Origin of the sequence: Echinicola pacifica DSM 19836 (assembly GCF_000373245.1) — a bacterium.
Taxonomy (GTDB): Bacteria; Bacteroidota; Bacteroidia; order Cytophagales; family Cyclobacteriaceae; genus Echinicola; species Echinicola pacifica.
Genome location: NZ_KB890756.1, coordinates 1 through 115,343, shown reverse-complemented (window position 1 = coordinate 115,343; position 115,343 = coordinate 1). Strand labels below are relative to the sequence as shown.

The 115,343-nt window shown below is 43.7% G+C and carries 86 protein-coding genes and 1 rRNA gene (1 of these 87 running past the window's edge); 46 read left to right on the top strand and 41 right to left on the bottom strand.

The genetic code is table 11. From position 1 onward, the window contains the following. The 9 genes from B050_RS0117875 to B050_RS0117830 all read left to right on the top strand — a co-directional run. A protein-coding gene (locus B050_RS0117875; RefSeq protein ID WP_018475328.1) for a glycoside hydrolase family 31 protein crosses the window boundary here: on the top strand, positions 1–1,315 show its 3' portion. 932 nt of this gene lie to the left of the window's left edge; only the last 1,315 of its 2,247 coding nucleotides appear in the window; its start codon lies off the left edge, out of view; its stop codon occupies positions 1,313–1,315. 71 nt (positions 1,316–1,386) lie between these two features. Then, a complete protein-coding gene (locus B050_RS0117870; protein WP_018475327.1) occupies positions 1,387–2,481 on the top strand; it encodes a Gfo/Idh/MocA family protein in 1,095 nt (364 codons plus the stop codon). A gap of 80 nt (positions 2,482–2,561) precedes the next feature. Continuing rightward, positions 2,562–3,317: a phytanoyl-CoA dioxygenase family protein gene (locus B050_RS0117865; RefSeq protein ID WP_018475326.1), complete on the top strand. Its 756-nt coding sequence runs from the start codon at positions 2,562–2,564 to the stop codon at positions 3,315–3,317. A gap of 136 nt (positions 3,318–3,453) precedes the next feature. Then, on the top strand, positions 3,454–5,040 hold the full coding sequence (locus B050_RS0117860; protein WP_018475325.1) for a sodium:solute symporter: 1,587 nt from the start codon (positions 3,454–3,456) through the stop codon (positions 5,038–5,040). 245 nt (positions 5,041–5,285) lie between these two features. Next, positions 5,286–7,475, top strand: coding sequence for an alpha-L-rhamnosidase-related protein (locus B050_RS0117855; protein WP_018475324.1), 2,190 nt, complete (start codon positions 5,286–5,288; stop codon positions 7,473–7,475). Between the two features lie 153 nt (positions 7,476–7,628). Further along, positions 7,629–10,436 carry a glycoside hydrolase family 2 gene (locus tag B050_RS0117850; RefSeq protein WP_018475323.1) on the top strand — a complete coding sequence of 936 codons (2,808 nt, stop codon included), beginning with the start codon at positions 7,629–7,631 and terminating at the stop codon, positions 10,434–10,436. A 23-nt stretch (positions 10,437–10,459) separates the two neighbouring features. After that, positions 10,460–11,338 carry a hypothetical protein gene (locus B050_RS0117845; RefSeq protein ID WP_018475322.1) on the top strand — a complete coding sequence of 293 codons (879 nt, stop codon included), beginning with the start codon at positions 10,460–10,462 and terminating at the stop codon, positions 11,336–11,338. 459 nt (positions 11,339–11,797) lie between these two features. After that, a complete protein-coding gene (locus B050_RS0117840; protein WP_018475321.1) occupies positions 11,798–12,943 on the top strand; it encodes a DUF4221 family protein in 1,146 nt (381 codons plus the stop codon). 358 nt (positions 12,944–13,301) lie between these two features. Beyond that, complete coding sequence (locus tag B050_RS0117830) at positions 13,302–14,357, top strand: hypothetical protein (RefSeq protein WP_157492886.1); 1,056 nt, start codon at positions 13,302–13,304, stop codon at positions 14,355–14,357. A gap of 436 nt (positions 14,358–14,793) precedes the next feature. Here the strand turns inward: B050_RS0117830 and B050_RS0117825 are convergent, their stop codons facing one another. Then, a complete protein-coding gene (locus B050_RS0117825) occupies positions 14,794–15,474 on the bottom strand; it encodes a hypothetical protein (RefSeq protein ID WP_018475318.1) in 681 nt (226 codons plus the stop codon). Further along, a complete protein-coding gene (locus B050_RS0117820) occupies positions 15,464–17,377 on the bottom strand; it encodes a hypothetical protein (protein ID WP_018475317.1) in 1,914 nt (637 codons plus the stop codon). Before B050_RS0117820 ends, B050_RS0117825 begins: the two co-directional genes overlap by 11 nt. Positions 17,378–18,388: 1,011 nt before the next feature. Here B050_RS0117820 and B050_RS23815 point away from each other — a divergent pair. The 5 genes from B050_RS23815 to B050_RS0117770 all read left to right on the top strand — a co-directional run bounded on the left by B050_RS23815 (position 18,389) and on the right by B050_RS0117770 (position 29,716). Next, positions 18,389–18,721, top strand: a complete 333-nt coding sequence (locus tag B050_RS23815; RefSeq protein WP_018475315.1) for a LytTR family transcriptional regulator DNA-binding domain-containing protein — start codon at positions 18,389–18,391, stop codon at positions 18,719–18,721. A 1,598-nt stretch (positions 18,722–20,319) separates the two neighbouring features. Further along, the gene (locus B050_RS0117785; protein WP_157492885.1) at positions 20,320–21,477 is read left to right on the top strand and encodes a hypothetical protein; all 1,158 of its coding nucleotides are present in this window, start codon (positions 20,320–20,322) and stop codon (positions 21,475–21,477) included. Positions 21,478–22,299: 822 nt separating this feature from the next. Continuing rightward, a complete protein-coding gene (locus B050_RS0117780; protein WP_018475309.1) occupies positions 22,300–23,370 on the top strand; it encodes an efflux RND transporter periplasmic adaptor subunit in 1,071 nt (356 codons plus the stop codon). Between the two features lie 2 nt (positions 23,371–23,372). Then, on the top strand, positions 23,373–26,414 hold the full coding sequence (locus B050_RS0117775) for an efflux RND transporter permease subunit (protein ID WP_026235992.1): 3,042 nt from the start codon (positions 23,373–23,375) through the stop codon (positions 26,412–26,414). A gap of 173 nt (positions 26,415–26,587) precedes the next feature. Further along, positions 26,588–29,716, top strand: a complete 3,129-nt coding sequence (locus tag B050_RS0117770) for an efflux RND transporter permease subunit (protein ID WP_044202970.1) — start codon at positions 26,588–26,590, stop codon at positions 29,714–29,716. Between the two features lie 277 nt (positions 29,717–29,993). On the opposite strand, the gene atpC is transcribed toward B050_RS0117770, so the two are convergent. The 3 genes from atpC to B050_RS0117755 form a co-directional block, all read right to left on the bottom strand. Continuing rightward, positions 29,994–30,239, bottom strand: coding sequence for an ATP synthase F1 subunit epsilon (gene atpC / locus B050_RS0117765; RefSeq protein WP_018475306.1), 246 nt, complete (start codon positions 30,237–30,239; stop codon positions 29,994–29,996). Between the two features lie 94 nt (positions 30,240–30,333). Further along, positions 30,334–31,836: a F0F1 ATP synthase subunit beta gene (atpD, locus tag B050_RS0117760; protein WP_018475305.1), complete on the bottom strand. Its 1,503-nt coding sequence runs from the start codon at positions 31,834–31,836 to the stop codon at positions 30,334–30,336. Between the two features lie 235 nt (positions 31,837–32,071). Beyond that, a complete protein-coding gene (locus tag B050_RS0117755; protein ID WP_018475304.1) occupies positions 32,072–32,569 on the bottom strand; it encodes a C40 family peptidase in 498 nt (165 codons plus the stop codon). Between the two features lie 661 nt (positions 32,570–33,230). Here B050_RS0117755 and B050_RS0117745 point away from each other — a divergent pair. Beyond that, positions 33,231–33,473, top strand: coding sequence for a hypothetical protein (locus B050_RS0117745; RefSeq protein ID WP_018475302.1), 243 nt, complete (start codon positions 33,231–33,233; stop codon positions 33,471–33,473). Positions 33,474–33,504: 31 nt separating this feature from the next. Here B050_RS0117745 and coaE read toward each other — a convergent pair whose 3' ends face one another. The 7 genes from coaE to B050_RS0117710 form a co-directional block, all read right to left on the bottom strand. After that, positions 33,505–34,098: a dephospho-CoA kinase gene (gene coaE, locus B050_RS0117740; protein ID WP_018475301.1), complete on the bottom strand. Its 594-nt coding sequence runs from the start codon at positions 34,096–34,098 to the stop codon at positions 33,505–33,507. After that, positions 34,091–35,056, bottom strand: a complete 966-nt coding sequence (locus tag B050_RS0117735; protein ID WP_018475300.1) for a CdaR family protein — start codon at positions 35,054–35,056, stop codon at positions 34,091–34,093. Before B050_RS0117735 ends, coaE begins: the two co-directional genes overlap by 8 nt. A gap of 9 nt (positions 35,057–35,065) precedes the next feature. Continuing rightward, a complete protein-coding gene (yajC, locus tag B050_RS0117730; RefSeq protein WP_026235991.1) occupies positions 35,066–35,383 on the bottom strand; it encodes a preprotein translocase subunit YajC in 318 nt (105 codons plus the stop codon). A gap of 2 nt (positions 35,384–35,385) precedes the next feature. Continuing rightward, the gene (locus tag B050_RS0117725; protein ID WP_026235990.1) at positions 35,386–35,922 is read right to left on the bottom strand and encodes a DUF1573 domain-containing protein; all 537 of its coding nucleotides are present in this window, start codon (positions 35,920–35,922) and stop codon (positions 35,386–35,388) included. A 13-nt stretch (positions 35,923–35,935) separates the two neighbouring features. Next, the gene (locus B050_RS0117720; RefSeq protein WP_018475297.1) at positions 35,936–36,238 is read right to left on the bottom strand and encodes a YtxH domain-containing protein; all 303 of its coding nucleotides are present in this window, start codon (positions 36,236–36,238) and stop codon (positions 35,936–35,938) included. Positions 36,239–36,251: 13 nt separating this feature from the next. Further along, on the bottom strand, positions 36,252–37,436 hold the full coding sequence (gene nusB / locus B050_RS0117715) for a transcription antitermination factor NusB (protein WP_018475296.1): 1,185 nt from the start codon (positions 37,434–37,436) through the stop codon (positions 36,252–36,254). 205 nt (positions 37,437–37,641) lie between these two features. Continuing rightward, positions 37,642–38,742 (bottom strand): Glu/Leu/Phe/Val family dehydrogenase, encoded by a 1,101-nt coding sequence (locus B050_RS0117710; RefSeq protein ID WP_018475295.1) that lies wholly within the window; start codon positions 38,740–38,742, stop codon positions 37,642–37,644. Positions 38,743–38,889: 147 nt separating this feature from the next. Between B050_RS0117710 and B050_RS0117705 the strand changes: the two genes are divergently transcribed. Continuing rightward, complete coding sequence (locus B050_RS0117705; RefSeq protein ID WP_018475294.1) at positions 38,890–40,680, top strand: ABC transporter ATP-binding protein; 1,791 nt, start codon at positions 38,890–38,892, stop codon at positions 40,678–40,680. A 696-nt stretch (positions 40,681–41,376) separates the two neighbouring features. After that, positions 41,377–42,174 (top strand): MOSC domain-containing protein, encoded by a 798-nt coding sequence (locus tag B050_RS0117695; protein ID WP_018475292.1) that lies wholly within the window; start codon positions 41,377–41,379, stop codon positions 42,172–42,174. Between the two features lie 84 nt (positions 42,175–42,258). Here the strand turns inward: B050_RS0117695 and B050_RS0117690 are convergent, their stop codons facing one another. Next, the gene (locus B050_RS0117690) at positions 42,259–42,843 is read right to left on the bottom strand and encodes a hypothetical protein (protein WP_018475291.1); all 585 of its coding nucleotides are present in this window, start codon (positions 42,841–42,843) and stop codon (positions 42,259–42,261) included. 819 nt (positions 42,844–43,662) lie between these two features. Here B050_RS0117690 and B050_RS0117680 point away from each other — a divergent pair. After that, positions 43,663–45,702: an aceric acid hydrolase gene (locus B050_RS0117680; protein ID WP_026235989.1), complete on the top strand. Its 2,040-nt coding sequence runs from the start codon at positions 43,663–43,665 to the stop codon at positions 45,700–45,702. Between the two features lie 273 nt (positions 45,703–45,975). On the opposite strand, the gene B050_RS0117675 is transcribed toward B050_RS0117680, so the two are convergent. Both B050_RS0117675 and B050_RS0117670 read right to left on the bottom strand, forming a co-directional pair. Beyond that, positions 45,976–49,002 carry an AAA family ATPase gene (locus B050_RS0117675; protein WP_018475288.1) on the bottom strand — a complete coding sequence of 1,009 codons (3,027 nt, stop codon included), beginning with the start codon at positions 49,000–49,002 and terminating at the stop codon, positions 45,976–45,978. Continuing rightward, positions 48,999–50,228, bottom strand: coding sequence for a metallophosphoesterase family protein (locus tag B050_RS0117670; protein WP_018475287.1), 1,230 nt, complete (start codon positions 50,226–50,228; stop codon positions 48,999–49,001). Before B050_RS0117670 ends, B050_RS0117675 begins: the two co-directional genes overlap by 4 nt. A gap of 128 nt (positions 50,229–50,356) precedes the next feature. Between B050_RS0117670 and B050_RS0117665 the strand changes: the two genes are divergently transcribed. After that, the gene (locus tag B050_RS0117665) at positions 50,357–50,890 is read left to right on the top strand and encodes a septal ring lytic transglycosylase RlpA family protein (RefSeq protein WP_157492884.1); all 534 of its coding nucleotides are present in this window, start codon (positions 50,357–50,359) and stop codon (positions 50,888–50,890) included. A 166-nt stretch (positions 50,891–51,056) separates the two neighbouring features. Here B050_RS0117665 and B050_RS0117660 read toward each other — a convergent pair whose 3' ends face one another. Next, positions 51,057–51,971 carry a bestrophin family protein gene (locus B050_RS0117660; RefSeq protein WP_018475285.1) on the bottom strand — a complete coding sequence of 305 codons (915 nt, stop codon included), beginning with the start codon at positions 51,969–51,971 and terminating at the stop codon, positions 51,057–51,059. A 1,048-nt stretch (positions 51,972–53,019) separates the two neighbouring features. Here B050_RS0117660 and B050_RS0117655 point away from each other — a divergent pair. The 4 genes from B050_RS0117655 to B050_RS0117635 all read left to right on the top strand — a co-directional run bounded on the left by B050_RS0117655 (position 53,020) and on the right by B050_RS0117635 (position 60,563). Further along, positions 53,020–54,090: a transporter substrate-binding domain-containing protein gene (locus B050_RS0117655; RefSeq protein ID WP_018475284.1), complete on the top strand. Its 1,071-nt coding sequence runs from the start codon at positions 53,020–53,022 to the stop codon at positions 54,088–54,090. Positions 54,091–54,256: 166 nt separating this feature from the next. Next, positions 54,257–55,393, top strand: coding sequence for a glycoside hydrolase family protein (locus B050_RS0117650; protein ID WP_018475283.1), 1,137 nt, complete (start codon positions 54,257–54,259; stop codon positions 55,391–55,393). A 130-nt stretch (positions 55,394–55,523) separates the two neighbouring features. Next, positions 55,524–58,958, top strand: a complete 3,435-nt coding sequence (locus B050_RS0117640) for a glycosyl hydrolase (protein WP_018475281.1) — start codon at positions 55,524–55,526, stop codon at positions 58,956–58,958. Positions 58,959–59,141: 183 nt separating this feature from the next. Continuing rightward, a complete protein-coding gene (locus tag B050_RS0117635) occupies positions 59,142–60,563 on the top strand; it encodes a sialate O-acetylesterase (RefSeq protein WP_018475280.1) in 1,422 nt (473 codons plus the stop codon). A 244-nt stretch (positions 60,564–60,807) separates the two neighbouring features. Here the strand turns inward: B050_RS0117635 and B050_RS0117630 are convergent, their stop codons facing one another. From B050_RS0117630 to B050_RS0117605, 5 genes are all read right to left on the bottom strand, one after another. Beyond that, positions 60,808–61,410: a DUF3244 domain-containing protein gene (locus tag B050_RS0117630; RefSeq protein WP_018475279.1), complete on the bottom strand. Its 603-nt coding sequence runs from the start codon at positions 61,408–61,410 to the stop codon at positions 60,808–60,810. A gap of 345 nt (positions 61,411–61,755) precedes the next feature. Then, positions 61,756–62,952, bottom strand: a complete 1,197-nt coding sequence (locus B050_RS0117625) for a hypothetical protein (RefSeq protein ID WP_018475278.1) — start codon at positions 62,950–62,952, stop codon at positions 61,756–61,758. 216 nt (positions 62,953–63,168) lie between these two features. After that, positions 63,169–63,897 carry an MIP/aquaporin family protein gene (locus B050_RS0117615; RefSeq protein ID WP_018475276.1) on the bottom strand — a complete coding sequence of 243 codons (729 nt, stop codon included), beginning with the start codon at positions 63,895–63,897 and terminating at the stop codon, positions 63,169–63,171. 40 nt (positions 63,898–63,937) lie between these two features. Next, positions 63,938–65,440, bottom strand: coding sequence for a glycerol kinase GlpK (gene glpK, locus B050_RS0117610; RefSeq protein ID WP_018475275.1), 1,503 nt, complete (start codon positions 65,438–65,440; stop codon positions 63,938–63,940). Positions 65,441–65,442: 2 nt separating this feature from the next. After that, a complete protein-coding gene (locus B050_RS0117605; RefSeq protein WP_018475274.1) occupies positions 65,443–67,011 on the bottom strand; it encodes a glycerol-3-phosphate dehydrogenase/oxidase in 1,569 nt (522 codons plus the stop codon). A gap of 190 nt (positions 67,012–67,201) precedes the next feature. On the opposite strand from B050_RS0117605, the gene B050_RS0117600 reads away from it, so the two are divergent. The 4 genes from B050_RS0117600 to B050_RS0117585 all read left to right on the top strand — a co-directional run bounded on the left by B050_RS0117600 (position 67,202) and on the right by B050_RS0117585 (position 72,827). Further along, complete coding sequence (locus B050_RS0117600; RefSeq protein WP_018475273.1) at positions 67,202–68,884, top strand: hypothetical protein; 1,683 nt, start codon at positions 67,202–67,204, stop codon at positions 68,882–68,884. Between the two features lie 70 nt (positions 68,885–68,954). Next, entirely contained in the window at positions 68,955–70,790 is a 1,836-nt protein-coding gene (locus B050_RS0117595) for an ABC transporter ATP-binding protein (RefSeq protein WP_026235988.1), read from the top strand. A 30-nt stretch (positions 70,791–70,820) separates the two neighbouring features. Next, on the top strand, positions 70,821–71,195 hold the full coding sequence (locus B050_RS0117590; RefSeq protein ID WP_018475271.1) for a cation diffusion facilitator family transporter: 375 nt from the start codon (positions 70,821–70,823) through the stop codon (positions 71,193–71,195). 93 nt (positions 71,196–71,288) lie between these two features. Further along, positions 71,289–72,827 (top strand): YifB family Mg chelatase-like AAA ATPase, encoded by a 1,539-nt coding sequence (locus B050_RS0117585; RefSeq protein ID WP_018475270.1) that lies wholly within the window; start codon positions 71,289–71,291, stop codon positions 72,825–72,827. 317 nt (positions 72,828–73,144) lie between these two features. On the opposite strand, the gene B050_RS0117580 is transcribed toward B050_RS0117585, so the two are convergent. Both B050_RS0117580 and B050_RS0117575 read right to left on the bottom strand, forming a co-directional pair. Beyond that, positions 73,145–74,254: a trans-sulfuration enzyme family protein gene (locus B050_RS0117580; protein WP_018475269.1), complete on the bottom strand. Its 1,110-nt coding sequence runs from the start codon at positions 74,252–74,254 to the stop codon at positions 73,145–73,147. Between the two features lie 158 nt (positions 74,255–74,412). Further along, positions 74,413–74,892, bottom strand: coding sequence for a DUF4293 domain-containing protein (locus B050_RS0117575; RefSeq protein ID WP_018475268.1), 480 nt, complete (start codon positions 74,890–74,892; stop codon positions 74,413–74,415). A gap of 225 nt (positions 74,893–75,117) precedes the next feature. On the opposite strand from B050_RS0117575, the gene truA reads away from it, so the two are divergent. The 7 genes from truA to B050_RS0117540 all read left to right on the top strand — a co-directional run bounded on the left by truA (position 75,118) and on the right by B050_RS0117540 (position 82,350). Further along, complete coding sequence (gene truA, locus B050_RS0117570) at positions 75,118–75,873, top strand: tRNA pseudouridine(38-40) synthase TruA (RefSeq protein WP_018475266.1); 756 nt, start codon at positions 75,118–75,120, stop codon at positions 75,871–75,873. 15 nt (positions 75,874–75,888) lie between these two features. Continuing rightward, positions 75,889–77,661 (top strand): ABC transporter ATP-binding protein, encoded by a 1,773-nt coding sequence (locus B050_RS0117565; RefSeq protein WP_018475265.1) that lies wholly within the window; start codon positions 75,889–75,891, stop codon positions 77,659–77,661. A 214-nt stretch (positions 77,662–77,875) separates the two neighbouring features. Next, positions 77,876–78,457 (top strand): hypothetical protein, encoded by a 582-nt coding sequence (locus B050_RS0117560; RefSeq protein ID WP_018475264.1) that lies wholly within the window; start codon positions 77,876–77,878, stop codon positions 78,455–78,457. A gap of 61 nt (positions 78,458–78,518) precedes the next feature. Then, complete coding sequence (locus tag B050_RS0117555) at positions 78,519–79,025, top strand: hypothetical protein (RefSeq protein ID WP_018475263.1); 507 nt, start codon at positions 78,519–78,521, stop codon at positions 79,023–79,025. Positions 79,026–79,145: 120 nt separating this feature from the next. Further along, complete coding sequence (locus tag B050_RS0117550) at positions 79,146–79,661, top strand: hypothetical protein (protein WP_018475262.1); 516 nt, start codon at positions 79,146–79,148, stop codon at positions 79,659–79,661. A 248-nt stretch (positions 79,662–79,909) separates the two neighbouring features. Next, a complete protein-coding gene (hemE, locus tag B050_RS0117545; protein WP_018475261.1) occupies positions 79,910–80,950 on the top strand; it encodes a uroporphyrinogen decarboxylase in 1,041 nt (346 codons plus the stop codon). Between the two features lie 803 nt (positions 80,951–81,753). Beyond that, a complete protein-coding gene (locus B050_RS0117540; protein WP_018475260.1) occupies positions 81,754–82,350 on the top strand; it encodes a DUF3244 domain-containing protein in 597 nt (198 codons plus the stop codon). An 82-nt stretch (positions 82,351–82,432) separates the two neighbouring features. Here B050_RS0117540 and B050_RS0117535 read toward each other — a convergent pair whose 3' ends face one another. Beyond that, a complete protein-coding gene (locus B050_RS0117535; protein WP_026235987.1) occupies positions 82,433–84,415 on the bottom strand; it encodes an alpha-ketoacid dehydrogenase subunit alpha/beta in 1,983 nt (660 codons plus the stop codon). 123 nt (positions 84,416–84,538) lie between these two features. Between B050_RS0117535 and B050_RS0117530 the strand changes: the two genes are divergently transcribed. Continuing rightward, positions 84,539–85,108 (top strand): AraC family transcriptional regulator, encoded by a 570-nt coding sequence (locus B050_RS0117530; protein WP_018475258.1) that lies wholly within the window; start codon positions 84,539–84,541, stop codon positions 85,106–85,108. Positions 85,109–85,242: 134 nt separating this feature from the next. On the opposite strand, the gene B050_RS0117525 is transcribed toward B050_RS0117530, so the two are convergent. From B050_RS0117525 to B050_RS0117455, 15 genes are all read right to left on the bottom strand, one after another. Next, on the bottom strand, positions 85,243–85,833 hold the full coding sequence (locus B050_RS0117525) for a porin family protein (RefSeq protein ID WP_026235986.1): 591 nt from the start codon (positions 85,831–85,833) through the stop codon (positions 85,243–85,245). Between the two features lie 82 nt (positions 85,834–85,915). Next, on the bottom strand, positions 85,916–87,535 hold the full coding sequence (locus B050_RS0117520; protein WP_018475256.1) for an alanine/glycine:cation symporter family protein: 1,620 nt from the start codon (positions 87,533–87,535) through the stop codon (positions 85,916–85,918). A gap of 252 nt (positions 87,536–87,787) precedes the next feature. Then, positions 87,788–88,726, bottom strand: coding sequence for an SDR family oxidoreductase (locus B050_RS0117515; RefSeq protein WP_018475255.1), 939 nt, complete (start codon positions 88,724–88,726; stop codon positions 87,788–87,790). Then, on the bottom strand, positions 88,701–89,543 hold the full coding sequence (locus tag B050_RS0117510) for a peptidylprolyl isomerase (RefSeq protein WP_018475254.1): 843 nt from the start codon (positions 89,541–89,543) through the stop codon (positions 88,701–88,703). Before B050_RS0117510 ends, B050_RS0117515 begins: the two co-directional genes overlap by 26 nt. Positions 89,544–89,545: 2 nt before the next feature. Then, complete coding sequence (gene hemC, locus B050_RS0117505; protein WP_018475253.1) at positions 89,546–90,478, bottom strand: hydroxymethylbilane synthase; 933 nt, start codon at positions 90,476–90,478, stop codon at positions 89,546–89,548. Next, a complete protein-coding gene (gene rimK / locus B050_RS0117500) occupies positions 90,478–91,386 on the bottom strand; it encodes a 30S ribosomal protein S6--L-glutamate ligase (RefSeq protein WP_018475252.1) in 909 nt (302 codons plus the stop codon). The genes hemC and rimK overlap by 1 nt, the downstream gene beginning before the upstream one ends. Beyond that, positions 91,383–91,826, bottom strand: a complete 444-nt coding sequence (locus B050_RS0117495) for an ATP-dependent zinc protease family protein (protein WP_018475251.1) — start codon at positions 91,824–91,826, stop codon at positions 91,383–91,385. Before B050_RS0117495 ends, rimK begins: the two co-directional genes overlap by 4 nt. Next, positions 91,823–92,968, bottom strand: a complete 1,146-nt coding sequence (locus B050_RS0117490) for a DNA polymerase III subunit (RefSeq protein ID WP_018475250.1) — start codon at positions 92,966–92,968, stop codon at positions 91,823–91,825. The genes B050_RS0117495 and B050_RS0117490 overlap by 4 nt, the downstream gene beginning before the upstream one ends. Before the next feature lie 15 nt (positions 92,969–92,983). After that, a complete protein-coding gene (locus tag B050_RS0117485) occupies positions 92,984–94,186 on the bottom strand; it encodes a GlmU family protein (protein WP_018475249.1) in 1,203 nt (400 codons plus the stop codon). Between the two features lie 78 nt (positions 94,187–94,264). Then, positions 94,265–94,510 (bottom strand): type B 50S ribosomal protein L31, encoded by a 246-nt coding sequence (locus B050_RS0117480; protein ID WP_018475248.1) that lies wholly within the window; start codon positions 94,508–94,510, stop codon positions 94,265–94,267. 267 nt (positions 94,511–94,777) lie between these two features. Continuing rightward, positions 94,778–95,152, bottom strand: coding sequence for a co-chaperone GroES (locus tag B050_RS0117475; protein ID WP_018475247.1), 375 nt, complete (start codon positions 95,150–95,152; stop codon positions 94,778–94,780). A gap of 90 nt (positions 95,153–95,242) precedes the next feature. After that, a complete protein-coding gene (gene dnaK, locus B050_RS0117470) occupies positions 95,243–97,177 on the bottom strand; it encodes a molecular chaperone DnaK (protein ID WP_018475246.1) in 1,935 nt (644 codons plus the stop codon). A 229-nt stretch (positions 97,178–97,406) separates the two neighbouring features. Continuing rightward, on the bottom strand, positions 97,407–98,015 hold the full coding sequence (locus tag B050_RS0117465; protein ID WP_018475245.1) for an outer membrane beta-barrel protein: 609 nt from the start codon (positions 98,013–98,015) through the stop codon (positions 97,407–97,409). Between the two features lie 208 nt (positions 98,016–98,223). Continuing rightward, a complete protein-coding gene (locus tag B050_RS0117460) occupies positions 98,224–100,620 on the bottom strand; it encodes a ribonucleoside-diphosphate reductase subunit alpha (RefSeq protein ID WP_018475244.1) in 2,397 nt (798 codons plus the stop codon). Positions 100,621–100,650: 30 nt separating this feature from the next. Beyond that, on the bottom strand, positions 100,651–101,634 hold the full coding sequence (locus B050_RS0117455; RefSeq protein ID WP_018475243.1) for a ribonucleotide-diphosphate reductase subunit beta: 984 nt from the start codon (positions 101,632–101,634) through the stop codon (positions 100,651–100,653). A gap of 1,027 nt (positions 101,635–102,661) precedes the next feature. Here B050_RS0117455 and rplU point away from each other — a divergent pair. The 5 genes from rplU to B050_RS0117425 all read left to right on the top strand — a co-directional run bounded on the left by rplU (position 102,662) and on the right by B050_RS0117425 (position 108,658). After that, a complete protein-coding gene (gene rplU, locus B050_RS0117445) occupies positions 102,662–102,973 on the top strand; it encodes a 50S ribosomal protein L21 (protein WP_018475241.1) in 312 nt (103 codons plus the stop codon). 27 nt (positions 102,974–103,000) lie between these two features. Beyond that, the gene (rpmA, locus tag B050_RS0117440; protein ID WP_018475240.1) at positions 103,001–103,261 is read left to right on the top strand and encodes a 50S ribosomal protein L27; all 261 of its coding nucleotides are present in this window, start codon (positions 103,001–103,003) and stop codon (positions 103,259–103,261) included. A 1,254-nt stretch (positions 103,262–104,515) separates the two neighbouring features. Beyond that, entirely contained in the window at positions 104,516–105,847 is a 1,332-nt protein-coding gene (locus B050_RS0117435) for a M16 family metallopeptidase (RefSeq protein ID WP_018475239.1), read from the top strand. 27 nt (positions 105,848–105,874) lie between these two features. Beyond that, positions 105,875–107,923, top strand: a complete 2,049-nt coding sequence (locus B050_RS0117430; RefSeq protein WP_026235985.1) for a M16 family metallopeptidase — start codon at positions 105,875–105,877, stop codon at positions 107,921–107,923. Positions 107,924–107,932: 9 nt separating this feature from the next. Continuing rightward, positions 107,933–108,658, top strand: a complete 726-nt coding sequence (locus tag B050_RS0117425; protein WP_157492883.1) for a LolA-like protein — start codon at positions 107,933–107,935, stop codon at positions 108,656–108,658. A 117-nt stretch (positions 108,659–108,775) separates the two neighbouring features. Here B050_RS0117425 and B050_RS0117420 read toward each other — a convergent pair whose 3' ends face one another. Both B050_RS0117420 and B050_RS22660 read right to left on the bottom strand, forming a co-directional pair. Further along, positions 108,776–109,219, bottom strand: coding sequence for a DoxX family protein (locus B050_RS0117420; protein WP_018475236.1), 444 nt, complete (start codon positions 109,217–109,219; stop codon positions 108,776–108,778). A 128-nt stretch (positions 109,220–109,347) separates the two neighbouring features. Continuing rightward, on the bottom strand, positions 109,348–111,012 hold the full coding sequence (locus B050_RS22660) for a M61 family metallopeptidase (RefSeq protein ID WP_018475235.1): 1,665 nt from the start codon (positions 111,010–111,012) through the stop codon (positions 109,348–109,350). Between the two features lie 208 nt (positions 111,013–111,220). On the opposite strand from B050_RS22660, the gene rpmH reads away from it, so the two are divergent. From rpmH to B050_RS0117385, 6 genes are all read left to right on the top strand, one after another. Further along, the gene (rpmH, locus tag B050_RS23290) at positions 111,221–111,379 is read left to right on the top strand and encodes a 50S ribosomal protein L34 (RefSeq protein WP_083923300.1); all 159 of its coding nucleotides are present in this window, start codon (positions 111,221–111,223) and stop codon (positions 111,377–111,379) included. Between the two features lie 30 nt (positions 111,380–111,409). After that, positions 111,410–111,799: a ribonuclease P protein component gene (gene rnpA / locus B050_RS0117410; RefSeq protein WP_018475234.1), complete on the top strand. Its 390-nt coding sequence runs from the start codon at positions 111,410–111,412 to the stop codon at positions 111,797–111,799. Further along, positions 111,789–113,453: a S41 family peptidase gene (locus tag B050_RS0117405; RefSeq protein ID WP_018475233.1), complete on the top strand. Its 1,665-nt coding sequence runs from the start codon at positions 111,789–111,791 to the stop codon at positions 113,451–113,453. The genes rnpA and B050_RS0117405 overlap by 11 nt, the downstream gene beginning before the upstream one ends. A 162-nt stretch (positions 113,454–113,615) precedes the next feature. Further along, positions 113,616–114,305: a tRNA (adenosine(37)-N6)-threonylcarbamoyltransferase complex dimerization subunit type 1 TsaB gene (gene tsaB, locus B050_RS0117400; RefSeq protein WP_018475232.1), complete on the top strand. Its 690-nt coding sequence runs from the start codon at positions 113,616–113,618 to the stop codon at positions 114,303–114,305. Beyond that, positions 114,302–114,811, top strand: coding sequence for a DUF2480 family protein (locus B050_RS0117395; protein ID WP_018475231.1), 510 nt, complete (start codon positions 114,302–114,304; stop codon positions 114,809–114,811). The genes tsaB and B050_RS0117395 overlap by 4 nt, the downstream gene beginning before the upstream one ends. A 374-nt stretch (positions 114,812–115,185) precedes the next feature. Further along, positions 115,186–115,343: ribosomal RNA gene (locus tag B050_RS0117385) — 16S ribosomal RNA — on the top strand; the annotation flags it as partial.

The following is a 115,343-nucleotide window of genomic DNA, read 5'->3' as shown; positions in this document are numbered from 1 at the left end:
GAGTTTTGGACTGTGGATGAGCCGCATGACTTATTTCTCTGCTGAGGAGGTGGAGGAGATCTGCCAGCGGCTGAGAAAGGAAAATTTCCCCTGCGATGTGATCCATCTGGACACCGGTTGGTTTCGTACCGACTGGCTCTGCGAATGGAAGTTTAACCCAGAGCGATTTCCAGATCCTCGGGGATTTATCAAGACCCTAAAGCAGCAAGGTTTTCGGCTGAGCCTATGGCAGATGCCTTATATCGCCGCGGAAGCTGAGCAGCATGAGGAGGCGAAGAAAAATAATTATATCGCTCCGCTCAAAAAGAATAAAACGCAGGGAGGATCCAACTTCAGTGCCTTGGACTATGCGGGTACCATAGATTTTACCTCGCCGGAAGCCACCGAATGGTATAAGGGGCTGCTTCGGCAATTGCTGGAGATGGGGGTGGCTTGTATCAAGGCGGACTTTGGTGAGGAGATCCATATGGAGGCGGATTATGCAGGTCTTCCTGCTGAGCAGCTGAATAATCTCTATGCGCTGCTGTATCAGCGGGCGGCCTATGAGGTCACCAGAGAGATGAATGGCGAGGGCCTGATATGGGCTCGGGCGGGCTGGGCTGGCTGTCAGCGCTATCCTGTACACTGGGGAGGTGATGCGGCGGCAAGTTGGGAAGGCATGGCTGGATCACTTAGAGGAGGTCTTCATTTGGGGATGTCAGGCTTCGCCTTTTGGAGCCATGATGTGCCGGGGTTTCACGGTCTCCCCAATTTTATGAATTCCATCATTCCTGATGATCTATACCTCCGTTGGACACAGTTTGGGGTGTTTTCCTCACATATTCGCTACCATGGTACTGCGAAGCGGGAGCCCTATCACTATCCTGAAATAGCGGATCTCATTCGGAAGTGGTGGCAACTGCGCTATCAGCTCATCCCCTATATCCTGGACCAAAGCGAGAAGTCCATTCACTCAGGCATGCCCTTATTGCGGGCAATGGCACTGCACCATGCCGAGGACCATTGCTGCTGGCATCTGGATGATCAATATTATTTCGGAGACGAATTGATCATCGCCCCGGTGATGAATAGTGATCATAGTCGAAAGGTGTATTTGCCCGAAGGGACCTGGGTACATTTCTTTACAGGACAAAGGCAGGAAGGCCCCTTATGGCTCAAGCTGGAGGGGATTCCACTTGGAGAAATGCCGGTGTGGATAAAGGAGGGAGTGACGATCCCTGTCTATAATGAGGAGGTGAGCTGCACCGATGATATGGACTTGGCCCATACAGACCGCTTGTCGATCGATGGGGAGTTTCGGGGGATATGGAAATAATAATTATTCAGGCGAAAGCCTAAAGAAAAGGGCTAAGAGGCGATATGCTAGGCCTCGCAAAGACAAAAAAGATGACGAAAGAAGGAAAATTACGACTGGGAATACTGGGCTTGGGAGAAGGGCGAAGTACCATCTCTGCGGCCATGCACAGTGATAAGATCGCCTTAGTCACCATCTGTGACCGCAATGAGGAGGTCTGCCGACAGAGATCAAAGGAATTTGATTTTCCACATTATACCACGCGATATGAGGAGATGCTGGAGGATCCATCCATCGATGCAATAGGCATCTATACCCCCGATAGGCTTCATGCCGAGCATATCAAAATGGCACTGGAGGCAGGGAAGCATGTGGTATGCACCAAGCCTTTGCTGGATGATCTTCAGGAGGCGAAGGCCCTGATAGAACTGCAGCGGAAATCAGGTAAGCGCCTATTCGTGGGGCAAAGTAGTCGGTTCTTTGAGCCGATGAAGCGGCAGCGCGCGGATTATAATAAGGGTTTGATCGGGGATCTGATTACGGTGGAGGCCTATTACCATGCGGACCACCGATGGTTTTTGGAAAAGCCCTGGGCCTTGGAGCCTTCATTTAAGTGGCTATATGGCGGATTAAGTCATCCCGTGGATTTTATCCGCTGGTACCTTCCCGAAATAGTAGAAGTGATGGGCTATGGCATGCTCAGCGCCAATGGACAAGCAGGTGGTCTGAAAAACCCTGACACCATGCATTTTATTTATAAGTCCAAAGACGGAAGAATTGCCCGGGTATCGGGAGCCTATTCAGGTCCGGTGCAGCCGGCACTTCGAGACAGTGAGATGAGCTGCATTCTTCGCGGAACCACGGGGAGCAGCCAAGGAGATTATATGGAATTGCGCTATGCCATTACCGATCAGTCAGGGGAGGAGCAGCTGGTGACCTGGGAGCATAAGTCGAAGCATTACTTCAGATTTGAGGGGAAGAGTCATCATGCGGGAGAGTATAATAATTACCTCGAACATTTTGCAGATAGCATTAAGACTGACTTTGTGGCCTATCCCGATCTGATCGAGGGGGTCGGCACCATCGCTCTGCTGAAGACCATGGAAAGGAGCTTGCAGTCTGGCAAGCCCGAAAAGGTGGCGGCAGTCATTGAGGAATATGGCCTGGAAGCCTTATTGGGAAAATGAATTTTCACCATTGCGCCCAGCAACAGAAACGAATAAAAAAACACTAAACACTTATCACAACCAATTAACCAATAATTCAGATGAACACTATTTTATCAACAGAACAATTAAAGCAATTTCAGGAGGAAGGCTTCTGCATCGTGAAGAACGTCATCCCTGTAGCGCTGCTGGAGCGGCTGAAAGACGAATGTCAGCGATTTATGAAGGAGAAAGACGATGAGATGGATCGAAAAGGCGTGGAGGTCGATGAGATCAATCATAAGGGAAAGCGGTATTTTATTGCCTTGAGGTATAAGGATAGCCAGACCATGCAGGAGCTGATTTTTGGGAAGGAGCTGGAGGAGATAACCCGCAAAATCCTTGGTGAGGAGGTCTATTTATTCCTGGAGCAGTTTGTGGTAAAGGCCGCAGATAAAGGGATGACTTTCAGCTGGCATCAGGATTCGGGTTATTTGGATTTTGAGCACAAACCTTACCTTTCTATCTGGTGTCCGCTGGACGATGTGACCGAAGAAAATGGCACTGTTTACCTTCTTCCCTACTCAGATGCAGGGACTAGGGACCGCATAGACCATCGCCTTCAGGAGGGGACAAATGACAAGATTGGGTATTTCGGTGAAAACCCTGGAATACCGGCAATTCTAAATGCTGGCGATGTAGCCTTATTTTCCAGCACCTGCTTTCACCGCAGTGGCTCCAATCAGACAAATAAATCCAGGCGAGTATTGCTCATCCAATATTCTGCGGAACCTATCCTCAAAGCAAGTGGAGAGCCTCTATATTGGGCGGAGCCCTTCATCCAGCAGGGCGAAAGAAAAAAGGAAGTTCCCGCTTAAGTCCGGCCTGATCCATCCCGGCGTCAGGCTGGAGGAGCATGGAGAGCCATTTACTCCCAGACAGGTCGGGATGCTAGCTGAGGGCATATGATGCTCAGCATTAAATTTTCGAATGAATTGATTCCCCAAAATACCTATGGAAATACACGAAATACTACAGCCACTGGACTTTGCGGTGGTGGGAATATACCTGGTGACGCTAATCGCTATTGGCTATTGGGTGAGCTTCCGCAAGCAGCCCGCCAGCGGTGAAAACCTGTTTTTGGCGGGCAAGTCACTGCGCTGGCCGAGCATAGGATTTACGATGTGGGGGACCAATGTGGGGCCTTCTATGCTGATCGCCTCAGCGAGCATAGGTTATACCACAGGGATCGTGGCGGGGAATTTTGCCTGGTATGCATTTATATTCATTTTCCTGCTAGCGGTGGTCTTTGCCCCGCGGTATCTGGGGGCCAGGGTGCAGACCTTGCCCGAATTTATGGGGAAGCGTTTTGGGGATTCCACGCAGAATATCCTGGCTTGGTACACCATTGTGACGGTGCTGATCAGCTGGCTATCCTTGACATTATTTGCAGGGGGGATACTGGTGCGTCAGATGCTTGACTTGCCGCTTTGGATATCGGTGATATTGCTTCTGGCAATAGCCTCTTTTTTTACCATTGCCGGAGGCCTGAAAGCCATTGCCTATACCAATGTGTTTCAAATGGTTTTATTGATAGTGGTATCCTTGGCCCTTACCCTGACGGGTCTGTATCAGGTGGGAGGAGTTGGCGAGCTGATTGCACAGACTCCTCCGGAATATTGGAACCTGCTTCTACCGGCAGAGGACCCTAATTACCCCTGGGTGGCGATTGCGCTGGGATATCCGGTGATGGGGGTGTGGTTTTGGTGTACTGATCAGTCCATGGTGCAGTCTGTCTTGGGTGCCAGGAATCTCAAGGAGGGTCAGTTAGGCGCCAACTTTACCGGCTGGCTGAAGATTTTGGATGTAGCCTTATTTATTCTGCCAGGGATCATGTGTTTTGTGCTTTTCCCTGATTTGGAGGATCCGGATGAGGCTTATATGACTATGGTCACCTCGCTTTTTCCGGTGGGAATGACGGGGCTGGTGATGGCTGTATTGATTGCTGCATTGGTCAGTACAATTGACTCCGCCCTGAATGCCCTGAGCACGGTATTTACGATGGATATATATGTAAAGAAATATAGACCTGCGGCCAGCCAGCAACAGATCATCCGCATGGGCAGGGTGGTGACAATACTGGGGGCTATTATAGCGGTATTTATTACTCTGGCCATCGATAGCATCCAGGGGCTAAATCTCTTCGATGTCTTCCAGTCTATTTTAGGATTTATAGCCCCACCGATGTCTGTGGTGTTTCTCTTTGGTGTATTATGGAAGAAGACCACCACGAAGGCAGCCAATAGTATTCTGCTCTTTGGGACCCTGTTGAGCCTGACGATTGGAGTGGGCTATTTGTGGGTTTTTCCGAATGCGGAATATACCTTTTGGCCACATTTCCTGCTGCTTTCATTCTATATTTTCGTGTTCTTAGCCGCCTTGATTGTGGTGATTAGCTATATCGATCGTAATAGAAAGAACTTGTATATAAGTACCCTGGATTTTGGGACTATCCCCAAATTACCAAATAAGGTCAAGTGGCTTTGGATTGCTTTGATCACCGTGATGGTGGGGATGTATTTGCTGTTTAATGGGCATTAGCAGGATGCTTTATTAATAATTGAAAAAGGGTGTTTTAATGGTGGGAAGGTGCCCCGTGAATCAGGGCGATCCTTGGTCAGACGTGCATGGATAGGGCACAGATTCAGCTTTCATAAACCTCTGCTTAGCAGATGGGACCAGGGGCACAGCATTACTCATTATTTCACCCAAGCCGAAGCAGGAATGTACAGGATAAAGGTTTGTCATAATCCTTGCAGTTTTAAGAGAATAAACCAATTAGCGCAATGGAAACCCGAAAATATACCCTTCTTATTTTACTTTTTATGATGTGTTTTGCTGCTTTGAAGGTGCAGGCACAGGAAAAAGCTCCCACAGCCACCTGGATATGGTATCCTGGAGATTATGAGATATGGCTTAGCAATAAGATGCAGGCCCGCAGGACGGAGCGAGGTGCCTTCCTGCCACCATTATGGCGGTATTATAGTCCCTATGCAATGGTGACTTTCAGGAAGGACTTTTCTTTGGAGAAAGAGGAGGAGCTGCAGATTTTCACTGAGGGGCAATATAAGCTTCAGCTGGATGGAAAGCAGCTGCATGGCAATCCTAAAACGGTGAAAATTCCTGCGGGAAATCACAGCCTGGTGATCAAGGTGTATAATCAGGAGCAAGTACCCTCGGTGTATATTCAGGGCTCGCAGCTGGTGACCGATTCCTCCTGGCAGGTGACCTATGAGGATAAGGAATGGATCGATGAGACTGGAAAGGCCTCCGATCAGTCCGGCACCAATTGGGAGGTGGTGGGCTCCTGGGATTTTGACAGTCCGCAGGACCTTCCTTCACAGTTCCGATTGGCCACGAGCCCGCACTATGCGACTGATAGGAGAGCGATAGGTCAGGGAGAGTTGGTGGATTTTGGGAGGGAGACTTTTGGATATATACAATTTCACGGCTTGCGAGGAAAGGGGAAAATCAACCTTTATTATGGAGAATCGGAGGAGGAAGCCTTGGACAGTGTCTATTGTGAGACACTGGATTATTTACGTTTTGATGGCAGCCAGGAGGAGGCCTATATGGTGGAGAGCTCCAAGGCCTTCCGCTATGTGCAGCTGCAATCCGAGGGAGCGATCAGCTACGATTCGGTATCGATGCATTACGAATACCTTCCGCTGGACTATCGTGGGGAGTGGAATAGCTCCGATGATTTGCTCAATGAAATTTGGGAGGTTTCTGCCTATACCATGCATTTGAATACCCGTGAGTTCTTTCTCGATGGGATCAAAAGAGATCGTTGGATCTGGTCTGGCGATGCCTATCAGAGTTATTTGATGAATTATTATTTATTTTTTGACAATGCCTCGGTGCGCAGGACCTTATTAGCCCTTCGGGGCAAAGACCCCATTTCCAGCCATATGAATACCATTATGGATTATTCCTTTTATTGGTTTGTGGGCATATATGATTATTATTTATACTCAGGCGATAAGGAGTTTATCAGGAATTTTTATCCCCGAATGGTGAGCATGATGGAATTCTGCCTCGATCGGCGCAATGAAAATGGCATGATGGAAGGCCTTCCTGGTGATTGGATATTTATCGATTGGGCAGACGGCTTGAGCAAGCAGGGAGAAGTGAGTTTTGAGCAGATGTTATTTGCCAGAAGCCTGGAGGCCATGGCTGTCAGCGCAGAGATCGCAGGAGATGAGCAAGGCAGACAGCGATATGGGGCCTTGGCGGAAGAAATGAAGGAAAAGCTTTTTGAGGTGTTTTGGTCAGCGGATCGGCAGGCCATGATGCATCAGCGAGTGGATGGGCAGGTGCTGGACCAGGTCACCCGCTATGCCAATATGTTTGGGATCTTCTTCGATTATTTTTCTGAGGAACAAAAGCAAGCGGTGAAGCAATCCGTGTTGCTGAATGATAATGTACAGAAAATCACCACTCCATATATGCGATTTTATGAGTTGGAAGCTTTATGTGCCTTGGGTGAGCAGGAGTTTGTCCTGGAGGAGATAAGAGATTATTGGGGAGGGATGCTTGATCTTGGCGCTACCTCATTTTGGGAGAAATATGATCCAGAGGAGTCAGGAGAGGAGCATCTCGCCATGTATGGCCGGCCCTATGGCAAAAGTCTTTGCCACGCCTGGGGTGCCAGTCCGATCTACTTATTTGGTAAGTACTACCTCGGCGTGAAGCCCCTGTCGGAGGGCTATGGCCAATACGAGGTACGCCCCAATCTGGGAGGGTTGGAATGGATGGAAGGGAAGGTGCCCAGTCCTGAAGGGGAGATTGCGGTGTATTGCTCCAGGAAAGAAATCAGGTTGTCTGCCGATCAGGGTCAGGGCCTGCTGATATTCCACAGTAAATCCAAGCCCAAAACCAACACAGGATCGATCAAAGACCTAGGGGAAGGCGTATACGAATTGTCGATTTCTCCCGGAGTGGAATATACCGTTCACTATAAAGCCATACTGTAAAAGAGACGCTGGAAGGCTTATCCGATGGATACAGAAGGCGAGGGAAGTTGTTTGGCCCTGCCAAAGAAAAACCATCATTAATCATCATACATCACAACCTTATCAATAATGATTCATTCGAACGATATACTAAGATCTATAATAGGTTTGATAATGCTATTGAGTATTCAGCAGCTCCATGCCCAGGAGACGGAAATCCAGTACCTGTCAGGGACAGGCTATCAGGACACCAAGGAATGGGAGTTTATGGTGAGTGGCGGGAGGAATAGTGGAGAATGGGGAACCATCAATGTGCCCTCGGTATGGGAGCAGGAGGGGTATGGGAAGTATCAGTATGGGATAAGATTTTATGGGAAGCCCTTTCCGGAGGGCATTGCCGACGAGGTAGGGAAGTACAAATACTCCTTTTCGGTGCCCCGAGATTGGGAGCAGAAGCGGGTTTATATTGTCTTTGATGGCTCGATGACGGACACCGAAGTGCGTGTGAACGGCCGCTCTGCGGGGGATCTTCATCAGGGGGCTTTTTATCGGTTTAGGTATGATCTTACTGATTTATTGAAATATGGTGAGGAGAATCTATTAGAGGTTACGGTAAGCAAGGAGTCCAGCAATGCCAGCGTGAATCTCGCGGAGCGGAGAGCAGATTACTGGAATTTTGGGGGGATTTTTAGACCTGTATTTCTGGAAGCCTTGCCGCCAAAGCATATCACAAGGACCGCGATCGATGCGCAGGCAAATGGCGATTTTCGGGCGGAGGTATTTCTAGGAAATGCGGCATCTGCGGATCTTCGGGTGATGGCCGAAATAACCAATGCGGCGGGAGAAATCATAAGCAAAGAACTGTCAGCATCAGTAGTTCCCGGTGGGGATAAGGTGGTGCTGGAGGCGACTTATGAGGATATAGCCCAGTGGACGGCGGAGACGCCTGACCTGTATCAGGTGAGATTTGGCCTGTACCAAGAGGAGCAGCTGATCCACGAGGTGGAGGAGCGATTTGGCTTCAGGACTATTGAGCTGAGAGCCAGCGATGGGATTTATATCAATGGGCAGCGGGTCCTGATGAAAGGGGTAAATAAGCATAGCTTCTGGCCAGAATCCGGGCGTACTTTAAATAGGGACTTAAACTATGCTGCCGCAAAATTGATAAAAGAAATGAATATGAATGCGGTAAGGCTATCTCATTATCCCTCAGACCCTGAGTTTCTGGAAGCGTGTGACGAGCTGGGATTGTATGTATTGCATGAGCTAGGAGGATGGCATGGGCATTATGATGAGGCGGTGGGAAGGAAGCTGGTGCAATCTCTGGTGACCAGGGATGTGAATCACCCCAGTGTGATATTCTGGGATAATGGCAACGAAGGTGGCTGGAATAGTGAACTCGATACTGAGTTTGCCAAATGGGATCCGCAAGACCGGCCGGTATTGCATCCCCAGCAGCTTCTCAATGGCGTGGAGACCATGCATTATCGCTCTTATGGCGAAACGCAGGAGTATTTTAGAGGGGATTATATTTTTATGCCCACGGAATTTTTACATGGACTGTATGATGGCGGCCATGGAGCAGGCTTATACGATTACTGGGAGATGATGCGTGAGCACCCTCGCAGTGGCGGCGGCTTCCTATGGGTATTTGCAGATGAGGGTATCGCCCGTACCGATCAGGACGGGAGGATAGATAATCAAGGGAACTATGGTGCAGATGGAATAGTCGGGCCACATCACGAAAAAGAAGGCAGCTTCTATACCATCAAGGAGGTCTGGTCTCCGGTGATGGTGATGGAGGAGGATAAGATTCCCAATGATTTTGAGGGCAATTTTAAGGTCGAAAACCGATATGACTTTACCCATTTAGATGAATGTACTTTCGAATGGAGCCTAGCAGAGTTTTATGGTCCTCAAGAAGGTAAGAGTGGTCACAAAGTCATCAGTACCGCCAGCATTGCAGGGCCGCCAATTGCTCCGCACCAATCCGGTGAGCTGCACCTTGACCTACCCTCCAACTGGAGGAAAGCCGATGTGCTTTATTTGACCACTAGGGACCCCAATGGGCAGGAGCTATGGACCTGGCATTATACCTGGGACAAGGAGTTGAATTACCTTCAGGCAGGAAAGGGAGCCGTCAAGGCTAGCGAGACAGAGACCAGCATATCCGTGGAGTCAGGCTCTCTGAGTGTGACTTTCAGCAAGGAAACGGGGCATATTGATCAGCTTACCGAAGCGGGAAATGTCATTTCCTTTGGCGGTGGACCGCGCTTCATTGCCGCACGCCGAGGGGATAGGACCTTGGATGGGACGGTGGACCCGCAATTTGAGAAAGGTATGGATAGGGTGTATAAGGAAATCCCCCTAAGTCAACATTTAATTTCTATTGCGCTCAGCAAGGAGGAAAACAGCGTACAGGTGAAAGCTAAGTATTTTGGGCCTATGCAAGAGGTGCTGTGGACCATTATGCCTGGAGGATTGGTGCAGCTTGATTATACCTATGAATATAATGGGTCGGTGGAGCTGATGGGCGTATCGTTTGACTATCCGGAAGAGAAAGTAAAATCGATACGATGGCTGGGAGAAGGCCCTTACCGAGTATGGCAAAACCGAATTCACGGGACCAGGCTGGACGTCTGGGGAAATGACTATAATGACCCCATACCGGGTGAGTCATTCACCTATCCAGAGTTCAAAGGCTACTTCCATAATTGGCATTGGGCGGCCTTCCAGACGGAGGAAGGGGAGATACTTATGGCCAATGAAAATCCATCTACTTACCTCGGGGTATATAGCCCTCGGGATGGTAGAGATGCATTATTATATACTTTGCCAGATACCGGATTGGCGATTTTTGAGGTGATCCCCGGGGTGAGGAATAAGGTGAATGCAACCGACCTGGTGGGGCCTTCTTCGCTGCCAAAGCAGGTTTCGGGCACCTCTAAGGGGCGAGTATATTTTACGTTTAAGGCCAGGTAATTTTATAGAATAAAACAAAACTAATGATGATCAGAAACACTAATGACGGCAGCCAGCGCAAGCCCTATCTGCGCGTAGATATGAATTATGGTGGCTGCAATGATCTTCCCCCATTTAGTACAGGTCCTGAGGCTGATGATGCGTCCAAGCATAAGGAGATAAAGCAGGCAGGATTTGGGGGGATTCAGGATGGAGAGCCCAATAGATGCAGGGATTTGGCGCTGGGCTTATCTGCGCATGCTAGGATGAATGCCGTGGGGGAGCTGGACCTTCTCCTGCCAAAGTGGGTCGATCAGGGGTATGACTGCGCCACCTTGCATGTGGGATGGGGACTGGAGTCAGATTTGGAAGTGGGGCATTTGGTGGATTATATCCTAAATAGCTCAGTGAAATATGACTTTCCCCTGTATATCGAAACCCATCGAGCTACCATCACCCAGGACATGTGGCGAACGGTGGAACTGGTGAAGCGTTTTCCTGAGCTTCGTTTCAATGGAGATTTTTCGCATTGGTACACGGGCCAGGAGATGGTGTATGGAGGTATCGAGAGCAAATGGGAATTTATCCAGCCGGTTTTTGAGCGGGTACGCTATATGCATGGGAGGATAGGGAATCCCGGATGCATCCAGGTGGATATTGGTACAGGAGAAGCGCTCAGTTACGTGGATCATTTTAAAGAAATGTGGAAGCGGTCTTTTCGAGGATTTTTGCAATCTGCGGGGCCTGGCGACTTTATCTGTTTTGCGGTAGAGCTTCTCCAGGCTGATATCTTCTATGCCAGGACCTTTAAGAATGCCGATGGCGATGCCCAGGAAGAAGGCGATCGCTGGCAGCAAGCCTTACGCTATAAGCAGCTGGCCGAGGAATGTTGGGAGGAAGTGGTGTCCAGCCCTTTTGACTAGCCTAACCTATATGGTTTTGCTAACCTACTTTACTCTACTAGAGAAAGTCTATTCCTATTTTTTTATACTAGTTGCTTAAGCTTGTTTTAGGTAAATTTTGATGGTTATAATTGATTAATAATGGCATTGATATTTTAAATGAGTATAGTTCAATGTAATTATAGGGTTTTATTTTTTATTAACCTTAAATTAATTATAATGACCATTCTTTCGCAGAAACTTCCCCAAAAGTGAGGGTCATGCCCTTAGCTCTGAATAGTTTATCTTTTTGTAATGAGATGATTGGTGCTGGCTTTTGGAATCATATGATTTAAGTTTATTAAAAATAGTAGGCAAGAAAATGCTAAGGTTGAGAGATGGTAGAGGGATTTTTATATTCATCGTCTTCCTTTTGATTGGATCCATAGGTTAAGTTGTGTCAGGAAGGCTGGAGACACTATTGGTAATTAATTAACTAGTATGAGACTTATATCAGTATGGATAGTTTTGATTTTAGGTTCTTCTTGTGGTCTTTCCGAAACGGAAGATTATAATAGCAATTATAAAATCGAGAGTTACAATTTAATCATTGATAGCTTGGCGACATTCGATTTTGAATTGTTTCAAATTGTGAGGGATGGCAATGATGAATACCTGTATGTCTTAAATAAGCACAATAAGACAATTGATATTTATGATATTGAAAAAGGAAAAATCAGAAAAAGAGTCAACCTTGTTAAGGATGTGAGATATTCTGGCTTATCTAAAAATTACTTTTACGTAATTAACCCGGACTCTATTTTGCTTATCCCGGCTTATACTCTTCGAGGAACAGTTTTGATAGATTCAAATGGAAATGTTCGACATAGATATAATCCAGCACTTCCTGTCGATGTTGAATTTCCAAATTTAATAAATCATTCTTCTAATCCATCACGTCCAAATTATTATAGAAATGGGAAATTGTTTCTTGCTCATTTGACCTTGAGGAACACCACATTTCTTAAGTATTCTGAGTCAAAAACATACACAGATATTGTATTCGATATGGAAGTGGACTCCGTATATTTTAATGAAAAAATGACCTATCCATCAGAATACGTAAACAATTCATATATAACTCTTCACGCTGTGAATTATAGAGTTTTGACAAAAAGCAATAAGTGGGTTTACTCGTGGCCTGTTCTAAATGAATTATTGATATACGATAGTACATACAATTTGATAAATAAGACCAATGCGGGAAGCCGCTATTTTTCAGGACTATCTCCTGTTATAGAAAGATTCCCAGTGGAAAAGTACTTAGAGTATTATATAAGTAATACATCTTATTCCAGAATTATAGAGGATCACATAAGAAATCGTTATTACAGATTTGTAATGAGAGGAAGGTCAGGATTCAATTATGAGAGTGATTTAAATATGTCAAGTGAGGATAAAAATGAATTCTCCATTATGGTGTTTGATGAAAATTTTAACCTTATTGACGAATACGATTTTCTAGGTAAAACATACAATATCTATGGCGCATTTGTGGGCGAAAGGGGCTTATTCATTCCCAAAAATAATTATTACAATGAGTATGTCTCCGAAGATACATTGAAGTATGATATTATCAATTTCTAAGTCTATTTGGCTATGTGGGTTTATATTTCTTTTGTTATTAGGATGTACAAATAGAAACGAGGTAAGTAATGAGGTTAATATATATAACCTCTTAGATCATTTTAACTTGCCTAAAACTGGAAATTATGTTTTGTTGGATTTTGACGGATGTAGTGGATGTTTAGATTATAAAATTAATGCAGTTAATACTTTTGTGACAAAAGATTATACGGTTTTAATCACCTCCATAAGTAAGCGAAAAGTCGAACTGTCTATTGTTATTTCCGCAAAATTAGTAATAAAAAGAGAGTTTAAAGTATTTGAACGATTGTTTTCAGAGATGTGAGGATATATGAATTTAGGGATAAAGGTTTTATATATGAAGAAATTTCAGTTACTGACTTTTTGTAGTATGGTGTTTTGGGCTTCCTGTGAATCTAATATTCCAGATATTCATATACATACTATCGAATATAAAGATTCCATAGAGGTTACACCTTTATTTGACCAATTAAATCAGATTTACTCCCCTTTCTTTGATTACTTTAACCGTAAATATTTCTACACTGATAAAGGGTTTTATCTAGGTATATTGGGTATAGGAAAGGTATATATGTTGGCACAGTATGATAGTGCTTTGGAAACCTATAAAAATGAAATAAAGGAGGTCAGAACTGGAGATAGATTTGTTTATGTGGGTAACACACATGATATAGGGATTAGAGGCGAAACAATTTTTTCTACCTATACAAATAAAAACATGTACATTAAAAAGCATCTTTCAGCATCTAATAAGAAAGAATTGATCTTGAGTTTTTCAGGTGGTGCTAATGTGTCTAATTTCTTGGTTACAGATCAAAATGCTATTGTGATGTCGGACATTAATCCCACAGATCCTTATAATTTAGTGTTTTATATAAACGATACTTCTCTAAGAAAACCTTTTAAAAGACTGTTTGTATCACCTGGGAAACTATTGACCGATCGCTTTTTTGAGTTTGATGTTTACAATAATGTAATTTATTACTGCAAAGGTGAGAATGTGCTATATAAATATGATTTAAAAAAATCCACCTATGATTCGATCGTTTTTGATCTCCCAAAATTATTTAAGGAAAGAATAAAGATGCCAGTTCACGAATTTGAAATGACCCAACTTTCCTTTGAGAAAATATGGAAATATAAAAATGATCTGACTCGGGGGATTGAGGTAACCCATGATGCCATATATTTAGAACATATCATTTTTGACCGGGACGTGGTGAAATCTTCCAAAACATTCATTCATAAGCTTGATCATAAAGGAAGTACAATTGGCTTGGTCGCATCCGAGTCGTTCTTACATTTTGATAAGAAGGGAAATTATTTTTCAAGCATAGAAAGAGACAGTTCCATTATTCTTAAAATTAATCCCGTTAGTGATTTGTTTGAGTGATCAGAAGCGAAGGATGTTTTCTTTTAGTTTATTAAAAACAAGGCTAAGAAAATGTAACCGTGCAAATATTAAATATTATTGCCGCTTTAATTTTAGAAAATAACATTGAGTTCAGCAGATCTCATGTAGGGATATATAAAAGGGGAAATGTAGGTGGATACCTAATGTCCTTCGAAAAGATACAGAATGAATAAAGATACTTCCAAAGTTGGGTAAAGCCTTACGCTAGTTGCTTGGATGGCATCGTGAGAATCCCTGCTCATAGATAAAATCATTAATCTAATAATGGATCTCTACCTATCGTAAATATCAAGGATCCACTGAGCGAATAGCCTTATGCGGATTAGGCTAAATTTTCCCATTGAAGGCGAATTATACGCATTATAAGGGCTTTACACTTTGATAAGTATGTTTTTAATAGGTATGAAAATTTTTGTTATTCTACAACTACAAATGGGAAAAAACTTCTTGCTTGTGTATCTGAATCATCAGAAGTTTCAAATTCGGAAGCGGTATATTTTACGAATAAATGATAATTAAGAGGAATACCGGAATTTACCAAAGTAAAGCTTGGTCCAACTCCAGCAATTATATGTTTATATCCAGAGGGGGCTTTTACAACTGTAGCAATTGAGGAAAAGTCTGACATAAATGAAATATTATAAATCCCTGGCTTTTTCAAGATTATTTTCCCTTTATATATATACGTGTCACCTGTAAACACAAGCTTTAATTCTCCTCCTCCTGCTCCAAAAGGATAAATTCCTCCAACCTGATTAATAAATTTAAATGATTGAATTGAGCCCGGTTGTCCAGCTAGTGGCTGAGTTTTATCTTTGAGCTCAACTATTCTTACGGAAGTGCCAAAATCATAATCTTCAAATAGGTATTGTACGGTTTTATCTTTGTCAGACAAGATTTTGGGGAAATTTATATTGACATAGATTGTATTACCAACTTTGAAAATCTCCTTTTGGGGTATTACATCTATTGGTAATTGAAAAGCCTTACTCAAATACAAGGTGTCATCATCCTCACATGAAAATGAAGCCAAAATTAATACGAGAAGAAGCTGGGCTAGTAGCCCAGCTTTTTTAACTATAGCATTAGTACCCATAACTTTGAATCAATTGGTTTACTTGTGTAATTTGTAGATTGTTGTTTCTTTTCAAAAGGTCAGTTTTAAACTGCCCAACTGATAGCACACCACCATTTAGACTTTGGAAGATCATAGCGGGAGTATAGAGATTGACGTTGTCAATAACACCTGTACTTGTTGGTTCACCTGTATCTGTGAGATCATAATAGAGACCTCGAGGTATCCAATAACTTGAAATTGAAGCATCAGATGGTTTCTGCAATTCTAAATTATCAAGTAACCTATTAGCTATAAGTTGGGCATTACTATTTCCCGTAAAACTTCTGTAATGAAGGCTTCCATAAAGCCCGCCTATATAAGCACCCCAGGCTTCTGCTACTGCTATTCGTCCGCTTCCACTACTATTTTTATTGCCATACCCTCCATTAGCTACTATATAAGAGATGTAATCAATCCAATAATTGTTCCCTACTAAACTATAATGTTCTGCATGTGCCATTTCATGATAAATGGATTCTTTTATCTGGGCAGCATTCATAATGAGGTTTGCACTATTGCTGTATCTAAGTGTGATGTCAGGTGATAAATTTTGCAAGATTTTTTTTGCAGCGACCGCTATTGGGCCTGTACTTCCCAATAAATAAAAATCAATTGCACTAGATAACAAGGAAGTATTAAATACTGATCGAAGCATAGGGGCAGATGCTGATTGAGTTATTCGAGATGAAACCCAGATATTTAGTGAGGAAGTACCCCATCCAGAGATTCCTAATTTTCCGTTTCTTGAATCTATGACGGTATTCCAAGTGTTACCTGCTACCCATTGAGTGGCAGCATTTGTGTTTGCATTTGAATTATAAGGGAATGTGTACGATACGTTTTGCAATTGAGAAGTACTAAATTCGCCTAAAGTCTTTTTAATAGGAATTGCAAATTGCCAGAATTTCCATACATTATTTATCCCTCTGAGTTTCGTGGATCCATCTGTAAAGTGTACCGAAACGATTGCTTTTTTACGATAGTTAACGGAAATGGAATATTGTCCATTAAAATTTGTTAAAGCTCTTCGAAGTTTAAACCATCTTCTTGTTTTAACCAAAACACGTTGTAATGGTATATCTACGTTAATAGAATTATCTTTAACTTTAATTGTGCCAGCAACTGTGTTGGTAGAACTAATTCTTGCTTTTTGCTCGGTAGGATTGATAATTTCATCCTTATTCCCAGACAGTTCCATCATTAAATTGTAAAGGTCGAATCGATCAATCCCCATTTTGTCTAGATTTTTTGAAGCTTCCGTTGTATTATTAATCATTGTTTTCCTGGCTTCAGGACAATCTGCTTTAATATCTGTTGGATCTATACAGCTAGGATAGGTTGGATCCCATGGGTCTGCATCTTGAATATCCCCATCATCTTCATTATATAAATAAATTTCAGAAATTAAGTCATACGGAACATTAATAGTTATAGGATATTGGTAGGGTACCAAAGTGTAAAAGGGGGTGATTCCATCTTGACCAACTCCTGGATCATGATAGTAATCACCTACAAATTGCACGTCCACATCCAGAGGGTAATCCCATAAATCATAGTTGGTAAGGTCTAATGCTGCAAGCTGGTCGTAATTTTGAGGTCTGAATTTTACGTAACGGTGAGTTGGGGTCAAATATGAAGAGCAGTTTGAACAATTAATTCGACGGTTTTCTTTTTGATACTTTTTTTCTAAGAGATTCAATGCGGACTTTACATTTTCAATTGTAAATGGATTTCCTTTTTTTTCTCCTAAGACCATAAGACTTTCAGGATCTCCTTGTCCTGTAACTTCCTCCTCTATGGAAAGCAGCGGCGGAGAATCCTCAATCGTACAAGCACTGATCAAGATAAAGGTCAAAATAAAATAATTTCTAAGGGTTTTCATAATCAAAAGTTTGTAAGGTTTAAATAGTTATTTTGAATTTAAATACAATTTTTAATTTTACTATTATTTTTCTAACAATAGGTCAAAATAATTTTTTATTTGCTCTATATTTTTGATTATTTATCGGAACTATCCGGCCATCTATGATTATGATTTAAAATTTTGAGGGTAAATATTAAAAGTACTCTATTCCTGTTACTTTAAATATGGAAAGGTAAGAAGGATATAAGTGAGATTTTAATGTGACTTTGGATCGCCGCAGCAATGGTCAGATATGCCAATGGATATAAATATCAATGTATATACTTTTTCCGTGATTTCGAGCCTAAAGCTTTTCCTGCAATGGGGGTGGAAGATTGCCCAATTCAAGACAATGAGGGAGCCTAGCTATTAATCATATACCTTCCATATTTAAGTACAACATCGAATCTTTCCCCTTTTCTTAAAAATTTCATGGAAATACCTATCTACCGATTCTTATATCAAAGCAGCTCATTACCTCTATGTTAATCATTCCTTTACCGTCCATTTAGGCATAGGAATGACAAAAGCGCTTCCATTCTTGATTCTTCCAGTTAGGAGGATTCGTTTTATGCCGATGATATTTTTCACTCCTTTTAGAGAAGGTACTAAGGTAAGTGAATGAGTATAGGGCCACTAGTGTGTAGGAGCGAGTGGATAAACAAACAAATCCCTTGGCCAAAGTAGAGAGATTTGCGCTTACGCGTAGAGACACCACGGTCACGGGTTAGTCCGATGCAGTTTCCCTATGGTATTGGTGTGTTTTATAGGTTTTGGCTTAAATTTATTATTTTAACCAAAATCATTTTATTTCTTTAATGGAAAAGAGTAGTATTAAATATTAAAATAGCGCTAGTGTGGCGGCTATGAGTGTTGGTCTTTTCCAAAGTTTTGATACGGAGGCGATGGCTATGTGTTCCTAACTACTTAAATAACTGGACTGGTTTTGCTGCCTAAACCAGGAACAAACTGATCGAAGAACTAAATAATATGAAACATCTTTTTTTAAGAAATGAGACGGAATGTGCCAACATCCCCATAGATGCGATCCTTTCATTGGAGGTGAAGGACTATTTTTTAGTTTGTCATACAGCATGTGGAAGAAGCTTTTCCTGTTGTAAGGCCTTAATTCAAATAGAAAATTTACATCTCCCATATTTCGTAAGGATCAATAGAAGTACAATTATTAACATACATAAGATACAATTGGTAAATTTTAAAACTAGGGTTATTGAAATAAATGAGTTATTATCATACCAGATGGCCTTTAGAAAAATAAATTTGGTTAGGAAAGCAATAAGGGAATTTGAATCAAATACATGAAGATTTAGGAAGTAAGCAATTCTATCCAGGAGACGGCTTGGTGATTTTTGGTGAGGCACATAGTGGTAGCACTTGGTTAATGGAGCTTCTAAGCTTTATTCCCAGTTCCATTATTAACTGGGAACCATTATATTACATAGGGGAAAGAGTAGTAGTTCCAACCAGATTTAATTGGGGGGATCGCCCCAAAATTCCCCAGAATGATACGGTTGAAATATATAATGATTGTGTCAGGGTTATATTATCTCTCCGGAAATATTCTGATTGGACGATTGGATAGAATACTCCAAAGGAGTTGTTAAATTTTAAGCTCGCCTGACCAAATTTGTCTGGGCCAACTTGCTGATTCCTGGGATGTGCGAAAGCATCAAGTTTAAGTATAGACCTTTGCTATTATTGAGGCACCCAATTGACACCTGGCTTTCCCATCTTAGGGCATTTGGAAGCGGAACCGATTTCTTTGGAGAGATTCCGTTGGGGATCAATAACAAGCGCATTTTTGGCGCATCAGGAAATTATGAATCAATCACAAAATGATTTGGAGTATAGGATCCTTCTCTGGTGTATCGTATAATATGCCAGGGTTGGAAAATCCAAGTTTACATGACTTGGTGGAAGTGGTTTATTATGAAGACCTCATTATCGACCCTCGAAAACAGCTCTTTTCAATTTTAGGGTGGATTATACCATACGAGCACATTCCAGTACCAATGACGCTCATTCCTTTTAGGGCTCCAAGTGATACTCACCTACAGGGCCGGAAAACATCCCTGTTAAGTAACTTTACAAAAATATTGATGCACTGGATTATAGTCAAAAGGAGCGGATTCAGATTGTTTTTGAGTCCTTTTAGAATCTATAGTAAATTATCTTTAGGATTGATCTAAACCTGGTGTTAACCTGGTTTAGATCATAAAATTGACAATTATACATCCCAGTAAGACATCGAGGCATGTTATTGTCCCAGAGGAATGATTATGATACGGACATTGTGAAAAGGCGTGAAACAATCTCATTAGTAGCGGATTTTCAAAGCTTCAGTTTGGTAAGTATTGCTTTGTGTCTGCTATGATATTAGATAAAGTTACCGGACTGGCTATAATTAAATCTGATTCTTTACGCTTACGAATTGAAACACTACGTTCACGGGTTATTTTGATACAGTTTCACTATTGCTTTGGTATATTTTATAGGTTAAAACTGTAATTTAATCTTTTAAGCAATAATGAATTTTAAAATGAAAATAAAAGAGTATTACCAAGGGTAGCATTGGCCGAGAGTGTGGCGGCTATTGGAATCTGTGTTTTTCAGCCTTTTGATGCCGATGCTAATACGACAGGTGGAGTTGGTACCGTTTCTTGTGAAATTGAAAAGACATTTTCTCTTGAGGTTGTTGGCCTAGGCCGTGTACCGTCTAAGGTATGCAGCTGCCTGTGGATGAAGGTGTTATAGTTGCTGTAACCTAAATTTTTGTTAACTGGAGATAGAACTGCTAAATGTGAACCTGAGCCTGAGGCCAACCCTAAATTATTATTTTCATCTGATGGGCCATTTCATTGAATAGTTCCTTGAACTGGCCTTTTTTAACCAATATAATCATGAATTTACGTCTACTCAACGTGTTATTTAGTTTGACTATCTTGTTTTCCTGTAAAGAGAGCAATATGCAAGAGAATACTTTTCAAGAGAATAGTATCAAAATTAGTGATGTCAAAACTTATAATGAATTACTCCTCGACAACGCTTATGATATTGAGCTTATTCCGCTCAGCTATAGTGGCTCAGAAAGCATAATAATTAATATGGAGAACCTTTACTTTTTTGATTCCGCCTATTTCATAATTGACTCAGGACCGAGAGGGGAACATTCTATAAAAAAGTTCACCCAATCTGGAAAGTTTGTGAAAGCGCTAAATCACCTTGAAAACAATTTTCAAGAGTTGCCAATAGAATTTGTTTCTTCATTAGGCGTCAAGCACTTGATGGCGTTGGACAAATTAAATAATTTTTATATCCTAGATAAAGACCTGAACATTACCTTTCATAAGGAGCTTCCCTTCAAGGCAGAGAAGGTGAAAGAATCAGATGGTAAGCTTTTTTTCTTTGCTAATAAGAGAGCAATCAATCAACAGCCAGACTCATTAATGTATAATTTCATTGTTACTGATATGGAGGTCAATATTATTAACAAGTTTGATCCGTTTACTATTTCCTCCCATTCCACGAATGTAACTATTTCCACTACGAATAGTTTTACCAATACCGGACAATTACTATGGGTCAATGCGATAAGCGACACTATATTTAATATTCAGGAAGATGGTATGCATCCAGCATTTAAAGTTGATTTTCAAATTCCCCCTTTTAAGAAAAAAGATTATCCTGAGGTGAACCCAGGATCCTTATATCCTATGCTTATTGCTGATTTCAGTTGGGGAATTTCCGATATCATAAAAACAGACAGTTATTTGTTTTTTATGTTCCGAGAAAAGGGCAGCTTAAAACTAATCCTATTCGATGCTAAGAGCCGTCAATCCTATACCATTGAAGAGAGCAGCGGAGATACAGTACAAGATGTTATACCATGGCCCAGAACTTCGCTAAATAATGAACTTTATGGATGGATGGGAGAAAGAAATATTGCCTGGGTAGACAATTGGAATGAAAGGGACAAAAATAGTATTTTAGTGAAAGTTCATAATCATGTTAAGGAAAATATAAATCCTGTATTAATAAAGTATAAATTTAAGTTATGAAAGTACTTTTGACATTATTTCTCCTACAACTGTAGATTCTCCCTTCCTCCGATAAATTTGAAGTATTTTTCAATCAAAATACAACAAAAATAACCTAACAGAATATATAAAAAAGGCAAATGAAATGGATATTGAGATTAAAGTACTCTATTCCTGTTACTTTAAATATGGAAAGGTATGGAGGATATAAGTGAGATTTTAATGTGACATTGGATCGCCGCAGCAACGGTCAGATATGCCAATGGATATAAATATCAATGTATATACTTTTTCCGTGATTTCGAGCCTAAATCGTCCCCTGCAATGGGGGTGGAAGATTGCCCAATTCAAGACAATGAGGGAGCCTAGCAATTAATCATATACCTTCCATAATTAAGTACAACAGGCGAATCTTTCCCCTTTTCTTAAAAATTTCATGGAAATACCTATCTACCGATTCTTTTTGTTCCTATCTGCTTTAATAACTGGACTGGTTTTGCTGCCTATACCAGGAACAAACTGATCGAAGAACTGATCAAAAATGGCCGACTTCCTTCAAAAGGTCGCAAGTTATTTACATCATAACACAGAACTTTCATAATTTGCAATCATTAGCTAGATCAGCCAAGCTTTCGAATTACCGATTAATGAGCTAGTTCTTAATTTGGATACTGAGAAAGAAACTATTAAGCAGTCGTTGAGTCGGATTCTTAATTATTTGAATGACTGAGGTTTGTTAGATGAAATGACGATCACCTTAGCTCTTAGTTAAAATATGTCAATCCTTTTCTTTTTAATTAATTATTCAGTTTATTACAAGGGTTATAATTATTTTAAAGTAGTATGAGAACATTATTTTTAGGATTATTGACGGTGTTATTATGTATTTCCTGCGGCGAAAAGGAGGAGGGACAGGAGGAGGTTTCTTTAGAATCTATCCGTGGTGAGGTGTCAGCCACAGCGGTCACCATCGCCAAGGCGGAGAAGCGCTCTTTTGACTTTCTTATTAATGCCTCGGGCAAGATAGAGGCAAGTCAACAGGTCATGGTAATCATCGAGACCTCCGGCTATTTAGTGGACCTGCCACTGAAGGAGGGACAATATGTCTCTAGTGGGGCCATCATAGCCTCCTTAGATCAAACCAATAGCAGATTTAGACACGAGAAAGCTTTGGTGCAACTGAAGATGGCCGAGGTAGCTTATGAAAGCGATAAGCTTGGTTTTTCATCTCTCCTGCAAGGGGAAGATACGGAGAAAATTAAATTGATCGATGAGCAGCTAAGGGCTAGCAGTGGACTACTTTCCGCGGCCATCGAGGTAAAAGAAGCTCAAATAGAGCTGGATAAAGCCTCCATCAAGGCCCCCATCTCTGGTAAAGTTGCCGATCTAAAAATAAAAGCCGGTAGCCTGGTCAATGCTGGTGATGAGCTGTGTGAACTGCTCAGTACCGATGCGCTGGAGCTCCACGTGAAAGTACTCGAATCCGATATTCCTTTTATTTCCCTGGGGCAGCAAACGGAAGTATATCCTGTGTCCTCAGGTACTGTGCCTGTCAGTGGTCAGGTCTATAGCATTAACCCCAAAGTGGATGAACATGGTCTGGTGGAGGTGGGAATTAAGCTTGGCAAATCCCAGCATCTACTGCCAGGGATGAATGCCCGAGCCGTTATCCGGGCTCCCCAAAGCGATAATGTGGTAGTGCCGAAGCAGGCATTGGTCTATCGCTCCGGCCGCGCTGTGGTATTTACCATTCAGGCAGGTGAGGCGAAATGGAACTATGTGGAAGTGGGAAAAGATAATGGTCGAGAGGTCGAGATCCTTGAGGGCATCAGCGATGCGGAGGACGTGATCACTAGCAATAACCTGCAGCTAGCACATCAGGCCCCGGTGAAGATCGTAGAAGAAAATAATTAGATATGGTCAGATTTTTATTAAGACGGCCAATTGCAGTGACCATGGTATTTCTGGCCTTGATGGTCTTTAGTCTATTAGCATTGACCAGGCTGCCGGTATCCTTACTCCCGCCCATCGACGTACCGCAGATCGTATTGAAGGTCAGTTATCCCAATTCCTCCCCGGAATCCATAGAGCAGAATGTGCTTCGCCCCATTCGCGAAAGCCTATTGACGCTGAATGGCTTGGAGGAAATGGAGAGCAAGGCGGGCAGTGAAGTGGGCACCATCAGATTACAGTTTGATTTCGGGACTTCTATGAACTTGTCTTATATAGAGGTCAATGAAAAGATCGATCGCCTGACGAATAGCCTTCCCACCGACCTGCCACGCCCCCAAGTCATAAGGATCAATACCAATGATATTCCAATGGTGCGCATTCAGGTGATCCCAAAAGAAGGGACAGACTATGCCGAGGTCACCCGCCTTACCGAAAATGTCCTAAGAAAACGCATAGAACAGATCCAAGGAATCTCCCTCGTGGACATCAATGGCAAGCAAGAGCGGGTAATCACCATCGCACCGTATAAGGAAAGATTAGCTGCCTTGGGGATGACGGAGCAAAATATTATTAATGCCATTAAATCTGGAAATCAGGATCTTCCTGGAATCAGTGTAAAGGATGGCCAATACCGATATTATCTTCGACTGGCCACTCGTGTGGACCGACCGGAGGACATAAAAGCCCTGCCTGTCCGTGGTCCCGGTGTTACCGCAGTTCCTCTTGGAAACTTGGCTCGGGTGGAATACGAAATGGGCGAGGCCTTGGGTTATCACTTATTTGGTCAAAATGAAGGCCTTGTGGTCACCGTTCATAAGCAGGCTGCCGCCAAGATGAATGAACTTATGGAGCAGATCACCGCCTCCGTAAGATTATTTGAGACTGATTACCCGCAGGTGAGTTTTGCGATGACCCAGGACCAAAGCACTCTATTGCGTGCAGGGATCAATAATCTTCAGTCCAGCCTCTTGTTTGGGGGGATGTTTGCTTTCGGCGTGTTATTTATCTTTATGGGCAATTACCGTCTTCCCTTGATTATTGGCATTAGCTTACCCACTTCCCTTTTGATTAGTTTTTTGGTGTTTTATGCCGCAGGGATTTCCATCAATGTCATCTCCCTAAGTGGATTGGCCCTAGGATTGGGGATGCTGATCGATAATGCCATTATCGTCTTGGATAATATCAGCAGGAAGCGACAGGAAGGTTTAGAGTTATTTGAAGCCTGTGTCCAGGGGGTGATGGAAGTCATGTCAGCCCTGATCAGCTCGGTGCTGACCACTTTAGCGGTATTTGTTCCTTTGATATTTATGAGTGGCGTCTCTGGCGCCTTATTTTATGATCAGGCGGTAGCTATAGCTGCGATTCTATTCGTCTCCTTACTGGTGGCTTTTATCCTGCTCCCCCTATTGTATAGGGTGTTATTTGCTTCCAAGTCGAGCCATTTCCTGAAGGAAGATAGTCTGTTTTATAGCAAAGTGAGGCAGATGTATAAGTGGGCCTATGGAAAAGTGATGGCTCGTCGTCTGGTGAATTTTATCGTACTGCTGGCCTTGATCCCTCTGTTTTTAGGGCTTGGGCTGGTGATGCCCACAGAGGGCTTGCCCCCGATAGAGAAGACGGATGCTGTAATGGAGGTGGACTGGAATGAGCCTATAGGAGTGGTGGAAAACAAAAAACGCATTCGATTGCTGATTGCTGAGCTCGATGGGGAATATGTGCAGGCCGAAGCGGATATTGGCCTGAGGCAGTTTTTGTTATTCGATGGGGAAAATTCCGTGCAGCAAGCCACCCTTTATTTGGATTTTCTGGATTCTGAGAAAAAGGATGATGGCATGGAGAAACTGGAGGGATTGATGGCGCAGCGCTACGTCTCGGCGGTGGTTACGATTCGGGATGCTCCCAATGCCTTTGACCAGTTGTTTGCTTCTGACAGGCCTTTGCTTGAGATGCGGTGGAAAGACCTGCACAGCAAAAAGCCAGTACCCTCAGAGGATCTGGAGCCCTGGCTCGCCGATTTGCCTGTTCAGGGATGGACCAAGGGGCCAGGTTTGCAGGAGGAATCTGCCGTTCTTTTTCGTGTGGATTTAGAGAAAATGAGTTTATATGGAGTCCCAATGAGTACGCTGACCACCGCTATTGAGAGGCTGTTTGGGCAGTATTCCATAGATGAAATTAAGCATTTCAGTGAGGTTACTCCTATTCTTCTTGCGGGGAATAAAGCAGATTTTAGAGAGATATTGAGGCGAAATGAGCTGGTTGGGACAGACGATAAATCCTATGCATTGGAGAATTTTGTGAAGGTTTCTTATGAGGATCATTATAAGTATGTCACCTCTGATAAGTCTGGTATTTATCAGTCCGTAGAGTTTACAGATAGGGAGTCGACGGGCAAGATAGATTTATTAAAAACCTGGGCAAAAAGCCATGGCCTTAGCAGTTCCTTTGCCGGGCAATACTTCGCAGATCAGGAAAATATCCGCCAACTGATGAGCATTCTGGGCGTAGCCATACTGCTTTTATACTTTATCCTTGCAGCGCAATTTGAAAGTTTTGTTCAGCCACTGATTGTTATTTTTACGCTGCCTCTTGGGTTGGGCGGAGCCTTGATGGTCCTGTGGATGACCGGCTCCTCGCTGAATGTCATGGCGGCCATCGGTCTGGTGGTCATGCTTGGAATTATGGTGAATGATGCCATTCTAAAAATTGATACCATCAATAGATTACGACAGAAATATGGGAAGATGTCTCTAGGCCAGACGAAGGAGCAGATCCTGAATAAGGCGATGTTTGAAGCTGGGGAGGTTCGTTTGAAGCCCATTTTGATGACTTCGGTTACCACCATTTTGGCATTGCTTCCGGTGGTGTTTAGCTCCGGCCTCGGCGCGGACCTCCAGCGACCTCTGGTGTATAGCGTCATTGGTGGGCTGACGATCGGGACCTTGACGGCCTTGTATTTTGTGCCTTTAGCCTATTGGTTTTTGACCCAAAAGGTGGTGGTAAAATAAAGACGCCATGAGTAGTGCTGTATATAAAATGGATCAGGCTAGTTAGGCAAATTGTCGTTTCTTCTATTTATGATTTTGAGCCGGAGGCTCAAAGAAATAAGACTAAAAAGAGGAAATTAAGAAAATAAGAGATGAATAGGAGCAGTGATGTTTTACGAAAAATGTAATAGGATTTGAGTTCATTTAGGATCGTCATATCTTTTTTTGCATTGGCCATTATAGGTTTTGCCTTGGTGCCCAAGCTGTCGGTGGAGCTCAATCCACGGGAGGAGCAGCCGGTGCTATCGGTTACTTATTCTGTCCATAATTCTTCTCCGGATTTGGTGGAGAAGCTTGCCACGGCCCCTTTTGAGGGCTTATTCAGTCAGCTGGCAGACCTTAAGAAAATAGAGTCTGTATCTTCCTATGATTTTGGAAGGGTCACCTTGTATTTCGATAAGGATACCGATATGGAGTTCAAGAAGTTTGAGCTTGCCGCTCTCATACGGCAGCTTTATCCCTCGCTGGATCAGAAGGTCCGCTATCCTTCTATCTATCAGTCGAGTCAGGACAGACAGGAGCCGCCCATATTGGAATATAGTATTAATGCCCCTTTTGCGGCTTTCGAAATCAAAAAGATAACGGAGGATTATCTCAAAACCAAGTTGATTCCCTTTGATGAGATTGAGGATATTCAAGTGTATGGAGCCACAGATTTGCAGTTATATATTGCTTATGATATTAGCAAATTGCAGCGTTATGGTCTGACCCGCAGTGATCTGGTGCAGGTGATTTCTCAGGCTTTTGACACGAGCTATCCGGGGATGGCGATAAACCATCAGGGGGAGAGCTTATTTATCAAGGTGGATCGTTCGATGTCGGATCTCTCGCAGCTCGAAAATCTCATGGTCACTAAGGTGGAGGGCAAGGAGGTTTTTTTGAGGGACCTGGCCCGCCTTACCTTAGAGGAGGCGATGTCCACGAGGTATTATAGAATCAATGGCAATAACTCGGTCACACTAAGCATCCTCTCCCGAGAGGGGGTAAATAAGGTGGTTTTGGCACAAAATGTCAAAAAGGTCATGGCTGAAGCAAGCGCTTTTCTGCCCGCTGGCTATGATGTACGTCTGGAGCAGGACGATACTAAATACCTCATGCAGGAGCTGGATAAAATATACCAGCGCTCAGGTCTATCCATATTGATATTGGTGATTTTCATCTTTCTGATCAATAGAAATTGGAGGTATTTGACGGTATTGTTCTTAGGGATAGTGATCAATCTTAGCCTGACAGCCATCATTCTATACGCCTTGGGCACCCGATTGCATTTGTATAGCATTGCAGGGCTGACGATTTCCTTTGGTCTGATCGTGGACAATGCCATTGTGATGATAGACCATTTGCATAAGCACCGGAATAGGAAGGTTTTTCTCGCGCTATTGGCGGCATCGATTACCACCATTGTGGCCTTGCTGATGGTGTTTTTATTACCCGAAGAAGATCAGAAAAATCTCGTGGACTTCGCGGTAGTGGTAGCCGTGATGCTGGCGGTTTCCTTATTGGTCGCATTGCTATTTACCCCAGCCATTTATCAGTTGCTCTTCCCCCAGTCCACGCTAGCTGGGCGCAGGCTCAGCATACGGCAGCTGAGGCGGAGGGTCATCTGGTTTACGCGCTATTATATCCTGATCCAGTTTGTAGCCAGGCGCAGAGCCTGGTTTGTATGGGCGCTGATTATTGGTTTTGGTCTTCCGGTATTCTACCTTCCTGCCAAGTGGGAAGGCCATGAATGGTACAATAAAAGTATAGGAAGTACTAGCTATCAGGAGAATATCCGGCCCTATGTGGACAAGGCCCTGGGTGGTTCGCTGAGGATGTTTGTGCGTGGGGTATATGAGAAATCTGGCTACCGGGAGACGGCCCAGACCCGGCTATATGTGAATATCCGCCTACCTTATGGAAATACCCTTGATCAAATGGATTTTATAGTTCGGGAATTTGAGGGATTTCTGAAAGGCCTTGATGGGGTGGATAAGTTCGTCAGTAATGTGTCCTCAGGCGAGAGAGCCAATATCTCTATCACCTTCAAGGATCAATATGAGAATATGGCGTTTCCGTATCAACTGAAAGGTCGGCTATCGTTGAAAGCCTCCGACTGGAGTGGTGCCAGTTGGACTATTTATGGCGTGGGTCAGGGTTTTTATGCTGGGCCTGGCGGCAATAGCATTCCCTCTTATACGGTGATGATGAAGGGTTATAATTTTGATGAGCTAGAAAAGCAAGCGGATCTATTGGCGGAGAAGCTTCTGGTGCATAAGCGTATTCAAGAGGTAAATATCAATGAGCGTCTGGGCTATGATCAGAAAAACAGTGAAGAATTTGTCCTGCGGTTTGATCAGGAGCAGATGGCTCTCAAGGGAGTCAATCAATATGAGGTAATCAGGGCCCTGCAGGATCTTTCGCAGCCCTCAGGACCCAGCAGCTATGTCAATTGGAATGATGCGAGCTATGGACTGGTGGTGAGAGAAAAAAAAGCTAAGGATTTTTCGCGGTTTGACCTGACCAATTCCAGTTTGATCGGTGGAGAAGATCAAATTTTTAAGGTGGCAGAATTTGCTGAGCTGACCAAGGAGGTCACCACCAATTCCCTGCACAAGGAAGACAGACAGTATATCCGGAGGGTGTCCTTTGAATACCTGGGCTCGCAAAAGTTTGGGGAAGAATATCTGAATTCCGTGCTTGAAGAGATGAAATCCAATATGCCTATAGGCTATACTGCAGAGACGCAAAATTTCTATTGGGGTAAGGAAAATGCAAGGAGGCAGTATGCTTTATTGCTGGTGTTGATCGTGGCGATCTACTTTATTTGTTCCATTTTATTCGAAAACCTCAAGCAGCCTTTTTATATCATTGCGGTGATACCGCTGGCTTTTATTGGATTATTTTTGATCTTCTCAGTTTTCAACTTCTATTTTGATCAGGGAGGCTATGCGGCCTTTGTGATGTTGGGTGGACTGGCGGTGAATGCAGCAATATTCATTGTCAATGACCTAAATAATAGGGGCACTTCCGCAAATTATAATAAGGACGTAATAAGGGCAGTGGTGGGTAAGTCCATTCCTATTCTGCTGACGGTAATGTCCACCTGCTTTGGTCTGATTCCATTTATTATGGAGGGACAAAACGAGGTGTTTTGGTTTTCCCTTGCCATCGGTACCATTGGAGGCTTGCTATTCAGTATGGTGGGGGTATTCCTGGCGCTTCCTGTATTCCTATGGAGAAATAATAGGGCCGGAAGTAAGACGATTCAGCATAATCATTAGTGGTATATAAAGGATTCTGGCACTAAGGGCAGGGGATGAACAGCACTTTGTTAGGCTTGGATTTGAGCTAGGTAGCCATAAGATCGGTCTCTGATAAGGCATCACCAATAAATACGGTACTTCTCCTCAAGCTAATCGAGGTGAGCTGAGTAGCCGACTTGTTAAATAAGATGGAGTGGAGACCTAGGCTTAGGTGTTTTGATAGGGAGGAGATTGGATCAGGCAAAAAAAAAGCGGACGATGAGGTCCGCTTTAATATAAGAATAATATTGTTTAATCAATCGACTACTTTTTCGGCAAGCAGGATGATTTCATTTTCTCTTACTTCCACTACACCGCCATCTACCACTAGAGACTGCACACCGTCATTGGTGGTATAGGTTACAGTGCCTTTGGCTAGCGCAGATACGAGAGGAGCGTGGTTTTTCAATACCTGAAAAGCGCCAGAAGCACCTGGGAAGGTAGCTTGTTGCACTTCACCTTGAAATACCTTCTTGTCCGGTGTTATGATTTCTAAATGCATATTGCTGCTAGTTTGGTGTTAAAAATCACAGGGAAAAGCTGACGAATAGGCTTTTACCCTGTGATTTGTAGGCCTGCTTGTGGGCAGGTTTTAATTATTTAACTTCAGCAAGCATTTTCTCACCTTTAGCAATGGCATCATCGATGCTACCTACCAGGTTAAATGCTGCTTCAGGAAGGTGATCAAGTTCACCGTCCATGATCATATTAAAGCCTTTGATGGTGTCTTTGATATCAACCAACACACCCTTAAGTCCAGTAAACTGCTCAGCAACGTGGAACGGCTGAGAAAGGAAACGCTGAACTCTTCTGGCTCTGTGAACCACCAATTTATCATCATCAGAAAGCTCTTCCATCCCAAGGATGGCAATGATATCCTGAAGTTCTTTATATCTCTGAAGTAATTCTTTTACGTTAGTAGCACAATCATAGTGCTCAGAACCCAAGATACCTGGTTCCAAGATTCTGGAAGTAGAATCCAGAGGATCCACTGCTGGGTAAATACCTAGCTCGGCGATCTTACGGGAAAGTACTGTAGTGGCATCCAAGTGAGCGAAAGTGGTCGCTGGAGCCGGATCAGTCAAATCATCCGCAGGTACATAAACGGCCTGCACGGAAGTAATGGAACCATTTTTGGTAGAGGTAATTCTCTCCTGCATGGCACCCATTTCTGTAGCCAAGGTTGGCTGGTAACCTACCGCAGATGGCATACGACCTAGAAGGGCGGATACCTCAGAACCTGCCTGGGTAAATCTGAAAATATTGTCAATAAAGAACAGGATGTCTTTACCTGCGCCATCACCTTCTCCGTCACGGTAGTATTCCGCAAGCGTAAGTCCGGTAAGGGCCACTCGAGCACGGGCTCCAGGAGGCTCATTCATCTGTCCAAATACGAAGGTCGCTTTTGAATCTTTAAGCTTGGTCATATCTACTTTGGATAGATCCCATCCGCCTTCTTTCTCAAGAGACTCCACGAAGTCATCTCCATAAGTTACAATGCCAGACTCAATCATCTCCCTCAATAGGTCATTCCCCTCACGGGTTCTCTCACCCACACCAGCAAATACCGATAGACCAGAATATGCTTTCGCAATATTGTTGATCAATTCCTGAATCAATACAGTTTTACCAACACCAGCACCACCGAAAAGACCAATCTTACCACCTTTTGCATATGGCTCGATCAAGTCAATAACTTTGATCCCTGTGTATAGTACCTCAGTCGAAGTCGATAGATCTTCGAATTTAGGTGCTGAACGGTGAATAGGTAGTCTATGGGTTGACTCTATCTCCGGAAGTCCGTCAATAGGTTCACCTACCACATTAAACAATCGACCCTTGATGCCCTCTCCCGTAGGAACAGAGATCGGAGTGCCCAAATCAACTACTTTCATGCCTCGAACCAATCCCTCAGAGGAATCCATAGCAATTGTTCTAACACGGTCTTCACCGAGGTGCTGCTGAACCTCTAGTACTACTTTTTGACCGTTCTCTTTGGTGATTTCGAGTGCGTCTAGGATATTAGGTAATCTTCCCCCTTCGAATGAAATATCTACTACGGGGCCAATTACCTGCGTTATCTTACCAGTATTCGCCATTTTTGTGTATTAATGTAAAAGGAATTAATGCATTACTATTATTCGAATGCAAAATTAACTAATAAAGATTAATACCAAAGGATGTTTCAAAAATTAATCTGCTTTATTGCAGAATTTGTTAAGGTTTTCACTCAGAAGCACCTAGACCTTCCAGATTTTGGACTTTCTGCCACTTTTTCCCGCCCTTTTCTGAGGTATATTTACCAATTCCATAGCCTTCCTCTCCCTTCTTCTCTCAAAAATACCTCCGCGCCCGCACAAATCGTGGATGCCAATAGGTATTGTATAAATTGTCCTCTGTCACTCCCAAGGAGGAAGACGAATGGATAAACTGTATGCCATTTCTCCCAATTTCTGTCACTATTCCCGCATGGGTCACCTTGTTCTTTCGCTTGCCCGTGGCAAAAAATACCACATCTCCCTCTACTAACTTGCCTTTCGGGACATTCTTGCCCACCTTACTCTGAGCCTCAGAGGTTCTAGGAAGCTGTATGCCCACACTTTCGAAGGATAAATACAGCAAAGCGGAGCAATCCATTCCCGCACGACTGGTGCCTCCATAGCGATAGGGAGTCCCTCGGTAAGTCTTCGCCGTCTGAATGACCTTATTGACGTTTTTTTTGTGGGCTTTCTTGGATGCTGAGCAGGAGGCGAGACTTGCGGTAAGGATAAAAATGAGGAAAAACCTGCCCCAATGGCAATACTTACTTGCGTTTATCTGACTTATATTCATTTCGTTGTGATATCAAACCAGGAATTAGCCGTGCTAAAACCCATCTTTATCCATGGACTTATTTACCCCCAATAATACTTAAGTAATCTCCAAGTACCAAAATCCTGCAGCCTGATTATAATGGAATTCTCTGCAATACAGATAAGGATCCGGCCTTGGGAAGCATTTTACAGTAACTTTTTGCGTGGAGAGAATTTTAGGCTTGAAATGACACAGGGATTTCCCCCTCGAGGTCTTTTGCAGTTTCAAATCTCTCAGTCATTGTATAGCTGGTATGAATCCAAAAACTACTGTTTTGCGCTACGCTATTTCCTGACCAGCCTAAATGGATAGCTTGAGCCCTTATACTTTCTTTTGCGATTAGCAGGATTTGGGGCTAATAAATTTAAGAAGTCCCTAAAAGTTATCAGTACTTAGTAATTGATGCTCCGTAGATGGATGGCTAATAATTAGATTAGACCAAAAAGATTTTCCAATTTGAATGCGCAAAATTGTACATTTACTGAAACTTGCTGCCCACAAGTTCGGTTATAATGACTGTGCTATCGAGCACCCTAATGGGCTGGCCTGTTTAGGACACTCACTTAAGGGCGCTTTCACCCTTGAAGGGCAGGCAACTGCTTATCTCTATTTTAATTACCCACAGACCAAATAGGATTGAATGACCAGAGAAGATTTTAAGAATTTACCTTTGCATAAGAAAATACGGAAACTCTACACGGAAGGTACTTTTGTGGTGGGAATTCGGTATTACGGTCATAAGGTGAACTTATACCTTCTCGAAAACGAATATATTGAGGTGTTTTATAATCATAAACTGGACAAGATCGATAAAATTGACTTTTTGAACCTCAGCCATACGCGCATGAAGTTTTACCTTGACCAGATCGATCTCAAGATATAATCTGAAAGAATCCTTAGCTTAAGGAATGCTTCTAGGAACTGAGTTGCTCGTGAATACGGAGCACTTGTGGGATGAGTAATCGATCCTCCGTGTTGGTGACGATGAAGTCCGCAAGCTTGTTTTTTTTACTGTCTGAAGATTGCTTATCCATGATGCTGAGCACCTGCTCCCTGGAGCGCTGCGGGTCGCGCTGTAGGACTCTACTGATGCGTACCTCCTGTGGCGCGGTCACCGTGATGAGCTTATCGAGGTCTTTATAGGCACCTGTTTCTACTAGCAGGGCCGCTTCTTTTAGTACATAGGGGCTGTCTTGCTTTTCTGCCCATGATTCGAAGTCCGCTTTGACTGCGGGATGGACTAGCCCATTGATGACTGTCGTTTTTTCGGGATTGGAAAATACCTGTTCGGCCAGGAAAGATCGGTTTAAGCTGCCTTCAGGCAAATAAGATTCTTCCCCAAAAGCGGCTATAATCTGCTGCTTGAGCTCAGGAGCGTTTCCCATCAGCCATTTTGCGCGGTCATCGGCGTAATAAATCGGAATGCCAAGAAGGGCGAATACCCTGGCTACGGTGGATTTGCCCGCGCCTATTCCCCCAGTTATCCCTATCAAAAGTGATTTATTCATAGACAAGTCGAAAGACCTTAGGTTCCATGGAAATTGATTCGATATATTCTGGAAGATTATTTATCTCAATAGAAACCGTGCTATCTTTTTTGTTTCTATTCCTATAATCTAAAATCCCCTCTAATTCCAAGTCTTTCAAGTCCTCCACTCTTCGTTCATCCACACGGTACTTAAGTAATACAGAGTTGATCTCATTGTCCAGATGGACGTCTTTGGGGAAGTGTTTTTTCTGAAGTTTCAGCCTTTTATTTCCTTCCAGGAAGGCAATCACCTCAAAGTTGATATTGACGGTTTGTGGGCTGATGCTTAGGTATTTCTTCTGAACCTCAGGAAGGACGATGGGGACGTATTGATTATAATCCTCATCGATTTTTGTTCCTTCTAAGCTAATGAAGAGGCTGCTGCCTAGTTGTTTTATTTTGCTCGAAGGGCCTTTTACCTCCACCGTTTGCGGGGAGAGGCTGATGGGGCCCACTAGTTTATGATGTGCTGCCACCTCAAAACTCGTGGTGTCCAGCTCCAGGTCCACCTGAGCAGTGATGATTTTGTTGATTTCAAATTTGAGGGTATCGGTAAGAATACTGACTAAGTCTGTTGGGGAAAGTACCTCGTTCAGGCTTCTTCGAAAAGCCGTGGAAGGGAGGAAGTTTTGTTCGTCAGGATTGGAGAGTTCGATGATGAATGGGCTAACATTCACATTGAAGTATTTCCTAAAAAGATCCCAGCCGTTGCCGTTGATTTCTATGCGCACTTCGGAGGGGAGCTCCTCGATAGCCATATATTCCTGGGCATTGTACTGGAATGCGATGGGGTAGTTTACGACGGTGACATAGTTGTCTTTATTGAGTGCGTTCAAAACCCAAAAAGTGGTGGCTGCTATTACACATAGAACCACCACTTTGATGTCGGATGTTTTTTTCTTTTTGAAATTCCCGAAATATTTTTGAAATCTTTTCAAATCTCTGGTTTATTTAGTGCCAGTGGATTTTTTGGAAAACTCGGCAGAAATGGCTGATTTTTCTACTTTGATTTTTACGCCTTTGTCAAGATCAAGGATAACGGCATCGTCTTCTAAGGAATAAACCCTACCGTGGATACCACCGATAGTGACTACGATATCTCCTTTTTTGATGGATTCAAGAAAGTTTTTAGCATCTTTTTGCTTTTTTTGCTGAGGTCTGATCATAAAAAAGTACATGATCAGGATGATGCCACCAAAAAGGAATACTTGTCCCATGATGCCTCCACCGGCACCCATTGCTTGTAATAAAATACTGTTTGTCATAATTATCTTTTCACTGGGCCAACAGCGTTGCTGGCAGTAGAATTAGTGTTTACTGTTCCTTTTAGTTTGACTCTAGTGATGCTTGGAGAGGTGTTGGCGGTGATCGTCACGGTAGGGCTTTGAGCACCTGATTTGTTTGCCGAATTGAATTTCACCTTGATGAAGCCATCCTCACCTGGTTTTACAGGGGTCTTGGACCATGCAGGAGTGGTACATCCACAGCTCGCCTGTACATTAGAAATGACCAATGGAGATTGACCATTATTGGTAAATTTAAATTCATGCTCCACCACTTTTCCTTGGTCGATGGTACCGAAATCAAACTCCGTTTCCTTAAAATCAAATTTGCCCAAGGTGGAAGCGTCGATTTTCGCCACGCTCTGCACATTGGAAGGAGGAGCCGTCTGGCTGGACTGCGTTTGCTCTAGCTCAGAGATTTTCTGCTCTAGTTCTGCAATCTTCTCGTTGTTTTTACTTTCGCAACTGCTTACAAAAAGAGAACCTGCAATTAGCATTGCAGGTAGTGATATGTATTTCATAGCTAAATTAAAATTAGTTTGCATCATTATTTATCTGATCGATAAGCTTATTGACGTCACTTAGCAAGTTTTCTGCTTTGGTCTTGGCTTCAGTGATGACCTTCTTGCCTTCTGACTTGGCCTCGTTCATAGGGAGGTCTTTGCCTTCCATCAGGTCATTGATAATGTCTTCAAGCTCAGCTTTATATTTACTCAATTGGTAGGAGAGCTTGTCTCTGGTATTATTGCCAGAATCTGGTGCAAAAAGCACACCGAGTGCAGCACCTACGCCAGCACCTAATACAAAAGCTAAAATGGAATTACTTTGTTTGCTCATAATTAAATAATGGTTATTTGTTATCTAAAAGCCCTCTGCCGCTCTTGCGGATTTTACCTTGATCTTCCAGTTCTTTTGCCAATACATCCAGTAGTCCATTCACAAATTGCTTGCTTTTGGGGGTACTGTATGTTTTAGAAATATCAATATACTCATTGATGGTAACTTTTACAGGGATACTGGGGAAAAACATCATTTCGGTCAAGGCCATAGAGATGATTATCTTATCCGTAGAGGCTACCCTTTCGATGTCCCAATTCTTGGTTTTGTCACCAATCAGCTTTCTATTTATATCGTCGTTTTCAACAGTCAAGTTAAAGATATTTTGGAAAAATTCCTTATCCTCTTCCCAGTTTATGGCGATTTCAGGAAGTTCATATTCCTCAGTTTCTGTCACCTCAAGTACGTTTTTTAGGGCTTTCACCGCTAAGCTACGCACGACTGCCTTATCTTCTGTCCAGCCAAGGTCATTTTCGGTAAAATAGCTCAGCGTGGCTTCGTTTTTGAACGTGATTTTCTTAGTAATGTTTAACAAAATCCCTAAGTCTTCCTCCAAACTAGGGTTTTCGATCTTAAGGTATTCCTGATACGGCTCCCAGTTTTTAACGTAATCCCTATACCAATCTTGCACATCTAGTTCCATATCTTCCGTGCCCGCATGATACCGTATGCTCGCACTCCTGAAATTAGGGGCATTTTCGATGATCTGAAGAGCTTTATTATGTGCTAGATTGAGCTCTCCGATATGACCGGTTACGGCCAATTGGCTAAGCTTACGCTTGCGCTCATACTCGTCACGTACGTGATGACTGAAGCCGATAAGGATATGGATAGCATTGAGGTAAAGCTTAGGAAGAGCTTCCGCAGCGGAGATCATATTGTCCTTCTGGAACTCAAGATCTCTGAGATTCTTTTGATGAAATAAGTTGATGGCTTTGATGGCCTCGGACTTTACCTTGGTAGGATAGTCCCCGGAAGCTACCAGCGTTTTGTTGTTCAGGTTGGAAGAGAATAGGGCAATCGTATGCTCAGCATCCTTGCGAAGCTGTGGTTTGTCCTGTACTTCCATGCTGTTGAGATCTGGCTGGAAAGCCTCTCTGACATAGTCTTTTGCAAGGTTGAGGTTGGAAGCCTTGCACTGCTCATAGGCGTACAGATTCTGAAAGGCCTTTACTCTGAGTATTCGTCTGTTTAACATTACCTGAATTTAAAAGAACGTAGTATGATGTCCCGGCCTAGGGTGGGGCGGGATTTTTTTTCTTGGTTAACGCTGCAAAGTTATTAAATAAAAAAACCAAATGCACGGATTTTATCATCCATTACATTTGGTTTTTGGGATCTAATTTAATTTTTTCTGCAATTCTGTCGCCAGCTTATAGAGTACCCTCTAGGCCGGGCTTCTCCTAGAAGGAGGATTTCACCTTGCTGATGGCCTGGATTCTGCTCCACGCAAGCTCAATCGCCGCCTGTTGGGCCGGGATTTGCTCTCTTTCTGACTTATTGAGGATAGCCAGACAGGTGTCATATATCTTTTCGGCCTGCTGATAGGCCGTTTCACGATTGTATCCACCAAGATGCTCTGCATATACATTGATCAGGCCACCGGCATTGATCAGGAAGTCTGGTGCATAGATGATGCCTCTGTCCAGTACCGCCTTGCCGTGAATCTCTTCATCCTGCAGCTGATTGTTTGCGGCGCCAGCGATGACGTCACATTTTAGCTTGGAGAGTGTATAGTCATTTACAGTGGCTCCTAGTGCACATGGAGCATAGATGTCCATCGGTACATCATAGATGTCCTCTGGAGATACCACCTTGGCGCCTGTTTTGGAGGCGACTTCCTTTAAGCGGTCTTCGTAGATATCCGTGATGATGACCTTAGCACCTTCTTTGGTGAGGTGGTCGATCAAGTGTCTTCCCACCTGACCTATGCCCTGTACGGCAATCGTCTTGCCTTCCAAAGAATCTGATCCATAAGCCTTATATGCTGCTGCTTTCATGCCTAGGTAGGCGCCAAAAGCCGTGACAGGAGAAGGATCTCCGCCGCCGCCCTTATTCTCGGGCAGGCCAGTGACGTGCTTGGTCTCCATAGCGATATATTCCATATCGCTGGTTTTCATATTTACATCTTCTGCGGTGATATATCGGCCGCCAAGACTCTCTACAAATCGACCAAATCTCCTTAGAAATGCTTCGTTCTTAAGCTTTGGATCGCCAATGATCACGGCCTTTCCACCGCCAATATTTAGACCGGAAATGGCCGCTTTGAAGGTCATGCCTCTGGAAAGTCGCAGTACATCTGTGATCGCATCCTGCTCAGACGTATAATGCCACATTCTCGTGCCTCCCAATGCAGGGCCTAAGACCGTATTGTGAATTCCGATAAGTGCCTTTAAGCCGGTAGGCTCATCATAACACATGACCAACTGCTCGTGGCCTAAAGTGGTGATCTGTCCATAGATCCCCGCTTCTTTTACTTTTTCCTCCGTTTTAACCTCTATCATTTGAACTTTGATGTTTAGATTGTGTTATATTTGGGTAAGACTTTAGATGGAAGAGTGAGTTAAGAATTTAATTCTAAACAACACCTCTGTAAAGCTAATAAAAGGATTATTATAAAACAAAATTAACGATTTTAAAATTTTTATTTTGTGAGCTCACTCTGGCGATTAAATAAATACCTCTACAAATACAAAGGATACCTGCTGCTTGGATTCTTATTTACTGTCATCTCAAATATATTTGTGATTATCCCCGCTCAACTGGTTCGAGTGGCGATTGACTATGTAGTAGAAAGCTTTAGCTTCTACCAAATGTTTGAGCAAGGGGGCGATGCTGAGGCCATTAGAGGTGCTTTTCTCGATTTTATATTCGTCTTTGGCGTGCTTATCCTCGTGATGGCCTTGCTCAGAGGTTTTTTCCTCTTTCTCATCCGTCAGACCATTATCGTGATGTCCAGGCATATAGAATATGACCTGAAAAATGAGATTTTTGAGCATTACCAGAAACTTCCACTGAGTTTTTACCGACAAAATAGCACAGGTGACCTCATGGCACGAATCACCGAGGATGTAGGTAGGGTAAGGATGTACTTTGGCCCTGCGCTGATGTATGGGCTAAACCTCCTAGTGCTTTTCCCGCTGGTGATCGGCTATATGCTCACTGTCAATGTCCCCCTTACTATCTATTCCCTGCTCCCTCTTCCGGTCTTATCCGTGAGTATTTATATTGTCAATAATATGATAAATGAGCGCTCTGAGAAGATTCAGCGAAGCTTATCGGAACTGAGTACCTTTGTGCAGGAGTCATTTTCAGGCATTCGCGTACTGAAGGCTTTCGTACGAGAGGAAGACAGTAGTCAGAATTTTGCGGCGGCAAGTGAGAATTATAAGGATAAATCCATCAGCCTTACCAAAGTCCAGGCCTTGTTTTTTCCGCTGATCATGGGCCTGATCGGCGTGAGTACCATCGTGACGGTCTATGTCGGCGGCATGCAGGTGATCGAAGGGGCCATTGGATATGGGGTGATCGCTGAGTTTATCTTATATGTCAATATGCTGACTTGGCCCGTGACTTCCCTGGGATGGATCACCAGCATCGTGCAGCGAGCAGCCGCCTCCCAGACCCGGATCAATGAATTTCTGGATGAGAAAAACCCTATCCAAAGCACGGAGGATCTTACCAGCCCTATTACAGGTGGGATTCACTTTGACAAGGTGTCTTTTGTGTACCCGGATTCTGGCATTAAGGCTTTGAAAGACATTACCTTCTCCATCGAGAAAGGGGATTCATTAGCGGTAATCGGTACTACTGGCTCAGGAAAATCCACCATTGCCAACCTTCTAATGAGAATGTACGATGCCTCCACCGGAGATATCGCCATCGATGGCCATGATATCAAAGCTTACGATATCTCTCACCTCAGGGATAATATCGGCTATGTGCCTCAGGACGTATTCCTATTCAGCGACTCCATTTCCAATAATATTGGCTTTGGCCTTGACCATATTCCCCAGGAGGTGGTGGAGCAAGCCGCAAGAGATGCTGATGTTTATCAGAATATCAAAGATTTTCCTGCTGGATTTGATACCCGACTGGGAGAGCGTGGTATTACCCTCAGCGGGGGGCAGAAACAGCGTGTTTCTATTGCCCGTGCCATCGCTAAAGATCCTTCCATCTTACTGCTGGATGACTGTCTGTCGGCGGTGGATACCAAAACCGAAAATGTAATCCTCAATGCCCTCAAGGGAATAATGCAAGGCCGTACCTCCATTGTGATCTCCCACCGGGTCTCCAGTGCCAAGCTCGCCAATAAAATCATTGTTCTGGATGATGGTGTAGTGGTGGAAGAAGGATCACATGAAGAGCTGATGGAGCAGAAAGGCACCTATGCAGAACTGTATGAAAAGCAGACTCAGGCAGGAGAATCCATGGAAAATTAATTCCACAAGATTTTTTTCTCGTTTATTATTGACTCATGCAACCTTTTGCCTGTCTTACGCATCTATAAAAGTATAGGAGCTCCTCTTACCTGATTTTTGGAGGAGACCATTTTGACTTTAATACTGTGATAAATGAGAGCTTTTCAGAATAATGAACGTCTAAGATGGCTTTTGGTGGTTTTATTGGGGTTTCTGGTATCCTTTCTTTTTTCCGGTTGGGAGTACCCCAGCCTTCCCGATGATTCTAGGGCCTTTCAGGCCAAAGTCATTAAGGTGTTACCCGATAAGATATCACTGATGCCATTATTTTAATTGTAAATGCGGCGGAAGGTAATTCAGGGTTTGAATATGTTCCTGCCTTCGATTTATATTATACCTCTGCAAAATCCCTTAATTCAAATCAAATACCTCATACACATCGTATTAATTCCCTGAATAGGTACGCCTGAATGCCCTAGGCACAGCGCTATTTAATCTGTTTTTTGTAAAAGGCGTGTTTTTTGAATGATGAGCTTTATATACTTCTCCATCGAATCATCCTAGACTCAGTCTGTATCGGTACATTTGGCTGTAAAGGACTTATTGGATGAGTAGAATTTATAGGCCTGGCCATTGACCGTTTTTATTCCAGCAAACTTATTCAGCAATCCTATACTTTTTGGGGTTCAAGTATTAATTTAGAAGAAAACATTGAGCATGCTGATACAGGATCTTTATATATATCCAATAAAATCCCTGGCTGGGATTAGGTTGGAATCTGCCGAAATTGAGATAATGGGCTTTTCACTCGATAGACGTTGGATGTTGGTGGATGAGACCAATAAATTCATGACCCAAAGGAGCCTGCCTCAAATGGCCTTGCTGCAAGTAGAAATAGGGCGAGATGAATTAATTGTTCGTCATAAAAATGCAGAGGCTGAGCCACTGAGGATTCCATTTCAGCTTTTCGCTGAGGAGCAGCTTAAGGTGCAGGTCTGGGACGATCAGTTAATTGCAAATGCGGTAAGTAGCGAGGCTGATTCATGGTTTTCGGAACGATTAGAGATGAAGTGCAGGCTGGTAAGGATGCCAGACTCAGGCCCCCGAGCGGTGGACCCAAAGTATGCGGTAAACGATGAGTCGGTGAGTTTCGCTGATGCCATGCCCTATCTTCTTATCAGTCAGGCTTCCTTGGATGACCTCAATGGACGCCTAGATCAGCCTGTCCCCATGAATAGATTTCGACCCAATATTGTGGTTTCGGGTACAGAAGCTTTTGAAGAAGATCGCTGGAAAGAACTTAGAATAGGTGAGGTACATCTCAAGGTGACCAAGCCTTGTGCACGCTGTGTGCTGACCACCATCGATCAGGATACGGCCGAAAAAGGGAAGGAACCCCTCAAAACCTTGGCTGGCTATAGGCTCATAAATAAGAAAATCCTATTCGGCCAAAACCTTCTCGCCTTGCAAACAGGAACGGTGCAAATCGGCGACACCGTGCAGCCGATTCTATAGGCCACCCCATCATAGGAAAAAATATAAGGCATAAAAAAAAGGGTTTCATCATAATGAAACCCTTTTTTTGAATGTATTGGTGGATTAAAGAGCTGAGATATACTCGCCTTGTCCATCTTCGTTTCTTACTTCGAATACTAGATCCTTAAGAGAACTTACTTTTTCGAACTTAAATACTTTACCAAATTTCTCGCCTACAAAGCTGTCTTCGAAAATTACATTTCCATTGTCAATGATCCTAACGTATTTTTTAGAGTCGTCAGAAGCCTTTACTAGAAAAGCAATATTGTTTTCGTCAAGTACTTTTACCTTGGTGAAGTAGTCTGCTTTAGACTTCTTAGCACCTACGAATAGGTTAGTGTTTTGGATAGTACCTTGCTCTGGAGTGAATACTTCGAAATTGTATTCTCCATCCTTAAGAGCTGAAAGATCATATTTCTTAGCGAATAGCTTATCGCTAGAGATGATGTCCTTATAGATTACTGAGCTGTTTTCGTCTTTGATACGTACCAGAACTTTTCCGCTTGGTACTGCCATGAATTTCAGCTCCACTTTTTTGTCGCCTACTTTTTCAAATTTTACTGTTTTTTCGTCCAGATCAGATCCGGTTTTCGCGAAAGTACTTACTGAAATACAAAACGCTACTAGAGTTGCAATAATTAATCTCATAACTAGAAAGTTTAATAAGTTTTTGATTTCTTAAATTACCCTTTGGCGATTGGCCTCCAGGCTTGAGCTTAATTACTTTGGGTGTTTGTTTGCTTGTTGATCATTGATCACTCTACAAATGTACTACACGATTGTTTAATTTGCCAAATATTCAATAAAAAATATTCATGGTTAACGATTTCGTAAAATATGCACTGAATGTTTAAGTATTCTGTATTTACCCCCTTCGCTTAACACTCTCATCCTGGAAACTCCTTATTTATTTAAAAGTTTCTACGAAATACCTTATTTCGAAATTTTATTTTGTTAATAATTTTCAAAAATATTTTTTGGGCATAATATTCTGTTTTTATAGAAAACGATTGCATTGTTTTTACCTCTCCTTCTTTTTCCACAGTTTGCTCTGACTTTTGGGTCATCAAAGCTTTGGAAGTCCTAAATCTGACATGATCAGCATAGCACAGGAAGGCTGATCCCCCGCCATTCACTAATTTCATGGAAGAGCCTTTCCAGAATTTTCCCTGCTCAGCCCGCCAGCTTGAGACTATGTGAGTATTCTCCACATTGCTAGGCGTCGATCAAAAGGCTTCAGAAACGATGCCTTAAGAAAATGGAGGACACAGTAGGTCATTTTCATATAAAGGCTAGGCCCTTTCAGATGGTGTCCTGCTGATAAGAGCTGGCAGGAAGTGTAGGAGAGGAAAGCTGAATTCCGCCAACCCAATAGGCTGGACTGTTCCTTGGAAGAAAAGAGCATGCGGCGGGTGAATTGGCCTTTGGCAAAAGAAATTATAGTGAAAAGCAAAAACTCAAGATACCATGAATCTAATAAAAACGATGAGCTTCACCGCATTAGCCCTGCTAGGCTATACGGAGCTGAGTGCTCAAAATACCGCTTTGGTGGATCTCTCGCAGAGCCCTCATGCAATGCTTAGAGGAGTCAATATGCAGGATGTAAAGTGGACAGATGGTTTTTGGGCAGATATCCTTCGGGTAAATAAAGAGAAAACAGCGCCATTTATGTGGGACTTATATCATGATGATCAAATCAATCATGCCGTTATGAATTTTGAGATTGCGGCGGGAAGGATCAAGGGAAAGCACGATGGGCCGAGTTTTCATGATGGGGATTTTTATAAGGTGTTTGAGGGACTTGCGGCTTTGTATGCAGAGACTGCTGATCCAGTCTTGGACCAGCAGATGGATGAGGCCATCGCCTTGATAGCGGAGGCCCAAAGAGCCGATGGCTATATTCATACCCCGGTACTTATAGAAGAGCGCTGGGGAACCTTGGGCGCGGAGGAGCTCCAGAGACAGTTGGGCTTTGAAAAATATAATATGGGGCATTTGATGACTGCCGCTTGTGTGCATTATAGAGCCACAGGAAAAGATTCCTTCCTTACCATTGCCAGGGGCGTGGCGGATTTTCTATATGATTTCTATAAGGAAGCCAGTCCGGAGCTGGCGAGGAATGCGATCTGTCCCAGCCACTATATGGGGGTGGTGGAGATGTACCGGAGCACCAGAGACCCGCGGTATTTGGAGCTGGCCCAAAACCTAATTGATATTCGAGGAACGACTGCTGATGGAACAGATGACAATCAGGATCGGCGGCCCTTCAGGGAGCAGACCGAGGCGATGGGGCATGCCGTAAGGGCAAATTACCTCTATGCGGGTGTGGCAGACCTCTATGCCGAAACAGGGGAGCAAAAGCTCCTCGATAATTTAAAGGCCATCTGGGAAGATGTTGTCTATCGCAAAATGTACGTGACGGGTGGTTGCGGTGCCTTATACGACGGGGTCTCTCCCGATGGTACCTCGTACAATCCTGCCTTGGTGCAGAAAATACACCAAGCTTATGGTAAACCTTTTCAGCTTCCCCAAGCAGCCGCTCATAATGAGACTTGCGCAAATATTGGCCATCTTCTGTGGAACTGGCGTATGCTGCAGCTCACCGCCGAATCCAAGTATGCCGATATTATCGAGCTTACCTTATATAATAGCATTCTATCAGGCATCAGCCTGGAGGGTACAGAATTCTTCTATACCAATCCTCTAAGTGCCAAAAATGATCTCCCTTATCAGCTCAGATGGCCCAATGAAAGGGAAGGTTATATCGCACTGTCCAACTGCTGTGCGCCCAATGTCAGCCGTACGCTCGCAGAAGTATCAAACTATGCCTACAGTACCTCTGAGGGAGGTGTATATGTGCATCTATATGGTGCCAATGTGCTGGAAACAGATCTGCGAAGCGGCGAATCCATTCGTCTAAGTCAGCGGACAGAATACCCTTGGAAAGAAAATGTAAATCTGACCGTGGAAAAAGCTGCATCCAAGGCCTTTTCGATTTTCCTGAGAATCCCCGAATGGGCAGACCAAATCACAGTACAGATCAATGGAGAGGATCATGATGCTCGAGAAATAAAAAGTGGCTACCTGGAGATTAATCGAAGGTGGGATGAGGGGGATCAGATTGAAATAAGATTGCCTATGCCAGTGAGGTATTTGGAAGCCAATCCGCTGGTGGAGCAGGCCAGAGGACAAGCAGCGGTAAAACGTGGCCCCATCGTGTATTGTGTGGAATCCATGGATCTTCCATCAGGGAAAACCGTGGATGATATCATCCTTTCCCTAAATGAAAAGCTAGAACCAGCTGCTTTTACAATTGGTGGCGCTAGCCTCATGGCCTTGGAAGGTGAAGCCCATTATAAGGACTCTTCCATTTGGGAAAAACAACTCTATAGGGCCGTAGGGAAGGGAGATTACCAAAAAGCCCCCCTACGCTTGGTGCCTTATTTTAGCTGGGCAAATAGAGGTCAGGGAGAAATGATGGTTTGGCTTCCTTATGATCAGAAATAATAAGGTTAACAGCATAGACAAGAGCCTGGACTGGTTTTTCATCCGAGCTTTCTATTTCAGGTGCCAAGAGAATAATGCCATATAACTTGGTCAGAGGAGGGCCTCATTCCCTTTGGGCAAAACTAGGCGAGATAAGAAGGTTAGGCTTGAATAATAGGGGTAGCAGAATTAAGAAATCATCCTGAAATAGCGCGTATGCTATCAGGATGATTTCCTAGTTGGAAGGTGTTGGCTAGAGCCAAGGTCGTTAAAAATAGCGTCGTAGTTTCTGGACTAGTAGGAATAGGAAACCTGACTGCCTTTTTCGGGATCCAGATCCACCTGAGCATAGACGCCGACTTCCTGCTGGAGGTCTTCCACGTGGGAGATGATGCCCACGATTCGCTGCTCATGGCGCAGGGCTTTCAGGGTCTCAAAGACCGTTCTCAGGGAATTTCTATCCAATGCTCCAAATCCTTCGTCAAGGAAGAAGAAACTTTGCTCTGCCCGGTTTAGGGATTTTACCTTCTCAGCCAGCGCCAAGGCTAGACATAGCGAGGCTTGGAAGGTTTGTCCACCCGAAAGGGTCTTTAGGAGTCGCCTTTTGCCCCCATTGAGATGGTCCTGCACCCAGAAGGTATTGGACTCATCCACTTCCATGCTTAGCCTGTTTTTGGAGAGCTTCATAAAGCGTATATTGGCTGTTTGGATAAGCTCCTTGAGGTAGATATTGGAGACGTATTTCACAAATCCCCGACCATGAAAAAGCCGGTCCAGCTCTTTTAAATTGGTCTCACGATCTTCCACCTTATTTAGCTCCCTAGTCAGTTCGGCCTTCTTTTTAAGCTGCTCAGTGATGTCTTTGACCTTTTTTTCGGCTACAGATAAGCTTGATAGCACCTGGTCGAGGTCTTGACGAATCGTTTGATACTGCTGAAGACTTGCGGCATAGCCTTTCGGGTCAAAAGCAAGTACATCGGGATGAGCAGAAAGCTCCTCTATTTTGCTCTTGGTGAGGTCCATTACACGTAAATACTGCTGAATCTCCTCCTCCAGGCCTTCCATTTCCGCCTGCCGCTGCAGCAGCCTATTCGCCGTATCCAGGTCTTTGATCCCCTGCTCTTCCAAGGCAGAAACGATGGACTCATCGAGGTCGGAAAGCTTAACTTTCACCTCTTTCAGCCTACCCGTATAAGTCTGCAAATTGGCCAGATTGGTGGTTTGCTTTTCCTTGGCATCATGATAAGCATCCAATGCACGAGGTACTGATACCTCCAGCTGTTCGAGGTACTCCCTTACCCTGGCAATATCCGTATCAATCTTCTCCGCCGACTGTCCGCGGTATTTCTCTAATAAATCCGGGTAACTAATTTCTTGAATCTTCGAAGATATCCTGGTTTGATATTCCCTGTGACGCTGGTCCAGCTCCTGGGTAAGCTTTTGCTGCTGCTCATTCTGCGATAGGTGGTTCTTAAGGGCCTCCCTGGCTTTCTTCAACTGACTGTCATATTCTGTTACCTTATTTGCCAGTACTTTCGCCTCTTCCAATTTATTAATTATAGTGTCGAGGTCTGTGCCTAGCTGAAGTTGAGAATAGATCTCCTGCTGCCGAGCTTGCTGCCGCTTATATTCAGCTTGACTTTGCTCTTGAAGGTTTTCTATATTTCTGAGGTGAAGCTCAAGCTTTTCATATTGCTGCTGGGCTTTCCTTAGCGTATCCATGCTTTGATGAAGACCCTGCAGAAGGTTTTCCTGCTCGAGCAGACTCTCTTCTGAGAAGTGTGCTGCTAGTGGGTCTGGGTGATGATCCGCGCCGCAAAGTGGACAGGGCTCCCCATCCCTGAGAGCTTGGACATAGATGAATAGCCCCTTCTGCTGAATTAATTTATCCCTACCAATTTCTCCGTTGCTCAGCTGATCCTTATACTGGCTCAGGCTTTGATCAAATAGTGGCGCCTCCAGTCCCTGCTGCTGCAAGATACCCCGCTGCTGCTCTTTAAACTGTGCCTCTTGATGTAGGTAGTCGGCATTTTTTGCCTCAGAATCCTTAATCTGGCGCCCCAGTTGCCGAAGCTCCATTACGGCAGTCTCAAGTGTAGCCATTTCACTGCTGCTCAGTGGTTGTAGGCGATCGAGTGCCTGCTCCAGCTGCTCGATAGTCGTTTCTAGCTTTTGCTGTGTTTGGCTATGACCCAGCATATGATTCTGTGCCGCTTCCAGCTGCTGGTGGATAGACTGCTGATCCGTATGCAGTTGGTTGAGGGATTTAATATGATGCAGGTCGCGAATGCGTGCCTCCTTATCCCCTTTGCTTTTATATTCCTCGGCTTTTTTTTGATATAGGCTCAGTTTTTCCTCCACACTTAGCTGAGCATTTTCTTTGAATCGCTCACATTCGGCTACACTGACCTTATATTTCTCATGCTCAGACTCTAGGTCATGAAGCTGATCGAGCAATGGTTTGAGATGGGTAAGGGCTTTTTGGAATATCCTGAGGGTATGCGATTTTTCTCGCATTTGCTCGGCTAGCAGATCGAGCTGCTGCTTTTTGGCTTTTAAGTTTTGAAGTTCCTCAGCTTTTTCCTTGACACTTTCTGCTTTTCGAAGAGCCACTTCCTGGGTTTTTATTTGAGAGGAAAGGGCTGCTTTTTGTTCATTGAGTGTGGCAAGGGCGGATCTGGCTTCTGCCAGGCTTTCGGGATGAATATCGATGAGCGCCTCCAGCTGGGTAGCTAACCTTAGTCGGTGCTCCTTGGTGATCCCTAGAAGCTTGGCCGTGCGATGGGAGAGATCAAAGCGATCAAGGCCAAATAGCTCCTGCATCATCACAGCTCGATCTTTGGGCTTCAGCTCGATGAATTCCCGGAATTTCCCCTGAGGAATGATCACCGTTTGGCGAAAATGCGTCATTTTCATGCCAATGATTTGCTCCCCATCTCTATCTATTGGTGCCCAGTTGCCTTGCTGCCATTCATAAAAGGTGTGAGTAGCTGGACGGACTTCGTCGAAGTTCTTGCTATTTCTTTTGGCCAGATAGCTGGCCTTAAAAGTTCCTGAATTGTTTTTCCCCGCCTTAAATTCAAAGTTGACACTGATGGCCTGGCTTTGCAGATTGACCATGCTGTTTTTTTCACCCTTGCTGGCGAGTCTCTCCGTGGTGCCATATAGTGCCAACAAAATCGCCTCTAATATGGATGATTTGCCACTTCCCACCGCCCCAAAAATCCCAAATAGGCCGGCAGCAGTGAGTTGGCTAAAGTCGATAACTTGCTTTTCTTTATAAGAATAAAGTCCTTCTATCTCGAGTTTTGAGGGAATCATTGGCTATCGTCTTGATCTAATATTTCTTGAAACAATGTTTTTAGGTCATCATTGGGCTCCATACCCTTGCTGCTTTTATAGAAAAGCCCAAAGAGGGTGTTCATATCCTGACCCAGGTCTTCGGCGCGTAATCCAGCTTCGGCGGAAGCAGCATCGCCTATAAGTTTCGGGATGAGATTCACTATGCCATCATGGGCTTTCATGATGTTTTTGCGTGTTTCCGCATCAATGGACTGCTCCGTCTCATAGACGATTTCCACAAAGCAATAGGGATTCTCGCTTAACCATAGGAGGGTTTCATCAAGGTTGTTGAAGGATTTTTGATAAAGGGGCCGTCCAGAGACCAGAGGAATAGGACGGTAATTTACTGGGCTGTTGGGTTGGGCTTCGATAAGGACCACCTGTTTTGTTTGTTCGGCTTCGCTAAAGCTGTAGGATAGGGGCGAGCTGCTATACACCACCGGACATGGATTTTTATCCACACTGTGGTAGCGATGAAGGTGGCCTAAGGCCGCATATTGGATTTGTGGAGGGATCAGATGACTGTATAGCGCTTGGGTACCCCCTACGTGAAGGATAGGCCGCTCACTTTCGGGCTCTTCTTCAGGTTTTTCGCCTTCTTTGATGAAGAAGAAGTGAGCCATGAATAAATTGACCCCTTGGCTGTCGCAATATCGATCAGCAATAGCACGCCATTTTTCTCCCAGCACTTTTCGGAATTCCGCTTCCTTATCCTCTTCTCCGAGGTAGGTTTTGAGGCTTACCTCATTGGCATAGGGGGCGAGGATGATTCGGATGGGGAAATCGAACTTCGGCAGCTTCAGCTCCACAAAGCCTTCTGCGGCCTCCGTTATGCTTATCCCCGTGTCCAGCGTCTCTTTCTGGAAGACTTGATCGTATTGACTATAAAAAAAGATGCTCAACTCTTTGGCGAGAGGGTTTGGGGCGCTCACAAATTGATTGCTATCATGGTTTCCGCTGATAGCAATAATAGGTCTTTTTCCATCATTCGACAGTTTTTTCAGGGTTTTGTAAAGTAGCTCCACGGCTTCGTGGCTAGGATTGAAGGTGTCAAAAATATCCCCTGCTAATACGACCATATCTACCTGCTCCCGATCTGCAATTTCACAGATTTCCTCTAAGATTAGCGCCTGCTCCGGCAGTCGTGGGTACTCCTGTAATCGCTTGCCTAAGTGCCAATCCGCTGAATGTAAGATTTTTAACATATTTTGTGAAAAGAAAAGATTGTTCTTTACGAGAATTAGGAATAAATTTAGGGGCTTAAAATTTGGTAAGCAAACCTTACAGTGGACAGTGTGAAATTCTGGCACTTAAATTGTTAAGGCCCTGACTTATGAGAAATATTCTTTGTATTATAATGCTGGTTTTGAGTCCTTTACTGGTAAGTGCCCAGATAGGACCCCAGACCGATACAACGCTGGTGATCCAGGAAGGAGTCGCGAGCTATTACGGAAGGATCTTCCACAATCGGCGTACCGCCAATGGGGAAGTTTTTGATATGGAGGGTTTTACCGCTGCACATAAAAACCTGCCCTTTGGGACCATGGTCAGAGTGACCAACAAAAAGAACGGTAAGGAAGTAATAGTTAAGATCAACGATCGCCTTCCTCAAAACTCCAAAAGAACAATAGACCTCGCCAGAGGTGCTGCCAAGCAAATAGGGATGATCCAGATGGGGCTTGCTCCAGTACAAATAAGCCTGATTGAGCCCACTGCTGTGGCGGATCTTCGAGGATATTATCAGGATAATAAACCTGAAACAATGAGACTTAGGGATTTCTCAGACCCCGTAATCGTGGAAAAGGATAGCTCGACTATCTTCACCTTAACCCACTTGATTCCAGAAACCCAATCCTTAAATTTTTAGGCCCTAGCCACACGCATTCCCATCATTATACCGAAACCCTTGGATTTTTAGCTCGAAATAGGGTGATTCCCTAAGCAACTATACCACTCTCTATAGCTCTAGTCGAAGTATTCTGCCTCCAGGCTTTATACGTTTTAGATAGGAGTGAAATCGCCCAGACCACCACTTACATAATGTATTCATCATTTATCGGACTTACAGGATCCGGAATGTGCTCTTCTTTGATCATCTCCAATAGATTGATTTCGATAGTTCTCGTGATTTGATCCAAGGGAATGCCCGTAGGAATAGGATCAAAGGGGTTGATAATGGCCTGCCCAATAAAGTGAATGGTGTGGAAAACATAGCCTATAATGGTGCCAAAAAGTATCGCTCGCCAGCCCACCATCGGTGCCACTGCCAGGGTAAAGGCTATATTGAAAAGCCATATGAACATTTTAGTATAATAATTATAAGTAGTGGGGAAGACGGTGTTTTTGATACGTTCTGATTTCCCCATTTCATCACAAAATTTGGTGAGTTCTGCATTAAGCTCTAGAAATTCGAAACCATCGATCAGACCATCTTTTTTCCAGCTTTTCAGTTCCCGATTTTGTAATCCAAGGATGGCATTATGGATATTTCCCTCGCCCTTTATTAACTCCTGGTCGGCTTTGATAAGGTATTTTTGGTAGTGATCACTTTTCTCACCTCTAAGATTATCTTTCAGCGAATAGAGAAATGCGATATGCCTCTTCACTGCATATTCTTTGGTGAGCAACAGGTTTTGGCCGTTGATCTTTTCATTGGCACTGGGGAGATGGATGACAAGCCGGGCCCAGGTGCGGGAACTATTGACAAGTACTCCCCATATCTTGCGCGCTTCCCACCATCTGTCGTAGGATTGGTTATTATTGAAACCAATAAAAAAGGCCAAGGCCGTACCCAGGATAGAAGGGATGATGCCGGGCATTTCAAAATGATACTGAGTGAAGTGCCAATAGGCAAAATAAGCCATGGAGCAGGTGAATGCCACCAAAATCGTGTTTTTCCAGGTGCCGCGAACAATTCGGCTTAGCCTGATTTCGTGAGTGATGATCATCGTTGGAGGGATTGTCAAATAAAAATTATAGTAAATAATGCCTTAGGCAAGGCGATAGGAAGGGAATCAAAAAAAGGTGGTAATGAATTTAATGATAAGCATAGGAAGATCAGTTTGTATGATTTCTAAAACGCTTAATACAATAATGAAGCATTGTTTGACTTGTACAATTTAATAGTAAATCCTTTATTTTCCAGAAATGAAAAAAGAAAATTTAGGTGAAAGTAAAGAAAAAATAGTTTTTTCATGATTTAAGCCAATACTATTTCTAAGCAGGTAAGTTCAGGACACGAAGCCCATTTCTATCCGGTACCTTTGGCTTAATAGGGTTTTATTAGGTTTTAAGGTAGGATGGGGATAAATTCCCATCTTACCTTTTTTTTGCTCCCATAGGAAACTATGGGGTCTAATCAGGCGATAGAGGAAGGAGGTCAGCCATGAACTAACATTAGTTGAAATCTATTTTACCTCCACTATCCCTTCAAAATGTCACTAAATAATCCCGCAGCAAATACTAATCATCACCTCGGGACTAGGTCTAATATTGGACTTTAGAAAGGTGAATTTTTTGTTTTTTTAGGTTCATTTATAATCGCGGCAAAATTTTTGATTGCAATTAATTTGAAGATCTATACTACCCTCTTTTTGGAGGAGATGTATTTGCGATCATTTTCCATACAGTTTTAGCTTTTGAGGCCTGGCGATTTAGCATTCTTTTATGGTCAGTTTCTGTGAATTTACTTTCCCTTTTTGGCCAAGGATAATTGGTGTATTAAAGTATAAATAGGCCTTTTGCGCGAAGCGCGAAGCTTACTAGGCTCTGGATTATAAAAATGAGAGGCTAACGCCTTGCGTATCGGGGAATACGAACTCAGGATATATCAATTTTCAGATTTAAAAAATATATTCTCTCCAAGTCCTATCATGTCATGGAACTCAGACGGTAAAGCTAAGGGAGATTTTATTAGCCGACAGGCTGAAAATACATAAAGCAGAAAGAAAATTCTTTCCCCATTTTTCAATTATTTGAACGTTAAAAAATCATATTATGATCAGAATTCTATTATTAGTCGGGTATTTGTTTTTGACATTTTCCTCTGAAGCTCAGACTGTCGCAGATAGCAGTTTGCGGGTGGGTTACACAGGTTCGCAGCCATTTGTGATAGAGGGCACGGAGCCGAAGGGGATATCGGTCAGTCTATGGCGTGACTTAGCATATCACCTCGGCTTGGACTATGAATTGATGCCATATGAAAATACCACTGCGGGAATAGAGGCGGTAAAGAACAGGGAAATCGACGTGCTCGTTGGGCCGGTGACGATTAATTCGGACCGTGCGGCGCATGTGGCTTTTTCTCAGCCCTTTTTTGAAACCGAGATGGCAATATTGGCACCCAGTGTGGAGATGGGGTTTTGGGATTATGTGAAGCCACTCTTTAGTGCCACCTTTCTGTTTGGAGTGTTGGGGTTAATGTTTGCTTTGACCTTGGTGGGAGTGATATTATGGTTTGTGGAGAAGGAAACACTTACACCGGAAGGGGAGAAATCGACCTTGAGAGGAATAGGGAATGGTGTATGGCTGGCTATTGTAACCATGACCACAGTGGGCTATGGGGACTTGGCGCCTAAGACTCTCGCAGGAAGAGGGGTGGTGAGTGTTTGGATGATAGTTTCCTTGATCACAGCCACTTCTTTGGTGGCAGGCATTGCGACCACTATCTCCCAAATTAAGGGAGAAGATCAGACGATCACCTCCATTCTGCACTTGGAAGGTAAGAAGGTGGCGGTGCCAAATAATCCCAAAATCATCGATAATATCAGCACTGTAGGAGGCAGGCCTGTACCCATTCCCAATGCCCGAGAAGGATATGATTTGCTAGCCAAGGGTCAGGTGGATGCGGTCGTATATGATGTGATACCCCTAGAATATACCTACCTCAATCATGATGAAAGTCAATATGTGCTAAGCAAAAAGAATATTCTACCTCAGTATTATGGTTTTGTATTTCCCGAAGCCTCTGAGCTCAAAAAACTCATCGATATTGAGATTCTGAAAATGAGAGAAAGCGATGAAATTCAGCAAATCATTGATAATTGGGTGAACCAAACAAGTAATTAAGAAATACTGATCGACATAATGATCTAAGAAAAGGAAGACTAATAATAGGGTCTTCCTTTTCTTGTTTATAGGCTTAGGCATGATACCACAGGAAGGTATTGAAGCTGGGTTTTGTAATTTTAATAATCCAATATACAGCCTTCAACAGCCCTAAAGAGTACTGCCCATGACCATTATAAAACCCCTCACCCTCTATTTTCTATTGCTCTTCGCATTAGGTTGTAGCTCAGGGAGCAAGGAGATTTCTACTACGCCAGGGCCTGAGACCAGCATTAGTGAAGCAGAGCTGCAAAAGGTCTATGAAGAAATTAAGACGCCATTTAAGTATGGTTTAGTCAAAGTACCTCCATCAAATGATTTAAAGATGGACTGCCCCACGGTATTTCGAAAGGATGGAAAATGGTATATGATGTACTTGATTTTTGGTGGGCGAGGGTATGAAACATGGCTTGCGGAGAGTGAGGATCTCCTTCATTGGGAAGATAAGGGTAAGGTGATGTCCTTTTCAGATTCTACCGATTGGGATAGCAATCAAAAGGCAGGATACCTAGCGCTTCAGGAGATGGTATGGGGTGGCAGCTATGAGTTACAGCCCTATCAGGGGCAGTATTGGATGAGTTATATTGGAGGCAATTCCAGGGGCTATGAGGCAGGGATGCTGTCTATAGGCATGGCCTATACTGCCGGGGATCCAAGTACAGCCCATGAGTGGGACCGCCTTCAGACACCTGTATTGAGTCCAAAAGATCAGGATGTAAGATGGTGGGACAATAGTACTCAGTACAAAAGCTCGGTGATCTGGGATAAGGAAAGACATACGGGGCATCCATTTATCATGTATTATAATGCGAGGGGAGATAGCATCCATCCCGCCAAAGGAGCGGAACGAATCGCCATGGCTGTCTCAGATGATATGAAGGTCTGGAAGAGGTATGGCGATGCGCCCCTCATCAATCATCATAAGGGTATATCCGGGGATGCATATATTCAGCAATGGGGAGACTATTATATCATGTTTTATTTTGGGGCCTTCTGGCCAGACCGGGAGGAGATTTCAGCCTTTAATAGGTTTGCGCTTTCTAAAGATCTGATTCATTGGACAGATTGGTCAGGCCCTGATTTGATCCGTCCTTCCGAGACTTATGATGAGCTGTTTGCTCATAAATCTTTCGTGGTGAAGCATGAGGGAGTCGTATATCATTTTTATTGCGCAGTAAATAATAAAGAGCAAAGAGGCATCGCAGTGGCTACTTCCAAGGATTTAGGGACCAGTGAACAGCACTTTTTGCCGATAGAGGAATGAGGTGATGATGGGAGGTGTATTTACTTTGATTTTCATATTCCAGCCAGACCAATCACTATTTCTTCGCTATAAAATCCCTGTCACCACAGGGAAGCTAAACCCATCAGAATCGTAAACCATAAACATCATAATGTCAGCACAGAAAGTGTTTTTTCTTGTTTTGCTAGTCTTAGCGTTCCTTCCTTGGGGCAGTTTTGCCTTCCAGGTAAGTCAGCTCTCCGCCACAGTGGATTGCGAAGAAGACTATGATCCTGCAAAACCCTGGGTGTATTGGTATTGGATGTATTCGGCCTACTCTCGAGAGGGGATCACCGCTGACCTGGAAGCCATGAGAGAGGCGGGGCTGGCGGGGGCTTATCTGATGTCTATCAAAGGTCCCGCAGAGCCCGCCCATATAGACCCTCCCACTCTGCAAGGCTCAGAAGAATGGTGGGAGATGGTGCGCTTCGCAATGGAAGAGGCGGATCGACTCGGTTTGAAATTAGCCATGCATGCCTGTGATGGGTTTGCGGTAGCGGGTGGGCCGTGGATTAGCCCGGAGCTATCCATGCAAAAAGTGGTTTGGACAGACACCGTAGTGAATATCCATGCGGGAGAAAATATGAGACTCGCCCTGCCCGAAAATTATGAGGGTTATTATCGGGATTTGGCAGTATTTGCATTTCCTGTAAGGGATGATTTTGAGCGGAGCTCAGAAATAGATAGACCCACCGTAAGCAGTGATATCAGCTCGGAGGATTTGGACTTTTTATTGGATGATAGAAGCCCTGATTATTTGGCCACCAATGAGGAAGGATGGGTGCAATATGAATTTGAAAAGGCCTTTACTTGCAGGTCCATTAGGATCAAAACTCATGGAAATAGCTATCAAGCCCATAGACTGAGGGTGTTGGTGTGTGATGATGGGGAGGGTTTTAGGGAGGTGTATAGGTTGAAAGCACCTAGGCATGGGTGGCAGGATTGGGATTATGATTATAGTCATGCTATCCCGGAAACCACCGCAAAATATTATCGATTTGTTTATGATAAGCAGGGGACAGAGCCTGGAGCGGAGGACTTGGATGCTGCTAAATGGAAGCCTTCCTTTAAGGTAAGCACCATAGCGCTTTCCTCCAGACCAGTGATCGACCAGTACGAGGGGAAATCGGCAGCGGTATGGCGCATAAGTGAGGAGCTGGGGCAGGACTTATTGCCAATAGAAAACTGTGTGTCACTTGCAGAATTAAAAAATATAAGCCAGCAAATGGATGAAAATGGCCGCCTAAAATGGGTAGGGGCAGGGGGGAAATGGCGGATTATGCGATTTGGCTATACTTCCACTGGCCATACCAACTATACGGGTGGAGGAGCAAAGGGCTTGGAGGTGGACAAGTTTAATGCGAAGGCAGTAAGGCTGCAATTTGACAAATGGTATGGTGAAGCTTTGCGAAGGGCAGGGCCAGAACTTGCAGAGGAAGTACTTAAGATATTTCATATCGACAGCTGGGAAGCAGGGAGTCAGAATTGGTCTCCAGGGTTCGAGAAGGAGTTTCTAGCACGCCGAGGATATGATATTATGGATTTCCTGCCCGTCCTAGCCGGGGTTCCGCTGATCAGTGCAGATCAGTCTGAGCGCTTGTTATATGATCTGCGGCTGACTATTTCGGAGCTGGTGATGGATAGTTTTTTTGGGACATTACAGGAGGAGGCGCATAAGAATGGGGTGCTTTTTAGTGCAGAGAATGTGGCGCCCACTATGGTGACTGATGGGATGGAGCATTTTAGGTTTACGGACCTGCCAGCAGGGGAGTTTTGGCTGAACAGCCCTACTCATGATAAGCCAAATGATATGCGTGATGCGGTATCTGCCGGGCATATTTATGGTAAACAGATCATTCAGGCGGAGGCATTTACTCAGCTTCGGATGGACTGGAATGAATACCCTGGGATGTTAAAGACGCTTGGAGACCGAAATTACGCCCTTGGGGTGAATCGTTTTTTTTACCATGTATTTGTCCATAATCCATGGGTGGATAGGAAGCCAGGGATGACGCTGGATGGGATAGGACTTTATTTTCAGCGTGACCAGACATGGTGGAAGCCTGGCCGAGCCTGGGTGGATTATGCCGAACGAGTGCAGCATAATTTGCAAAAGGGCAGTCCCGTAATAGACATAGCGGTGTTTACGGGTGAGGGGCTGCCTTCCCGGGCACTGCTTCCAGAGCGGCTGCTGCCTGTTTTGCCCGGGCTTTTTGGGGAGGATCGGGTCAGGGAGGAAGTTATTCGCTGGCGAAATGAGGGGCAGCCCACTAGGGAAAAGCCTGCCGGAGTGAAGCATTCCGCCAATATCGCGGATGCTGAAAACTGGACCGATCCATTGCGGGGATACCATTATGATTCGTTTAATAAGGATGCGCTATTGCGGCTGGCGTATGTGGAGGAGGGAAAAGTACGGTTTGCAGATGGCAGTTCCTATGAGGTATTGGTATTTCCGGGAAAGCGAAAAATGAACCCCAATGCGGAAAGAATGTCTGTGGAGGTGGCAGCGAAGATATTAGAAATAGTGAAAGATGGTGCTACGGTTTTTATGGAGAAGCTCGACTATAAAACGCTTGGCTTCAAGGCTGATGAAGCTGGGCTAAAGGAGATTTTTACTCAGTTGTTTGCGGGGAGTTATGCTGAGGATACGGAGCCTTCGTCTTGGCCGGTTGGTAGGGGGAGGGTGTATGCGCTGCCTTTTGAGCAGCCGGATTTTTCAATGCTTGAGATCCCAGCAGATGTCCTGGTGACTGATGATGAGCATGCTCTCAATCAGGATTTTGCTTTTGCGCATCGCCGGACGGAGGAGGAGGACCTTTATTTCCTCTCCAACCAAGCGCCTAAAGAAAGGCTGCTAACACTTTCTTTTAGAATTATGGGCAGAAAACCTGTGCTGTATGATCCTGTGGTGGATAGGGAATATGCCATCGGACAGTGGATAGAGGAAGAGGACAGGACTATTATCAGCCTCAAGTTTCCACCAAATGGGTCCTTATTTGTGCATTTCAGAGATCAAGAGACGGAGAAGGAGGGGCCATTTGGTCGAAATTGGTATGAATATAAAGAAGTGATGGCTTTGGATGGGGCTTGGAAGCTGGAGTTTGACCCTGAGTATGGCGGACCTGAGTCCATAATGACCTTTGAGCATCTGGTGTCGTGGACTGAGAGGCCTGAGCCCTCTATAAAGTACTATTCAGGGACGGCTATTTACCGAAAGAAATTTACCTTGGCCTCTGGGGATAAGGAGCGCTTGTGGTTATATCTGGGAGAGGTGAATAATATTGCCTCGGTACGGATAAATGGAAAGGACTGTGGTGTAGCCTGGACTTTCCCGTATCAAGTGTACATTTCGGAGGCAATAGAGGAAGAGGAGAATCTACTGGAAATCGAAGTGAGTAATACCTGGGCAAACCGCCTGATGGGAGATCAGCTTTTGCCAGCGGAGGAGCGAATTACCTCGACCATTGCAGATCTGGAGCGGCTGGAGGGTAAGGCCTTATTGCCAGCTGGACTGATAGGACCGCTGAGGATCCTGAAGGAATACTAAATGGCCCATTTTAAGTGGATATATCCAGATAGGCTGGTGGGTGGAGCGGAAGGGTGGAGCTACTTATTCTTTTGAGAATAGGGGGGGATAAGGTTAAATATTCTTTTAATCGATCATATAATTATATATTGTGGAGTTTATATTTATAATTCAATAAATCTTTAAAGATAACCAGTAGCTAAAATGAAGAAATTTATAATGTCCGTGGCTTTTTTATCAGCTAGTTTGATAAGCTATGCGGAGGTGCGTTTACCCTCTATTTTTTCGGATAATATGGTCCTGCAGCAGCAGATCCCAGCGCCCATCTGGGGCTGGGCAAGTCCGGGTGCGGAGGTGACCATTACGGCCTCATGGGATGGAAATTCACATCAGGTAAAGGCCAATCAGGAGGGAGAATGGCAATTAAAGTTGAATACCCCAAAGGCTGGGGGCCCGTATCAGATTACCATTTCTGATGGTGATGAGGTGAAATTGGAGAATGTGCTTATAGGAGAGGTATGGCTCTGCTCGGGACAGTCGAATATGGAGATGCCGCTGAAGGGTTTCTCAGGGCAGCCGATATTGGGAGGCAATGAGGCCATTGTCAATGCCAAAAATGACCAAATCAGGTTGATCACAGTGCCTAGAAAGGGAAGTGTGGAGGAGCAAAAGAACTTTGAAGGGCAATGGGAGGAAGCTTCTCCAGCGGTAGCTTCTGGCTTTAGTGCCACCGCTTGGTTCTTTGGTAAGCAGCTTCAGCAAAGTTTGGATGTGCCCATTGGCCTAGTTCATGTGTCTTGGGGAGGTTCTAATATAGAGGCCTGGATGAGCGAGCAGATGTTGGCCGACTTCAAGGATGAAATCACGATTCCTCAAAGTGAGGAGGAGATAAAAGTACCAAATCGTACCGCGACAGCCTTGTATAATGGGATGATCAGCCCAGTAATGGGATTTGGGATCAAGGGCATGATATGGTATCAAGGGGAGTCCAATAATGGGCGTCCAGAGCAATATGAGGAGCTAATGGTGACCATGCTGAAAGAGTGGCGTCAATCCTGGGCGCTAGGAGAATTTCCTTTTTATTATGCCCAAATTGCCCCTTTTGATTATGGTGATCTTACTGATAATCAGTATGTGGAGAAAAGGAATTCAGCTTATTTGAGAGATGCTCAGCGTAAGGCCAATAAGCGGATACCTAATAGTGGAATGGCTGTCTTGATGGATATTGGAGAAAAAACACTTATTCACCCAGCTGATAAAAAAACTGGCAGCCTGCGGTTGGCTTATTTGGCACTGGCAAAAACATATGGTATCGAAGGATTTGAATATGAAAGTCCTGAGCTCTCTGGTGTAGAATATAAGGGAAGCACGGCCATTCTTTCATTTGATTCGGCGCCAAATGGAATTACTTCTTATAGCAAAGAGGTGACTATATTCGAGATCGCAGGAGAAAATAAGAAGTTTTATCCTGCCAATGCCCTGCTAGGTAGGGAGTCCATTACCCTCTCTTCTCCATCGGTCGAAAAGCCGGTGGCGGTTCGGTATGGCTTTAAGAATTTTGTGGAGGGCCAGGTGTTTAGCACCGGAGGATTGCCTCTAAGTTCTTTCCGTACAGATGAGTGGTAATATAAAATAGAAAAAGGCTGCCCGAAGGCAGCCTTTTTTAGTAAGTTAATAGTGGTTGTTTTTTGTTTCCTGAAGCTGCTATTAGGAGCAGGTAGAAGAATATGAAAACCAGATTTTTTGGAAACTTTAGCCAGGCACCACTATGGCGCATTCTTGGACTAAAGTGAATATGGTTGATCTCCTGCCTATTTCAGCTCCTATTCCTTTGCGCCGCGGCGCAATAAGATAATGCTTACTTTCAGGATTAAAGAGCAGAAAGGTATTTCCCGTCTCCTTTTTCGTCTCTTACTTCGAATACAAGGTCTTTTACAGAGCTCACTTTTTCAAAATTGAAAAGCTTTCCATACTTATTGCCCTCGAATGAATCTTCGAAAATCACATGTCCTTGATCCAGGATTCTAACGTACTTTTTGTTTGCACCATTAGCCTTGATAAGCAATGCGATTTTATCGTCGCTTAGTACTTTTACTTTGGTGAAATAATTGGATCCAGCAGACTTCTCTTCGCCAAGGCTGATGTCAAAATTGCCGATTGTACCATCCTGACGGGTGAATACTTCCAATTCGTAGTCGCCCTTTGCAAGAGCAGAAAGGTCATAGTTCTTTTTGAACTCCTTTTCTGTGCTGATGATTTCTTTGAAAATCACATTGCTGTTGGCGTTTTTGATCCTTACCAAAACTTTTCCGTGTGGCTGGGTCAAAAATTTCAATTGTACTTTGTTGTCTCCTAAGTTTTCGAGAACAGCTTTAGCTTCTTTTTCTTTGTTGAGGTCTTTTTGACCTGCTGGGCGGGCAGTGACAGTTGCTGAAATGCACACCGCGATTAGAGTTGCAATAATTAATCTCATGGTTTTGTTGTTTGAAGGGTTAAGAATTTAACACTTTACAAACCTCCCGTTCATCATTTTGATCCCGGTTTTTCTGAGGCTAATTATTTTGGGCAGGTACTATTAATTAGTAGATCACGTGATTATACCTCAAACGTAAAGAAAGCTAGTTGTAATTGCAAATACATTAATAAAAAATATCATTTGTTAACAATTTGGCAAAATACCCGCAATTTTACCCTTGTTTTAATCTTTTGAAACCCGAAACCGTTTGCGACTGCCAATTCCATCAGTAAGAGCCTTAGATCGGTGCCATTCTTTACAAATTTGATATTTTGATACCTGAAAAAATGAATATAATTTTTTTTAATTTTTTATTTTCAGCTTGTAAAAAACATTATAATCTCGCTCAATTTCGGGAGAACTGTTATTATTGATATAAATAAAACCCTCTTCATCCATGAAATCTACATTTCCATCAATTGGTAGTTTATTTATTACCCCAAATTGTTTTCCGTCCCTTATTACGATATAATAAGGCTTTGCGTACTGCTTTGAAGCCACCTTGAATTCGGGGAGTTTATAGTATTCTTCACTCTTAGCTCTGAGGGATTTCATGACCTCTGCGGGGATGCGGGTATGAAAACCCACCAGGAATCCATCCTTCCATACTCTGAGATCGGTGAATACAGGGTAATCATCCTGCCAGCGATCCTCAGAGGAGGCTGCCTTCGGAGCCTGCTCCGGGCGATGCCTGTGACTTAGCATCACCGTATCCCTAAGGATGGGCTCCTCGCCAGAGTAATCAAATATAAAGAGTTGGTTGCCCGCAGTGGGAAGCACCCCCATCTTAAGGCTGTGCTGGTTGATGGCCAACAATGGAAAAGCATTTCCGATATAGCGTTGGGAGACCTTGGGCTCCCAGCCATCCGGATAGCTCGTCAGAAGCTTTTGCTCTCCGGAGCTTAGGTTCATATCAATGAGTGACTTGGCTTGGTCATAAAATACTGCACCTAGCTGCTCTGCGTCGATGGCCTTATGGTCAAAGACATTTGGCTCCTCCGCCAATAAATGCCAGTCTCCATTTTTTTTGATAGGAGTGAACTTGGTCCGACCTGAGAAAACTGAAATGGAAAATAACCCAGCTGTTTCTGGCGCAAATTTTCCGAGTTGATGGCCTTGGTAGTCATAGGTAAAGAATCCTGTCATCAGGTTTTGCGCTACCCATTGCTGCTCATCCATCAGTCGGTAACCTGTGCCATAGCTCCCCATTCCGTCGGGACCCTCGTTCAGAATATCAAATTCCTTCAGAATAGTGCCTTTTTCATCCGTCAGGATGGGCTTCCTGGATTTAGTTTCACGAAACAAAAAGTAGCCTAAATCACTTCTATAATCATCGATAACCAATGGCTCCAGCTTGTCCACCATAATGGAATCTACCAACTCCAGTTCCACTTCATGCTCAGGTCCTTGATCGGATTGTTGGGTGGAATTTCCACATCCCTGTGCCAATAAGCCAAAGATGCAAATGCTCGTAAGTGTGAAGTAAGTATAATTGCGCATGGTGATTTTTACTAATTAAGGATAAGGTGCCTTATCTGGTTTATCAGATTTCAAACCAAATATAGCGAGCAATATGCTTCCTGTATCCTTTACGGGAAAATTATTTGCCCCGGATATCATATAATTAAGGACATTCACAACTATTGATATTCACCTAAATAATTACCTCCCCTTCCTGAGGATGATGATTAGTAGATGAAACAATACTATTGCCTTCTATAAAACCAGGAATAACCCTGCGGCCAGGGAAGCTCCAAGTAATGGTCCGGCAATGGGTACCCAGCTATAAGCCCAGTCGCTGCTACCCTTACCCTTGATGGGTAATAATTGATGAGCGAGGCGTGGACCGAGATCACGCGCAGGGTTGATCGCATATCCGGTGGTGCCTCCTAATGCCAGACCGATGGCCCATACCAGAAAGGCTACCGGTACTGCCCCCAAGGCGCCGAGGCCTATCGGCGTATTATTGAGGTCCTCAAGGTTTGCTCCAGTAGAATAGAGGATGACTAAGATCAAAACGAAGGTGCCCACCACCTCTGAAAAGAAGTTGGAGGATAAATTTCTGATTGCTGGCGCGGTGGCAAAGGGCGCAAATTTCAGGTTGGGGTCGTCGGTAGCATCAAAATGATCCTTATAGATGAGCCAAGAGATGCATGCACCAGCCGCAGCGCCTGCCACCTGGGCGAGGGTATAGCCTGGGACCAGCGCCCAGTCAAAAATTCCGGCAATTGCCAAGCCTATGCTTACGGCAGGATTCAGGTGAGCGCCACTATGGGGACCAGCGACCACCACCCCAATAAATACTCCCAGTGCCCAGGCGGTTGTGATTACCATCCAGCCACCTTGATGGCCTTTGGTCTGGTTTAATACTACATTGGCTACCACCCCCGAACCGATTAATATCAGCAGGCCGGTGCCTATAAACTCAGCAATATAAATGTTCATAATGGTGTTTTTGGGCTATGATGGGAATGGATTGGGTAAATTATTCTTCCACCCAATCCATACTTCTTTTTACGGCTTTGTGCCAGAAATGAAGCTTATCTTTCATTTCTTTTTCCTCTGATTTTGGTTCGAAGGAAGCGTCTTCCTCCCATAAATCATGAAGCTCTTCGGTGCTTTTCCAGTAGCCGACTGCCAGTCCGGCGAGATAGGCAGCACCCAGGGCGGTGGTTTCGGTGATTTTTGGCCTTCGTACCTTGCTGCGGATGAGGTCCGCCTGGAACTGCATGAGGAAGTCATTGGCGGAGGCGCCGCCATCCACCCGCATCTCGAGGGTTTTGTCGCCGGCATCTTTTTCCATGGCATGGAGCACATCATACACCTGATAGGCGATGGCCTCCAGCGCAGCCCGCGCAAAATGCGCCTGAGTGGTGCCTCTGGTGATGCCAAAAAATGCTCCCCTTGCCTCCTGATTCCAGTGTGGAGCACCTAAGCCCGTAAGTGCAGGTACAAAATACACCCCTTCATTGCCATCCAAACTGGTGGCGAGCTTCTCTGTGTCTTTGGCATGGTTGAAAATTTCTAAGCCATCTCTAAGCCATTGGATAGCCGCTCCACCGATGAATACGCTGCCTTCCAATGCGTAGGTGACTTCATCGCCAATCTTCCAGGCAATGGTCGTCAGCAGTTTGTTCTCGGAGCTTACCGGGCTAGACCCTGTGTTCATTACCAGGAAGCAGCCTGTGCCATAAGTGGTTTTTGCCATTCCCGGGGAGGTACATCTCTGGCCAAATAAGGCCGCCTGCTGGTCGCCTGCGATTCCTGCTATGGGGATCTTGGCTGATAGTACATCGCCTGCAGTGGTGCAGTATTGCTCGCTGCTGGACTTTACTTCTGGCAAAATTGATCTTGGGATATCCATCAACTCAAGCAGTTCCTCATCCCACTGCTGCTCGTGAATATTATAAAGCATCGTACGGCTAGCATTCGTGATATCGGTGATATGCTCCTGTCCACGTGTAAGCTTCCAGATCAACCAGCTGTCCACGGTGCCAAAACAGATTTTTCCTTGCTCGGCTTTCTCCCGCACCCCATCCACATTGTCTAGTATCCACTTGATCTTGGTAGCCGAAAAGTAAGAGTCAATGATAAGCCCTGTTTTTTTGGTGACCATTTCCTCATGACCTTGCTTCTTGAGCTGGTGACAGTAGGAGCTGGTACGCCTGTCCTGCCATACTATGGCCTTATATACGGGCTTGCCAGTGTCCCGATCCCACATGATTGTTGTTTCGCGCTGGTTGGTAATTCCTATTGCCGCCAGCTGCTTAGGCTTGATTTCCACCTTGGCAATGGCCTCCAGGATCACCGAAGCCTGCGAGCTCCAGATCTCCGCAGGGTCATGCTCCACCCATCCACTTTTTGGAAAATGCTGTTTAAAATCTTTTTGGGCTATTGCAATGGGCTTTCCGCCGTGATCAAAAATTATGGCTCTTGAACTCGTAGTTCCTTGGTCCAAAGCCATGATGTATTGCTTCTCCTGGGTCATTATTAATGGGTTTTTAATATATATTTATTCGCCAAATTGGTAAATTCAGCAATCTCCTTGTCTATCCATTCCTGATCATATTCTAGCTCCTTAGCCATTAGCTCGGCCACTTTTGGGGCCATTTCTATGGATGCCCGGGCGTCCATTAGTAGTATTCGCATCCTGCGGGAAAGGACATCCTCCACTTTCAAGGCCATTTCTTCTCTTACTGCCCAGACCACCTCGCCAGCGGTGAAGGGATAATTGGGATGGAGCAGTCGGGCGAGCTCGTGATTTTTCTTGATCATAGTGAGGATCTTTACCGCATCACTGCCGTATTTTTTCCAATGTGGATCATCCAGCATCGCCAGATCATAGCCATGCAGCTTGAGTTCCCATGATTTGCTGTCGGGGATCTTTTCTCCTGTTAGCCGAGGGAAATGGTCCACGGTATCTTCTCCCATTTTTCGGAAAGTGGTCCACTTGCCACCGGTCAGGGTTACCAAGCCAGTGTCAGACAGGATTACTTTATGGTTTCTGGATATTTCTTTGGTTTTTACGCTGCCTTTAGAGGGTGCGGCCAAGGGACGCAAACCTGCGTAAACAGATAGCACATCCTCCCTGGTGGGTTTCTTGCTGAGGTATAAGCCGGCGGTGTTCAATATAAAATTCACCTCTCTGGCCAAGGCTTCGGGTTCCATTTTGGCCTTTTCCCGGATCGTATCCGTGGTGCCCACCACTAGCTTGTCTTTCCATGGTACTGCAAATAGCACTCTGCCGTCGGAGGTCTTGGGGATCATCAAGGCATCGCTGCCTCCTAAAAATTCTTTTGGCAGGACAATATGTACGCCTTGGCTGGGCTGGATCATTCTAGGGCTATCCTCTTTATCCATTTTGAGGATCTTATCGGCAAATACCCCTGTTGCATTGACCACCATCTTGGCCTTGATCTCATAGTTTTTTCTATTGATCAGATCTCGGACTTTCAGGCCTGATACCTTGCCGGATTCATCCTTGGTAAGGGAGGTGACCTTCGTATAATTCAGTATGGCGCCTCCCATATCATCACAGGTCTGGGCAATGCTCAGGGCCAGCCTGGCATCATCAAATCCCCCATCATGATAGACCACGCCCCCGAGAAGACCTTTGCTCTGGATCTGTGGCAACCTGGCCACGGCTTCCTTCTTGGGAATGAAGTAAGAGTCTCCCAAGCTTAGCCAGCCCGACATCCAATCGTAAAATTTGAGGCCTACAGTATAGAAATACTTGGTCGAATGGCTGTAAATAGGGATGATAAAGGGCTGGGTATTGGCCAGGTGTGGGGCGTTGCTGAGGATTCTTCCACGCTCTCGTAGGGCTTCCCAGACGAGAAATAAATCACCTTGGGCTAGATAGCGCACGCCGCCATGGACCAATTTGGTGCTCCTGCTGGAGGTGCCCGTCGCAAAATCCGCGCGCTCAAGTAAGACCACACTCAGTCCTCTTGATAATGCATCCAACGCCACTCCCAGACCCGATGATCCCCCTCCAATTATTGCGATGTCCCAAGTTTTTTGATTGTCTAATTGTTCTAGGTTTTGAGTTCTGTTCATGGGTTGTGGTTGGTTGTAGATTTTATCTTTATAATTTAGGGAAAATCTTTAGTTTAGGCTAATTTGACTTTTATAAATCGGATATTTCCTCGGTATTTAACCTTGATTTTTGCCTCCGAAATTCTTGACTTTTTACGCTTTATGGAAATTTCGTGCCAGAAGGATCAATAGATTAATGTAAATTTGTAAGATGAAGTGGAAAATAGTAGTGATGAATGCCTTGATGATGGTCGGTCTGTTGACCCCTTTATGTCTGCAAGCTCAGAGTGCTTATGTCTCTTTTGACCGCGAATACTATCATCTCTTAGATAGGCTGGAGATAAGGAATGGACAGATGGTACCAGAGCTTTCTCTAAATACCAAACCCCTGCGTCGCGATAGACTAGTGGAGTTTCTTGATAGCGTAAATGTGCCGACCTCCAGTAGGGTGGATGCATTTAACAGACAATACCTAAGACAAGACAACTGGGAATTTTCCCAGGACAGCACCCTTTCTAAGAAGTCTTTATGGAAGACCATATATCAACGCCCTTCTGATTTTTATTATTTCAGGAATAAGGATTTTGATGTTCATATCAATCCTGTAATCTACTTCCGTGGAGGCACGGAGTCTGCCGTCGAGGAGATGAATTTCCGAAATACCCGGGGGATAGAGATACGAGGAAGTATTGATCGGAAGGTGGGATTTTACACCTACCTCAGTAGTAATGAAGCCATTTTCCCTTCCTGGATCGAGGATTATATAGATGATCATGGCGCGGTACCTGGCCAGGGTTTTTGGAAGCCTTATGGTGATCACGGCTATAGTTATTTTGCTGCAAGAGGCTATTTGACCTTTCAGGTCTCTAAGCATATCGCTGCGCAGGTAGGCCATGACCGCAATTTTATTGGGAATGGCTATCGATCCATGATCCTATCTGATTTTTCCAATCCGTATATGTTCCTGAAGCTGGATGTCAATATATGGAAACTGCAATACACCAGCATATGGGCGCAGATGACCGCGGATGTATTCCTCAATGCTCGCAATAGGCCTGAGGATGGTAGGTATCCGCAGAAGTGGTTTTCTCTTCATCGCCTGTCGGCCAATATAGGAAAGCGACTCAATATAGGGGTGTTTGAGTCCGTCATGGCGAGTCAGGCGGATTGGTCTTATTTCAATCCCGTCATTTTTTATAGATGGGCAGAGCATCAGCTGGGAACACCCGATAAGGTCATGCTGGGGACTGATTTCAAGTGGAATATGAACCGTAATATGCAATGGTACGGGCAATTTGCCCTGGATGAATTTGTATTTGGAGAGTTTTTTGGCATAGATGGCAAAAACTCCAAGAGGAATAAGCACGCCATTCAGCTTGGGTATAAGTATATCGATATGTTTAAAGTGTCTAATCTGGATCTGCAAGTCGAGTACAACCAAGTCCGACCTTATACCTTTCAGGAGAAATTTGAACATCAATCCTATACCAATTATCTCACGCCGATCACTCACCCATTGGGAGCGAATTTCCGGGAGTTAATTGCGGTGTTGAAATATCAGCCTTTGCCTAAGCTGAGCTTTGACTTCACGGGCGTCTATCACCTGTATGGGGAGGATCCGAATGAGGATACCAATAGGGGCGGAGATATCCTCAAAAATCGCCTGGAAGGCAATGATGATTTTGGGCTTTATGGACATAAGATTGGCCAAGGCATAAAAAACGAACTGTTTATGGGTACTTTTACTGCCACATATATGCTAAAGCATAATCTGTTTGTAGATTTGGGGCACAGTTATCGGCGAAATAAGATAGAGGAAGCCGAGACGACTTCCACGCAGATGACTTCTGTCGCCTTACGGCTCAATATTGCGCGTGAGCGCTATAACTATTAATTGTAATAACATATTTGGTCAACTCGGATAACGCAATGGTCGTTAGATACCCGAATAGATACCTTGCAAAATGAATACCTACCTTAGGATTTTATCCTACGCAAAGCCTTACCGGCGATATATGCCAGCCTATATTATGTATGCGCTGCTGGCTATAATTTTTGGTTTGATCAATTTTACCTTGCTCAAGCCCTTATTCGATGTCATCTTCGAGCAGGTCGATCCTGCAGAGCTGCAGCAGTATGCCAATAAACCAGACTTTGCCGTTTCTATAAGGTATATCATGCATCTGTTCAACTATTATTTCATGCAGGTGGCGGCAGAATATGGTAAGCTGGGGACGCTGATGTACGTCTGTATCATCATAGTGGTCTCCGTATTCTTCTCCAATCTCTTTACCTATTTGGCAGGAGTAACCCTCGCTAAGGTCAAAGCGGATGTGATCAAAGGCATGCGGATCCATATTTTTGGTCAGGTAAGCCAGCTGCACCTGGGGTATTTTACGAATGAGCGCAAGGGTGACCTGATCTCAAAAATGACCAATGATGTGCAGGAAGTGGAAAATAGCATTGTCCAATCCTTAAGGGTGGTGTTTAGAGAGCCAGTGACTATTATTCTGTATTTCGGAGCCTTGTTCTTCATGTCGGTGAAATTGACTCTATTTACCATTCTCATTATTCCCATCTCTGGTGCGATCATAGGGGGTATTACCAAGCGGCTTAAAAAGAGGGCTGTGGCGAGCCAGGAGTCCTTAGGGAGAATTGTCAATATCCTCGATGAGACCATTGGAGGTATGCGGGTGGTTCGGGCTTTTGGTGCTGATAAATATATTTTCGGGAAATTTGACCAGGAGACGGATAATTATTCGAAGATAAATGTGTCCATGGCCAAGAGAAACGAATTGGCCTCTCCTATATCTCAGTTCCTTGGAGTGTTTGTGGTCGCCGGGATTCTACTCTATGGTGGGACTTTGGTGCTCAATAATGAATCAGATCTATCGGCTAGTGAGTTTTTGGCCTATATTATATTATTTACCCAAGTGCTGAACCCGGCCAAGGAGATCTCCAGGGCCATGGGGGCGGTGCAGCGGGGATTGGCCTCCGCCGATCGGATATTCAAAGTGATCGACACCAAAACCACTGTGCTGGAGCCGGACAATCCTAAGGCCCTTAATGGCTTCAATTCTGCGGTGAATTTTCTGCAGGTAGCTTTTGCCTATACGGATGAAAACTGGGTGTTGAAGGATATTGATTTTGACTTGGAAAAAGGCAAGACCATCGCTTTGGTAGGGCCCTCAGGAGGAGGGAAGTCCACCATCGCTGATTTATTGCCGAGGTTTTATGATCCTACCAGAGGCTCCATATGCCTGGATGGGGTGGATATCAGGGATTTCGCCTCTAAGGATCTTCGCAGCCTCATCGGAATAGTGACCCAGGAGTCCATCTTATTTAACGATACGGTATTCAATAATATCGCTTTTGGCATAGATGATGTATCTGAGGAAAAGGTGGAGGAAGCGGCCAGAATAGCCAATGCGCATGGGTTTATCAGCGATCTGGAGCAGGGATATCAGACGAATATCGGGGAGCGAGGAAGCAAGCTGTCCGGGGGACAGCGGCAGCGGCTGAGTATCGCTAGGGCCGTATTAAAAAACCCGCCGATATTAATATTAGATGAGGCTACTTCTGCCTTGGATTCAGAGTCTGAGCGTCTCGTGCAAGAGGCACTAACGAACCTGATGTCAAACCGCACCACCTTGGTGATCGCTCACCGATTGAGCACCATTCAGCATGCCGATGAAATACTCGTGGTGCAGCATGGACAGATCGTGGAGCGAGGAAATCATGAAGAATTGCTGGCGCAAGAAGGTTTATATAAGAAACTTTCCACAATGCAATCAGTTTAGTATATTGAGATAAATTATAATTTTAGGAATATGAAAAAGGTAACAAATGTATTTCAGCTTTTAGTGGCACTATTTTTTGGTGTGGCACTGGTTTTTTTCCTGGTGTTCGATAGTGTCAAAAATGGATTTGGCATTCAAGAACTAACCGCTGGCAAGGTGGTGATTTGGCTTTTAATTGGTTTGGTGGTTTATCTAGTCGCGTGGATGCTTCAGTCCATGTTTACCTCCAGCCTAAATAAAAGAATCAAAAGACTGGAGGGCGAAAATGATAAGCTGAAAGCCAGGCTTTATGATTTCGAACAACAGACTAAAGTGGGTGGCATCAAGCCTTCCGGAGCCATACAAAGCCCCGATGATGATGATCCCGAAAGCTCTGGCATCAGACCTCGTCAAAACATCAAATGAGCATACTGATCAGTAGATATTGGAAAAATTAAAAAGATAGGAAATCCTGAAAGGCGATTTCCTTTTTTGTGTACTGGTACAAAATGATTAAAAATGGTAACTAAGACGTTTGGTAGTACAGTTTCTGGAGTTGATGCTATTCTGATAACCATTGAGGTGAATGTGGGGCAGGGAACGAAGTTCTTTATGGTGGGGCTTCCGGATAGTGCCGTGAAGGAAAGCCAGCAGCGTGTGGAGTCAGCATTGAAATATTACGGCTATAGAATGCCTCGTCAAAAGGTGGTGGTGAATCTTGCGCCAGCAGATATCCGAAAGGAGGGTTCGGCCTATGATTTACCCATCGCTATGGGCATATTAAAATCCTCGGAGCAGGTGTCATTTCCCGATTTGGAACAGTATGTCATTATGGGAGAGCTATCGCTGGATGGTCAGCTGCGGCCTATCAAGGGCGCGCTCCCTATAGCCATCGAAGCTCGAAAGCGCGGTTTTAAAGGAATTATTGTACCCAAAGACAATGCCCTTGAAGCTTCCATCGTCAATAACCTCGATATAATAGGAGTACAAAATCTGGAAGAGGCCATTGGTTTTATGGAAGGGGAGCTGGATATCGCTCCCTTGGTTACTGATACTCGAGATATCTTCTATAATTCTCTGGAAGATTATGAATTTGATTTTTCTGATGTCCAGGGTCAGGAGAATATAAAGAGGGCGATGGAGATCGCTGCTGCTGGCGGCCATAATGTGATCATGGTGGGACCTCCAGGAGCGGGTAAGACGATGTTGGCAAAGCGGCTTCCTGGGATATTGCCGCCACTGACCTTGCAGGAGGCCCTAGAGACCACCAAAATCCACTCGGTAGCAGGTAAGCTGGGCCGTGAGGCATCCCTGATCGCTCAGCGACCCTTCAGGTCTCCCCACCATACCATCAGTGATGTGGCGCTCGTAGGGGGTGGAGGGAATCCTCAGCCCGGCGAGATTTCACTTTCTCATAATGGAGTATTGTTTTTGGACGAGCTACCGGAGTTCAAGCGCACCGTGCTGGAGGTGATGAGGCAGCCCTTAGAGGAGCGACACGTGACCATCAGCAGAGCGAAGATTTCCGTGGATTACCCTGCCAATTTTATGCTGATTGCCAGCATGAATCCATGTCCATGTGGCTATTATAATCATCCTGACAAGGAATGCGTCTGCGGTCCGGGGGTGGTGCAGCGCTACCTGAATAAGGTCAGTGGGCCACTTTTGGATAGAATAGATCTTCATGTGGAGGTGACTCCCGTTAAGTTTGACGAAATGACTTCCACTCGGAAGGCGGAACGAAGTTCGGAGATCCGTAAGCGGGTGGTCATCGGCCGCGATAGGCAGCTGAGACGCTTTAATGAGCATAAAGAAATCTTCTGCAATGCCATGATGCCTTCCCATATGGTCAAGGAAATCTGTCAAATCAATGAGGCGGGGAAGGCTCTGTTGAAGACTGCCATGGAAAGATTAGGTCTTTCAGCACGTGCTTATGATCGAATTCTAAAAGTGGCCAGGACCATCGCCGATCTTAGCGATTCGGATGTAATCAGAGTCGAGCATTTGGCAGAAGCCATCCAATATAGAAGTCTGGACCGGGATGGCTGGGCAGGTTAAGGTGAAAGGGCTTATAGACCAGTGCATGTTTGCGTCAACATGTTCATTAAACCTAGTATATATTGAAATAATATTAACTTAATATAATATTAACTTAAAATATTTCAATTGAATTATTTATATAAGGGCTATTGCACTTTTTTTAGGGCTTATTTTTGTGAAATAATGAAGTAATGCGTTTATTTGTTGACAAAAGTTGTGATCACCCTAAAATTTAAATCAGTCCAACTTAATTACACACTTTTTGGAATACTAGAAGTCAGTTAAGCAAAAGGCCTTCCGTGCATTCGGAAGGCCTTTTATGCTTTTAAGACGATTTAGCGAAGCTGATTTAATGCCTGATCCAAATCCTCCAGCAAGTCTTCTAGGTGCTCTAATCCTACGGAAAGGCGAATTAAATTTTGAGGGGTTTTGGTGTTTGGTCCTTCCACGGCAGCTCTCCTTTCGATGAGGCTTTCTACCCCACCAAGGCTGGTAGCATTGCTGTAATATTTTAGATGGGATATTAATTTATCGGCATTCTCAGCACCTCCTTTGACCAAAAAGGAAAGTATCCCTCCAAATCCAGTCATCTGCTTACTAGCCACCTCATGGCCTGGATGATTTTTTAGCCCGGGGTAGTAAACTTTCTCTATTTTGGGATGCTGGTCGAGGAAGCTAGCGATAAGGCCAGCATGCTCAGCATGGCCTTTCATACGATAGGCCAGCGTCTTTATACTTCTGGTCAGCATATAGCAGTCAAATGGGGAAGGGACGGCTCCTCCGGTCTGCTGGATGTTTACGATTTTATCCCAAAATTCATCTTTCACGGCAGTGATGAGTGCTCCGCCAAGAATATCACTGTGGCCCCCAAAGTATTTGGTAGAGCTATGCATGACCAAATCCGCTCCTAAGGCCAGCGGATTTTGAAACACTGGGCTGGCAAAAGTATTGTCGCAGACCACCATGAGGCCTTGACTTTTTGCCCAGTGGGAAATTTCCCGAATATCAGATATTTTCAATAGTGGGTTGGAGGGCGTTTCTATCCATATCAGCCGGGTCCTTGGTGTTTTGGCGGCGGCCAGGGTTTCGACTTTACTCATATCGACAAAACTCACTTCCAGCTGATCGACAAAAATCTCCAATAGTTGCTTTTTGAGGCCGTGGTACATATCATCGGGAGCGATTATATGGCTGCCTTTTGGCAGGGCCTGAAACACGCTCATCCCCGCAGCATTGCCAGAGGAAAATGCCGCTGCCGCCTGTCCTCTCTCCATCCTGGCAAGAAGATTCTCCAATGCCATCCGGTTAGGGTTATTGGCTCGAGAATATATAAGGGAGTTTTCCTGATGCTCAAAAGTCGTCGAAAGCGTAATGGGCTGTACCACGGGGCGATGGCTGTCCGAAATTGAATTGCCTCCATGTATGGCTAAAGTCTCGAATTTCATAGGGTAGTTTTGGTTCTAAATTAAGCAATATTGTAGTAATCCACCAATATAATTACCCTTGTGGAGGGCTAGTGGAATAGCGCATAAAAAAACCGCTATGCGGAGAACCATATGAATGGTCTCTGCATAGCGGCAAAATAACTTGTAAACAGCCGTATTTAGCGAATACGATCTACTGATTTTATCAATAGTTCATCTTTTCTGATAAATCTATTGGCCACAATATTGAATACCATCGCCGCAATAATGCAGTAAAACCCAATCATAAACGCGCCACTGGCGGTGGGGTTGAAGTCGAGGTTTTTGCTATAAGTAAGGTAAACGATGATGCCTAGATTGACCACCATAATGATGGAGTTGATCATATTCAGGAACATCTGTTTGGTGCGGTTCTTAAATTGGCTGAGGCTATAGATGGCCACTACTGCGGCGATAATCGCCAGAATGCCGATATAAAAAGTGGGCATCAGCTCCGAGACTTCCCCAGAATCTACATATACCTTAGAGAGATTCCATCCGGTAAGTTTCAGCATTTCTGTCTGATCGATATTTACCTGGGTCCAAATAGGAAAATAAGTTACGAGTAGCATCGCAATGGCTACCAGCAATAAGAAAATGGTTTGTACGCGTTGTATCATTGTTCTGATTTAAAACTTTTGACAAAGAAACAGGGTAATTTGATCAATAGCAAGAAAGGGCCATAGCTTTGGGAATAATTGGGGCTTTTGGTGGTGAGGATCCTTTTATTATCGGGGGTAGGCACTTATTATTTTAGGGCTTCCTAAGCGATTTCTGATAAGCAAGAGGCGGTATCCAATCTTGAGCGTTGTATAGGCGGGTGAATCATTTATCTTTGCAAAGCAATGGATAAGATGAAGCGATATTTTCTAGAGCTAGCCTATAATGGGACGCATTATCATGGATGGCAAATTCAGCTCAATGCAGTGTCGGTGCAGGAAGAGCTTAATAAGGCCCTCCAAACGATCCTGCGGAAGCCTATAGACACCATGGGGAGCGGAAGGACGGACACGGGGGTGCATGGTAAGCAGCAGTTTGTGCATTTTGATCATGAGGAAATTGCAGATGCCAGGACCTTCCTGAAGAAAGTCAATGCGGTACTGCCCAAGGATATTAGCGTATATTCCCTGCGGGAAGTATTGCCCCATGCTCATGCTCGCTTTAATGCCCAGTGGCGGAGTTACGAATATTATATTACCTTACGAAAAGACCCTTTTGAGGAGGAGTTTTCCTGGCACTGCTATTACCAGCTAGACCTAACCAAGATGAATGAGGCGGCACAATTGCTAATTGTTCATCGAGATTTCGAGTGTTTTAGCAGGGTAAAAACCAAGGTAAACCATTTTGAATGTGAAATAAAAACAGCTTTTTGGGAACAAAAAGACCGACATTTGATTTTCCATATAACGGCCAACCGTTTTTTGCGGGGAATGGTACGGGCGATCGTGGGGACTTTGGTGGAAGTGGGGACAGGAAAGATAGATTTGGCGGATTTTCAGGCTATTCTGGATAGCCAGCAGCGCGCCAAAGCTGGATCGTCCGCTCCTCCGAGAGGCCTATACCTGAGTAAGGTGGAGTATGCTGAAGAAATATTTATTTAAATAAATTATACGATTTTGAGTCTGGACAAAGAAAATGTAAAAAGTGGGGATATCATCGATACCCAAGTCCTTAAGAAATTATACCAGTTTGTCAAGCCCTACCAAGGACGGTTTATATTTTTGATAGTTCTCACTGTTGGCTTGGCGGCCCTTGCACCTACCAAACCTTTGTTTATTCAGAAGGCTATTGATGAGCATGTCGCTACGGGCGATGTGGATGGGTTGGTACGCATTATTTATCTGTTGGTAGGCCTCCTGGTCTTGCAGGCGGTGATCCAGTTTGCACATACTTACCTGTCAGGATGGATTGGGCAGGTGATTATCCGTGACATTCGGGTCAAATTGTATCGCCATTTATTGAAAATGAAACTTAAGTTTTTTGATAATACTCCCATCGGAAGGCTGGTGACCCGGAATATATCGGATATAGAGACCTTGGCCAACGTTTTTAGCGAAGGACTTGCCGCCATCATCGGCGACCTGCTGCAGCTAGTGACCATTCTGGCAGTGATGTTCTGGGTCGATTGGAAGCTGACTCTCGTGAGTCTTTCCACTCTTCCCCTACTGATAATATCTACCTATATTTTCAAGGAAAAGGTAAAAGTAGCCTTTAACGATGTGAGAAATGCAGTATCTAATTTGAATTCCTTCCTCCAGGAACATATCACAGGGATGAATATAGTACAGGTTTTCAATCGGGAGAAAAGTGAGTTTAAGAAATTCGATGCCATTAACCAGGATCATAAGAAAGCCAATATCAAATCGGTAATGTATTATTCGATCTATTATCCAGTGGCGGAGATTATCCAGGCCATTGGTATAGGATTGGTGGTATGGTATGGAGCCACAGGCGTATTTGGGCTGGATCTTAAAGTAGGGGTGCTAATCTCCTTTATTATGTACCTGCAATTGTTTTTTAGGCCTATTCGGATGCTGGCAGATCGATTTAATACGCTACAGATGGGAGTGGTAAGTTCTTCACGGATCTTCAAATTGCTCGAAAGTACGGAGCATATTGCCAATGAGGGCCACTATCAGCCCGCCAAAATTCAAGGCAAAATTGATTTGGACCAGGTGTGGTTTGCCTATAATGATGAGGAATGGGTGCTGAAAGATATTAATTTCCACGTCAGGCATGGAGAAACAGTCGCCTTGGTGGGAGCTACCGGCGCAGGGAAGTCTTCTATAATTAACTTGATTAGCAGGTTTTATGAAATCAATAGGGGCAGTATCCGTGTAGATGGGAAAGATATCAAGGAATACGAACTGGGGACATTGCGTAAGCATATTGGCGTGGTGTTGCAGGATGTGTTCTTGTTTTCAGATACCATTTATTTCAATATTACCCTTGGCAATCCTGACATTAGCAGAGAGCAAGTGATGGAAGCTGCGGAGCTGGTAGGCGCTGCCAAATTTATCGAAAGACTTCCGGGAGGCCTGGATTATAATGTGAAGGAAAGAGGCGCGACCTTGTCAGTGGGCCAGCGCCAGTTGATTTCCTTTGTCCGAGCAATGGTCTATAATCCTGAAATCCTGATATTGGATGAGGCGACTTCTTCTGTGGATACTGAGACCGAGGAGATGATCCAAAATGCCATTGAAAAAATGATGACGGGAAGGACTTCCATTGTTATTGCCCATAGGCTCTCCACCATCCAAAAGGCTCATAATATCATCGTCCTTCATAAAGGCGAGATCAAAGAAATGGGTACACATGATAAGTTGCTGCAGGAAGGCGGCTATTATGCTCAGCTACATCAGATGCAGCTGAAGTCCATGGTGAGCTGATCCTAGCTCCCTGGGAGGGCTGATTTTGTGTTCCTTCAAGAAGCAGGGAATCACTTACAATACTATTTGCAGGATTTTAGCTGATATTAAATCTTTACTTTTCGATAATAGGCTTTAATTTTGCGCCGTTAAAAAAAATATAGTGGTCCATCAAATGAGTCCGCTAATGCAAATCTATTCAACAGTGCTAACAACTATTATTTCAAGAGTAAAAATGAAAAAGCTATTATTGCTAATGCTTATTGGCCTGCCCATGATGGCAGCAGCTCAGGATCAGGCGGTCGGATTACGTATAGGGGAGCCATTGAGCATCACCTATCGGACTTGGTTGGAAGATAAGGTAAGTATCGAGGCGATGTTTGGACGTGGAAGTGCCAACAGTTCCGCCTATTATCGTAATGTATTTAATAATAATAAGCCTTCGCCCAATGCCCTATACGTCAATGAAAACTCCAGTGGCGGGGTTTCTATAAATGCGCGAGTGGCCTATCACCAGGATATTACGGCCGAATTTGATATTACCGAGGGTAAATTAATGGCTTATGGAGGCGCAGGTCTTCAGCTTAGAAGTATTCGAGTGGAGTACGCCTATGAAGAATCTCCCACTATGCAGACCCTTCGGTACGAAAGTAAAAGTAATATAGATCTTGGCCCGGAAGTATTTGGCGGTGGAGAATATTATTTTGAGGACTGGCCTGTGTCTGTGTATGGTGAATTGGGACTTCTCTTGGAACTTGTGGATCGACCTGGACATGTCAAAATGCAGGGCGGCATCGGAGTGAGGTATCTTTTTTAATTTTCTAGAATGCACATGATCCTATAGTTTCAATAGGCCAAAGCATAAAAGTAAAGTACTAATGAAAATAACTGCAATTGTCGTGGCTGTATTAGCTCTTATTGGTTTTGGGGTATTCGTTTACCTTGGAGGCTATGAGGATTATCCTATAGAAATTCGGGAAAATGCATCCATGGACCTTTATGGGCTCACTTATCGGGGGACGCCACAGGACGAGGGTTTGAAGCAGACCTTTGAGCAGGTGGAGGCACAAAAGGAGGATGGGGCGATCCTTCATACGATCTATATGGTGGAGCCAGCAGGAAAGCTGGACACCATGAAGGTCTTTGTGGGGCTGGATAGGCTGAGTGCCATACCTCCATCCTGGGAAACAAAGACGATAGACGCTAAGCGGTTTATCGTGGCGGATTTGCACTATCATAAAATGGTAATGCCGCGCCCTGAATCAGTAAAGAAAGATATACAGGAATTTGCTAAGGAAAATAGCCTGATACTCACCGATGTATATATTGATAAAATTTTAGGAGAAGAGCATATCCAGGTTTGGGCGCCCTTAGCGAAGGATTAATAATCGCTGTTTTCTGGTATGATTTTGGAGTAGGTGAATTTGTTGGGAAACCAATTATTACAACCCAAATACAAAAATGTGCGTGTAATAGAACTATTGATAAACCAAAACTCGAAGAAGATGAAGCAACTGTTTTTACCACTTATACTATTAGCAGCATTAGTTATCCAAAGTTGCGAGGGACCAATAGGCCCTCAGGGTCCTCAGGGGGAGCCTGGAGATAGCTTTATAGGAGAGACCTTTGAGCTCGAAGTGTCATTTAATGAGGCCAATAATTATGGGGAAAGCTTCGATTTCACCACTCCACTTTTTGATGGAGATGTTGTTTTGGTATATATGAATGAGGAGTCTGTGTTCATTGAAGGGCGTACTGCCTGGAGATTAGTTCCTCAAACCTTCTATTTCGATGAAGGGGTATTGGTGTATAATTACGATTATACCCCTCAGGATTTTACAATTTTCATGGATATTTCGCCAATTGATTTGAGTTCACTGGATCCGTATTGGACTAATAACCTGCTTTTTAGGGTGGTGGTTTTGCCTTCTGATCTTATGAATGCAAGGATGGATTTCACAGATTATGAGGCTACCATGGCTCACTTTGGAATCACTGAGGAAGATTTCTCTAAAAAATAATATATAGTAAAAAGTATATAGAGAACCACCGGGAATCGATTTTCGGTGGTTTTTTTATGATATAATGTTCATCATTAAGACAGAATAACGTCTGGCCGCAGGGCTTTGTTATTGATAAATAAGGGATTTGATACTGGTAAATAATAATAGAGGTATTAAGCTATTTATTATAGCCAATTCCACCAAAAGCTTGATCCAATTCCTTGTTGCGGTTCGTATTATTTATAGCAATAAACTATCTTTGTGCCATGCAATTGAAAAATGATTTACTATTAAGAGCTGCCCGGGGCGAGAAAGTAGAGCGGACCCCCGTTTGGCTGATGCGACAAGCCGGCAGGATATTGCCTGAATATCGTGCGGTACGAAATAGCGTTAGTGGTTTTATCGAGCTAGCGCAGACTCCTGCCTTGGCTGCAGAGGTGACCATCCAGCCCGTGGATTTGCTCGGCGTGGATGCGGCGATTATTTTTTCGGATATCCTCGTGATTCCAGAAGCGATGGGACTTCCCTATGAAATGATAGAGAAGCGTGGTCCTCGCTTTCCTAATACCGTGGCGAGTGCGGCGGATCTGAAGAACCTGAGAGTGGCAGATGGGGTGAATGACCTCAGCTATGTTATAGAAGCGATAAAAATCTCCAAAAAAGCACTCAATGGCCGAGTACCCTTGATAGGATTTGCTGGAGCTCCTTGGACCATCTTCGCCTATATGGTCGAAGGTTCTGGTTCCAAGACCTTCTCCAAATCTCGTGCGATGCTGTATCAAGATCCAGAATTGGCTGAGGAGCTTCTGGAGATGATCACGCAGTCCACGATTAATTATCTCAAGGCACAAATCGCCGCAGGAGCAGATATAGTGCAGCTATTCGATAGCTGGGCTGGGATACTTCCTCCTGATCATTATAAGAAATTCTCCCTAAAATATATCTCTCGCATCTGTGATGCCATCACCGAGGTGCCTGTTACGGTATTCGCCAAAGGCGCCTTCTTTGCAAGAGAGGAAATGGCCAAGCTAAATTGTGAAACCATCGGCCTGGACTGGAATATGGGAATCCAGGAGTCCAGAAGGTTGATCGGAGAAGGAAAAACCCTCCAAGGGAATTTGGATCCAGCTGCCCTGTACGGCTCTGACAGTGAGGTCGAAGCAGCTACCAAAAGGATGCTCGACCAATTTGGCACTGGAAGACATATCGCTAACCTGGGTCATGGCGTATATCCAGATATTAATCCCGAAAAAGTAAAGGTATTTATCAATACCGTAAAAGAATATAGCAGCAAGCTTCGTGCTTAACACTTATTTAAAATTTTAGCCTTTATTAACCAAGGTTTATTCAAGCCTCCAACCCCCCGGATTCTCTTGTTCCTGAAAATTGCATCAGGCAGAGGGCTTCGGGAGGGTTGGAGGCTTTTCATATTTTTGTGGTCAGGAGGCCTATAGGTCTCTAGTTTTTATGGGTAAATATTAAATTTCTTATTCCCTATATAGTTCTTCGTACGCCGTGCTTGGAGCACTAGCTCTTCGTGGGAGGACTAAAAGGTGAGGGTTTTTTTTAGGATAAACCTAAGCTTTTTATAGTATTTTCTAGGATGTATATGACTATGTGGTATTATGCCAACTCTAACTTCTTATTTTAATGTGCCAAAATATTTGGCTTATGAGGATCGAAGATACCGATATTGTACTGTTTTTGTGTCGATATGGAACAAGCGACTGTTCGGTATGGGACACCTTTGGGAGAAGGCTTCTGTATAGCGGAGGTAGTTAAGAAATAATTTTATTTTTTTTGAAATTAATTTCATTCGTTATTTCTATAAGCTCGAAAAGTCAACTGCGTATTTTTTGCCTAAAACCTGTATTAAAAACGGTCATTTAGGCGGACAGAGTAGCCGACTTAGGACACTTTTAGAAAATCAACACCATGCCAATAGTTTACTTTAAAGAGAAAAATAACAATAATTTTATTTTGAATAGATTGAAATAGCCGATGAAATTATTGATTTCTGGAACTGGTATGTATTTGGGATAGAGGAAAGTGTAATCGCGATAGATTCTTAGTTTTTAAAATTGTTCCAAATCATTTAAATAATACCGTCATGAAATCTTTATTCACAACCCTTTTAGTTTTTGCTGCAATCTTTTTTGCCAATGCAACCGATGCTCCTGATACCTTGGCGACCAAGGCTAGCCTACTGTCTTCTACTCAAGTGGAGGTACTTGATGATCATATGAACATAAATTTTGCTGCCGCTGTAGGTAAAGTTACGGTGTGCATTTATGATGCCGATAAGAAATTATTGGGTCGCAATCAGTATATGGCCAATCAGCCGCTCAAGATTCCTTATAGCTTTAAGCAAATGCCTTCCGGCGCCTATTTTGTGAAGGTCAAAAACAAGGACGAGGAAGTGATGTATGAGGTGAAAACAGTAGAAAAAACCATCATTTTAAATATGCCTATCGTTGCCTATGGCAAAGAACTGAACCGCCACACCATTAACCTCAAAGTGTTAGGAATCGAGGAAGCAGGTACCAAAGTGGATATTTTAAACGAAGCAAATGAGGTGATCGCTACCGATTTTGTGATGCAAAAAGAAGGCTTTGAGAGAAACTATAAATTGCCTTACAGAAATGTGGAGGGCCTGTATCTACGAATCAAAGATACGAAAGGAAGACAAAAATACATCTATTTCTAAATCCACTTATAGCATAGGTTGGGTTGGGCTGTCCGTAAGGGCAGCCTTTTTTTGTTATACAGTGTAAGGCCAATCGCCTCATTCAATAGTCTCTAAGGGCGAGCAGTTTTTTCTTAAATCGATCTATGGGTAAATAGGCACCTTCAAGGGCAGTGGCAAAAGGGACTGGGCTGTCTATGCTCGCCTCACGCATTACTGGAGCATCCAGCTGCTCAAAGCAGTTTTCGCTGATCCAAGCGGCTATTTCCGCCCCTATTCCTCCCGTCAGGCTATCCTCATGAAGGACAATTGCCTTATTGGTTTTCTTTATGGAATCAGAAACCATATCCTTGTCCCAAGGCAATAATGTCCTTAAGTCAATTAAGTCAGCTTCTATACCAGCTTGGTCCAGTGCCTCCATCGCCCAATGTACGCCCATGCCGTAGGTGATTATGGTGAGCTCTGAGCCTGTCCTTACCAGGTTTCCCTTGCCAATAGGGATAGGGATGAGTTCAGTAGGAACCATTCCCTGAAGGGATCGGTACAATGCTTTATGCTCAAAAAATAAGCATGGATTGGGGTCCTCAATTGCTGCTGCAAGTAGGCCCTTGGCCTCCGCAGGAGTGGAGGGATAAATGATCTTCAGGCCTGGGATATGGAAAAACCAGGCCTCGGTGGATTGGGAATGAAAAGGCCCTGCACCAACTCCCGCTCCCGTAGGTAATCGGATCACCACATCCGCATGCTGGCCCCAGCGATAATGCAGCTTTGCTAGGTTGTTGACGATTTGATTGAAGCCACAGCTTACAAAGTCAGCAAATTGCATCTCCACCATAGCCTTATACCCTTGGATGGATAGTCCTAAAGCTGTACCGATGACCGCACTTTCACACAGTGGAGTGTTCCGTACCCTGTCCTTGCCATAGGTTTCCACAAATCCCTTCGTAACCTTAAACACCCCTCCATAATCGGCAATATCCTGGCCCATCAGGATTAGCTGAGGCCACTTCTCCATAGATTGAGCAAGTGATTCTGAGATGGCATCCACCATGCGCATATTTTTGGCTTTGCCAGGGCTGTTGCTTTGGGAGGAAGTGGAGATTGTGAGTGGCTTATAGATGTCTTCTAGTTCATCCGCTACATTGGCAATCCGCTGCGGATAAGCGTCAGCAATTTGCCAGGCTTGATCCACCTGGCTTTTTATTTCCAGGCCTATTTTATCCTTTTCATCCTGGCTCAGGATGCCGGTGCTGAGCAGGAAATTCTCAAAATTTAGAATTGGATCTTTTTTACGACCTTCTTCTAGGTATTCACCAGGGATATAATCCGTGCCGGATGCCTCCTCATGACCTCGCATTCTATAGGTTATAGCTTCTACGAGAAAGGGGCGAGCATGCTCACGAATATCCTCTGCCACAGCCCTGAGGCCTAGGAGCATCTCCAGAATATTATTTCCGTCCAACACCACAGAATCTATTCCATAAGCTTTGGCTTTGTCCTGAAATGAGGGGTTGTGGTATTGCTCCGTGGAAGGAGTGGAGAGCCCATACCCATTGTGTTCGATTACAAAGATAACGGGGAGCTGCCATACAGCGGCGATATTGAGGGCTTCATGGAAGTCCCCTTCTGAGCTGGCACCATCGCCAGAAAAAGCCAGGGTGACCTGTTTTTTTTGAGACAGCTTATTGGCTAATGCAATGCCGTCCGCTATGGCTAGCTGGGGACCCAGATGAGAAATCATCCCTACAATATGGTGGGGAATGCTGCCAAAATGGAAAGACCGGTCTCGTCCTTTTGTGAAACCTTCCTTCTTGCCTTGAAACTGGGCAAACAACTGCGCTAGGGGTAATTCCCTTGCGGTAAACACCCCTAGGTTTCGATGCATGGGTAGGATAAATTCCTCTTCTTCCAATGCTAAAACCGCCGCCACACTAATGGCCTCCTGGCCCCAGGCGCTAAACCATTTGGAAATCTTACCTTGCCGAAGTAATAGTAGCATTTTCTCTTCTATCTTTCGAGGTAATAAAAGGTGCCTATAAATGCTAATTAACTCATGGTCACTAAGATGTTTTCGGTCAAAGTTCATAGGCGAGGAATTGGTTTATTGGAATTAAACAAATCTACACCGTCCCCGGCAAATGGCCAACAAAAGTGATATAAATGACCTGCCTTTGCCAACCTTCGCCTTCCTCAATCAGTATAAAGGAATATGAAAAACACAGAAATCCTGATCAAAAATATGGTCTGCCCACGTTGTGTGACGGCCGTAAAGGAAGTCTTATCAAAGAATAACCTTGGCTATGAATCTGTGGAGCTAGGGCATGCTATTCTTTCAGAGTCGCCCTCCAAGACTCAGCTGAAAGATTTGAGCCACTCCCTAAATGAAATTGGTTTTGAAGTACTGCATAGCAAGGAGGAGAAGATTGTGGAGCAGATAAAAACCAAGCTTCAGGTTCTGGTGAGCCAGGAGGAAATACCCGACGCCTTCAGCCTAAGTGGGTTTTTGCAGCAGGAGTTGGCAGAAGATTATAGCAATCTCAGTCATGTTTTTAGTCAGACTCAGGCTTTGACCATCGAGAAGTATTTTATCAATCTAAAGCTGGAGAAAGTAAAGGAATTACTTACCTATCAGGAGTTGCAACTAAGTGAGATCGCCTATAGGCTTGGTTATGCTAGCGTGCAGCACCTCTCGGCACAGTTTAAGAAGGTGATAGGAATGACCCCTTCTGCCTTCAAGAAATTGCCTGATAAACCTCGCATAGGCTTAGACGCTGTATAATTTTCCCAGGTACTCATATTAGAAGGAATAAAAAAAAGCGTTTTGGGATCCCAAAACGCTTTTTTGATACGATCTTACCAGGTAATAATCGTAGGTATATACTCTGTTAGTGGTTATTCAAATTGGATTTCAGCTTAGAATAATCTCAAACCTAGAGAAAGAATCAGTTGATTCTGTCTTTGATCCGTGTCAAATCCAGCAATAGCATCTGATTGCTTGCTTAATGATCCCTCATATTTCAGGTCCAAAATCATATTGCCGATATCGAAGCCAATCCCAGCCTGGTATCCCACGGTGGCATCATTGTACTCCGGCTCCGGGGTGGGGATGACTTGATCGGTAAACTTAGAATTGATCAAGAAGCTAGCCACAGGTCCAGCTTGGATTCTAAAGACTTGCCCCAGTTTAAATCCAAGAAGAATAGGAATATCAAAGCGGTTAAAAGAAGCCTCATAGGACATTTCGTTTGTGCCCGTAGTTTGCTTTATTTCTCCACCCGTATTGACATATAGAAATTCTGGTTGCACATACAGGGAGTTTCCGCCCATTCTTACAAAAGCACCAATATGGTACCCTAGTTTGTCACTTCCGCTTTCATATCCGTCACCATTGACTTTGATATTTCCTTGAGATACGCCGAATTTTGGGCCTATGCTAAAATCTTGAGCTTGTGCTGCGGTACTCATTCCTATAAGAGCGACTACCAGAATCCAGATATTTTTCATGTTAAGTTGAGTGTTTAAGATTATTGCTATCCCTGCGGATTCAAATACCTTGCCAAGCCTATTTTTAGATATTTCATTGCCATCACATCTGTGATTTGATAGCATTTGTATAACGTTTTAGCTCCAGTTTTACCTTCGGGTATAAGAAGAATAAACCGATCATATTCGGGAAAACCAAGGCTAGAATCATGGCATCAGAGAACTTCACCACGGCATTTAGGGTGGTGGAAGCTCCTATTACGATGAATACTAAGAATAACAGTTTATAGGTAAGGTCAGCTGCTTTACTTCTTCCAAAAAGGTATTTCCAGGATTGAAGCCCATAGTAAGACCAAGAGATCATTGTGGAAAATGCAAACAATATGATGGCTACTGTCAACACATAGCTGAAGTGGGGGATCACCGCATCATAAGCCATGGTGGTAAGCTCCACGCCTCCGACAGATTCTCCAGTGGCTTTTAGCGTGACATTGCCGCTGCCGTCTCCACCGTAAGTAAAGATACTTTCCACATTTTTAAGTCCTCCATCAATATTAAAAAAGATAATTACCAAAGCGGTCATGGTACACACGATCACGGTATCGATAAGTGGCTCAAGTAAAGCTACCACACCTTCACTGGCTGGGAACTTCGTTTTTACCGCTGCATGAGCGATGGCAGCCGATCCTGCACCCGCCTCATTGGAGAAGGCCGCTCTCTGGAAGCCAACGATCAATACCCCAACAAGACCCCCAAGGCCGGCCATGGGTGTAAATGCACCTTCAAGAATCAACCCTAACGCATCATCGATATAGTCATAGTGCGCTCCTAAAATAATAAGAGAGGCTAATACATATACCCCAGCCATAAAAGGAACAATTTTCTCAGTGATATTGGCGATTCTCTTAATCCCTCCAATAATTACGATCGCTACTAATACGGCAAGAGCAATTCCTATATAGAAGCCATTCGTTTGGAAGTTTATTCCCATTAAGCTCGATAGCTGGGAGGCTGCTTGATTGGATTGGAAGGCATTGCCTCCTCCAAAGGATGCTCCCACACAAAGTACGGCAAACAGCCCTCCTAAAAACTGACCTAATCGACCTTTTTTAAGATCGGTAAGGCCTCTTGATAAATAATACATTGGACCGCCGTGTACGGTGCCATCATCTTCTATATCTCTATATTTTACTCCTAGGGTACATTCTACGAATTTGGTACTCATGCCAAGAAGACCGCAGATAATCATCCAAAAGGTCGCTCCAGGTCCACCTAAGGCTATGGCAACTGCCACACCGGCGATATTCCCTAAGCCTACCGTGCCTGATACCGCAGTGGCCAATGCTTGAAAGTGACTTACTTCTCCTCCTTTTGCCTCGTCTGGAATTACATCTGGATTCTCAGGATCCCGGTAATTTCTTTCCAGATCATCGTATTTCCCTCTTACTGTATTGAGAGATAGCGGGAGCTTAGTAATGCCCGGTACTCCAAAATATACCGTGAAAAAGGTGGCACCACTGACCAGCAAAATCAGAATAATTGGGATTTCATATCCTCCCAAAGTGATAGGATAAAGCACCAGGCTTTCCCATACATCGGCGAAGGGCTGAAAGGAACGATCGATCTTTTGTCCTACGCTCAATTCTTCCGATGGAATAGCCTCTTGAGCTAGGAGGGATAATGGAAAAAGAAATATTAGGAGGGATAGAAGTTTTTTATACATAATGTAATTTTGTTTGTTAATTATATTTGAGTTGTATATTTCAATCTGGAATCCTTACTCGATCCACGAAAAACCCAAAATGCCTCCATAACTAACCTTCTACACCCTTAATGCTGTGATTTTACAGCTTTAGGGCATGCACGCCCTGATTGGGGATACATCCCTTATAGCAAAGCATATAGCTAATTTTTGGGGTGAATATCATGTTAGAAAGAGACAAAATTGTAATTATACCGTGTTAAGTTGATTTTATCAATTGGCTAAATTAAGCTGTTTTGCTAGAATTTCAATCCCTTTTTTAAAACTTTTTGGTTTATAATTAAGCTGATCTTTAGCTTTTTGAATGATAAAACCTGTTTTCAGGGGTCGTTTTGCAGTTTGTTGAAATGCCGTAGAATCGGTTTTGGTGATCTTTGTTTTATCCAATTTGAAAAAATCTACCGTTTGCATTGCCATTTCGTAAGGTGTCAATACCTCTTCGCCAGAGATATTGTAAATTCCTTCCGCTTGATTTGCAGCCATTAGCAGGCAGCCTTCGGCCAAATCCTCCGCTAAAGTAGGTGTGCGGAGCTGATCATCCACCAGCTGTAGCGTCTTGCCTTTTTCGATCGAGTCCTTTACCCACAAGACAATATTGGAGCGACTCATATCATGAGAAATGCCATAAACCAAAACCGTCCGGGCTATTCCCGCCTTTACTCTGGAATCTAATATGAGCTTCTCAGCCTGTAATTTGGTCTCTCCATAATAATTGATAGGATTCGGAACCGCCTGTTCGTCATAAGGGCCTTCCGCTCCATCAAAGATGAAATCCGTGGATACATGCACCAGGTAAGCACCCTGGGCCTCGCAGCCATTGAGTATATGGCTAACCGCCCTGACATTCTGTGCGTAGCAGTCCTCACGCTCGGTTTCACACTGGTCCACATTGGTCATGGCCGCGCCATGGATCACTAGCTTAGGCGCATATTTCCCGAATACCTCCATGACCGCCGACTCATCCGTGATGTCCATGCTGGCATAAGTATATCCTTTCCACGATTCGGGGAGTCTGCAGGCTCCACGGCCAGTGGCGATGATCTCATATTGCTGCTGCTCGAGAAGGCGCTTGATAAGTTTCTGTCCTAGCAGGCCATTGGCGCCTGTAACCAGGATGGGGCCGGGATTATTCCTTGGTGTATTCGAAACCATATTCCTTGGTGATTTTCTTTTTTGATAAATTCTCTACTTCCACAGTGATATATACAGGATCCACCGGCTTGTCCATCGCATTGGTCTTTTCGGCAGAAATCTGATTTACTACCTCCATTCCTTTGATGACCTTGCCAAAAACAGTGTATCCGCCTTCGTCCAAATGGGGCGTGCCCCCGCTAGTGGTAAATACCTCAATGGCCTCCGCAGCCATAGGCTTGGACAGATTGATGTGTAAAAATTCCTCCATCTCCACTTTCTTAGTAAGCATAAGATTGGTCATCTCCTCGTACTTTTCTTCCTGATATAGCTCCATATATTGCTTAGCGAGGTCCCTTTGGCTGTCCAATGTGATGAACTTCATGAAGCTCTTCTGGAGCTTGCGGATGTCTGTGGTCAGCTCCTCTTCGGTATATACCTTGCCTTCGACGATATAGAATTGGCAGCCGCTGGATCTTTTTTCCGGGTTGATATTATCGCCTTGTCTTGCTGCCGCAATAGCACCTTTCTCATGAAGTAATTTGTCATTCAGCTCCGCTGGAATAGTGTACCATTCAGACATTGGGAGTTGTTCCTTACTGAAAACATCTCCACCTTGAATCATAAATTCCTCGATAACCCGATGAAATTCCGTGCTGTCGAATCGACCTTCCTCCGCCAGCTTGATAAAATTCTCTTTATGAATAGGCGTCTCATCATATAGTATCGCATAGATGTCCCCATGTCTGGTATGAATGGTAATCAAAGCGTCCTTTTCTGAGGCACAGGAAAACAAAAGTGGGAATGCAATTGCTAGGAAAAATAATTTTGATTTCATGCTTATTGATTAAGATTCTTTTTGATTTCAGCCAAAATACGGTCGCCACCTGATTGGAGAACTTTTTGAGCTAGCTGCTCGCCAAGTGCCTTAGCATCGTGGGTTTTTCCGCTGGACTGGTGCTGGATTCTTTCCTGACCGTCTAGGCTTACTATTCCAGCCTTCAGCTGAAGATCGTCCCCTTCCAGCTCTGCCAGGCAAAATACAGGAATGCTGCAACCTCCCTCAAGAACCTTGAGAAAGCTTCTTTCTGCAATAAGCCTGTAGCCGGAGGGCTCATGATGAGTCGCCTGAATGATGGCGTCCCGCAATTGGGGATCGAGAGATTCATAGGCTTCCACAGCGATACAGCCTTGCCCTACCGCTGGGGTAAACTCATCCAGAGAAAGTTCATGCTTGATCATGCTATCATATCCCATTCGGTGGGCTCCGGCATAGGCCAATAATAAGGCATCGCATACGCCAGACTCCATCTTTCCAATGCGGGTTTGCAGGTTGCCGCGCACCTCAACAGTCTTGATATGAGGATAAAAGTGCTTCAATGTGGCCACCCGACGAGTGGAGGAAGTCCCCAATAGCAAGGCTTGGTCGGGATTCTTATAGTCAATGGCCTTATGACTTAGGATAATGTCATTCACCTTCTCCCGCTCAGTAAACGAAATTAGTTCAAAGCCCGCAGGCAGCGAAGAAGGCATATCCTTGGCACTATGCACGGCAATGTCAATATCACCATTGGCGAGCTGCTCTTCGAGCTCTTCGGTGAAGACCCCCTTGCTGCCAATTTTGGAGATGGAAACATCCAGTATTTTGTCCCCTTTGGTTTCTATAGTGACGATTTCTGATTCTAAGCCAGCATTTTTGAGGAGGTCAGCGATATGATAAGCTTGATACAATGCCAGTTTACTTCCTCTGGTTCCTATCCGAATGGGTTGCATTATTCTTTAATTTTTCTTTTTGTAGTTTTTTTATTGACCGAAAGCTCGATGAATTCGACGATTTTTCCGGCGATATCCACCCCTGTTGCTTTTTCGATGCCTTCGAGTCCTGGCGAGCTATTCACCTCAAGGATGAGTGGACCACGGGCCGACTGTAATAAGTCCACGCCAGCTACAGCAAGTCCAAGGGCCTTTGCGGCGCCTAAGGCAGCTTTACGCTCTGCGGGGCTGAGTTTTATAATGGTAGCTTTACCTCCTCGGTGGAGGTTGGAGCGGAATTCACCTTCCTCACCTTGACGCTTCATGGCGCCGACCACCTTGCCATTTACAATAAATGCCCTGATATCGGCTCCTTTAGCTTCTTTGATAAATTCCTGAACGATGACCCTCGCTTTTAAGCCGTGGAAGGCTTCGATTACCGATTGACCTGCTTTGCGGGTTTCGGCAAGCACCACGCCTAGTCCCTGAGTGCCTTCCAGTAATTTGATGATCAATGGTGCGCCACCTACCTGATCAATAAGCTGCTTCTCGCCACCTTTAGAAAAATTGGTGAAGGCAGTTTTTGGCATGCCTAATCCTTCTCGGGAGAGGATCTGCAGGCTGCGGAGCTTGTCCCTGCTGCGGACGATGGCTTGCGACTCCACCACCGAAAAAGACCCCATTAGTTCAAATTGCCTTACTACAGCCGTGCCATAGAAGGTTACAGATGCGCCTATACGAGGAATGATCGCATCAATTCCTGTGATTTTTTCGCCTCTATAAAGAATGGAAGGCCCCTCTTGCTCAATGACCAGGTCACATAGAGAGTGGTCAATGATCATGGCTTCATGGCCAGCAGCGATGATGGCTTCCTTTATCCTCTTAGTGGAATACAGGTTTTGATTACGAGAAAGTACGGCTATTTTCATGGTTTTGGGACTTTAGATTTTTTAGAAAGATTGGTTTCCTCTACATCAACAACGAAGCGCCCGATGAGCATCTTGCGTCCGAGAAGGATGGAATTTCGCATTTTTGACCTGTCAGTAAGGGTAAACTCTACCATTAAGGTCTCATCAAATATCTTGACCAGCGTGCTTACTTTATAGCGGAGTTGCGATTTACCTATTGAGCTTTTTACTTTTTTTAAGGTATAATTTTCTGTACTCATCACCTTCCCTGTATAGAGCCTGTGGCCAGGCGAGAGCAAGATAAACTCTAAAGTCTCCTGCCCGTCGATGAGCTTTTCTTCTAGCCATTCACAATGTATGGAATTGGTATAAGCGCCGGTGTCCACTTTGGCAGAAATCATATGAAGTCCCCATTCTGGTAAGCTGATTTTTTCTCGCCGGCCTATAATGTTCTTTTTCATACGCTTTCTTTTCTGCGGAGTACCCGAGCCATATTGAAGGACAAATTAGCAAATAGAATTTTTGCACTTGCATTTCTTTCCAAATGGTAATGTGCGTCATTTAACAACTTATACAGATCGGTTATTTTATTTTCGGTAAGTGCTTTTGTGCTGAAGTTTTCAACAAAATCTCTGTCACTGGGGCTGGACCTCATCAGTTCTTCCAACTGACTTCTTTTTAGCAGGCTTTCACGAAGGATGTTTAATCCGGTAAGTAAGAGCGCTTTTTGCCCTTCTTTGTCCTGTAATTGATATTGATCTGCCCACTGGGTAACCTTGTTTATATCTAAAGTAAAGCAAATTCTCATCCAATCTCTGAATTTGGCAGTATTTTCATCCACCACCTGATCCATAAGCCTGTAAGCATCCCTCATATTGCCATCGGCAAGTGGAGCGATCTGCTGGGCGGCTGCCGGGCTGGAAAGACCCTGAGCGACGAGATGCTCCTCTATTTCGGTATCAGTAAATGCCCGTACGAGGACTTTTTGGGTCCGCGACAGGATCGTCGTCAATAGCTGCTCTGGCTGATTGGCCACCATCAGAAATAAGGTCTTTTCCGGGGGCTCCTCCAGAACTTTCAATAGTGCATTGGCCGCAGAGGAATTCAAAAACTCTGGCATCCATACCAGGATGGTTTTATAGCCTCCCTCAAAGGATTTCAAAGATAGTGTCTGGATGATTTGCTTAGCGGCTGCCTTGGAGATATTAAGCTGCTTCTTTTCGAAGCCGTTATGATAGATCCAGTCCTGAAGGTTTGCATAAGGCTTGTTAATTACAAAGTCGCGCCAAGGAACGAGAATATCCCCTTTTTTAGCTTTGTCCCCATCTTCCTCCTTGATCATGCTGCCCGGTAGGGGAAAGGTGAAGCTGAGATCGGGGTGGACCAGCTTGGCCATCTTTTGACAGGAGCTGCAGGTGCCACAGGAATCGTTTTCGCCAGGGTTTGCGCAGTTGACATAAGTGGCCAGTGCTAAGGCCATTTTTAAATTTGCGGAACCTTCTGGACCATGAAACAATAAGGCGTGAGCCAAATGGTTGTTTTTGATCGCTGTGACTAACCGGTCCTTAGTTTCTGTAAGGCCGGGTATAGATGAAAATAACATGGGTAATTCTTTTTCTTAGACTTCTTTGTCCCAAATTCGATAAGCCTTGGTCATTTCAAAGACTTTTTTAAGGATATTTTGCTCAGTTTCATCATAAGGGATGCCGCGTCTTGTCATGACCATCTCGGCCGTCTCTGCAAATTTCCTAATCTGGAAGGTGCTGAGGCTGGACGCTCCTCCCCAAGCAAAACTTGGGATGAAATTACGCGGAAATCCAGCGCCGAAGACATTGGCACCGACTCCGACCACTGTGCCGGTATTAAACATGGTGTTGATGCCGCACTTTGAATGGTCCCCCATCATCAGTCCGCAGAATTGTAAGCCTGTTGGGGCAAATCCTCCTTTGGTATAATCCCAAATTTTTACGGCAGCATAATTATTTTTAAGATTGGAAATATTACTGTCTGCACCGAAATTACACCATTCTCCAATTACGCTATTACCCATAAATCCATCATGACCCTTATTAGAGTAGCCGAAGATCACCGAATTAGAGACTTCTCCGCCTACTTTAGAGTGCGGCCCCACGGTGGTGTCTCCACGGATCTTTGCCCCCATATTGACGGTGGACTCTTCACCCAGTGAAAAGGGCCCTCTGATGAGTGCTCCTTCTTGTATCTCAGCATTCTTGCCGATATAGATAGGACCATTTTCAGCGTTGAGGACTGCAGCGCGTATTTTGGCGCCTTCCTCCACGAAGATCATGTCAGGGTTATATACTTTGGTATGCTCGTCATTTACCCCTGCGGAAATGCGGTTGGCCGTGATGAGCGCAAAATCCCTGCGGATCTCCAAAGAATTGTATTGAAATATATGCCAGTTTCGATGGATCAAGGTGATCTCTCCTTCGTATTCGATTGGCTCTGTTTGCTCTTTGATCAGGTCTGTGCTGAAGCTCTCTTCACTTTCCCATTTCGTGGCTAATAATACGTTCTCCTTTACTAAACTCTGACCTTGCCCAAGGGCATGGAGGGCAGTCAATAAACCGTGGTCTGGACAAAGACCCCCGTTGATATATAGATTAGCTCCAGCTAGGCCTGGGAATTTCTCCTGAAGATAGGCCTGGGTATGGTAGCCAGCCTTGGCATCAAGATGCTTCTCCCATTTTTCGCGCAGCCTTAGGATACCTACACGTATTTCGCCCACCGGGCGGGTAAAAGTAAATGGCAATAAGGATCCCCGATAGGAGGGGTCGTCAAATAATATAAAGTTGTCCATGGTACAAAAATAGAAAAGTCTCTCGGAATACAATTTCCGAGAGACTTTTTAAAATGCTTTTTACAGAGATAATAGAAATTATTTCTTCTTGTATCTTCTGTTGAATTTCTCAACTCTACCAGCAGTATCTAGCAACATTTTCTTGCCAGTATAGAATGGGTGAGAGTTTGAGCTAACCTCGATTTTGTATAGAGGATAATCGTTTCCGTCTTCCCAAGTTACTGTTTCATTAGTCTCAATAGTTGACTTAGTAATGAATTTATACTCACTGGAAGTGTCATAGAAAACCACCTCTCTGTAGTTTGGATGAATGTCTTTTTTCATGGTATTCCCTATTTATATTTAATATCGCTTTTTCAAATGGAGGCACAAAGTTATTCTTTTTTGTAAAAGCGTCCAAATCTTTATCAATGAATTATTTAGAGAGTCTGAAAAATAGCATGATTTTTTGCTTTTTTATCGCTTATACTCCCTTATTGGCCTGAAAGATAATGGATTATTATGGCTTCATCAAGTTTCTTAATGGACTTCCATGCCTGACGGCTCTCATCTTCCCGACTTTTTGGGAGGAATTATGCCTCCATTTCTTGCCTATAATTCCTCTTCTCTTTCCAGCATTAGGATGGAATTTTGAGAAACAATATAATATTTCTCCTCCTCGTAGATCACCTCGTGGGCTCCGTTCATAAGGAATATGGCCAGATCACCTTCTTTCGCTTGTAGTGGAATATATTTTACCGTTTCTTCTTTTTCTTTCCAGGGCTCATTGTCTTCCACATGCATAGGGATAGGATATCCCGGGCCTGTTTTTACGATATAGCCTTGCTGGACCTTTTCTTTTTGTTGGACTCCAGGAGGTAGATACAGCCCGCTGGAGGTTTTTTCACTTGCCATTTTGGGTCTGATAAGCACTCTGTCGCCTACCACCACCAAGTTTTTGATTTTATTATCTTCAGTTAATCGCATATTTTCAATACCTAAAATGTGAGGGTAGAAAAGGAAAAAGCACCTCGAATGGCTCGAGATGCTTTTAAATCTATTGGATTGGGAAGGAGATTATTTCTTATCTTCTTCGTTTACTTCTTCGTAATCAACATCGGATACGCCGTCTCCAGCGCTCTCGCCTGCACCTGCTTCAGCACCTGCACCTGCGCCAGCTCCAGCAGCACCTTCAGGTCCACCTTGAGTCGCGTTGTACATCTCTGTAGAGGCTGCTTCCCATGCCTTGTTAAGCTCCTCTATCGCTGGGCTGATCGCTTCCAGGTCTTGCGCCTGATGAGCTGCTTTAAGCTTCTCAAGTGCTCCATTGATAGTGGTCTTATTGCCATCAGAAAGCTTGTCACCAAACTCTTTTAGCTGCTTCTCAGTTTGGAAAACGAGGCTATCCGCTTGGTTAAGCTTTTCGATTTTCTCTTTTTCTTCCTTATCTGAGCTTGCATTGGCTTCGGCTTCTTTTTTCATTCTGTCGATTTCCTCATCAGAAAGTCCGGAAGAAGCTTCAATTTTAATTTTCTGCTCTTTGCCAGTTCCTTTGTCCTTAGCGGATACATGAAGGATACCGTTGGCATCAATATCGAAAGTCACTTCGATCTGAGGAACACCTCTCTGTGCTGGTGGGATATCCGTCAGTTGGAACCTACCAATACTTCTGTTGTCCTTGGCCAATGGTCGCTCTCCTTGCAATACGTGGATGTCCACCGCTGGCTGGTTGTCAGCAGCAGTAGAGAATACCTCGGATTTCTTCGAAGGAATAGTTGTGTTTGACTCAATAAGTTTGGTGAATACTCCGCCCATGGTTTCGATACCCAAAGACAAAGGAGTCACATCCAAAAGAAGTACATCTTTTACCTCTCCTGTCAATACACCACCTTGAATGGCTGCTCCTACCGCTACCACCTCATCTGGGTTTACCCCTTTGGAAGGTTTTTTGCCAAAGAACTTCTCTACTTCTTCCTGGATTTTAGGAATACGTGTGGATCCACCTACAAGGATTACCTCATCAATATCTGATGGAGAAAGACCCGCATCAGATAGAGCCTTTTTGCAAGGATCTAAAGATCTACGTATCAAATCCTCAGAAAGCTGCTCAAACTTAGCTCTGGTAAGGTTTCTTACCAAGTGCTTAGGACCAGTCTGTGTAGCGGTAATATATGGCAAGTTGATCTCAGTAGAAGATGAACTTGATAGCTCAATTTTAGCTTTCTCAGCGGCTTCTTTTAGACGTTGAAGGGCCATCGGATCTTGCTTAAGGTCTATGGTCTCTTCTGATTTGAATTCGTCTGCTAGCCAGTTGATCACCACCTGATCAAAATCATCACCACCGAGGTGTACATCACCGTTGGTAGATTTCACCTCGAATACACCGTCACCAAGCTCAAGGATGGAGATATCAAAGGTACCACCACCAAGGTCATACACAGCGATCTTCATGTCTTGATCTTTCTTGTCCATCCCATAAGCCAATGCCGCAGCGGTAGGCTCATTGATGATACGCTTTACTTCCAATCCAGCGATTTGACCGGCTTCTTTTGTCGCTTGTCTTTCTGCATCGTTGAAGTAAGCGGGTACGGTGATCACCGCTTCTGTTACTTCTTGTCCCAGAAAATCCTCTGCTGTTGACTTCATTTTTTGAAGGATCATGGCAGACAATTCCTGAGGAGTATATGATCTGTCTCCGATTTTTACGGCTACAGTGTCATTTGATCCTTGTTCTACTTTATATGAAGCATGTTTCTTCTCGTCAGATATTTCGGAGAATCTCTTGCCCATAAATCTCTTTACAGAAGAGATGGTGTTTGCCGGATTGGTGATGGCTTGTCTTTTAGCAGGATCACCTACCTTACGCTCTCCATTTCCATTATCCAAAAACGCAACAATGGATGGTGTGGTTCTTCTTCCTTCACTGTTTTGGATAACCACTGGCTCATTACCTTCCATTACGGCTACGCAAGAGTTGGTTGTGCCCAAGTCTATACCGATAATTTTTCCCATAACTGTTATTATTCTTATTTGATATCTTTAAATTCTTCTTTACGGAATCATAGTTATCAACTCATGTGCCAAGACAAAAAACATCTTTCATCGTGTCAGATTGGCAGCAATTATGACAGTAAAAAAATTCAAATAGGTATTTTTCTGACAGGCTTTGGCTTTTTCTGCCACCTTTGCCTGGCCTGACAGGGAGAAGGGGATTTCTTCTTCAGCCGTTAGCCCGGCCTATTTACTCCCAACTCGGAAAGCGGTCTTTGTCCTTGTCCTTGATCTTTCCTCCTCCGAATTGTATTCCAAAGCCTAAGCTAAAAAAATCACTGATTTCAGTTCCTGTAATATGGTAGGTGACGTTCATGCGGAATTTACCCGAGATCACCCCGATTCGCGGTGCCAGACCAAAATCTAAATCATGAGCCTGTCGATTGATGATGGTGCCGTCTCCTGCATCTACGATTTCATAGTCACTTCTGCGGTACATTCCTGCCATTAAGCCAATAAATGGGCGGGTGTTTTCCAGTCCAAACTGGTATTCGCCCGTCAAGGAGGCATTGCTGATCGCCTGCGCCCGATAAGTGGCTTCCTGATGATTGAAGATGGATTCTCCCTCCCCCAATATATTACTCGCTAGCTGCACTCCAATATGGAAATGGTCATTCAAGCCATAACGTGGCTCTATCAGGAACCCTCCTCCAGTGGTGAGCTTTGAGTCCGTTGGGAAGGTGAGGTTGATTCCCACATCTACCTTGAAGGGTTTATATAGGCGCTGCTCCTCCTTCTGCCCAAATGCATCTACTGCTATCACCAAAAGTAATAATAGGTATATTATTCTCGCTCTCATCTTGTTTTTGATCCTCCTTACACGTCCCCTACAGGTATTATTTACTTCTTTTAGGTTTTGGGAAGTAATATAGCATTTTTATATAAAGTGTTGATTAATGTAAATTTATTTTTTATGCTATACTTGCTTTTGCCCTCCAGGAGGGCGAAAAAAAGAAAAAGCCCAGAAATATCTTCCTGGGCTTCGTCTATTTATGAGTTGTGACTCATTAACTTCCACACATTTCACAATCATCAGGATTGTCGAGGGAGCAAGCTATAGCGTCTTGATTCTGAGATTTTACCGGCTTGTCTTCAATTTGCGCAGGCTGCGAGCTCTGAAGGTTTGATTTATCCACTGTAAATTGGATCGCACTGGTAGCGGCTTTAGACCTAAGGTAATACATCCCTGTTTTGAGACCCTTTTTCCAAGCATAGAAATGCATAGAGGTAAGTTTTCCAAAATTAGGCTCTTGCATGAATACGTTCATACTTTGAGATTGGCAGATGTATGCACCACGATCTGCGGCCATATTGATGACTACTTTCTGAGAAATCTCCCATACCGTCTTATACAGGTCCTTGATGTTTTGAGGAACATCCGGCATGTCCTGTACAGATCCATTGGCAGCGATCAATCTATTTTTCATCGTGTCTGTCCATAGGCCAAGTCTGATGAGGTCTTTCATCAGGTGCTTATTCACCACCACAAATTCTCCTGAAAGTGTTCTTCTGGTGTAGATGTTTGAAGTATAAGGTTCGAAACATTCATTATTACCCAGAATCTGAGAGGTGGACGCAGTTGGCATTGGAGCCACTAGAAGTGAATTCCTAACGCCATATTTAGCTACCTTCTCTTTCAGCTCTGACCAGTTCCATCGATTGGACTTAGGAGTCACATTCCATAAGTCAAACTGGAATTGGCCTTGAGAAACTGGAGAACCTTCGTAGGTCTCGTAGGTTCCATTGACCTTGGCTAGCTCCATGGAGGTTTCCATAGATCCATAATAGATGGTCTCGAATATATCCTCGTTCAGCTGTGCTGCTTCGTCGGAGTCAAACGGCATCCTTAAAAGGATAAAGGCATCAGCCAAACCCTGTACACCTATACCAATAGGTCGGTGACGGAAGTTAGACTTTTTGGCTTCTTCCACTGGATAATAGTTGATATCGATTACCTTATTCAGGTTTCTCGTTACCACCTTGGTGATTTCATATAGCTTCTGGTGATCAAAAGACCTCTTACCACTGCTGTCCACCTTGATGAACTTCGGTAAGGCGATAGAAGCGAGGTTACATACTGCCACTTCATCAGGAGCAGTGTATTCCATGATCTCTGTACAGAGGTTGGAAGACTTGATAGTACCTAAGTTTTTCTGGTTGGACTTGCCATTGGCTGCATCCTTATAGAGCATATACGGTGTGCCAGTCTCAATTTGAGATTCCAGCACTTCAAACCATAGCTCTTGAGCTTTGATCGTTTCTCTAGCTCTTCCTTCTTTCTCGTATTTTACATACAATTTCTCGAACTCTTCACCATAGCAATCCGAAAGGCCGGGAGCTTCGTGAGGGCAGAAAAGTGACCAATCTTCATTGGCTTCTACTCGCTTCATGAATAAATCCGAAATCCATAACGCATAGAATAAATCTCTTGCCCGCATCTCTTCCTTACCATGGTTCTTCTTCAATTCTAAGAAGTCCTTGATGTCTGCATGCCATGGTTCCAGATAGATGGCAAAGCTTCCTTTTCTCTTTCCACCACCCTGATCGACATACCTTGCGGTCATGTCAAAGTTTCTAAGCATAGGGACAATTCCGTTGGAAACTCCATTGGTGCCACGGATATAGGAACCTTTTGCTCTTACATTATGGATAGATAGTCCGATTCCACCAGCAGACTGAGATATTTTAGCACATTGCTTTAGGGTATCATAGATGCCGTCGATACTATCATCTTTCATCGTTAGCAGGAAGCAAGAAGATAGCTGCGGTTTAGGCGTACCCGCATTGAAGAGGGTAGGAGTGGCATGTGTAAACCACTTTTCGGATAGTAAATTGTAAGTTTCGATAGCGGCATCAATATCCTCTTTGTGAATACCAATGGCCACTCTCATCAACATATGTTGAGGTCTTTCTACTACTTTATCATCAAGTTTGATAAGATAACTTCTCTCCAATGTCTTGAAGCCAAAGAAATCGTAGTTGAAATCTTTTTTATAATCTATAGCTGCATCTAACTGAGCGGCATGCTTCTTTACTACACCATACACGTCAGGTGCGATCAGGGCTGCATTGTCGCCAGTCTTAGGATTTACATAAGTATAAAGCCTTTTCATGGTATTAGAAAAAGACTTACTTGTGGTCTTATGTAGGTTCGAAATAGCGATACGGGCGGCTAGAATAGCATAATCCGGATGCTGAACGGTCATGGACGCGGATACTTCAGCAGCAAGATTGTCTAGCTCAGTCGTGGTCACACCATCGTATAAGCCGTCAATCACCTTCTTGGCGACTTCGATAGGGTGTATATATCTTCCGTCTAGGTTCTCACAGAGATTCTCTATTCGGGTGGTGATTTTGTCAAATCGGACAGACTCTCTTCTTCCGTCTCTTTTAATTACTAACATGCTAACTTGGATTTTGGTGGTGATGAATAGTTAAAAGTCCTCTTCAACAGAGAACTTCGATGAATCTGAGGCATCTTTGCCCTTCATGACCCCAGCTTTTTGATAGTCGCCAACACGCTTTTCGAAGAAGTTGGTTTTGCCCTGTAGAGAGATCATGTCCATAAAATCAAACGGATTAGTACTGTTCCATACCTTCTCACAGCCTAATTCTAGTAATAGCCTGTCGGCTACAAATTCTATATATTGACACATTAAATCAGCATTCATGCCGATCAACCTTACAGGCAATGCGTCTGTAACAAATTCTTTTTCAATATTTACAGCATCCTGAATAATCATCGATACTGTTTCTTTTGGTAATGTGTTGGCCACGTGCCTAGTGTAAAGGTGACATGCAAAGTCACAGTGTAAGCCTTCGTCACGGGAGATTAACTCATTGGAGAAAGTAAGACCTGGCATTAGGCCTCGCTTCTTTAGCCAGAATATAGAACAGAATGAACCGGAAAAGAAAATTCCCTCTACTGCTGCAAATGCTATAAGTCTCTCTTGGAAGTTTCCTTCATCTATCCAACGTAATGCCCAATCTGCCTTCTTCTTTACACAATCCAAATGCTCGATGGCATTGAATAAAGTGTCACGCTCCTTGGAGTCCTTGATATAAGTGTCAATTAGGAGACTGTAGGTTTCGGAATGGATGTTTTCCATCGCAATCTGGAAGCCATAAAAGAATTTGGCCTCGGTATATTGAACCTCAGCTACGAAGTGTTCGGCGAGGTTTTCGTTTACAATCCCATCACTTGCCGCAAAAAACGCCAATACATGTGATATGAAGTGCCTCTCATCATTGGTAAGGTTCTTCCAGTCCTTGAGATCCTGACCCAGGTCAATCTCCTCTGCTGTCCAAAAACTCGCCTCTGCCTTCTTATAATATTCCCAAATGTCATCGTGCTGAATCGGAAATAAAACAAATCTGCTATTATCTCCTTGTTCTAATATAGGTTCCGGTTTTTGCATTATGTCGTTTAAGTTTTTTATTTAACTATTACTTATTATCAATTTTTAGGCCCTTAATCACTTTCTTGTAACTTTGTGACTAGGTTATTTCCTTGATGGTTTCACCACTTTTTTTCAGAGCCGTACAACAAAGATGACCAACAATTTTGTAAAAATGAAACCCCAAATCCTTAGTTACCTGGCTCATTGACCGATAGTCAAATTACGCATAATAATCTATAAACCAATAGGTAACCTATGTTAAATTAAAGTTAATATTCTATTAAAACAGCCATAATAGGCCTCCTGAGAGGGGGTGAAAAAACTTGAATTATTTTCCCACGACCCTTATTCAAGTGATTTTTGACCAATAGTCAATACTTGTATAGGGATCAAATTGGCTGATATTCAATGACTTAATTCATTATCATAGTGGAAAGCAATCAACTGTTTGATTTTCAAATTCTAAACAAATCCAAGGATTATCTGAAATATTATTAATTGTGTCAAAATGCCTCAGGCTCTAGCAACTGCTCTTTCCTTATTGGTGGAATCTAGCCATAAGCTACCCACTTCTCCGGCGTTAGCTTAGGCCATGGCTTATCTTGGTTTGCCTTATCAGTCTGAGACAGTCGGAAGGACTGAAAAACGATTTATTTCCTTAAGCCTTATGGTTTACCTGACCTGTACCAGCAGAGGCAATGCCTGACAGAGATTAGAATCGTTACCCGCCTACCCGCAACTGGCAGTAATCTGGGGTTTATTCTATATAGGTAGAGATGGAGTACACATATATATATAGTAAGAAATAGCCCCCTGCCCTTAGAGACCAAAGGGTAGGGCGGGTCATGGATAAAGGCAGGCATATAGGTAGAGTTTAGGGGTAAATGCTTGTTTATGAAGGAACTGTGTCGTACTTTTGCAGGCTAATATATCAGCGGGTATGGGGGGTGATTTGATGAATTTCATTAATATTTATAAGTGAAAGTTTTTACTTATAAAAAAGCTCCGTATATTTGCACCTCAAAATTTGATAAAAGTTCTTAGTATGTACGCAATAGTTAACATAGCAGGAAAGCAGTTCAAAGTAACTAAAGATCAGTACGTTTATGCACCTAAGTTGCAAGGCGATATTGACGCTTCCGTTGAGTTCGATCAAGTATTGTTGGCAGATGACAACGGTACCATATCGGTAGGAGCACCATTATTATCAGGTGCTACGGTGACAGGAAAAATTCTTGGCCACGTAAAAGGTGACAAAGTAATCGTCTTCAAAAAGAAAAGAAGAAAAGGTTACAAAAAGAAAAACGGTCACAGACAAGAGTTTACTAAATTACTTATTGAAAACATCGCACTGTAATTATTTACAGTCTAAAACATTACAATTATGGCTCACAAGAAAGGTGTAGGTAGTTCTAAAAACGGTAGAGAATCCCATAGTAAGCGTCTTGGTGTGAAGAAATTCGGTGGAGAAGCTGTAATTTCTGGAAACATCATCGTAAGACAAAGAGGAACCAAACATCACGCTGGACTTAACGTGAAAGTTGGTAAAGACCATACTTTGTTCGCTGTAGCTGATGGCAACGTGGAATTCAAAAAAAGACATGATGGTAGATCTTATGTAAGTGTAGTTCCTGCAGAAGCATAAGATTTTAACAATATTTGTTATTACAAAAAAAGCCGTCTCCTTTATTGGGGACGGCTTTTTGTTGTTTTACTCTTCTTGATTTTTGAGGATTATAGCCCTATCCGTATCTACTGTAATAGCGCTTCCCGATCGCATATAGGATTTTATGGTTCTTTCTGTCCGCTTTATAATTAGATCCATGGATCATAATTTTTTAGAGAGTGAAATTAGGGAATGGTCCCACCACTTGGTGAGAGTGTATTCGGCGTGCTTTAAATTTCCCAATTTTTGTACCTGCTGAGCAGCTCATACTCTGATCTGAGTTTTTCTTTTTACTCAGTCATGATTGTAAATCCACCTCACTCGTTATTTGAGTTGTTTATTTACGATAATGAGATGTTTGTTTCTTTTTTACTTGTTTTATTTTAATTTTTATTGTTCATTGCAATTGTTATTCAACCATATAATAAAATAGCAGACCAGCAAGTATCATTAGCGTACCCGAATAAGGACTGATAATTCGATTTGCATATTGGAATTGATAGAACGAAAAGCTTTGTAAATCGAAAGTAGGCTTTGGCATCAATATTGTTAAAATGCCTAACTGATTTAGATCAAGATTTTATTTTTTCATTACTATGTTGGTGATTTTTTTATTCTCGTGTTGATTAACGTCAGAAGGGATACATGTGTGGTGTATCCCTTTCTTTTTGTCCACCCAGTGGATATAAAATAGCCCTTTCAAAATCCTTCTCATTTCCTTTACATCTTATATCCGACCCTCTTCCATATGATTTCTCTATAGTTTTCGAGTCTAGCGATACTAAGGATTTACCGCCTTGTCCTATATATTAATGTTTGTTTTTGGTAAATAATATCTGAAATACCACAGGGAATTCTGAGTGCAATCATTTATCATTCAATAAACTTGTTTGTTTAGGTAAGAAAAAATACATTTATCTTTGGCGAACTTAACACAATAAATAAAAGTAAAGAATAGAAGTCTCTTCTAGGGTATTGCTCAGAAGGCAATGGATAAATAGTACGTCCAGAAGCAGGGTTTCCTGGCAGAGAATCTAGCCTTGCAGGGTACCTTACAATTTTTATTAATTATTAAATAGGCTTTCCTCCCTTATCTTTGGGAGCAAGCTTAAGCAGAAGTCATGGCCTGTAAGCAATGGCAATAGGTATTAAGAATTATAATTATAAAACTAAATTTCTTTTAGTGGGTTTATACTATCTATTGACCCACCTAAAAAATTAAACAACCCAAGTATGAAAAAATCTAGTTTTTTGGCATTGGCCTTTGCTGGAATGTTGTCAGTGCCAGCAATAGCCCAAAACTCCATTGAATTCAAGGAGTTTACGCTAGACAACGGGCTGCATGTGATCATGCATAAGGACAATACCACGCCTATCGTGGTCACCTCAGTTCTCTATCATGTAGGATCAAAGAATGAGGATCCGGAGAGAACAGGCTTTGCCCACTTCTTTGAGCATTTATTATTTGAAGGAAGTGAGAATATTGGCAGAGGTGAATATATGAAGAAAATCCAATCTGAAGGAGGCACGCTCAATGCCTATACCAGCAATGATATCACCTATTATTACGAGACGCTTCCGTCCAATAAGTTGGAAATAGCTCTATATATGGAAAGTGAACGAATGCTGCATGCCAAGATTGATCAGATCGGCGTGGATACCCAAAGAGAAGTGGTGAAGGAAGAGAAGCGCCAGCGCTATGACAATCAGCCGTACGGGACGATTTTGCCTGAGACCCTCTTAAGAGCTTATTCGGAGCACCCATACCAATGGGCCCCTATCGGCTCACTCGATCACCTAAACGCGGCTTCTTTGCAGGAGTTTATGGATTTCTATAAGGAGTTTTATGTACCGAATAACGCCACACTGACGATAGCCGGAGATATAGATTATAAGCAAACGGAGGAATGGGTGAAGGAGTATTTTGCTGATATTCCTAAAGGACAGAAGGAAATCTATCGCCCAAGTATAGTGGAGCCTAAGAAGACGGCGGAAATTAGAGATGTGATCTATGATAATATCCAGATTCCAGCAGTTATCCAAGCGTATAATTTACCTCCTAAAACCGATAAGGATTCCTATGCCATGGATATGTTGAGTACCTACCTTACTGGTGGCAACTCCTCCCTGATGACCAAAGAGCTGGTCGATAAGCAGCAGAAGGCGTTGGCGGTGGCAGCTATTCCTCTAGATTTGGAAGATGGTGGTATTTTCATCATGTATGGAATCGCCAATATGGGCGTACAAGCCGAAGACTTGGAAAAAGAAATTGATGTACTAATCAGACAGGTTCAGCAGGAGGGAGTTTCTGAGGAGGATTTTCAGAAACTTCAGAATATTATTGAAAATGATGTGGTGAGTGGTAATTCCTCTTTGGATGGGATCGCAGGGAACCTGGCTCAGTCCTATGTTTTTTATGGAAATACCAATCAGATCAATATGGAGCTAGAAAAATACAGAGAAGTGACCCGTGATGACTTGAAGAGGGTTGCGAATAAGTATTTAACTCTTGATGGCAGAGTTGTTTTATATTATTTGCCTAAACCTGCAGAATCGAAGCAGTAATTTTGAACCCTGATTAAGAACAGACTCATGAAAAAGATACTTATATATTTTATGTTTTGCATGGCCATATCGGCTGTGAGTATGGCTCAGGTGGATAGGAGCAATTATCCTGAACCTGGACCGGCACCGACCATTGAGCTGGATGATCCAGCGACCTTTACCTTGGATAATGGTCTTAAGGTTTTTGTAGTGGAAAATCACAAGCTACCACGCGTGACTTTTTCTCTGGTCATTGATAGAAAACCAATACTTGAAAAGGATAAAGCAGGTATGACCGGCTTCGTTGGTCAGATGCTGATGGCGGGGACGACCAATAGAACCAAAGAAGAATTAGATGAAGAGGTAGATTTCATTGGAGCTACCTTGCGCGCGGGCTCTACTTCCATGTATGGCTCCTCGCTGAAGAAGCACCAAGAAAAGATATTGACCTTGATGTCAGATGTGATGTTTAACCCGGTCTTCCCTGAGGAGGAGCTCGACAAGCTAAAGAAGCAGTCGCTAACTGCGCTAGCTACAAGCAAGGATAATCCTGATGCCATAAGTAGCCGATTGGCAGCTAAGCTGGATTTCGGAGCGGATCATCCCTATGGAGAAATAGAAACTGAAGCTAGTTTGCAGAATGTGAATGTCAATGATATCAGAGAGTATTATGAAACTTACTTTAAGCCTAATATCTCTTATCTGGCCATCGTGGGCGATATTACCAAAGAAGAAGCAGAGAAAGTAGTGAAAGCTCATTTTTCTGGATGGGAAAAGGGTGAAGTATCTCAAAAGGATGTTCCAATTCCTGCCTCACCAGAGGGACGTCAGGTCGCCTTGGTTGATCGGTCATCCTCTGTTCAGTCGGTGATCAATATCACCTATCCGGTGGAGATGAGCATTGATAATCCTGACTACCTAAAAGCCCGTGTATTGAATTATATCCTGGGTGGTGGATCTTCTTCACGACTATTTATGAATCTTCGGGAAGACAAGGGATACACTTATGGCGCATACAGTAGCATTGGCACTGATCGATATGTGACTAGTTTCTCCGCAGAAGCCTCGGTACGTACAGAAGTCACCGACTCAGCAGTAAATGAATTAGTAAGCGAGATTGCAAAAATCAAGGCTTCAGGAGTTACAGCGCATGAGCTGGAATCTGCCAAAGCCAGTTTGAGTGGTAGTTTTGGTCGATCGCTGGAGAGCCCATCGACTTTAGCCAATTTTGCTATAAATATTGAGCGATATGGTCTGCCAAAGGATTTCTATAAGACCTATTTGCAGCGTTTAAGTGCACTTTCGGTAGAGGATATCAATGCCGCAGCGTCGAAGTATATTCACCCGGATAATATGTATATAACTGTGGTGGGCAATGGCGCTGAGATCAAAGATAAGCTGGAAGCTATAGGGGCCGTTCAGGAATATGATATCTGGGGTGATCCTGCTCGTGAGATGGAGATGGTGGATGCTGATATGACGGCCGAAAAAGTCATCTCAAACTATCTGACAGCCATAGGAGGTCAGGAGGCTGTGGAAGCTATTAAGACGGCAAAAGTTGTGATGAATGCGGAGATCCAAGGTCAGAAAATCAAAATGACTTCTTACCATGATGAAGCAAAAAGTCGCTATGCTCAGACCGTAGAGATGTTAGGGAATGTGGTATCGACCACCACCTTGGCCGATAATAAAGGAAAGATCTCAGGGATGGGCCAGGAAAAAGAGCTTACCGACGAGCAATTTGAAGAAGTGAAAATGAATATGTTTGTCTTTCCCGAAGCTCACTATGAGTCCTTGATGTACACCTTGACACTGGATGGGGTGAAGGATGTGGATGGACAGGATGCCTATAAGGTGATCGTGAATAATCCTACTGGGGCGACCACGGTGAACTATTACAGTGTGGAGTCTGGCCTGAAGATAAAGAGTGAAAATGAAAAAACAGGCGATATCAATTATAATGACTACCAAGAGCGCCAAGGGATACGCTATCCAATGAGCATGGTGGTGAAGACGTCCATGATTCCAATGCCACTCAATACCACAGTGGAGAGCCTGGAACTGAATGTGGAAATGAATGATGAAAATTTTAAATAATTAATAAATATGAAGAAGGTGATTTTCACAATGACTGCGGCGCTGATGATCAGCTCAGTGCAGGCAAAGGAGGGGTTTGAGTATAATTCAGCGACTATAGAATACCGCCAGGAGGCGACCGTGAAGTCTGTGGTGGATAAGTATATAAAAGCCGCAGGAGGCTTAGAAAGAGTTTCTGCTATTAAAAACATGCAGATGACCATGGAGACCGAAATCCAAGGTATGAAGTTGATCGTCAAATCAGTGACGGATCAGGAAAATAACAGGCTGCTCAATGTCACTGAAATGAATGGTGACCAAGTAGCAAAGACCATCATCAAGGATGGTAAAGGTAAAATCATAAGTATGGGGCAAGAGCAGGCTTTGACTGAAGACCAGTTGAAGACCATGAAGAGCCAAACCTATGTGTTTCCAGAGCTTTATTATGAAGATCTGGGCTATACCGTTACCTACGCTGGTTTAGAGGAAGAGGAAGGCGTGAAATCCCATAAGTTATTGATCGAGGATGGGAATGGAACCGAAACCTACGAATATTACAGTGAAGAGACCGGTTTGAAAATCAAGACCGTTTCTGAGCTTGCGGGCACCATCGAGTACCTGAATTACGAAGAAAGAGAAGGACTGATGATTCCTACCAAAATGGTTATTTCCAATTCCATGATGCCTATGCCTATGGAGGCTTTCATTCAGACGGTGAAATTCAATCAGGAATTGACAGACGAAATGTTTGAATAATCACTGCTTTGCCGAATTTTCAAAGTGTCAATTGAAGGATTTTGAAAAGAGGCAATTCGTGATTACCATCTAAGAAAAGGGCTGCGGATTATTGATCTGCAGCCCTTTTTATGTTTATTACCAGTTGGGATGCTCACTCATCCAATGGTCCATGGAAAACTTGCCTGAGCCATAAAATAAGAATACACACAAGAGAATCAGTACTGATAAAGAAAGCTCAAACTCCAGATTATTGGAAGCTGAAAGGAATCCTGAATTGATATTGATAAAGAACACCGCTCCCAGTAGTATGGGGATTTGGAAGATAATCGCAAATCGGGTCAATAGGCCAGTGGCGATCATAATACCTCCTACCAGGTGTGCAAAAGCGACATAATGAGCTAACGCCAAATTGAAGAACTGCAAATCATTATTGCTCATAAGCTCCATTAAAGCCCCTGTATTAGAAATGAACAAAATCCCCTTATAAAATATAAATAGTCCAAGCGCAATTCGAATAAAGTCAATCCATCGAGGATGATGACTATCCGCCCACATTTCTAATTTTGTGATGTATTCCATGGCTTTTGGGTTTAGAATTGGAAATTTAAATGAAAACTCACTCCACAGAGATTCCCCTGTAAAGAAAGCGTTCAGTTAATTTACAAAATTAAACTCTTATATCATTGCTATTCAAAGGGATATGTTTTTTACTTTTGCCATAATGCCCTTTTTTCGTTTATAGGTCCATCGATGAGTAGATATTCATGATAATAAACCTCCGAAGAAGTGGGGAGCTGGAGTTGAATGTGTCTTCCATAGCGCAATACCTCCATAGAGAGGTCCTCAGAGATGGCGGTTGCCTCTGAGAAAGCTTCTCCATTTACAGTGGTGATGATATCCCCCTGCATCAATAGTTTGTAAGCAGGAGACTGCGGATGGATTTTCAGGACCTGGCCCTCAGCAGAGATTTTCAGGCCATAAGAGGAAGCCCAACGATCTGGATGAGCTTGAATTTTCAAGCTAATATTTAAACTATCTAAACCCGTGCAGAGCTGGGGTAAAATATCGTCGGTCCCATAAATAAACTTATCAAAAAACTGGTCTATCGTCCGGTCATCCCGATAGGCCTTGGAAACAATCTGCTTAAAATCCTCCATGGAATAGCCTTGATTTACCTTGCCATAATTCTCCCACATAGACTTCATCACCTGCTCCAGCGAGCTACCCTGTTCCAGAAGCATCAGATCAAGCGTAATGGCCAGGAGGGCGCCACGATTATAAATACTGACCTTACGGTCGGGAATACCCTGCTTATACCCATCCAGCCAAAGGTCAAAGCTGGATTCCGCGATGGAGTAGTTCTGCCAGCCATAAGCCTCAAATTCTCGCTGCAGCTGGGCTTCCATATTTTTCAGGTAGTCACGGAGGGAGAAATAGCCAGATTTCAAAAGGTATAAATCACCCAAATAAGTAGTGACACCTTCCGCCACAAATCCTGTGTCGAAATATACCTCTTTGCTAAAATCATAGGGAAGCATTTCTACTGGTCTGATTCTACAGACATTCCAAAAGTGGTATAATTCATGGCAACTCACGCCAAACAGTTCGTCGATTTGGTCTTTTTGGCTTAATGATTTGGCCGGGCCAAAGGTAATCACCGTGGAATGCTGATGCTCCACACCATGATAATGCTTATAAGGCAGCAGTTGGTATAGGAAATGATAATCGGTGGAGGGGAATTCTCCGAAAGCTTCAATCTGTCGCTTAGTAAACGCTTCAAATTGATTAATTAATGTGGGGACATCAAAATGAATTTCGCCCAAAAACCACAGGTGGAAATTGCTATTAGCGACTTGATAGCTATAATGCTGAAGGTGGCTGGAGGCAATGACCGGGCTATCCACCAGATGTTGGAAGTCCCTTGCGGTAAATTGATGGAGTGCAGTTCTAGGGAGGGCGGTGGCGATTTCCATTTCCGCAGGCAGCTCAAAGTCTATGGCTATAGGCATAGTTTCCCTTCCAGAGATGGAGTAAATGCAGTTGATAAAATTCAGGTACAATTGCTGATCATCAGACCAGGATCCACCGGCATCCATTTGGGAAGCATGGAATTCATAGCTTATGGAATAGAGGCCTTCCTGAGGGGCGTGAAATTCCCATCTATTTTTACTAATTTTTTTTGAGGGGATATTTTTATTTAGGAAGGAGATTTTGAAGCCTCTAATTTTTTGAGCGTAATCGGTTATTTCGTACCTTCCAGGCCTCCAAGAGGGGAGCGTGAGGCTTATCTTCTCGTCTTTTTGGCAGATAAGGCTAAGCTGGAGCTGGACAAATTGGCTTGCGGGATTATTTCTAGAGATCAGATATTTCATATAGTTTGGTGCTTTGCTTTAAACAAAAGTAAGCCACTGATTTGTAAATAAAAAAAACGTAGTTATCTTTGCAGTCCTTTTCGGATGTTACTGAAAAAGGGAAATAAGAAAAGCGGTAAAAAAAGTATTCATAAGTCAGTAGTGAAGGCGTAAGAGAATGCTAACGGCATTTAGGTTACTCGGTCAGCTGGTTAAAAATTAAACGATCATGAAAAGAACATTCCAACCTTCTCGCAGAAAAAGAAGAAATAAGCACGGATTCAGGGAGAGAATGGCGTCTCCTAATGGTAGAAAAGTACTAAAGGCCAGAAGAGCTAAAGGTAGACATAAGCTATCTGTATCTTCTGAGAAAACACTTAAGAAGTAATTCGTTTTGCCTTTTGATGCCTTGCTCAATATGAATTATAGGCTTCCAAAGAATGAACGATTACATTCTAAAAAGTTAATAAAGGAACTTTTTGATAAAGGTTCCTCTTTTTTTTTATATCCATTTAAGGTTATAAGCCTGGACCAACCTGAAGCGACTGTGAATCAGGTACTTTTTTCTGTGTCCAAAAGAAAACACCGCAAGGCAGTGAGCAGGAATCTCCTCAAGCGGCGGATTCGTGAAGCCTACAGGCTTAATAAATCCTTGTTGCAAGATGGCAAAAGCGGGAAAAAAGTAATAGCTTTCGTGTATGTGTCATCTGATATAGAGGATTTCCCTACCATTCAAAAGAAAATCCAGAAGGTCCTCGTTAAGCTTACAGATGGGTCTAAAAAAAACATCAAGGATAATGAAGAATAGAACTAAAATAGCAGCTTTTTTTGTGGCGCTAATTGTAGCTGGCGGATTATTGGTTTCATTTACCACCAAAAACGATAAGCTTTTCCTTATTGCCAAAAACCTGGATATTTTCGCCTCGCTCATACGAGAGCTAGATTCCTTTTATGTGGATGAAATAGACCCTGATGAGCTCGTGACCGTCGGTATCAATGCCATGCTGCAAAAGCTCGACCCTTATACCACTTATATTCCTGAGGAAGAATCGGAAGATTTCAGAACCATGACCACTGGTGAGTATGGTGGTGTGGGCGCCCTTATAGGTAATAGGCTTGGGAAGAATATGATTTTAATGCCTTATAAAGACTTTCCTGCCGAAAGCTCAGGCCTTAGGATCGGGGATGAGCTGCTTACTGTGGATACCACAAATGTGATAGACCTGGCCACCTCGGATATTTCTGCCCTGCTAAAAGGCCCTGCCAATACAGAGGTCTCCGTTAAGGTAAAGCGTAATCAGGATACCCTCACCTTTGATATTACCCGAAGGAAAATCGTCATCGGCAATGTGCCATATTATGGCATGATCAATCAGGAGGTAGGCTATATCAAGCTCTCCGACTTCACTACTAATGCAGGGGATGATGTTCGCAAAGCCCTTATCCAGTTAAAGGAAAAGGGAGCTAAGAAATTAATTCTGGATATCAGAGATAATCCAGGAGGGATCCTAAATGAAGCCATTGATATAGTAGGTCTTTTTATTCCTAAAGGAAAAGAAGTGGTGCAGACCAAAGGTAAGCTTGAAGATGCTAATACCACCTATAAAACCAATAGCTCGCCGGTGGATAAGAATATTCCAATAGCAGTGTTAGTAAATGAACGCTCCGCCTCCGCCTCGGAGATCGTCTCTGGCGCTCTCCAGGATTATGATCGTGCAGTATTGGTGGGGAGGAAGACCTTCGGAAAAGGCCTAGTCCAAAGTACCGTGCCACTTTCATATAATGCTCAGGTGAAAGTCACCACGGCCAAGTATTATATCCCAAGTGGGAGGTGTATTCAGGAGTTGGATTATAGCCATCGTGATGACCTTGGGAATGCCACCACCATGGCGGATTCATTAAGGCAGAAATTTTCCACCAAAAATGGCCGAACCGTTTATGATGGGGAGGGGATTATGCCGGATGAAATAGTAGAGGCCAAAAGCTACGCACCTATTACCTATAGTTTGGTCGCAAGAAGCCTTGTGTTTGAGTTTGTAAATGACTTCTATTATCAGCATGAGTCCATTCCTTCACCCAGGGAATTTGAGGTGGATGATAAGATGTATTCGGAATTTGTGAATTGGCTAGATGGGAAAGAATATGATTATATCACAAGAGTAGAAAAGACCATTGAGGATCTGGAGGCTTATGCCAAGGAGGAGAAGTATTTTGATGATATCAAAAATGAGATTGATTCCCTAAAGAAAAGCGTAAGCCATAATAAGGAGCAAGATTTGATATCTTTCAAAGAGGAAATTAGAGAAGCGATCAAGGATGAGGTAGTTTCAAGGTATTATTATGAGGGAGGGGTGATAGAGGCTTCATTAGATCAGGATGCCGAGATAGCTAAGGCGGTGGAGATTCTCCAGTCCACTTCAGAGTACCATTCTATCCTTGATCCTAGACATGCTTCTAAGTAATCGTTCAGGCAAGGTATAGGGATACCTTGGTGATCGTGTAGGAGGAATCCTTAAAATGATATTGAAGATATTTTCATGAAACTCCTTCCTGATATTTTGTTTAGGGAGGAGTTTTTTACTTTTGGTGCGTTCAGTGTTTGTATATAGAAAAAATAAAGAGATATGGGATTAATATTGTCTATAGAAACTGCTGTGTCTGTATGCTCAGTAGCGGTGCATAAGGATGGGCAGCTGGAAGGTCTGTTGGAGGTGCATCAAGCCAATATCCATGCGCAGAAATTGCTACCTCTGATAGACAGTTTATTGACAGGTCTGGGGCTTACTGTGAAGGAGCTGAGTGCTATTGCTGTCTCAGAGGGTCCTGGGTCCTATACGGGGCTAAGAATAGGAGTGTCCACCGCAAAGGGACTGGCATTTGCTCATGGCTTGCCCTTGATAGGAGTGGGGACGCTGGAAGGCCTGGCTCAGAGGGCCAGACCTTTTTTGGAGGAGGGGGATGTGGTGATCCCCATGATAGATGCTAGAAGGATGGAAGTGTATGCCAAGGTAGTCGATGCAGCACTTCAGGAACTCGAGCCATTGGCACCAGTTATAATAGATGAAAATTCCTTCGCTGAATACCTGGCAGTAGGAAGGGTATTCTTTGTGGGGGATGGAGTAGCAAAGGTTCAGGAGGTATTAAGGCATGATCATGCCCGATATTTACCACTTACCAATTCAGCAGTGGCTATAGGTGAATTGGCATTTGAGAAATATAAAAAGGGGCAATTTGTGGATCTTGCTTATTTTGAGCCGAACTACTTGAAAGAATTTAAGGTTTTAAAGTCGAAGAAAAATCCATTAGCACAATGACTGAGATAATAAATAGAGTAGCGAATAGCCCATTGGTGACGATAGACCTAGAGGAATTATATGTTCCGGGGGAAAGAGCGGTATTTGATTTGAAAGAATATTTGTTTCAAGGCTTAGTTCTTAGGGAGAAGGATTTCCGGAAGGCCTTAAAGGAGATGAGCTGGGAGGAGTATGAGGGGAAGCTGGTAGCGGTGACCTGTAGTACTGATGCGATCATCCCTACTTGGGCTTATATGTTGGTGGTTTCCTATTTGGAGGGAGTGGCTAAGGAGCTAGTGGTAGGAGATTTAGATGGTTTGGAGCAGGCTTTATTTCAGAAGGCGCTTATGGGTTTGGATGTAATGGAGTATAAGGATAAGCCGGTGGTGGTAAAGGGCTGCAGTAAATTACCTGTTCCAATGTATGCTTATGGTCAAATCACTAGGGTTTTGAAGGGGATTTCGAAGTCTATCATGTATGGAGAGCCATGTAGTACGGTGCCGATTTATAAGAAGCCAAAAGAATAATGAATTTTATTTTCCTTGAAATGAGGAATTTATGACTAAAGTAGGCAAAAAGTTTAGCGGGTATTTGGCAGTTTTAAAAAAGAGCCTTATGTTTGCATTCCCATTCGGAAACAAGGTAACAAAAGGTTGCTTTGGGAAGTTGACAGCAGATAAGTAAGGTGGAAAAAAGATCGAAAAAAATTAAAAATTTCTTTTGGTTTTTAAAAATAAACCTCTCATATTTGCACTCGCTTTCAGGGTAAAGCCTGAAACAAGTCTCTAAAATGTTAGAGAAAAAGTTCATTGAAGTACTGTAAGACGAGATATAAATAGATCGGTAAGGAACAAGAAGTGTTTTGTTTTTAAAACAACTTCGTCAATAATAATAATACTTTACAATGGAGAGTTTGATCCTGGCTCAGGATGAACGCTAGCGGCAGGCCTAATACATGCAAGTCGAACGGTAGTCTTGATTTATCAAGATGAGAGTGGCGCACGGGTGCGTAACGCGTATGCAACCTACCCTTTACAGGGGGATAGCCCGGGGAAACCC

What these genes read in the sequence shown, in the direction of transcription:
- B050_RS0117635 (WP_018475280.1), top strand. Translation starts at nt 59,142, where the DNA reads ATGAAGAAATTTATAATGTCCGTGGCTTTTTTATCAGCTAGTTTGATA.
- B050_RS0117595 (WP_026235988.1), top strand. Translation starts at nt 68,955, where the DNA reads ATGAATACCTACCTTAGGATTTTATCCTACGCAAAGCCTTACCGGCGA.
- B050_RS0117515 (WP_018475255.1), bottom strand. Translation starts at nt 88,726, where the DNA reads ATGGTTTCGAATACACCAAGGAATAATCCCGGCCCCATCCTGGTTACA.
- nusB (WP_018475296.1), bottom strand. Translation starts at nt 37,436, where the DNA reads ATGTTAAACAGACGAATACTCAGAGTAAAGGCCTTTCAGAATCTGTAC.
- B050_RS0117580 (WP_018475269.1), bottom strand. Translation starts at nt 74,254, where the DNA reads ATGAAATTCGAGACTTTAGCCATACATGGAGGCAATTCAATTTCGGAC.
- B050_RS0117725 (WP_026235990.1), bottom strand. Translation starts at nt 35,922, where the DNA reads ATGAAATACATATCACTACCTGCAATGCTAATTGCAGGTTCTCTTTTT.
- B050_RS0117695 (WP_018475292.1), top strand. Translation starts at nt 41,377, where the DNA reads ATGCTGATACAGGATCTTTATATATATCCAATAAAATCCCTGGCTGGG.
- B050_RS0117660 (WP_018475285.1), bottom strand. Translation starts at nt 51,971, where the DNA reads ATGATCATCACTCACGAAATCAGGCTAAGCCGAATTGTTCGCGGCACC.
- B050_RS0117640 (WP_018475281.1), top strand. Translation starts at nt 55,524, where the DNA reads ATGTCAGCACAGAAAGTGTTTTTTCTTGTTTTGCTAGTCTTAGCGTTC.
- B050_RS0117670 (WP_018475287.1), bottom strand. Translation starts at nt 50,228, where the DNA reads ATGTTAAAAATCTTACATTCAGCGGATTGGCACTTAGGCAAGCGATTA.
- B050_RS0117745 (WP_018475302.1), top strand. Translation starts at nt 33,231, where the DNA reads ATGACCAGAGAAGATTTTAAGAATTTACCTTTGCATAAGAAAATACGG.
- yajC (WP_026235991.1), bottom strand. Translation starts at nt 35,383, where the DNA reads ATGACAAACAGTATTTTATTACAAGCAATGGGTGCCGGTGGAGGCATC.
- B050_RS22660 (WP_018475235.1), bottom strand. Translation starts at nt 111,012, where the DNA reads ATGAAATATCTGATCTCTAGAAATAATCCCGCAAGCCAATTTGTCCAG.
- atpC (WP_018475306.1), bottom strand. Translation starts at nt 30,239, where the DNA reads ATGCATTTAGAAATCATAACACCGGACAAGAAGGTATTTCAAGGTGAA.
- B050_RS0117405 (WP_018475233.1), top strand. Translation starts at nt 111,789, where the DNA reads ATGAAGAATAGAACTAAAATAGCAGCTTTTTTTGTGGCGCTAATTGTA.
- B050_RS0117870 (WP_018475327.1), top strand. Translation starts at nt 1,387, where the DNA reads ATGACGAAAGAAGGAAAATTACGACTGGGAATACTGGGCTTGGGAGAA.
- B050_RS0117690 (WP_018475291.1), bottom strand. Translation starts at nt 42,843, where the DNA reads ATGAGATTAATTATTGCAACTCTAGTAGCGTTTTGTATTTCAGTAAGT.
- B050_RS0117675 (WP_018475288.1), bottom strand. Translation starts at nt 49,002, where the DNA reads ATGATTCCCTCAAAACTCGAGATAGAAGGACTTTATTCTTATAAAGAA.
- B050_RS0117850 (WP_018475323.1), top strand. Translation starts at nt 7,629, where the DNA reads ATGCTATTGAGTATTCAGCAGCTCCATGCCCAGGAGACGGAAATCCAG.
- B050_RS0117865 (WP_018475326.1), top strand. Translation starts at nt 2,562, where the DNA reads ATGAACACTATTTTATCAACAGAACAATTAAAGCAATTTCAGGAGGAA.
- B050_RS0117830 (WP_157492886.1), top strand. Translation starts at nt 13,302, where the DNA reads ATGAAGAAATTTCAGTTACTGACTTTTTGTAGTATGGTGTTTTGGGCT.
- B050_RS0117535 (WP_026235987.1), bottom strand. Translation starts at nt 84,415, where the DNA reads ATGAACTTTGACCGAAAACATCTTAGTGACCATGAGTTAATTAGCATT.
- B050_RS0117860 (WP_018475325.1), top strand. Translation starts at nt 3,454, where the DNA reads ATGGAAATACACGAAATACTACAGCCACTGGACTTTGCGGTGGTGGGA.
- B050_RS0117420 (WP_018475236.1), bottom strand. Translation starts at nt 109,219, where the DNA reads ATGGAATACATCACAAAATTAGAAATGTGGGCGGATAGTCATCATCCT.
- B050_RS0117435 (WP_018475239.1), top strand. Translation starts at nt 104,516, where the DNA reads ATGAAAAAATCTAGTTTTTTGGCATTGGCCTTTGCTGGAATGTTGTCA.
- atpD (WP_018475305.1), bottom strand. Translation starts at nt 31,836, where the DNA reads ATGGCGAATACTGGTAAGATAACGCAGGTAATTGGCCCCGTAGTAGAT.
- B050_RS0117425 (WP_157492883.1), top strand. Translation starts at nt 107,933, where the DNA reads ATGAAGAAGGTGATTTTCACAATGACTGCGGCGCTGATGATCAGCTCA.
- B050_RS0117780 (WP_018475309.1), top strand. Translation starts at nt 22,300, where the DNA reads ATGAGAACATTATTTTTAGGATTATTGACGGTGTTATTATGTATTTCC.
- B050_RS0117615 (WP_018475276.1), bottom strand. Translation starts at nt 63,897, where the DNA reads ATGAACATTTATATTGCTGAGTTTATAGGCACCGGCCTGCTGATATTA.
- dnaK (WP_018475246.1), bottom strand. Translation starts at nt 97,177, where the DNA reads ATGGGAAAAATTATCGGTATAGACTTGGGCACAACCAACTCTTGCGTA.
- B050_RS0117490 (WP_018475250.1), bottom strand. Translation starts at nt 92,968, where the DNA reads ATGTTATTTTCATCTATACCCGGCCTTACAGAAACTAAGGACCGGTTA.
- hemC (WP_018475253.1), bottom strand. Translation starts at nt 90,478, where the DNA reads ATGCAACCCATTCGGATAGGAACCAGAGGAAGTAAACTGGCATTGTAT.
- B050_RS0117650 (WP_018475283.1), top strand. Translation starts at nt 54,257, where the DNA reads ATGACCATTATAAAACCCCTCACCCTCTATTTTCTATTGCTCTTCGCA.
- B050_RS0117655 (WP_018475284.1), top strand. Translation starts at nt 53,020, where the DNA reads ATGATCAGAATTCTATTATTAGTCGGGTATTTGTTTTTGACATTTTCC.
- B050_RS0117665 (WP_157492884.1), top strand. Translation starts at nt 50,357, where the DNA reads ATGAGAAATATTCTTTGTATTATAATGCTGGTTTTGAGTCCTTTACTG.
- coaE (WP_018475301.1), bottom strand. Translation starts at nt 34,098, where the DNA reads ATGAATAAATCACTTTTGATAGGGATAACTGGGGGAATAGGCGCGGGC.
- B050_RS0117585 (WP_018475270.1), top strand. Translation starts at nt 71,289, where the DNA reads ATGGTAACTAAGACGTTTGGTAGTACAGTTTCTGGAGTTGATGCTATT.
- rpmH (WP_083923300.1), top strand. Translation starts at nt 111,221, where the DNA reads ATGAAAAGAACATTCCAACCTTCTCGCAGAAAAAGAAGAAATAAGCAC.
- B050_RS0117755 (WP_018475304.1), bottom strand. Translation starts at nt 32,569, where the DNA reads ATGAATATAAGTCAGATAAACGCAAGTAAGTATTGCCATTGGGGCAGG.
- B050_RS0117480 (WP_018475248.1), bottom strand. Translation starts at nt 94,510, where the DNA reads ATGAAAAAAGACATTCATCCAAACTACAGAGAGGTGGTTTTCTATGAC.
- B050_RS0117825 (WP_018475318.1), bottom strand. Translation starts at nt 15,474, where the DNA reads ATGGGTACTAATGCTATAGTTAAAAAAGCTGGGCTACTAGCCCAGCTT.
- rimK (WP_018475252.1), bottom strand. Translation starts at nt 91,386, where the DNA reads ATGAAAATAGCCGTACTTTCTCGTAATCAAAACCTGTATTCCACTAAG.
- B050_RS0117785 (WP_157492885.1), top strand. Translation starts at nt 20,320, where the DNA reads ATGAATTTACGTCTACTCAACGTGTTATTTAGTTTGACTATCTTGTTT.
- B050_RS0117485 (WP_018475249.1), bottom strand. Translation starts at nt 94,186, where the DNA reads ATGGACAACTTTATATTATTTGACGACCCCTCCTATCGGGGATCCTTA.
- B050_RS0117520 (WP_018475256.1), bottom strand. Translation starts at nt 87,535, where the DNA reads ATGTATAAAAAACTTCTATCCCTCCTAATATTTCTTTTTCCATTATCC.
- B050_RS0117525 (WP_026235986.1), bottom strand. Translation starts at nt 85,833, where the DNA reads ATGAAAAATATCTGGATTCTGGTAGTCGCTCTTATAGGAATGAGTACC.
- B050_RS23815 (WP_018475315.1), top strand. Translation starts at nt 18,389, where the DNA reads ATGAAACATCTTTTTTTAAGAAATGAGACGGAATGTGCCAACATCCCC.
- B050_RS0117720 (WP_018475297.1), bottom strand. Translation starts at nt 36,238, where the DNA reads ATGAGCAAACAAAGTAATTCCATTTTAGCTTTTGTATTAGGTGCTGGC.
- B050_RS0117820 (WP_018475317.1), bottom strand. Translation starts at nt 17,377, where the DNA reads ATGAAAACCCTTAGAAATTATTTTATTTTGACCTTTATCTTGATCAGT.
- B050_RS0117475 (WP_018475247.1), bottom strand. Translation starts at nt 95,152, where the DNA reads ATGCGATTAACTGAAGATAATAAAATCAAAAACTTGGTGGTGGTAGGC.
- B050_RS0117540 (WP_018475260.1), top strand. Translation starts at nt 81,754, where the DNA reads ATGAAATCTTTATTCACAACCCTTTTAGTTTTTGCTGCAATCTTTTTT.
- tsaB (WP_018475232.1), top strand. Translation starts at nt 113,616, where the DNA reads ATGGGATTAATATTGTCTATAGAAACTGCTGTGTCTGTATGCTCAGTA.
- B050_RS0117625 (WP_018475278.1), bottom strand. Translation starts at nt 62,952, where the DNA reads ATGCGCAATTATACTTACTTCACACTTACGAGCATTTGCATCTTTGGC.
- rnpA (WP_018475234.1), top strand. Translation starts at nt 111,410, where the DNA reads ATGAATTATAGGCTTCCAAAGAATGAACGATTACATTCTAAAAAGTTA.
- glpK (WP_018475275.1), bottom strand. Translation starts at nt 65,440, where the DNA reads ATGACCCAGGAGAAGCAATACATCATGGCTTTGGACCAAGGAACTACG.
- rplU (WP_018475241.1), top strand. Translation starts at nt 102,662, where the DNA reads ATGTACGCAATAGTTAACATAGCAGGAAAGCAGTTCAAAGTAACTAAA.
- B050_RS0117710 (WP_018475295.1), bottom strand. Translation starts at nt 38,742, where the DNA reads ATGATAGAGGTTAAAACGGAGGAAAAAGTAAAAGAAGCGGGGATCTAT.
- B050_RS0117530 (WP_018475258.1), top strand. Translation starts at nt 84,539, where the DNA reads ATGAAAAACACAGAAATCCTGATCAAAAATATGGTCTGCCCACGTTGT.
- hemE (WP_018475261.1), top strand. Translation starts at nt 79,910, where the DNA reads ATGCAATTGAAAAATGATTTACTATTAAGAGCTGCCCGGGGCGAGAAA.
- B050_RS0117590 (WP_018475271.1), top strand. Translation starts at nt 70,821, where the DNA reads ATGAAAAAGGTAACAAATGTATTTCAGCTTTTAGTGGCACTATTTTTT.
- B050_RS0117775 (WP_026235992.1), top strand. Translation starts at nt 23,373, where the DNA reads ATGGTCAGATTTTTATTAAGACGGCCAATTGCAGTGACCATGGTATTT.
- B050_RS0117555 (WP_018475263.1), top strand. Translation starts at nt 78,519, where the DNA reads ATGAAAATAACTGCAATTGTCGTGGCTGTATTAGCTCTTATTGGTTTT.
- B050_RS0117465 (WP_018475245.1), bottom strand. Translation starts at nt 98,015, where the DNA reads ATGAGAGCGAGAATAATATACCTATTATTACTTTTGGTGATAGCAGTA.
- B050_RS0117840 (WP_018475321.1), top strand. Translation starts at nt 11,798, where the DNA reads ATGAGACTTATATCAGTATGGATAGTTTTGATTTTAGGTTCTTCTTGT.
- B050_RS0117605 (WP_018475274.1), bottom strand. Translation starts at nt 67,011, where the DNA reads ATGAACAGAACTCAAAACCTAGAACAATTAGACAATCAAAAAACTTGG.
- B050_RS0117510 (WP_018475254.1), bottom strand. Translation starts at nt 89,543, where the DNA reads ATGAAATCAAAATTATTTTTCCTAGCAATTGCATTCCCACTTTTGTTT.
- B050_RS0117845 (WP_018475322.1), top strand. Translation starts at nt 10,460, where the DNA reads ATGATGATCAGAAACACTAATGACGGCAGCCAGCGCAAGCCCTATCTG.
- truA (WP_018475266.1), top strand. Translation starts at nt 75,118, where the DNA reads ATGGATAAGATGAAGCGATATTTTCTAGAGCTAGCCTATAATGGGACG.
- B050_RS0117395 (WP_018475231.1), top strand. Translation starts at nt 114,302, where the DNA reads ATGACTGAGATAATAAATAGAGTAGCGAATAGCCCATTGGTGACGATA.
- B050_RS0117455 (WP_018475243.1), bottom strand. Translation starts at nt 101,634, where the DNA reads ATGCAAAAACCGGAACCTATATTAGAACAAGGAGATAATAGCAGATTT.
- B050_RS0117575 (WP_018475268.1), bottom strand. Translation starts at nt 74,892, where the DNA reads ATGATACAACGCGTACAAACCATTTTCTTATTGCTGGTAGCCATTGCG.
- B050_RS0117495 (WP_018475251.1), bottom strand. Translation starts at nt 91,826, where the DNA reads ATGAAAAAGAACATTATAGGCCGGCGAGAAAAAATCAGCTTACCAGAA.
- B050_RS0117550 (WP_018475262.1), top strand. Translation starts at nt 79,146, where the DNA reads ATGAAGCAACTGTTTTTACCACTTATACTATTAGCAGCATTAGTTATC.
- B050_RS0117460 (WP_018475244.1), bottom strand. Translation starts at nt 100,620, where the DNA reads ATGTTAGTAATTAAAAGAGACGGAAGAAGAGAGTCTGTCCGATTTGAC.
- B050_RS0117430 (WP_026235985.1), top strand. Translation starts at nt 105,875, where the DNA reads ATGAAAAAGATACTTATATATTTTATGTTTTGCATGGCCATATCGGCT.
- B050_RS0117600 (WP_018475273.1), top strand. Translation starts at nt 67,202, where the DNA reads ATGAAGTGGAAAATAGTAGTGATGAATGCCTTGATGATGGTCGGTCTG.
- B050_RS0117855 (WP_018475324.1), top strand. Translation starts at nt 5,286, where the DNA reads ATGGAAACCCGAAAATATACCCTTCTTATTTTACTTTTTATGATGTGT.
- B050_RS0117630 (WP_018475279.1), bottom strand. Translation starts at nt 61,410, where the DNA reads ATGAGATTAATTATTGCAACTCTAATCGCGGTGTGCATTTCAGCAACT.
- B050_RS0117560 (WP_018475264.1), top strand. Translation starts at nt 77,876, where the DNA reads ATGAAAAAGCTATTATTGCTAATGCTTATTGGCCTGCCCATGATGGCA.
- rpmA (WP_018475240.1), top strand. Translation starts at nt 103,001, where the DNA reads ATGGCTCACAAGAAAGGTGTAGGTAGTTCTAAAAACGGTAGAGAATCC.
- B050_RS0117680 (WP_026235989.1), top strand. Translation starts at nt 43,663, where the DNA reads ATGAATCTAATAAAAACGATGAGCTTCACCGCATTAGCCCTGCTAGGC.